The 115,343-nt window shown below is 45.2% G+C and carries 85 protein-coding genes and 1 other RNA gene (1 of these 86 running past the window's edge); 47 read left to right on the top strand and 39 right to left on the bottom strand.

All coding sequences use genetic code 11. The annotated features are described in order from the left end of the window. The first annotated feature begins 58 nt into the window (after window positions 1–58). From SAPGRDRAFT_RS20890 to SAPGRDRAFT_RS23125, 3 genes are all read left to right on the top strand, one after another. A complete protein-coding gene (locus tag SAPGRDRAFT_RS20890) occupies window positions 59–286 on the top strand; it encodes a hypothetical protein (protein ID WP_253271330.1) in 228 nt (75 codons plus the stop codon). A gap of 11 nt (window positions 287–297) precedes the next feature. After that, window positions 298–921, top strand: a complete 624-nt coding sequence (locus SAPGRDRAFT_RS13440) for an IS3 family transposase (protein WP_051018633.1) — start codon at window positions 298–300, stop codon at window positions 919–921. Between the two features lie 93 nt (window positions 922–1,014). Then, window positions 1,015–1,152 (top strand): hypothetical protein, encoded by a 138-nt coding sequence (locus tag SAPGRDRAFT_RS23125; protein WP_002659779.1) that lies wholly within the window; start codon window positions 1,015–1,017, stop codon window positions 1,150–1,152. 71 nt (window positions 1,153–1,223) lie between these two features. On the opposite strand, the gene SAPGRDRAFT_RS19905 is transcribed toward SAPGRDRAFT_RS23125, so the two are convergent. From SAPGRDRAFT_RS19905 to SAPGRDRAFT_RS13465, 5 genes are read right to left on the bottom strand one after another with little or no spacing between them, the layout of a single operon-like run. Beyond that, the gene (locus SAPGRDRAFT_RS19905; RefSeq protein WP_002659781.1) at window positions 1,224–2,630 is read right to left on the bottom strand and encodes a DUF4407 domain-containing protein; all 1,407 of its coding nucleotides are present in this window, start codon (window positions 2,628–2,630) and stop codon (window positions 1,224–1,226) included. 12 nt (window positions 2,631–2,642) lie between these two features. Continuing rightward, window positions 2,643–4,724, bottom strand: a complete 2,082-nt coding sequence (locus SAPGRDRAFT_RS13450; protein WP_002659782.1) for a serine/threonine-protein kinase — start codon at window positions 4,722–4,724, stop codon at window positions 2,643–2,645. Beyond that, window positions 4,717–5,520: a hypothetical protein gene (locus SAPGRDRAFT_RS13455; protein WP_002659784.1), complete on the bottom strand. Its 804-nt coding sequence runs from the start codon at window positions 5,518–5,520 to the stop codon at window positions 4,717–4,719. The genes SAPGRDRAFT_RS13450 and SAPGRDRAFT_RS13455 overlap by 8 nt, the downstream gene beginning before the upstream one ends. Beyond that, the gene (locus tag SAPGRDRAFT_RS13460) at window positions 5,517–6,341 is read right to left on the bottom strand and encodes a vWA domain-containing protein (protein ID WP_002659786.1); all 825 of its coding nucleotides are present in this window, start codon (window positions 6,339–6,341) and stop codon (window positions 5,517–5,519) included. The genes SAPGRDRAFT_RS13455 and SAPGRDRAFT_RS13460 overlap by 4 nt, the downstream gene beginning before the upstream one ends. Next, window positions 6,338–7,729, bottom strand: coding sequence for a phospholipase D-like domain-containing protein (locus SAPGRDRAFT_RS13465; protein WP_002659787.1), 1,392 nt, complete (start codon window positions 7,727–7,729; stop codon window positions 6,338–6,340). The genes SAPGRDRAFT_RS13460 and SAPGRDRAFT_RS13465 overlap by 4 nt, the downstream gene beginning before the upstream one ends. A gap of 136 nt (window positions 7,730–7,865) precedes the next feature. Between SAPGRDRAFT_RS13465 and SAPGRDRAFT_RS22965 the strand changes: the two genes are divergently transcribed. The 5 genes from SAPGRDRAFT_RS22965 (at window position 7,866) to SAPGRDRAFT_RS13480 (ending at window position 10,260) form a co-directional block, all read left to right on the top strand. Further along, window positions 7,866–8,030 carry a hypothetical protein gene (locus tag SAPGRDRAFT_RS22965; RefSeq protein ID WP_002659789.1) on the top strand — a complete coding sequence of 55 codons (165 nt, stop codon included), beginning with the start codon at window positions 7,866–7,868 and terminating at the stop codon, window positions 8,028–8,030. A 59-nt stretch (window positions 8,031–8,089) separates the two neighbouring features. Continuing rightward, complete coding sequence (locus SAPGRDRAFT_RS13470) at window positions 8,090–8,377, top strand: transposase (protein WP_037349662.1); 288 nt, start codon at window positions 8,090–8,092, stop codon at window positions 8,375–8,377. Between the two features lie 47 nt (window positions 8,378–8,424). Beyond that, window positions 8,425–8,724: an IS66 family insertion sequence element accessory protein TnpA gene (tnpA, locus tag SAPGRDRAFT_RS13475; protein ID WP_037350261.1), complete on the top strand. Its 300-nt coding sequence runs from the start codon at window positions 8,425–8,427 to the stop codon at window positions 8,722–8,724. 44 nt (window positions 8,725–8,768) lie between these two features. Continuing rightward, complete coding sequence (locus SAPGRDRAFT_RS23825; protein ID WP_071530163.1) at window positions 8,769–8,999, top strand: IS3 family transposase; 231 nt, start codon at window positions 8,769–8,771, stop codon at window positions 8,997–8,999. A gap of 88 nt (window positions 9,000–9,087) precedes the next feature. Then, a complete protein-coding gene (locus SAPGRDRAFT_RS13480; protein WP_002659790.1) occupies window positions 9,088–10,260 on the top strand; it encodes a PD-(D/E)XK nuclease family protein in 1,173 nt (390 codons plus the stop codon). 52 nt (window positions 10,261–10,312) lie between these two features. On the opposite strand, the gene ssrA is transcribed toward SAPGRDRAFT_RS13480, so the two are convergent. Next, window positions 10,313–10,700: a transfer-messenger RNA gene (ssrA, locus tag SAPGRDRAFT_RS20900) on the bottom strand. Window positions 10,701–10,914: 214 nt separating this feature from the next. Between ssrA and SAPGRDRAFT_RS13485 the strand changes: the two genes are divergently transcribed. From SAPGRDRAFT_RS13485 to SAPGRDRAFT_RS13520, 6 genes are all read left to right on the top strand, one after another. Further along, window positions 10,915–12,126, top strand: a complete 1,212-nt coding sequence (locus tag SAPGRDRAFT_RS13485; RefSeq protein WP_002659793.1) for an NAD(P)-dependent oxidoreductase — start codon at window positions 10,915–10,917, stop codon at window positions 12,124–12,126. Next, on the top strand, window positions 12,126–12,809 hold the full coding sequence (locus tag SAPGRDRAFT_RS13490; RefSeq protein WP_002659795.1) for a methyltransferase domain-containing protein: 684 nt from the start codon (window positions 12,126–12,128) through the stop codon (window positions 12,807–12,809). The genes SAPGRDRAFT_RS13485 and SAPGRDRAFT_RS13490 overlap by 1 nt, the downstream gene beginning before the upstream one ends. Window positions 12,810–14,053: 1,244 nt before the next feature. Beyond that, a complete protein-coding gene (locus SAPGRDRAFT_RS20905) occupies window positions 14,054–24,433 on the top strand; it encodes a T9SS C-terminal target domain-containing protein (protein WP_037350265.1) in 10,380 nt (3,459 codons plus the stop codon). A gap of 483 nt (window positions 24,434–24,916) precedes the next feature. Beyond that, window positions 24,917–26,029: a glycosyltransferase gene (locus SAPGRDRAFT_RS13510; RefSeq protein ID WP_002659799.1), complete on the top strand. Its 1,113-nt coding sequence runs from the start codon at window positions 24,917–24,919 to the stop codon at window positions 26,027–26,029. A gap of 36 nt (window positions 26,030–26,065) precedes the next feature. Beyond that, the gene (locus SAPGRDRAFT_RS13515) at window positions 26,066–28,210 is read left to right on the top strand and encodes a CHAT domain-containing protein (protein WP_002659801.1); all 2,145 of its coding nucleotides are present in this window, start codon (window positions 26,066–26,068) and stop codon (window positions 28,208–28,210) included. 358 nt (window positions 28,211–28,568) lie between these two features. Continuing rightward, window positions 28,569–29,255 carry a hypothetical protein gene (locus SAPGRDRAFT_RS13520; protein WP_002659804.1) on the top strand — a complete coding sequence of 229 codons (687 nt, stop codon included), beginning with the start codon at window positions 28,569–28,571 and terminating at the stop codon, window positions 29,253–29,255. Between the two features lie 128 nt (window positions 29,256–29,383). Here the strand turns inward: SAPGRDRAFT_RS13520 and SAPGRDRAFT_RS13525 are convergent, their stop codons facing one another. Continuing rightward, the gene (locus SAPGRDRAFT_RS13525; RefSeq protein WP_014373321.1) at window positions 29,384–29,671 is read right to left on the bottom strand and encodes a transposase; all 288 of its coding nucleotides are present in this window, start codon (window positions 29,669–29,671) and stop codon (window positions 29,384–29,386) included. Window positions 29,672–29,856: 185 nt separating this feature from the next. Here SAPGRDRAFT_RS13525 and SAPGRDRAFT_RS13530 point away from each other — a divergent pair, with 185 nt between their 5' ends. Beyond that, window positions 29,857–30,522, top strand: coding sequence for a hypothetical protein (locus SAPGRDRAFT_RS13530; RefSeq protein ID WP_002659805.1), 666 nt, complete (start codon window positions 29,857–29,859; stop codon window positions 30,520–30,522). 1,261 nt (window positions 30,523–31,783) lie between these two features. Here SAPGRDRAFT_RS13530 and mdh read toward each other — a convergent pair. Then, window positions 31,784–32,737, bottom strand: a complete 954-nt coding sequence (gene mdh, locus SAPGRDRAFT_RS13540) for a malate dehydrogenase (protein ID WP_002659807.1) — start codon at window positions 32,735–32,737, stop codon at window positions 31,784–31,786. Window positions 32,738–33,139: 402 nt separating this feature from the next. On the opposite strand from mdh, the gene SAPGRDRAFT_RS13545 reads away from it, so the two are divergent. The 6 genes from SAPGRDRAFT_RS13545 (at window position 33,140) to SAPGRDRAFT_RS19920 (ending at window position 42,341) form a co-directional block, all read left to right on the top strand. Next, window positions 33,140–34,711: a zinc-dependent metalloprotease gene (locus SAPGRDRAFT_RS13545; RefSeq protein ID WP_002659808.1), complete on the top strand. Its 1,572-nt coding sequence runs from the start codon at window positions 33,140–33,142 to the stop codon at window positions 34,709–34,711. Window positions 34,712–35,252: 541 nt separating this feature from the next. After that, window positions 35,253–37,112, top strand: a complete 1,860-nt coding sequence (gene htpG, locus SAPGRDRAFT_RS13550) for a molecular chaperone HtpG (RefSeq protein ID WP_002659809.1) — start codon at window positions 35,253–35,255, stop codon at window positions 37,110–37,112. 521 nt (window positions 37,113–37,633) lie between these two features. Further along, the gene (locus tag SAPGRDRAFT_RS13560; protein WP_002659811.1) at window positions 37,634–38,191 is read left to right on the top strand and encodes a LytTR family transcriptional regulator DNA-binding domain-containing protein; all 558 of its coding nucleotides are present in this window, start codon (window positions 37,634–37,636) and stop codon (window positions 38,189–38,191) included. Between the two features lie 438 nt (window positions 38,192–38,629). Then, window positions 38,630–38,773 carry a hypothetical protein gene (locus SAPGRDRAFT_RS23130; RefSeq protein WP_002659813.1) on the top strand — a complete coding sequence of 48 codons (144 nt, stop codon included), beginning with the start codon at window positions 38,630–38,632 and terminating at the stop codon, window positions 38,771–38,773. 83 nt (window positions 38,774–38,856) lie between these two features. Beyond that, the gene (locus tag SAPGRDRAFT_RS19915; protein ID WP_002659815.1) at window positions 38,857–40,374 is read left to right on the top strand and encodes an AAA family ATPase; all 1,518 of its coding nucleotides are present in this window, start codon (window positions 38,857–38,859) and stop codon (window positions 40,372–40,374) included. A 68-nt stretch (window positions 40,375–40,442) separates the two neighbouring features. After that, window positions 40,443–42,341, top strand: a complete 1,899-nt coding sequence (locus SAPGRDRAFT_RS19920; RefSeq protein WP_002659816.1) for a VWA domain-containing protein — start codon at window positions 40,443–40,445, stop codon at window positions 42,339–42,341. 443 nt (window positions 42,342–42,784) lie between these two features. Here the strand turns inward: SAPGRDRAFT_RS19920 and SAPGRDRAFT_RS13580 are convergent, their stop codons facing one another. The 3 genes from SAPGRDRAFT_RS13580 to SAPGRDRAFT_RS13590 all read right to left on the bottom strand — a co-directional run bounded on the left by SAPGRDRAFT_RS13580 (window position 42,785) and on the right by SAPGRDRAFT_RS13590 (window position 45,402). Then, window positions 42,785–43,570: an SAM hydrolase/SAM-dependent halogenase family protein gene (locus SAPGRDRAFT_RS13580; protein WP_002659818.1), complete on the bottom strand. Its 786-nt coding sequence runs from the start codon at window positions 43,568–43,570 to the stop codon at window positions 42,785–42,787. Between the two features lie 81 nt (window positions 43,571–43,651). Further along, window positions 43,652–44,158 carry a hypothetical protein gene (locus SAPGRDRAFT_RS13585; RefSeq protein WP_002659819.1) on the bottom strand — a complete coding sequence of 169 codons (507 nt, stop codon included), beginning with the start codon at window positions 44,156–44,158 and terminating at the stop codon, window positions 43,652–43,654. Between the two features lie 110 nt (window positions 44,159–44,268). Continuing rightward, on the bottom strand, window positions 44,269–45,402 hold the full coding sequence (locus SAPGRDRAFT_RS13590) for a fatty acid desaturase family protein (protein ID WP_002659821.1): 1,134 nt from the start codon (window positions 45,400–45,402) through the stop codon (window positions 44,269–44,271). Between the two features lie 182 nt (window positions 45,403–45,584). On the opposite strand from SAPGRDRAFT_RS13590, the gene SAPGRDRAFT_RS13595 reads away from it, so the two are divergent. Next, window positions 45,585–46,001, top strand: a complete 417-nt coding sequence (locus tag SAPGRDRAFT_RS13595; protein ID WP_002659823.1) for a hypothetical protein — start codon at window positions 45,585–45,587, stop codon at window positions 45,999–46,001. A 69-nt stretch (window positions 46,002–46,070) separates the two neighbouring features. Here SAPGRDRAFT_RS13595 and SAPGRDRAFT_RS13600 read toward each other — a convergent pair whose 3' ends face one another. The 4 genes from SAPGRDRAFT_RS13600 to SAPGRDRAFT_RS13615 all read right to left on the bottom strand — a co-directional run bounded on the left by SAPGRDRAFT_RS13600 (window position 46,071) and on the right by SAPGRDRAFT_RS13615 (window position 52,229). Then, window positions 46,071–49,271, bottom strand: a complete 3,201-nt coding sequence (locus SAPGRDRAFT_RS13600) for a S41 family peptidase (protein ID WP_002659825.1) — start codon at window positions 49,269–49,271, stop codon at window positions 46,071–46,073. Window positions 49,272–49,414: 143 nt separating this feature from the next. Further along, entirely contained in the window at window positions 49,415–51,109 is a 1,695-nt protein-coding gene (locus SAPGRDRAFT_RS13605) for a MauE/DoxX family redox-associated membrane protein (RefSeq protein ID WP_002659826.1), read from the bottom strand. A 306-nt stretch (window positions 51,110–51,415) separates the two neighbouring features. Then, window positions 51,416–51,970: a DUF1599 domain-containing protein gene (locus tag SAPGRDRAFT_RS13610; protein WP_002659828.1), complete on the bottom strand. Its 555-nt coding sequence runs from the start codon at window positions 51,968–51,970 to the stop codon at window positions 51,416–51,418. A gap of 61 nt (window positions 51,971–52,031) precedes the next feature. Then, window positions 52,032–52,229 (bottom strand): exodeoxyribonuclease VII small subunit, encoded by a 198-nt coding sequence (locus SAPGRDRAFT_RS13615; RefSeq protein ID WP_002659829.1) that lies wholly within the window; start codon window positions 52,227–52,229, stop codon window positions 52,032–52,034. 320 nt (window positions 52,230–52,549) lie between these two features. Here SAPGRDRAFT_RS13615 and SAPGRDRAFT_RS13620 point away from each other — a divergent pair, with 320 nt between their 5' ends. Genes SAPGRDRAFT_RS13620 through SAPGRDRAFT_RS13630 form a run of 3 tightly spaced genes read left to right on the top strand, consistent with a single transcriptional unit; the run spans window position 52,550 to window position 54,726 of the window. Beyond that, on the top strand, window positions 52,550–53,041 hold the full coding sequence (locus SAPGRDRAFT_RS13620) for a hypothetical protein (RefSeq protein ID WP_002659831.1): 492 nt from the start codon (window positions 52,550–52,552) through the stop codon (window positions 53,039–53,041). Further along, the gene (locus SAPGRDRAFT_RS13625) at window positions 53,034–53,756 is read left to right on the top strand and encodes an ABC transporter ATP-binding protein (protein ID WP_002659832.1); all 723 of its coding nucleotides are present in this window, start codon (window positions 53,034–53,036) and stop codon (window positions 53,754–53,756) included. Before SAPGRDRAFT_RS13620 ends, SAPGRDRAFT_RS13625 begins: the two co-directional genes overlap by 8 nt. Beyond that, on the top strand, window positions 53,743–54,726 hold the full coding sequence (locus SAPGRDRAFT_RS13630) for a hypothetical protein (RefSeq protein ID WP_002659834.1): 984 nt from the start codon (window positions 53,743–53,745) through the stop codon (window positions 54,724–54,726). The genes SAPGRDRAFT_RS13625 and SAPGRDRAFT_RS13630 overlap by 14 nt, the downstream gene beginning before the upstream one ends. Before the next feature lie 43 nt (window positions 54,727–54,769). Here the strand turns inward: SAPGRDRAFT_RS13630 and SAPGRDRAFT_RS13635 are convergent, their stop codons facing one another. Together SAPGRDRAFT_RS13635 and SAPGRDRAFT_RS13640 are read right to left on the bottom strand one after the other, a co-directional pair. After that, window positions 54,770–55,960: a glycosyltransferase family 87 protein gene (locus SAPGRDRAFT_RS13635; RefSeq protein ID WP_002659836.1), complete on the bottom strand. Its 1,191-nt coding sequence runs from the start codon at window positions 55,958–55,960 to the stop codon at window positions 54,770–54,772. Window positions 55,961–55,963: 3 nt separating this feature from the next. Continuing rightward, on the bottom strand, window positions 55,964–57,628 hold the full coding sequence (locus SAPGRDRAFT_RS13640; RefSeq protein ID WP_002659838.1) for a S8 family peptidase: 1,665 nt from the start codon (window positions 57,626–57,628) through the stop codon (window positions 55,964–55,966). A 637-nt stretch (window positions 57,629–58,265) separates the two neighbouring features. Between SAPGRDRAFT_RS13640 and SAPGRDRAFT_RS13645 the strand changes: the two genes are divergently transcribed. From SAPGRDRAFT_RS13645 to SAPGRDRAFT_RS13670, 5 genes are all read left to right on the top strand, one after another. Then, entirely contained in the window at window positions 58,266–59,237 is a 972-nt protein-coding gene (locus SAPGRDRAFT_RS13645) for a ribonucleotide-diphosphate reductase subunit beta (protein WP_002659840.1), read from the top strand. Between the two features lie 241 nt (window positions 59,238–59,478). Beyond that, window positions 59,479–61,890 (top strand): ribonucleoside-diphosphate reductase subunit alpha, encoded by a 2,412-nt coding sequence (locus SAPGRDRAFT_RS13650; RefSeq protein ID WP_037350858.1) that lies wholly within the window; start codon window positions 59,479–59,481, stop codon window positions 61,888–61,890. Window positions 61,891–62,192: 302 nt separating this feature from the next. Beyond that, the gene (locus SAPGRDRAFT_RS13660; protein WP_002659842.1) at window positions 62,193–62,630 is read left to right on the top strand and encodes a PaaI family thioesterase; all 438 of its coding nucleotides are present in this window, start codon (window positions 62,193–62,195) and stop codon (window positions 62,628–62,630) included. Next, on the top strand, window positions 62,631–64,013 hold the full coding sequence (locus SAPGRDRAFT_RS13665) for a BamA/TamA family outer membrane protein (RefSeq protein WP_002659843.1): 1,383 nt from the start codon (window positions 62,631–62,633) through the stop codon (window positions 64,011–64,013). A gap of 4 nt (window positions 64,014–64,017) precedes the next feature. After that, complete coding sequence (locus tag SAPGRDRAFT_RS13670; RefSeq protein ID WP_002659844.1) at window positions 64,018–64,905, top strand: NAD kinase; 888 nt, start codon at window positions 64,018–64,020, stop codon at window positions 64,903–64,905. Window positions 64,906–64,915: 10 nt separating this feature from the next. Here SAPGRDRAFT_RS13670 and SAPGRDRAFT_RS13675 read toward each other — a convergent pair whose 3' ends face one another. The 7 genes from SAPGRDRAFT_RS13675 to SAPGRDRAFT_RS13715 form a co-directional block, all read right to left on the bottom strand. Further along, complete coding sequence (locus SAPGRDRAFT_RS13675; RefSeq protein ID WP_002659845.1) at window positions 64,916–65,545, bottom strand: flavin reductase family protein; 630 nt, start codon at window positions 65,543–65,545, stop codon at window positions 64,916–64,918. Window positions 65,546–65,922: 377 nt separating this feature from the next. After that, complete coding sequence (gene aspS / locus SAPGRDRAFT_RS13680) at window positions 65,923–67,713, bottom strand: aspartate--tRNA ligase (RefSeq protein WP_002659846.1); 1,791 nt, start codon at window positions 67,711–67,713, stop codon at window positions 65,923–65,925. Between the two features lie 264 nt (window positions 67,714–67,977). Next, window positions 67,978–68,610: a 4'-phosphopantetheinyl transferase family protein gene (locus SAPGRDRAFT_RS13690; protein ID WP_002659848.1), complete on the bottom strand. Its 633-nt coding sequence runs from the start codon at window positions 68,608–68,610 to the stop codon at window positions 67,978–67,980. After that, window positions 68,611–68,973, bottom strand: a complete 363-nt coding sequence (locus SAPGRDRAFT_RS13695; RefSeq protein WP_002659849.1) for a hypothetical protein — start codon at window positions 68,971–68,973, stop codon at window positions 68,611–68,613. It abuts the gene before it with no gap. Window positions 68,974–68,991: 18 nt separating this feature from the next. After that, window positions 68,992–70,044, bottom strand: a complete 1,053-nt coding sequence (locus tag SAPGRDRAFT_RS13700; RefSeq protein WP_002659850.1) for a Card1-like endonuclease domain-containing protein — start codon at window positions 70,042–70,044, stop codon at window positions 68,992–68,994. 329 nt (window positions 70,045–70,373) lie between these two features. Then, the gene (locus SAPGRDRAFT_RS13710) at window positions 70,374–71,339 is read right to left on the bottom strand and encodes a TPM domain-containing protein (protein ID WP_002659851.1); all 966 of its coding nucleotides are present in this window, start codon (window positions 71,337–71,339) and stop codon (window positions 70,374–70,376) included. Between the two features lie 21 nt (window positions 71,340–71,360). Further along, window positions 71,361–72,179, bottom strand: a complete 819-nt coding sequence (locus SAPGRDRAFT_RS13715) for a TPM domain-containing protein (RefSeq protein WP_002659852.1) — start codon at window positions 72,177–72,179, stop codon at window positions 71,361–71,363. A gap of 410 nt (window positions 72,180–72,589) precedes the next feature. Between SAPGRDRAFT_RS13715 and SAPGRDRAFT_RS13725 the strand changes: the two genes are divergently transcribed. Next, on the top strand, window positions 72,590–73,336 hold the full coding sequence (locus SAPGRDRAFT_RS13725; protein ID WP_002659854.1) for a 3'-5' exonuclease: 747 nt from the start codon (window positions 72,590–72,592) through the stop codon (window positions 73,334–73,336). On the opposite strand, the gene rsmI is transcribed toward SAPGRDRAFT_RS13725, so the two are convergent. Continuing rightward, window positions 73,333–74,070 (bottom strand): 16S rRNA (cytidine(1402)-2'-O)-methyltransferase, encoded by a 738-nt coding sequence (gene rsmI / locus SAPGRDRAFT_RS13730; protein ID WP_002659855.1) that lies wholly within the window; start codon window positions 74,068–74,070, stop codon window positions 73,333–73,335. The genes SAPGRDRAFT_RS13725 and rsmI overlap by 4 nt on opposite strands. A 140-nt stretch (window positions 74,071–74,210) precedes the next feature. On the opposite strand from rsmI, the gene SAPGRDRAFT_RS22970 reads away from it, so the two are divergent. Further along, window positions 74,211–74,360: a hypothetical protein gene (locus SAPGRDRAFT_RS22970; protein WP_156001928.1), complete on the top strand. Its 150-nt coding sequence runs from the start codon at window positions 74,211–74,213 to the stop codon at window positions 74,358–74,360. A 201-nt stretch (window positions 74,361–74,561) separates the two neighbouring features. On the opposite strand, the gene SAPGRDRAFT_RS13735 is transcribed toward SAPGRDRAFT_RS22970, so the two are convergent. The 3 genes from SAPGRDRAFT_RS13735 to yihA all read right to left on the bottom strand — a co-directional run bounded on the left by SAPGRDRAFT_RS13735 (window position 74,562) and on the right by yihA (window position 77,270). Next, window positions 74,562–75,035, bottom strand: a complete 474-nt coding sequence (locus SAPGRDRAFT_RS13735) for a hypothetical protein (protein ID WP_037350281.1) — start codon at window positions 75,033–75,035, stop codon at window positions 74,562–74,564. 272 nt (window positions 75,036–75,307) lie between these two features. Further along, window positions 75,308–76,630 carry an MATE family efflux transporter gene (locus SAPGRDRAFT_RS13740; RefSeq protein ID WP_002659857.1) on the bottom strand — a complete coding sequence of 441 codons (1,323 nt, stop codon included), beginning with the start codon at window positions 76,628–76,630 and terminating at the stop codon, window positions 75,308–75,310. 31 nt (window positions 76,631–76,661) lie between these two features. After that, window positions 76,662–77,270, bottom strand: coding sequence for a ribosome biogenesis GTP-binding protein YihA/YsxC (yihA, locus tag SAPGRDRAFT_RS13745; protein WP_002659858.1), 609 nt, complete (start codon window positions 77,268–77,270; stop codon window positions 76,662–76,664). Window positions 77,271–77,370: 100 nt separating this feature from the next. On the opposite strand from yihA, the gene ubiE reads away from it, so the two are divergent. Together ubiE and SAPGRDRAFT_RS13755 are read left to right on the top strand one after the other, a co-directional pair. Continuing rightward, window positions 77,371–78,123 (top strand): bifunctional demethylmenaquinone methyltransferase/2-methoxy-6-polyprenyl-1,4-benzoquinol methylase UbiE, encoded by a 753-nt coding sequence (ubiE, locus tag SAPGRDRAFT_RS13750; protein ID WP_002659859.1) that lies wholly within the window; start codon window positions 77,371–77,373, stop codon window positions 78,121–78,123. Further along, a complete protein-coding gene (locus SAPGRDRAFT_RS13755) occupies window positions 78,123–78,794 on the top strand; it encodes a porin family protein (RefSeq protein WP_002659860.1) in 672 nt (223 codons plus the stop codon). Before ubiE ends, SAPGRDRAFT_RS13755 begins: the two co-directional genes overlap by 1 nt. Window positions 78,795–79,167: 373 nt before the next feature. Here the strand turns inward: SAPGRDRAFT_RS13755 and SAPGRDRAFT_RS13760 are convergent, their stop codons facing one another. Both SAPGRDRAFT_RS13760 and SAPGRDRAFT_RS13765 read right to left on the bottom strand, forming a co-directional pair. Further along, window positions 79,168–81,267, bottom strand: a complete 2,100-nt coding sequence (locus SAPGRDRAFT_RS13760) for a hypothetical protein (protein WP_002659861.1) — start codon at window positions 81,265–81,267, stop codon at window positions 79,168–79,170. A 363-nt stretch (window positions 81,268–81,630) separates the two neighbouring features. Continuing rightward, window positions 81,631–83,925: a hypothetical protein gene (locus tag SAPGRDRAFT_RS13765; protein ID WP_002659862.1), complete on the bottom strand. Its 2,295-nt coding sequence runs from the start codon at window positions 83,923–83,925 to the stop codon at window positions 81,631–81,633. Window positions 83,926–84,242: 317 nt separating this feature from the next. Here SAPGRDRAFT_RS13765 and SAPGRDRAFT_RS13770 point away from each other — a divergent pair, with 317 nt between their 5' ends. Then, the gene (locus SAPGRDRAFT_RS13770; RefSeq protein WP_002659863.1) at window positions 84,243–84,947 is read left to right on the top strand and encodes a pseudouridine synthase; all 705 of its coding nucleotides are present in this window, start codon (window positions 84,243–84,245) and stop codon (window positions 84,945–84,947) included. Window positions 84,948–84,978: 31 nt separating this feature from the next. Here SAPGRDRAFT_RS13770 and SAPGRDRAFT_RS13775 read toward each other — a convergent pair whose 3' ends face one another. Beyond that, complete coding sequence (locus SAPGRDRAFT_RS13775; RefSeq protein ID WP_002659864.1) at window positions 84,979–85,575, bottom strand: TetR/AcrR family transcriptional regulator; 597 nt, start codon at window positions 85,573–85,575, stop codon at window positions 84,979–84,981. A 187-nt stretch (window positions 85,576–85,762) separates the two neighbouring features. Between SAPGRDRAFT_RS13775 and SAPGRDRAFT_RS13780 the strand changes: the two genes are divergently transcribed. Then, window positions 85,763–87,817, top strand: a complete 2,055-nt coding sequence (locus SAPGRDRAFT_RS13780; RefSeq protein ID WP_002659865.1) for a penicillin acylase family protein — start codon at window positions 85,763–85,765, stop codon at window positions 87,815–87,817. Here the strand turns inward: SAPGRDRAFT_RS13780 and SAPGRDRAFT_RS13785 are convergent. Then, window positions 87,795–88,889, bottom strand: a complete 1,095-nt coding sequence (locus SAPGRDRAFT_RS13785; protein ID WP_002659866.1) for a hypothetical protein — start codon at window positions 88,887–88,889, stop codon at window positions 87,795–87,797. The genes SAPGRDRAFT_RS13780 and SAPGRDRAFT_RS13785 overlap by 23 nt on opposite strands. A 701-nt stretch (window positions 88,890–89,590) precedes the next feature. On the opposite strand from SAPGRDRAFT_RS13785, the gene SAPGRDRAFT_RS22975 reads away from it, so the two are divergent. From SAPGRDRAFT_RS22975 to SAPGRDRAFT_RS13830, 8 genes are all read left to right on the top strand, one after another. Beyond that, complete coding sequence (locus SAPGRDRAFT_RS22975) at window positions 89,591–89,758, top strand: hypothetical protein (protein ID WP_156001932.1); 168 nt, start codon at window positions 89,591–89,593, stop codon at window positions 89,756–89,758. A gap of 788 nt (window positions 89,759–90,546) precedes the next feature. Then, complete coding sequence (gene cysS, locus SAPGRDRAFT_RS13800) at window positions 90,547–92,070, top strand: cysteine--tRNA ligase (protein WP_002659868.1); 1,524 nt, start codon at window positions 90,547–90,549, stop codon at window positions 92,068–92,070. Window positions 92,071–92,279: 209 nt separating this feature from the next. Beyond that, window positions 92,280–92,849: a hypothetical protein gene (locus SAPGRDRAFT_RS13805; protein ID WP_002659869.1), complete on the top strand. Its 570-nt coding sequence runs from the start codon at window positions 92,280–92,282 to the stop codon at window positions 92,847–92,849. A 4-nt stretch (window positions 92,850–92,853) separates the two neighbouring features. Next, window positions 92,854–93,399, top strand: coding sequence for a dTDP-4-dehydrorhamnose 3,5-epimerase (gene rfbC / locus SAPGRDRAFT_RS13810; protein ID WP_002659870.1), 546 nt, complete (start codon window positions 92,854–92,856; stop codon window positions 93,397–93,399). A 6-nt stretch (window positions 93,400–93,405) separates the two neighbouring features. Beyond that, window positions 93,406–94,284: a dTDP-4-dehydrorhamnose reductase gene (rfbD, locus tag SAPGRDRAFT_RS13815; protein ID WP_002659871.1), complete on the top strand. Its 879-nt coding sequence runs from the start codon at window positions 93,406–93,408 to the stop codon at window positions 94,282–94,284. 65 nt (window positions 94,285–94,349) lie between these two features. Further along, window positions 94,350–96,239 carry a Fe-S protein assembly chaperone HscA gene (gene hscA, locus SAPGRDRAFT_RS13820; protein WP_002659872.1) on the top strand — a complete coding sequence of 630 codons (1,890 nt, stop codon included), beginning with the start codon at window positions 94,350–94,352 and terminating at the stop codon, window positions 96,237–96,239. A gap of 214 nt (window positions 96,240–96,453) precedes the next feature. Beyond that, window positions 96,454–97,815: an aldehyde dehydrogenase family protein gene (locus tag SAPGRDRAFT_RS13825; RefSeq protein WP_002659873.1), complete on the top strand. Its 1,362-nt coding sequence runs from the start codon at window positions 96,454–96,456 to the stop codon at window positions 97,813–97,815. Between the two features lie 213 nt (window positions 97,816–98,028). After that, complete coding sequence (locus tag SAPGRDRAFT_RS13830; protein ID WP_002659874.1) at window positions 98,029–99,588, top strand: hypothetical protein; 1,560 nt, start codon at window positions 98,029–98,031, stop codon at window positions 99,586–99,588. Window positions 99,589–99,806: 218 nt separating this feature from the next. On the opposite strand, the gene SAPGRDRAFT_RS13835 is transcribed toward SAPGRDRAFT_RS13830, so the two are convergent. Continuing rightward, the gene (locus tag SAPGRDRAFT_RS13835; protein WP_002659875.1) at window positions 99,807–102,326 is read right to left on the bottom strand and encodes a DNA gyrase/topoisomerase IV subunit A; all 2,520 of its coding nucleotides are present in this window, start codon (window positions 102,324–102,326) and stop codon (window positions 99,807–99,809) included. Window positions 102,327–102,602: 276 nt separating this feature from the next. Between SAPGRDRAFT_RS13835 and SAPGRDRAFT_RS13845 the strand changes: the two genes are divergently transcribed. Both SAPGRDRAFT_RS13845 and SAPGRDRAFT_RS13850 read left to right on the top strand, forming a co-directional pair. Beyond that, window positions 102,603–103,307 (top strand): peptidoglycan DD-metalloendopeptidase family protein, encoded by a 705-nt coding sequence (locus tag SAPGRDRAFT_RS13845; RefSeq protein WP_002659876.1) that lies wholly within the window; start codon window positions 102,603–102,605, stop codon window positions 103,305–103,307. A 29-nt stretch (window positions 103,308–103,336) separates the two neighbouring features. Next, window positions 103,337–104,218, top strand: a complete 882-nt coding sequence (locus SAPGRDRAFT_RS13850) for a hypothetical protein (protein WP_002659877.1) — start codon at window positions 103,337–103,339, stop codon at window positions 104,216–104,218. Between the two features lie 232 nt (window positions 104,219–104,450). Here SAPGRDRAFT_RS13850 and SAPGRDRAFT_RS13855 read toward each other — a convergent pair whose 3' ends face one another. After that, entirely contained in the window at window positions 104,451–105,719 is a 1,269-nt protein-coding gene (locus SAPGRDRAFT_RS13855) for an alkaline phosphatase D family protein (RefSeq protein ID WP_002659878.1), read from the bottom strand. 115 nt (window positions 105,720–105,834) lie between these two features. Between SAPGRDRAFT_RS13855 and SAPGRDRAFT_RS13860 the strand changes: the two genes are divergently transcribed. Further along, complete coding sequence (locus SAPGRDRAFT_RS13860) at window positions 105,835–106,254, top strand: hypothetical protein (RefSeq protein WP_002659879.1); 420 nt, start codon at window positions 105,835–105,837, stop codon at window positions 106,252–106,254. A gap of 451 nt (window positions 106,255–106,705) precedes the next feature. Here the strand turns inward: SAPGRDRAFT_RS13860 and SAPGRDRAFT_RS13870 are convergent, their stop codons facing one another. The 5 genes from SAPGRDRAFT_RS13870 to murC all read right to left on the bottom strand — a co-directional run. Further along, window positions 106,706–110,236: a beta strand repeat-containing protein gene (locus tag SAPGRDRAFT_RS13870; protein WP_002659881.1), complete on the bottom strand. Its 3,531-nt coding sequence runs from the start codon at window positions 110,234–110,236 to the stop codon at window positions 106,706–106,708. Between the two features lie 399 nt (window positions 110,237–110,635). Beyond that, window positions 110,636–112,027: a cell division protein FtsZ gene (gene ftsZ, locus SAPGRDRAFT_RS13880; protein ID WP_002659883.1), complete on the bottom strand. Its 1,392-nt coding sequence runs from the start codon at window positions 112,025–112,027 to the stop codon at window positions 110,636–110,638. A 50-nt stretch (window positions 112,028–112,077) separates the two neighbouring features. Next, window positions 112,078–113,421 carry a cell division protein FtsA gene (ftsA, locus tag SAPGRDRAFT_RS13885; RefSeq protein WP_002659884.1) on the bottom strand — a complete coding sequence of 448 codons (1,344 nt, stop codon included), beginning with the start codon at window positions 113,419–113,421 and terminating at the stop codon, window positions 112,078–112,080. 56 nt (window positions 113,422–113,477) lie between these two features. Next, window positions 113,478–114,266 (bottom strand): cell division protein FtsQ/DivIB, encoded by a 789-nt coding sequence (locus SAPGRDRAFT_RS13890; protein ID WP_002659885.1) that lies wholly within the window; start codon window positions 114,264–114,266, stop codon window positions 113,478–113,480. Window positions 114,267–114,699: 433 nt separating this feature from the next. Further along, window positions 114,700–115,343, bottom strand: the 3' end of a protein-coding gene (gene murC, locus SAPGRDRAFT_RS13895) for a UDP-N-acetylmuramate--L-alanine ligase (RefSeq protein WP_002659886.1). The gene runs 712 nt beyond the window's last position; only the last 644 of its 1,356 coding nucleotides appear in the window; the start codon falls outside the window, past its right edge; the stop codon is at window positions 114,700–114,702.

A 115,343-nucleotide genomic window follows, 5' to 3' on the forward strand; every position in this document is an offset into this window, starting at 1 on the left:
TTTATGAATGCTGATGCAGGATTTGATAGCAAAAAAGCTTAGAGAAAACTGCCAAAAAATGGGCATTATCCCTAATATTGACCACAACAAAAGAAATAGAAAAAAAGCTTATTATCAAGACATTATAGATGAGAAACTTTACAAAGAACGCTTTTCTGTTGAGCGAACTAATGCATGGATTGACGCATTCAAAATTTTACTCATTCGTTTTGAAAGAAAAGCCAATAACTGGGCGAGTCTACATTATTTAGCCTTTATGCTTATTTTCCTAAAACGAAATTTTTAAACAACCTCTACATTAGAAATCAAGGTGTTACCTTCAACCACAAGAAGGTGTATAGAATCTGGAAGAGAGAAAAATTAAACTTGAGACAGCGGCCAAAGCGTCAGCGTATTCGTAGAAAATTTGAACCTATCTCTTTGCCCAAGGAGGTAAATAAGGGTTGGTCTATGGATTTTTTAAGCGATTGGGTCATGAGCTCAGATAAGAAATCGGTCCGAATTATCAACATTATGGATGAGACCTCAAGGCGAGCTTTGTGGACAGAGGCCCATCAAAGTATCTCTGCAAAAAAGCTTACTGATGTACTTGATAAAGTACTGGATTACAGAGGTAAACCTGACTATATTCGTTGCGATAATGGGCCAGAATTCATCTCTAAAAAGCTAGCTGCCTGGGCCCAAAAACATGATATTGAATTGAAGTTCATCCAGCCAGGAAAACCTACTCAAAATGCATTTATTGAGCGATTAAATAAAACTTTGAGAACAGAGTGTTTAAACTTATCTTGGTTCCACTCTTTAGAAGAACTAAATGAGGAAATTCAAAACTGGTTTCAGCACTACAATTTTAATCGTCCCCACCAAAGTCTGGGAAATATTAGCCCATATGACTTTGAACGGAAGCAGTTAAATTTATAGTATTATCTGGTTGCACCTTAGGGTTAGGCTACAGGAGCGGCTGCTTGGAAACAAGATTTAGGCTATCACCGTCGAAATTTAAGCGAAACGGCAATGATGCGACTCAAGCACGTTTTCTCTGAACGACTCTCTTCGCTTAGCTTTAAAATGCAGAAACAAGAAGTGCTGATGCGTATTCAAATTTTAAATGAGCTTAATGCTGTTAAGTTGGAAGTTGCTGCTAATCAGTAAATTACGATTTATGCAACAAGGCCGCTGCTGACTAAGAAATTTAAACAAGCTCGTTTGTATTTTAATTAGGTTTAGAATGATTTTATAACTTTTGAAGGGTCTTTTTTAATTTCTTCAAGTTTTTTCTTTTTCCATTCTTGAATAGCTAATTCAGTTATTTCAGCTTGAGCATCAGCAATTTTTCTCAATAGTTCTTCATTTGCGGCGATTTCTGCATTTAGCTGCTGCTCCATTTTTTCTGAATGAGCTTTAACTTGCATATTGACCTCATCATTTAAATCTGATTGTTTCTGTCGCTGACGCACAAGTATATCATATTTTACACGATCTAGATAGTCGTCATAGGATCCTCTTTCAGTCATCATTTTAAAGAGGATTGGAGCAATTTCTATAAAAATAAATAAGAGTGTAATTAACCAACTAGCTGCATTGAGTTTAGCATTGTTCTTTGTAAGTCTATCCATAGCCTCTAAATGTGCAGCAAAGCCATCATACCTTTTAGCTACATCACTTTTTTGACGTTTTTTAGTCTTTTCTTCTATACGTAGTAGGTCTAATGTTTTTTCTTCTTTCTCTAATTCGGCCTCCTTTTTTATAATATCTTCCTTAGTTTTTTTAATGCCTTCTTCAATAAATTTATTTCCTTTAGATTTTAGGTTATTTAACCTGCTATTAGCCTCTTTATATGTATTATCTGAATTGTTGAAATTTGTAGTAGCTATACTGAACAGCATTAGATATCTTTTTAGCTCTTTTTTACTATAGTTATCCTCATTTTGTCTAGCATAGTAGAGATTTCTTTGAGCTTTGTTTTTACTTATCTGTTTTTCTTTGTAGTCTGTATATAATCGTTTACATTCTTCTTCAAGTTCGTTAATCTGAATTGTAATATAATCAGGTGGAGCTTTTTGAGCTTTTTCAAGATGCCTTTTTAATTGTTCTAGTTCATTTTTATTTGTGGTAACTAGCTTTTCTTGATCAGCTTTATCTTGGAAGAATATAGTATCGGCCTGTACTAATTTCTGATAATTCTCATCTTTCATTTTTTCAATTTCTACCTCAATTTCTTTTTCAAATATTTTTAGCTCTAAAGGAGTAGCTATTACAATTCCTAGAATTACTGCCATTACAATTCGTGGAAGAGCCTCTTTGATTTCTTGAAGAGAAATTGTTTTTTTCCCATCTCCGACTCCAAAAGTAGAAACAATATATCTATCCAAATTAAAAATTAAGGCTCCCCAAAAGATCCCAAAGAAAATAGACAAGTTAATACTTTTGAATGCAGTGAAAAAAGCATATCCTCCAGCCAAAGATGCCATGAGTGCTGTGAAAATAATAGTACCTCCAATACCAAAATATTTACTTTTCTCATGTGGTGTTTTTTCAATAATCTCAAGGTGTATTCCAGAGGACCATAAGAAAAGAAGGTCTATTTTTTTTAAAATAGTCTTAGGGATATTAAGTATTCGTGATATCATAGAGCAATAAGTTTAGGGTTTTGACTTTGGTTTCAGCTTTTTCATAAGTTTTTTAATAGTTCCAACAGTTCGTTTCATAATATTAGATGTTGTATTAAAGGAACTGATGTCTATTTCATCAGAAGTAGTAAAGTCAATTTGTTTTAGTTCTTCTAGCATCTTATCATTACTTAGTTCAGATTTATTTATGAGTAACTGATTTGAGAATCTAATTTCGGATAGTGTTGTTAGTGATGGAGGGAGTTTTAAGTGATCCGTGTTAACAAGATTTGTAATTTGGAAATTGGGCATGGGGGCGTTAATTTGTCGAATTTTGGGCAAGCCCATTGGTTCTGCTAAGAGGTCTTTAGTAACCGATTTATATAATCCTATAGCTGTTAAGGTAAACTTCAACTCACCACTAATAGAGATGTGCTCTAATCCATTTGCCTCTCTTTCTCCTGCTAATGGCTCTAGGAGTACTTTTTCAGCGTGTTCAGTTTCCCACTTGATGTCAACATTATTCAATCCTTTGTGTAGATTGATTTCCCAAGAGAACTCTAAAATCTCAGGATAAATAACATCTAGGCTAAGTTCTTTATAGACTTTTTGACCAAAATGCCCAACTGCAGTTAAAGTGTAGATAGTGTGATCTATAGGCTTAACTTCTGTAGTACCTATAGAGAGGTGTTGTGAATCAATGCCCGATATGACAACGTAGTCTGTTTCATTAGTCTCCCAACTAAGTATTATTGGAGCGACATCGTTTCGAACATATTTATCCGCATCAAAAGTGAGAATTTTGGGAGCTACTTTTACTGCAATGATTTCTAATACTTGAGTGTCTTCACCAAAATCATTTACCAACCTAAGAGTGACCTCTTTAGAATCTAGGAAATTCATGGAGATCTGCTGTGTTTTGTATGCAACTAGCTTATTGTTTAAGTATGCCTTGTTATATTTACTTCCATCCCACTCAAACACGACTTCTTCTTTATTACTATATATATGAGTTTTGTTTGATGTATAATGAGAGATGGAAGGGGTTTTGTCTTTTAGTTGAATGCATACTGTGTATAAAATATTTTTCCAATCTTTGCTAGTTAGTCTAGCCTTTGGATTGTCATAGCCTTTCCCAAAAACTTTTTTGAAACTATTTATTAAGGTATTTAGGCCAATCTTACTAAATAATTGAAGATTTATTTTTATCTTGTTGTAAAATACTTCATTATGCTTTTGGAATAAACTTGAAGACTTTTCTATTTCTGGCCAATCATAAGAATTTGAGTAGTTAATTTTCGTTTGATCATCAGCATCTATAAGAAAGAAATAGGGGCTGACATTAAAAATAATTTCGAAAATAGCATTGGCTAATATCCAATTCTCTGAATTTAGACGATCTGACGTAGTAAGGTTTTTACGCTTATTTGCAGTGTTTTTCGTTGGATTGGAGTTGAATAACTTTTTTAAGTTAGAATCGACCCAGTGAGTTATTTTTCCAATAGTAGTTGGAGCTTTTTGTTTATCATAATGATATCCACTGTCGTAATCAATTAAAGCAATTTGAGTATTAGCAGGATCTATCCATATAGAATTATCACTTAGATCTGAATGAATGAATTTAATGTCATGTAGAAATGCTATTATTTTTGATAATTGGTAACAAAGGATTAGCTTACTTTCTAGATCAAGTTGTTTTAATCTAACTGTTTCTCTTTCATCACCACCAAAATCAATAAAGCCTTCCTCTGCTAGATTATGCATGAGTAAGACTGTTGCAATTTCTTGTTTTTCAGAATTAAAAGCTTCAAAAGCTGCAAACGGTAAGCCCAAAAGCTCAGGAAAATCTTGTAGTATGTAGGCGCCTGTTTCTTTTGGGTATATTTTTATTTTGTGATGTAGTAAACTAATAGTTTCATAGGCATGCTTTTGAGCAGTTTTATCATGGAAAATCTTTATAACATATTTAGGATTGAATGTTCTATATATAGTACCAAATCCGCCAGAACCAATTGGAGTATCTTCATATTCTAAATATTCTATATTGGCAAAGTTAGAGTATATGTGTTTGTTTATTATTGATATTTTTGATATTTTTGAAAGTTTATTAGGCATTTAATATGGATTGATAATATTTAAAAACAGCATCCGTAATAATAATTCCTAATGAGGCGTCATCTTCTAGATATCCATCAGTATTTAAATCTTCGAGTACTTTTGTATTGAAATTAGATAATTTATCTTGAATAGTATCAAGTTGAGGTTCCTCCTTGCATAGCTCTATCAAGAATGTATCAAGTAAATTCAATATATACTGAACAGAGGGAGACTCATTTCGCCAGTATCTATTTTCTTTATCTCTAAGTATAAGATTATTCTCTAGAGAGTTAATACCATCAGAATATATTAGTATAATATTCCCATTGGGGTGGTTCGGGTATAATGTCAATTTTGATGGGATCAATTGATCAGGTCCACTATTATGAGATAAATGTTTGGATAGAGCACCTTTGGCATCAACGTGAGGTAAAAGGAGCTCCGAATATCTGTAAGGATAGTTTGAATATGGTGTATTAGCAAAGTCCCCAGCTATATTGATGACTCCTCCATTTCCGATATATTCAATGTCAATGCTTTTATTATTACTTGTTTGGGCTAAAAGAATGGTAGTTCCTCCTACTTTAATTTCATCGTGGGAGATTAAAGATGTGGAATCTTTAGGAATGTCCTCTATTGAGGGAAAAATATCTTGAAGAAGATAATTTCCAATTTTATTTGCAACTATACCTGAATCTTTGAAACTACCAATACCATCACAAATAATTATTTTTTTTAGCTTATCTATAGTTTTGTAGTTGGCATAGTCTTGATTTAATTTTACATTTTTGTATGAGGCGGAAAAATACATCATAGATTTGTTTTGGAAATTAGGGTAATACTTTTTATCATATGATCTCTAACAAGTGCTGGGTCCATTGTAGTTATAAAAAGCTCATCAGAGGATGCAAACCTTTTAAATTTATTAGATCTTCTTTCTTCCGAAGCTCTAACCTCTTCAATTGTCCAAGGACTGTCATAATCAAGCTCTCCTGTTGCTTCGTCACAAGAATACCATTTACTATCTTCGTCAATATATTTTTCTAAATATTGGCATGCTACAGTGATTTGGGGGTTCATTTTGAGTTCATTGACTTCTTTTAATGAATCGCTATAATCATCAAGTGCTCCATCTGAAAGTATTAACAACAAAACCTGAGTTGTTCTATCAGAGTTTTCTTTTATATATTGATTACTTCTATCTTTAGCATATTTTAGAGCATTTGCTAATCTAGTATCTTTTGGTTCCTGAATTAGTTTAATAGGGTTGAAACACTGTTGAGTATCAATATCTACTAGCCTCTTTATCCCGTCATCAAATACATCAGTATAGTCATCTGAAAAAATGATAAATGATAAGTCAAAACTTTCTTTATTCTTACTTTTTTTTAATCGAGATAGGATTGATTTTATTGAATCTTCAATTCTAACTGCTTTTGATCTTCCATCATCAGTTCTTCCATTCATCGAATTAGATCCATCTAGCATAAAGATTACTAATTGATAAAACGTTCGAGGTAAGACCAGCTCAGATGTAAGATCTTCAAGGGTGATTAAGTTTAAATTTGACAAATTTAATTTTTTGCCAAAAGATCTTTTTAATTCCCCTTTAGATTTTTGTATTTCCTTTTTCATAGTTTTATGTATTTTTGCATCTCCTTTTCGTAGTTGTATTTTAGATTCTTTTTCTGGTTAGTGAAGTAAACGTCCCAATTATCAATTTCTAAAATTAAAAGATATATTTTAGTATTTTGGATTTGCTTTATGCTGTCTATAATTCTTAGGTGAGTTCTTTTTAAGGCTTCTAATTTAGCTTGAAGAAATGTTAGCTTACTATATTCTTGACTAGTGTCAATTTTTTGTTTAGTTAAAAGTTTATCCCTTATTTCTAGAACTTTATCAATATCACTATGTTTGTAGGCGTCAGTTAAGAGACTGAAAACTTTTGAAGACTCCTCTTTATCTTCAAATAGACAATCTGAAGAGTCTGGATGGCAATATTTGACTAAATCTCTAAAAAGACTACTAAGCTTTAAAGTGTCATCCTCACTAAGTTCAAAAACTGGATCTTCTAGGGCTTTCATATAATTTAACTCATTTTCTTCAAGCTTTTCTTCTAAGTCTTTATATTTATTATCACGTATATCATATTTTTTTAGTTTAGCGTAAATTTTTTTACGAATTTTTAGGATTTTTGAGATTAAAGGTGCGAGCTCTTTTGTACATCTAAAGTTGAATTTTTCTATCTTTGCCTCTAAGTCAACCTTTTCAAATTCTAAGATTTCAATCTGATTGTTGAAAATTTTAATTTGTGTTTGTAATTGAAAAATCTTTATACCTGTTACATCTAAAACTTGAGTATGAATCTTCTTGAAATCTTTAATATTGATTAAAGCTTGATCATATTTACCTTGAAGTATTTTATCAATTATATGTTCTAGTTCGTTAATATGCCGGAGTTTGTGTGCCAATGTGTTGATTATATTGGGTTGATTGAGGGGAATAAGTCCCTCTATTGCAGTTAGAGTTTGAATGGCATCAGCAATATTGAGTTCTTTTTCTAGAGATTTTACTTTTCCTGAGATAAGTTTGAGTCGCTCAAATTCATTCATGAAATCATTTGCTCTGTCAGGATTGTTAGTTACTACAGTAACTTCTTCTTCATTGTCACAAAAAGCTCTTTTTGTCCAGTTTGCAGAACCACTTATAACAGTACTATGGTCAATGATACAAAATTTCATATGCATCAGTTGATGATCACCACCTAATTCAGTAAAAAAACCTCCATGCACTTCTAGCAAGGAGTACTGATTATAAGAATTTGTATTGAATTCGTGGTTAGTAATTATTAGTTCAACTTGGACCCCAGATTGTTGTAAAAAGACTAATTTATTAAAAAGAGATCTTTCTGTAAACCAAGCAACTGCAACTGCAACATGGGTCTGAGCATTGGATAAGTATTCATGGATAATAGGAAGTACATCATCTCGTTGAGTAAAATATGTTTTGATTAAAGGGGCCATCTTATAGTGTTTTAGTGATAGGAGCTCTTGTTGTTTTAATGAAGCTGTTTTAAGTACAGAATAAAAAAAGAAGCAATAAAAAAGTTGTAAATTGTAGGTATCAAATCAATAATTTCCAATTCATAAATTGCTCGGTATGAAATATACAGAAAAAGAATTAAAGAGAAAACTAAGTGCTCATTTTTCAGGGTATGGCCAGCGGATGAATATGCTGGTGATGCTAATTCTAGGCTTGCTTAAACTAGGCACAATTAGCTACCCTAAATTTGTACTGCCCTTACCCCCAAAATTAGGACAGTAGTTTAAGGTGGAAAAACAGAAGAAAAAAGTTGTATAATGAAGCACTAAATTACAAAAGAGATGAGAAAGAAACGTCGTAATTTCAGTTCTAAATTTAAGGCAAAAGTGGCCTTAGAAGCGCTAAAAGATCAATTGACCTTGGCAGAATTAGCGACAAAATATGAGCTACATGCGAATCAAATATCGGCCTGGAAGAAAGAGCTTTTGGCCAATAGTTTTTTGCTTTATGAAAAAAAGCGAGGGCCCAAAGTGGATGCTGATGAAGAAAAAGAAGCCCGTTTATATGAGCAAATAGGCAAGTTGCAGTTTGAGCTGGACTGGCTTAAAAAAAAATATAGAGGAATGTGATTGTAGCCTAACCAAAAACCAACCATTAGTTCCAAAAAACCACCAACATGCCAAAAAACAATTTCACCAAAAAGCAAAAGCTAGCCATCCTCGCTGAGCAGGACAGCGGCCTGAGCATAGCCGATTTATGCAAAAAGTACCAAATAAGCTCATCCACTTTTTATAAATGGAAAAGAGCCAAAGAAGAAGAGACCGATGATAAAGAGCGCCTAATTAAGGAGCTAGAAGCCCAAAATGCTCGCCTGAAAAAGATGTATGCAGACCTAAGCAGCAATTATGAAATCTTAGAAGAGGGCTACGCCATGGCAAAAAAGTACTCCACCCAAAACGACAAGAAGAAGTCATAGACGAGCTGTCCAAAAAGTATAGCATACGTCAGATTTGTGCCGTTTTGGGGTTTCGCCGTCAAACATACTATAAACGAAGGTTAGGTCATCGACCAGAAGTAGTCGATGACGAAATTGCTAACCTATTACATGAGGTTGTAGCCGAATACCCAACTTGGGGCTTCTGGAAAGTTTTTCATTACCTCAGAAGTCAAGGTCTTCCCTTCAACCATAAAAAGGTCTACCGCATTTGGCGAAGAGAGGAGTTGAATCTAAGACTGCGACCGAAGTCTTAAAGGCAGCAGAATTTATCTCTTTTGCTAACTGGCCTGCACTCCCCACCCACCTAAAAAACAATTATAAACACTTAGAAGTACCTACTCTATGGAAAAACAAAAAATAGAAAGCTTTTTAGAAACAGCTGAAAATATCGCTAAAGCCTACCTAGAGCAAAAAGCTCGACATGGACAAGTAGGATTTAATATTTTTCAGCTCATATCGAAGAATTACCATCAGGAGAATTTTCACTCAGATGTTATGGCGGCTTTGCTAGATCCTGCAAATTGGCAAGAATCAAGGCCTATTGCCTTATTAGAGTTTATACACTGCCTAAATCAGTTTGAGGATATTCAGATCGATCCAGAAAATTATCAAAAAGTAGAGGTCTTTCGAGAAAGTGGTCGAATTGATATCCTTATTAAGGATAGCCACTCTAAACACGCAATTATTGTAGAAAATAAGATCAATGGGGCAGAGGATATGTATCAACAAATTCCTCGTTATCTGAAAACTGTAGAAAATTCTGATGGTACAGTAGATGCCGTGGTATACATTCCCCTGGCCGATACTAAACAACCTTCTTTTCATGGCTGGACAGAAGAGGAGAAACAAAGGATCCAATCTCTATTAGTTGTGCTGCCGGCTACGCATTATGAAGTACATAGTCTCATCCGTGATTGGCTAAACCCTGCAATTTTAGCGAGCACAGATTCAGACCTGCAGTTTACACTCAGACATTATAAAAAATTGATTCAAACCTTAAGTCAGGACAGTATGAATACCGTAGCTATGGAAGATTTTTATGATTTGTTGAAGAAGGGGGAGAACTGGAACACAGCCAACACGATAAAGGGCTTGTTGGAGCAGTTGGAGGAACATAGAGCCACCAGAATACGTGATTACATAGAGAGTATTGGAGGGAAAAAGTGTTTTGACAAGATTCATTTTTTTTATTGCAAAAGAGATAAAGTATGGTTCTCTAAACTGCAACATAGTAATTTTGATGGTAAAGAATACTGGATGGAGATTCTGTCGCGTAAAGATAGTACTACAATACGTTTTTCTCTTTGTGATCCTGAGTTTAAAGGAGAAGCTAACCCCATTGAGTTAATTTTTGAAAAAATTGGACTTCCTTCAGAAGATTTAAATATCACGGAGAAAACGGAGACAGGCTATAACTTAAGATATGACTTCCCTAATGAAGAAGAAAAGCTATATAAAGATTTAGATACGATCTTGTCTAAAATGAATGCAACCTTTAAACCTGATACAAAATAATCCCACCACAAAAAAAAGCCAAACCCCTAAAGGTTTGGCTTTCTCTTTTCATCTGTGGAGCTGGAGGGATTCGAACCCTCGTCCAGTCAATGCGCTAATAAGCTTTCTACATGCTTAGCAATAAATCTAAATCTTAAAGTGCGAGAAGTTTTATCGCAGACGAACGCACTTCCAGTTCTCAAAAGTTTAACCACGCCGGTGAAAACAAGCCTTTGCAGCGATCCTAAGGGGTTTTGTTAATGCGACTAGCTGTGTATTAGGCCTCAAGCTAGTGGCGAATTGACTGTTATTAGTTCCTTAAAAAGGGCTAATTAGGCAGCCAAAGCATAGTTAGTGTTGCCACTTAAAATTGTTATGCACCAGTTTTAACGAGTGTGAGTACACCTGACTCGGCATGCTTACTTACCAACCGTCCAATGCTGTCGATTCCAGTCAGCCCCAGTGGTAATTGTTTCCCCCTCCTTTAGAGCGGGCGACAAATATAGAACTTTTACAAGAAAGAAAAAGTTTCCTAGCCCCTCATTTTTATTTTCTTCGGCTTTCTCTACCAAACTATCCATAAGAAGATGGACCGTCTTTTCCTTTTATGCATCCACTTAATTATCTTAAGGACCGAAAAGTTCTCTAAACCACCAAAAAATTTAAAATATAGCTATGAAAATAGGAATTATACGTGAAGGTAAGGTCCCCGCAGATTCTAGAGTGCCCCTCAGCCCCCAACAATGTAAGGAGCTGCTCGCCAAGTTTCCCCAACTCGATATCTTGGTCCAACCTTCTCCCAACCGCTGCTTTAAGGATGAAGAATATGAAGCCGCCGGCCTCCAACTCCAAGAAGATCTCAGCGATAGAGAGTTGCTCCTCGGCGTGAAGGAAGTGCCCATCAGTCAATTGATTCCCAATAAAAAGTATTGCTTTTTCTCGCATACCATCAAGGAGCAATCCTATAACCGCAAACTCCTGCAAGCAATTATTGAAAAAAATATTCAATTGCTTGATTATGAGGTCCTAACTGACGAAAATGGCAAGCGCGTGATCGCTTTTGGCCGCTTCGCCGGAATCGCCGGCGCTCATAATGGCCTGATGACTTATGGCAATCGGACCAAAGCTTATGATTTGCCCCAAATGATCAAGTTTAAGGATATGGCCGAGGCTACCGCCTATTATAAAACAGTAAATTGGCCCAGCATGAAGGTTGTCCTTACTGGTGCTGGCCGTGTGGCTAATGGCGCCGCTGAGGTGCTCGAAAATGCTGGTTTCCAACGCCTAAGCCCCCAAGATTTTCTGAATAATGCAAGTGAAGGCCCCGTTTTTACTCAGCTCTGCTGTAAGGATTATGTGGCCCCCAAAGCCGAAGGCGCAAACTACGACCAAAACGAGTTTTTTGCCCATCCCGAACGCTATACCTCCATTTTTGAACCCTATACAAAGGTCGCCGACCTGATGATTAACGGCATTTATTGGGATAATCGCGCCCCCCAGTTTTTTACCGCCGAGCAGATGAAATCCAAGGACTTTAAGATCCAAGTGATCGCCGATGTGACCTGCGATATCGCCCCCGCTGCCTCGATTCCCTCTACGCTTTTTGCAAGCACGATCGCCGAACCCGTTTTTGGCTACGATCCCCAACAGGCCAAGGCGGTGGCACCCTATGCCCCCCAAACCATCGATATGATGACCATCGATAATCTGCCCAATGAACTGCCCCGAGACGCCTCTTTGTCTTTTGGCGAGCAGTTTATCGCCTCGGTTTTGCCCGAGCTCCTCGGCCTAAAGGATAGCAAAATGATCGAGCGGGCTAGCGTGACCCTAAATGGCGAATTAGGCCCTCATTTCCAGTATTTAACTAACTACCTAAACGCTGAATAATGGTTGCTGAAGTATTAAAAATTGAAACGCCCAAGGAGGACTCACACATCAGTAGCCTGCTGCTCAAAACCTATATGGTGCACCCCCTTTGCGAACGCCTAAAACGAGCCGAAGCAAAGTCGGCCCTAGAGCTGGGCTGCCGATTCCCACTGAGTTTCTTCCCCCTTTTTCATCGCTTTGACTTTACAGAGTTTCATGGGGTAGACCAAGACACAAAAGAGCAGGCAATGAGCAAATTCTTGGCCCAAAATAAACGCCTGCAAGCCGCTGATCCCCAAAATTTCTACGAAATTTATCGCTCGGTTTTCAAAAAGTTTGGCGCAGATAGCCAACCCCTTTTGCAAGACCAACAAGCCTTTGAAGCGCTTTTTGAACCCAACCTAAATTGGGAAACCGATGTCTTCGATTATATGAAGGCCCTACCCGCCGATAAAAAGTTCGACTTTATCTCGATGATTAACCTCCTCCACCTCTTGCCCAATGTGGACAAAATGTGGGAGCTGATCAACCTTGCCTTAGACCATCTCGCCCCCGATGGCGTTCTCTATTTTCGGGTCTTTAAGAGCAAAAATTATAACATCCGAGAGTTTTTGGACCAGGTCCAAGAGCGCCTCGATAAGGGCAGCCTGCTCTTTTATCAACCCAAAGAAGGCCTGCAATATTTTAAATTACTCTATTATTAGCGCCATATTTTAAGCCCCATTTAGCCAGTAGAATGACGTTCTGCTGGCTTTTTTTATGTCCTGAAGGGTTGTTTTTGGGGCCTCCTGCAGCAAAGCTGCAGGCGCTACGTTTCGGGGCTCGCAGGTCTGCTCGGCCCTGCGGCGCTTGCAGCGCCTTGGTCTGCCGCTTCGCGGCCCCCCTGCACATCGCTAGGCCAAGGACGAAAACTGCCCTGCGGGCAGCCAAAAAGGGCCTTCGGCCCTCCTCTTATTATATCAATTAGTTTTAGTTAAGAGCTCGCTACAATAGGGGAGGAGTTCTATACTCCTGTTTTGGGGGCCTTTAGCCCAAAATAGGGTTATCTGTACCCATCAGGATAGCTCTTTGTACCCCTCGAGACGGGTCTCTGCACCCCTCGAGACGGGTCTCTGCACCCCTCGAGATGGGTCTCTGTACCCCTTGAGATGGGTCTCTGTACCCCTCGAGACGGGTCTCTGTACCCCTCGAGACGGGTCTCTGTACCCCTCGAGATGGGTCTCTGCACCCCTCGAGATGGGTCTCTGTACCCCTCGAGATGGGTCTCTGTACCCCTCGAGATGGGTCTCTGTACCCCTCGAGATGGGTCTTTGCACCCCTCGAGACGGGTCTCTGTACCCCTCGAGGGGACTGTTCAGTATTTTATGTATCAGAATAAAACTTGGGCCTTTAGCTTGTTGGGATTTGGCCAATAGTCGCCTAGGGGCTTGTCCCTAGGCAGCAAAATGGGAAACACAAAATATTAAATAGTCTCTACAGATAAAAGGCCCAAGGATTACGTTCTATATAAAACCTTAAGCGGCCAAGGACAGCGGTTTGGCTTTAGTAGAGCAGATGAGCGGCCCAGCGCTGCGCAGCCGTGGCCGCAGGCCAGACCCAGGAGCAAAGCGACGCAGGGCCGAGCAGACCTGCGAGCGGCGAAGCATAGCGGCGGCCAGCTAGGCTTTGCCTAGCTGGCCGCGGGCCCCAAAAAAAATAAATAAAAAGAGAAAAGCCCTTGGGGCAAGGGGAAAACAAGGAGAAAATGAAAAAACCGCAAAAAATTGGGCAAAAAATGCGGAGAGCTTAACAATATATTTTAAGTTTTTGCCTTAAAATAATTAACAATTGCTAAAAAAAGCTAAACAAGCCTTCGCTTAGGGAGTAGAAGTCCCTAACTTGGAAGGCCTTTTCCTGTTTAGTGGAATTTGACCAAAGGCAAGCATTACACACTGTAAATGATCGCAAAATGAAGCAGTTTTTTACTAGAATTGGGGGGCTGCTGCTCCTCTTATTTCTGATAAGCTTTAGCGGCTTATCGCCATTAAAAGCCACGCACTTTATGGGCTTTGACCTCACTTATAGTTGTGTGGGGCCCAATCAGTACCAGGTGACCTTAAAAGCCTATCGGGATTGCGATGGGGCCTCTTTGGGGTCTAGTTTTAACATCAACTACCAATCGGCTAGTTGTGGAATTAGTGGGAGCTTGAGTCTGAATCGTTTATCGGTGACGGACATTACGCCCCTTTGTCCCTCTGCAACTAGTGTTTGTAGTGGAGGGTCTACCTTGGGGGTAGAGGCCCATGTTTATCAAGGGACCTTGAACCTGCCCACGGCCTGTAATGATTGGGTGTTGTCTAGCTCTTCTTGTTGTCGTAACAATGCGATTACGAACTTGAGTGGGCCGGGCAGCAACTCGATTTATGTAGAAACGAGCTTGGACAATACGATTAGTCCTTGCAATAGCTCGCCGGTATTTGCTAGTGATCCTACGCCCTTTAGTTGTACGGGGCAGCAGGTCACTTTTCAGCAATTGGCCAATGATGTAGACAACGATTCTTTGGTCTACTCTTTAACAGAATGCCAAACGGCAGCTGGAGTAAATGTAACCTATGCTGGGGGCTTTAGTGGGCCCTCTCCATTGGATGTGCCCATTAGCTTAGACCCTACAACGGGAGAAATTAGCTTTACGGCCAATAATCCTCAGATTGCGGTAATTTGTGTTTTGGTAGAAGAATACCGAAATGGCGTAAAAGTGGGCGAGATTGTTCGGGATATGCAGTTTGTTATTCAGAACTGTAGCAACCAATTGCCTACTGTATCGGGCCTGAATGGAAGCACCACAGTTTTTGATACATTACTTTGTGCCAATAGCCCCCTTTGTTTTGACATTTTGGGCGATGATGCCAACCTAGGCGATAATATTACGATGACTGTGACCAATGCCATTCCGGGTGCTAGCTTCACGCAGCAGATGGTTAATGGCGAACTGGTTGGGACCTTTTGTTGGACCCCTACAGATGCCGATGTAGGTAGTCATACTTTTGCGCTCTTGATTGAGGACGATGCTTGTCCGTTACCTGGTCAAAATAGTAAGGCTTATACTATTAACATTTTGCCCAACCCCAACGACCCCGTCAATGCTGGGCCAGATGTACAGCTTTGTTTAGGTGATACGGCCACCTTAAATGCCAGCACAACAGCTAGCAATGTCGATTACTTTGAGTGGACGCCCAACTTTAGCTTGGGCACGCCCAATCAGGCCAGTACAACGGCCTTTCCAACAACGAATACTAATTATACGGTCACCTTGCACTACACCGATGGTTGTAGCTCTTCGGACCAATTGCAGCTAGATGTTTTGGAAGCGCCACAGGCGGCCATCACGCCGGCTTATGCTTCGGTTTGTTCGGGAGCTAGTTTCTTGCTCACGGGCGTATCGGATGTTGCGGGTTCTACCTTTGAGTGGTTCGATCCTAGCATGGCCTCTTTAGGACAGGGCAATGTTTCGGGTACTGCCTCTACAATTTCGGTGAGTGTACCTACTGCTGCGGGTATTTATGAATATACATTAGCGGTAACCAACTCTGCAACGGGTTGTGTGCGAATGGCAACGGCAGAGCTAGAAGTGGGAACTCCACCAGCCATTGCCAACTGTGTCAATATATATGTATCGCCTACCGGTACGGCAGCTGCTGCGGGAACGCAGGCCGATCCTACCTCTTTAGAAGAAGCTTTGAGTCGGGCCGCTTGTAATAATAGTGTTCTTAAACTAGCTATTGGTACCTATAATATGGATGATCCTCTTTTCTTGAGCAGTTTTATGACTGTAGAGGGTGGATTTGATCCGGCCAATGCTTGGGAGAAAACATCTTTGGCAGGAGCTACTACTATTAACAGAACTACCGCTAACCCAGAAGGGCCAGCGGGATCTCAGCGTTTGGTGACCTTTTATGCAAATAGCAATACGGGCTTCCGTCTGCAAGACTTGACCATCACCACAGATGATGCGAACCAGTCAGGGATGTCTACTTATGGCGTTCACCTTACCTCTTGTTCTGATTATGACATTGTTCGGACACAGATTCGGGCAGGTAATGCTGGTGATGGCGCTGATGGAGCCGATGGAGCCGATGGAGTCAATGGCGGCAATGGTGGCAATGGAGTCACTGGAGATGATGATGGTTGCGTGCAGCACAATGGTGGAGCGGCTGGTTCTTCTGCTTGTTGTCTGGGTGGACAAGGTGGAGGAAACGGTCAGGCTGACTGTGGAAGCCGCGATGGCCAAAACGGTGCTCCTGGTGGTTGCGGAGCAGCTGCTGGTGGAGCTGGAAAAAACAACCAATGTGATTTTTCTGGTTGTAGTAATGATAGTGATGGCAGCTGTTCTGGAAAAGAAATGGATGGCTGTGATGGCGCCAATGGGGTAAATGGTGTAGCGGGAACCAATGGTGTAAATGGTAGTTTGGGAAGTCACGCAGCTGGTTTCTTTGCTACTGGCGCATCTGGGACTAGCGGTACTGCGGGTACAAATGGTACTGGCGGTGGCGGTGGTGGCGGTGGCGCTGCCGAAGAAGGTTCTTTTTGTAATAATGGATCGGGTTCGTCTGGTGCTGGTGGCGGCGGCGGTGGCTGCGGCGGAGAAGCTGGTGTCGGTGGAACCTCTGGAGGGGCCTCTTTTGGTCTTTACCTCTATTTGAATGGAGCCAATGGTCGCTTGAATCAAAGTAATGTTTTGGCTGGCTCTGCTGGTGCTGCTGGTTTGGGCGGTGATGGTGGTGCAGCTGGAACAGGAGGAACTGGCGGTACAGGTGGTGCAACTGCTTGTAGCATTGGTGGTGGCGGAGACGGCGGAGACGGCGGAAGCGGTGGTCTTGGTGGTGATGGTGGTGATGGCTTCCCTGGAGAAGCTGCAGCTATTCATCTTGCTGGCGGTACGGCTTTGTCGACCAATGTCTCTAGCTTTGATTTGGCTGCCCAGCCAGTCATTTTGGCTCAAAACGTAAACTGTATCAATACCCCTATGAGCTTTGAAGCTCCTGCTACGGCAACTGGGGCAGGAGTTACTAGCTGGAACTTTGATCCTGTTACAGGAGCAGCCACACCAGTAACAAGTACAGACAACCCCGCCAACTTGGTATATACCAACTTGGACCGTTATACTGTAGAGCATGCTGGAGATAGTTATGAAGGCTTTCATAATGTATCCTTCTCGGTTACTCGTCCAGAAATTCTAGTGGCTGGAGCAACGGCCTTAGGCGCCGACACTTTCCAGCTTTGCCAAGGAGACTTCGCGAGCTTTGAAAGCTTGCAAAATGCAGATACCTATAACTGGGGCTTTAATGGGGCAATCCCCAACCCTGGTAGTGTCATGTCTACCTCTTATACTCAATTTAATGTAGCTGGCTTTTATACCATTACGCTTTCTATTTTTACAGATTGTTGCGGACTCTCTACAGAAGACACCGTCTATCTATATGTAGATCCTGTACCTCAGGCTACGGGTTCTGGAGATGTAACAATTTGTAGTGGAGAAAATACAACTCTTAGCCTTACTGGCTTGACTGCTACAGACAGTGTAGTTTGGAGCCCCAGTACAGGGATTTTGAGCAGTACTGCCAATAGTATTACGGTAGCTCCAAGCAGCACACAGAGCTATACGGCTACCATTCTATCGGTAGTGGACCATAGTGGTGTTCAAGTCTTGAGCTGTCCTCAATCCGTAGATTTTGAAGTAACAATTGATGCTAATCCCATCATCAACTTTACGAATACCGACCCTCTCTGTAATAACAATGGACAAATTGATGCTACAGCCACTGGGGGAACCGCCTATGACTTTAGCTGGTCTACTGGACAAGTAGACAATGCAGTGGGTAGTTCAAGTCTTTTGACTATTCCGACAGGCGTTTACTATTTGACCGTTACCGAGAGTACTACAGGCTGTACTAGCATAGATAGCAGTTATTTATATCCTGCGCCTACTGCGCCAGTAGTCTTTTTACAATCAAGTACACAAGCGGGTTGTTCTGCCAATGATGGTAGCGCAGCGGTTGCTGGAACAGGGGGATCTGCGCCCTATAGTTTCCTTTGGTCTAATGGAGGAACAACAGCTAGCCAGAGTAACCTTGCTCCTGGCAATTACTGTGTAACCATGACTGATAATAATGGATGTACATCTTCTATTTGTTTGGACATTGTTCGTCCAGACCAACTACAAATGGCTGTTGTTTCGCAAGCAGGCCCAGCCTGTGGCACCTTAGGTGCCATAGAGGTAGAAGCATTAGGTGGAACAGCTGCTTATACCTATGATTGGTCCAATGGAGAAACTACAGCGGCTATTACTGGCCTTAACTCAGGGACCTATGGCGTGACGATTACAGATGCCAATGGTTGTACTGCGGATACTAGCTTGGCCATCACGGCAAGCAGTAACCCTCCGGTTTTAGCACTCAATGAAGTAACTCCTATTGCTTGCCATAGTGATAGCGCTACTTTGGCTACAGGAACCACACAGGGAACAGCTCCTTATACTTATACTTGGACAGGTGGCTCTTCTTTCTTGTTTAGCAGCTCTGCCGATACGGCATATAATGCCGCAGCAGGAACATACAACTTGATTGTAGAAGATGCTGCAGGCTGTAGAGATACGGCTAATATTGTAGTGACAGAACCTGCTGCCTTGACGGTAACTACCGCAGCGACAGATGTAAGTTGCCATGCAGGAAATGATGGTAGCTTGGCCACAACCGTAGCCGGTGGAACAGGAACCTATACTTACATATGGGATGATGCTTCCGCTCAAACTACCGCCACGGCTAGCAACTTGATAGCTGGTACATACTGTGTAACTATTACCGATGCCAATGGCTGTAGTATCACGGACTGTGGGACTGTAACAGAGCCTGCACAACCCTTAAGCGCTACTTTAGCGACTACAAACGCTAGTTGTAATGGCTTTGCTGATGCTTCGGTAGCGGCTACAGCAACTGGTGGAACTGGAGTCTATACTTATATATGGGATGATGCTTCTGCTCAAACTACAGCAACAGCTAGCAACTTAACAGCTGGTACATACTGTGTAACGATTACTGATGCCAACGGCTGTACATTTACAGATTGTGAAACAGTAACAGAGCCTACGGCTATTCAAACGGTCATGTCAGGGACTAACTTGAGCTGTGCGGGAGACAATAGTGGAACAGCTACTGTTACAGTAAGTAATGGTACCCTTCCTTACACTTATGTATGGGATGATGCTTCCGCTCAAACTACGGCAACGGCTACTGGCCTAGCTGCGGGCACTTATACAGTGACTGTAACAGATGCAAATGCTTGTTCTATAACAGATCAGCAAGTAGTGGCAGAACCCGCTGCGCTTACAGCTACAACTTCAGCTACTGATGTGAATTGTAATGCTGGAACAGGTGGTACAGCAACGGTAGTCGCTGCAGGTGGAACCACTCCTTATACCTATGTATGGGATGATGCTTCTAGCCAAACAACAACAACAGCAACTGCGCTTAGCGCAGCTACTTATACCGTAACTATTACAGATGCTAATAACTGTAGCATCACGGCAACGGCAACAGTCAATGAGCCTACTGCTCTAGCAGCGACTAGCTCTACTGTGGCCGTAAATTGCTTTGGTGGAAATGATGGTGCTGCCACGGTAACAGCAACAGGCGGAATCACTCCTTATACTTACGTATGGAATGATGCTTCTGCTCAAACTACCGCCACAGCTAGCAACCTTATTGCAGGGACATATACAGTAACGATTACAGATGGAAATAGCTGTAACCTAGTAACTACAGCTACGGTGGCAGAACCTGCTGCAGCTTTAAATGCTACATTGTCGGGAACAGACCCTGCTTGTGCAGCAACTGCTACAGGCCAAGCCTCTGCAGTGGCTACTGGTGGAACACCGCCTTATAGCTACCTTTGGTCTGATGGACAGACTACTCCTACGACTAGCAACCTTTTGGCCGCTGGAAATTATTGTGTGACAGTTACTGATGCCAATGGTTGTACATTTACAGATTGTATCACACTTACTGATCCTTTGGCTATTCAGTTGGCGGCAACAGTGAGTGCCGTAAGTTGTAATGCTGGAAATGATGGTGAAATTGCTTTGACGGCATCTGCAGGTACTGCACCCTTTAGCTATAACTGGAGCAATGGAGCAACTACAGCCACTAATAGCAACTTAGTAGCAGGCACTTACTGTGTAACTGTAACTGATAATAATGGCTGTGCGATTGATAGCTGCTTTATTATTACTGAACCTACTGTTTTGGCCACTGCAGCTATGTTAGCCGCTAATCCTAGCTGTTTTGCTGGTTCTGACGGAACCCTAGAGGCCACTGTAACCGGGGGAACTCAACCCTATAGCTACCTTTGGTCAGATAACCAAACAAGCAACCCCGCTACGAACCTTGCAGCGGCTGCTTATAGCGTGACGATTACAGATGCCAATGGCTGTGTAGTTGTAGATAATGGTACGCTGGTAGATCCTGCTCCCATTCAGATTAACTTTAGTGCTGTAGATGTCATTTGTTTTGGTGGTACAGACGGAAGTGCTAGCGCTTCGGCTGTTGGTGGTGTTACCCCTTATAACTACAACTGGTCGAATGGGGCCACAACAAGCCAAATTTCTAACTTGGCTGCCGGTAGTTATGATTTAACTTTGACTGATGCTACAGGTTGTACGAATACTGCTTCTGTAGCGGTAGGCCAACCCGCTACTGCAGTACAAGCCAACATTCTATCTATTACACAGCCTGGTTGTGCTGGAGATAGTACTGGAATGATCGACGCCGATGCTCAGGGCGGTACGCCTAACTATACCTTCTCTTGGTCTACAGGAGAAACAACAGAGGACCTCTTCAATTTGGGGGCAGGTACTTACACCCTTTTGGCTACAGATAGCCGAGGTTGTTCAGATACTGCAGTTGCTGTTTTGTTGCAGCCAGCTCCTATCGTGATGACTGTTCAACAATACTCGAACTTTAATGGAGCTGCCATCAGCTGCCCCGGGGCTGCAGATGGAGCGGCTCAGGTTACGGCTAGTGGTGGCATTGCGCCTTATACTTATGCCTGGTCTGGCGCCCAAGCCCAAAATGGCACAATTGCTAGCAACTTGGCAGCAGGGACTTATGCCGTAACGGTAACGGATGCTTCTGGCTGTACAGCTATTGATAGCATCAGCTTGGCGGATCCAGTACCTTTGGATGCGACGATCCAACAAGTGAATGTATTCTGTGCTAATGATTGCGATGGCCAAATTATCGCTACAGCGGTATCGGGAACCGGTACCTTGGGCGTAAATGGCTATGAATACCGCATTTTAGGTCCTGGTCAAACAGGCAATGTATTTAGCAGCAATAATAACTTTACGGGGCTTTGTGTAGGGACCTACACGGTAGAGGTCCGAGATGGAAACAACTGTGTATTGCCCATTTCAGTAACGATTACGGAGCCTACAGCCATTCAGTTTAGCCTAAGCGCTACGGATGTATCTTGTGCAGGCGGAAGCGATGGAACGGCTAGCGTAAGCGCTAGCGGTGGAACGCCTCCTTATAGCTACAACTGGGATAACGGCATGACAGGAACCACAATTACAGGCCTAATGGCGGGTACTTATGAGCTGACCGTCACCGATGCGAATGGTTGCGATATGGTATCTACTACAGAAGTAGAAGAGCCCGCAGTCCTAACGGCTAGTATGAGCGCCAATGCGCCTAGCTGTAATGGAAGTACAGATGGTAATGCTACCGTAAGCGTACAAGGTGGAACAATGCCTTATACTTACTTCTGGTCAGATGGCCAAGGAACAGCAACAGCAGTAGGGCTATCGGCAGGAACGCATAGCGTGACGATCACCGATGCCAATGCCTGTGAGCTAGTAGAAAGTATTGTGATTGGCGAGCCAAGCTTGTTGAGCACAACAATTACCACCAATACAGCAGCCTGTGCTGGAGCGAATAGCGGTAGCGCTACCGCTATTCCCACAGGAGGAACGGCCCCTTATACTTACCTTTGGTCGGATGGACAAACTACGGCCACGGCAATGAACCTAGCGCCAGGCGCTTACTCTGTGGTGGTAGTGGATAGCCAAGGTTGTTCTGTAACAGAACAAGTCTTGCTACAAAACCCTGACCCAGTAGTATTGAGCTTTGTGTCGAGCAGCAACCCTAGCTGTAATGGCGATCAAAATGGAACGGCTACGGTAGTAGCTAGTGGAGGGAATGCCCCTTACAGCTATCTCTGGCCCAATGGCGAGACTACAGCGACGGCAACTAGCCTAGGCGCTGGAGTAAATACAGTAACGGCAACAGATGCCAATGGCTGTAGTACAACATTGGATGTCAATATGGTAGAACCTGCGGCCCTAGTGGTCGATACGATTCGGATGACGGCGGTGAACTGTAAGGGTGGAGCCGATGGAACGGCCACGGTCTTCTTGAGTGGCGGAACCTTACCATACAGCTTTGCTTGGTCCAACGGAATGACTGGCCAAAGTATTAGCGGTTTGGCCGCAGGGACTTATGTGGTCAGCGTAACGGATGCGAATGGTTGTGTGACCAACAGTCAGATTATAGTGAGTGAACCCGCTAGTGAGCTAGTGGCGACCCTAAATACTGCAGATGCGCTTTGCTTTGGTGGAGCCTCTGGTCAAATTACCGCTATTGTGAGCGGTGGAACGCCAAATAGCAATGGCGATTACACTTATGCTTGGTCGAATGGAGCGAGCAGTGATGTGAACTCGAACTTGAGTGTTGGTAGCTATAGCGTGACGATTACAGATGCCAACGGCTGTTTTTTGGTCCGTACGGCAACAGTAAATGAAAGTTCAGGAATCAGCAGCCAAATCGTGAATGTAACAGATGCAAGCTGTACAGGCAGCGCAGATGGAAGCGCTCAGGTGACGGCTTCTGGTGGAACAGGAACCTTGAGTTATCAGTGGTCAGATCCTTTGGGTCAGACGACGAATGTAGCGACTGGCCTTTCTGCGGGCACTTATTATGTGAGTGTAACAGACCTGAATGGTTGTACGCAGGTAGATACGGCAGTAGTAGAAGAGGCTTTGGCCTTGAGTGTTACGGTAGCGATTGATGATGTAGATTGTTATGGAGCTTCTACGGGTGCGATTAGCATTACGAACTCGAATGAGCCTTTGCAGGCGAGTTACTGGAGCAATGGTGTTGTGGGCACAAGCATTACGGCCCTAGCTGCTGGCCAATATGGCGTGGTGGTCCAATCGATTAGTGGTTGTGTGGATAGCTTTAGCTATCTAGTGGGTCAGCCTGCGGAACTAGAGTTGAGTTTGAACCAAGTTCGAGCGGTAGATTGCTACAACAATAGTACAGGAGCTTTGGGCGCTACGGTAGCTGGTGGAACTTCGCCTTACAATTATCTATGGTCCAATGGTGCGCTAACGCCTAGTTTGGATAGCATAGCAGCAGGCAACTATACCCTTAATGTAGAAGATGCCAATGGATGTAAGGTAGATACGAGCATTAGCTTGGCGAATCCGACGGAAGTAGGTATTGGCAACCTCAGTATTACAGGCGCGGCCTGTGTGGGCGATGCGAACGGAAGCATTCAGTTGGATGGAACGGGCGGATCGACGCTATTGGGTAGCTATACTTATAGTCTAGATAGCTTGACGTTTCAGGGCGGTAACCTTTTTGTGGGCTTGGAAGCGGGGATTTATCCTTTGTATGTCCAAGATAACAATGGTTGTCTCTTTGATACTTTGGTGACGGTAGAAGCGGCAGATCCCTTCTTTATGACGAGCTTTGGTCCGGCCTTAGATTCGGGCGAAGTGGAGTATGTGCTAGAGTATGGCGATACTTTGACGCTTTTTGCGGATTTGAATGATACGACTGCGGCAAGCTGGTGGTGGACCGAGATTAACGCTGGGGCATTGGTGGATAGCAGTTTGGAGACTTCATTGACGCCTTATGAGTCGGGGATTTATCAGTTTACGGCCATGAATGCTTCTGGCTGTATGCAGGATAGCACGATTGTGGTGAAGATGGAGAAGCCTAGAAATGCAGCTGCACCTACGGCCTTTACGCCGAATAGTGATGGGAATAATGACCGTTTCTTTGTTCAGGGCGATGAGAAGGTGGAGCAGGTGTTGGTGTTTAGAGTGTATGACCGCTGGGGCGAGTTGGTGTATGAAGGTTTGGACCTTGATCCTAATGATCCTCAACAGGGTTGGGATGGTAGCTTTAAGGGCAAGCCAATGAATTCTGGGGTCTATGCTTGGTATGCTGAGGTACTCTATATTGATGGAGAGACGGAGGTTATTCACGGTGCGGTGAATTTGCTTCGTTAATCTAATGGAGTTATAGATTTTAGGGCTGTCGGGTTTTCCCGACAGCCCTTTTTTTATGGGGATGCGCCCCGGAGGGGGGCATCGTAATGCTGGGCGCTTTGGCCTCCAAGGCCAAAGGAGCCCAGCCCCCAGGCGGGGGCGGCGCAGGGGAGGGCTAGGCCTGAAATGAAATATATTGAGGGTTAGATTAGCTCAAGTGCAGAGCATGTTGTGGCCGCCGCCAGCCGCCGGCCGGGCGCGCTTGGCGCGAGCCTGCGAAGCTTGAAGGCGCGAAGCGGCTTGTAGCTGAGCAGTAGGGGAGGATGGCCTAGGGGCCTGAAGGGGTGGCCGCAGGCCAGACCGAGCCGCTGAAAGCGGTGAAGGGCCGAGCAGGCTTGCGAGCCCCGAAAGGGCCCGGCCGCCTAAGGCGGCAGGCCCCAAAAAAATAGCGTCTAGAGGATAAAAGCTATAGGTTCTTGCCATCTCTTCTCTATCTTTGGGCTTATGGTGAAGAAAAAAATATATTGTAGTGTCACGAATGACCTCTTGCAAGATCAGCGAATGCACCGTATTTGTTTAAGCTTGCAGACTGCAGGCTATCAACTTACTTTGGTGGGACGAAAGCAAAAAGACTCCCTGCCTTTGCCCGATAGGCCTTATGCGCAAAAGCGCCTAAACTGTTTTTTTCAGGCTGGAAAATTCTTTTATATCGAGTACCAATTGCGGCTATTCTTCTTTCTGATTTTTCAGCAATTTGATATTCTTTGCGCTGTAGATTTAGATAGTTTGCCCGCAGGGCATGCTGCGGCTCGCCTAAAGGGGAAACGCTTAGTTTTTGATGCCCATGAGTACTTTGAAGAAATGCCAGAGGTGGTCCGTCGCCCTAAAATACGAGCCATCTGGGCTTGGATTGCCCGCTCCTATATTCCCAAGGTAGATCTGGCCTATACGGTCTGTCAGAGTTTGGCCGATTTATTTGAGGAACAGCACGGCCAGCCCTTTGGCGTGATTCGCAACCTGCCCCTTGCACAGCCCAAAGCTCAGCAAGCCGTTCGTTATCCCGAAAATGGCCCCCTGATTCTTATTTATCAAGGGATGTTGAACGAGGGAAGGGGGCTAGAGGAACTCCTTGCCGCTTTAGCCGATTTTTCGCCTCAAGAAGTTCAGCTCTGGCTTTTGGGCAAGGGCGACAAAATGGCGAGTTTGCAAGAACAAGCGCAAAGTCTTAACTTGGGAGAACAGCTTAAGTTTTGGGGCTTCCTGCCGCCTGAAGAGCTCCAAAAAATAACCCCTCAGGCGCATCTGGGCCTCAATCTGCTCAAGCATCAGGGACAGAGTTACTACTTTTCTTTGGCCAATAAGTTCTTTGATTACGTTCAAGCAGAAAAACCCAGCCTGAATATGGCTTTTCCAGAATATCAACGGCATCTGGCCGAATATGAAGTGGCCCTTTTGCTAGAAGAACTGAGTCCCAAGGCAATTTCAAGGGCTATTCGCCGACTACTAGATGAGCCCCAGCTTTATCAACAACTACAAGCAAATTGCCGTTTGGCTAAGCAAGATTGGCTCTGGGAAAAGGAAGCCCAAAAGCTATTAACTTATTATGAAGCGCTTTGATGCGCAGCATCTACCAACACCTTTAGTGCTACTCCTATGGCTCGAATACAGCCCCTTTTTACCGTCTTATTTCTTGGCTTGACTGCTTTTAGCAGCTTTGGCCAATCGCTTTCTAGCATTCAAAATCGCCAAGCCACCCTAGATTGGGAAGGCGCCCAAGCAGCCGCCCAAACGGCCTTAGCCAGTTTGGAGGGCGCAGACCGCTTAGCTTATCTCCAATTATTGGGCGAGCTGCCGCTGCCTAATCGTGCGCCTTTTTGGCAAGAGGGCCTCAACCTGCTAGATAGCCTCGAGCAGGGAGATAGCCTGCGCCTGTTTTGGCGCTGGAAAACAGGCCAAGCCCTGATTCAAGAAGATACAGAAAAGGCCCTCTCTTATTGGGAGGGCTTGGAAGGAACGGCCTATTGGGGCAAAATCCTGCTGCATTTGGCCGAAAAACGCCCCAGCTCTTCTATTTATTTGGAGCAGGCGATTCAGTTCCTGAGCCGAGAAGAACAGCTGTTTCTCTTGGCTAAAGCTTATTTTTTAGAGCTGCAGCGAAGCCAAAACCGCTTTCGCAAAAAGTATTTGGCCGAAAAGTCTCTAGAGCTCTTGGCTAGTTTGGGCCAACAGGCCGAGAGCCTATTATTAGAAGCCGAAATTTTGAGCCGACAAGCCAGCTGGGAACCCGCAAAATCAGCTTTGTTGTCCTTGCAGGTGAGTCGCCAAAAACTAGAACAAGCCTGGACCCAATTGCGGCCTTACAGCCCCTTGAGAAAACGCTTGCTAAACCTCAGCGCAGCAGTTTGGGAGCAGTCGGTGGCCCTTTACCAACAGCAGTTTAGCCAAGAGGCCCAAGGGCAGTATTTTGAGCAGGCGCTGCAGCTGGCCCTAGAAGCTAGAGTTTGGCAAAAAAGAGCATTGCTCTGGCCTCAACGAAAGGATGTTCGCAGCGATAGTCTGCTTTTGGCTGGACAAACCACCCCCAATTTGGCCCTTTGGCAGGCTCGCCTAGCAGAAGAATCGCCTAGCCGCTATGCGCTTACTTATGCGCCCTTGCCCCAATTTAGTCTGGCCCAATTGCGGCAGCAACTGAAGGAAAACGAAGAGTTTTTGCTTTACTATACCGCCCAAGAAGAAAGCTACCTTTTGGCCGCCGACGCAGAACAACTACTGGGCTTCTGGAAACTGGGCCGCAGCGAGGATCTCCAACAGGCAACGGCGCAACTAGCCAGCCTATTGGCCCAAAAAAATACGCAACCCTCTAAGGTCTATTTGCAGCAGGCGCATAGCTTTTATAAGCGCTTTTTGGCCCTCGGACTGGCCGAAAACAAAGAAGGAATACAGCTTTATCTGGATGGTCCCCTCTGGCAGCTGCCTTTTGAGGCCCTTTTGCGCCAAGCGGTTACGGAAGAAAAAAGCTATGCCGAATTGCCCTATTTGATGAAGGAGCTGGAGCTGAGTTATCGCTTTTTGCCCACAGATAGCAGCAGCCAAAAGGCCAATTTGGGCAAAAATGTCTTGGCCATAGATCAGCGGGCACCAGCTATGGGCTTGCTGCCCACTTCGGGCTTCGATTTGCTTTTTCAGCGCTTTAGAGGCTCTTTTTATCGGGCCAAGGAGGCCAGTTTGGCCGATTTTAAGCCCCTGGCGGCTTCTGGCGATTATAGCCTGCTGCATTTGGCTTTGGCCCAAAAAGGTCCCCAGGCTTCCTATCTATTTGCTGCCGATAGTCTGTCGGCTTGGCAGCTCCAACAGTTGCCCATACAAACGGCCCTGCTTTATTTTGTGCCTTTGCCCGAGCGACAGGCCGAGGCCGAGGAGCTGTTGCGCTGGCGACATCTTTTTGCTCATGATGGCTGCTCTTCGCTTTTGCTGAGCCGCTGGTCCAAATCTGCCGAAGCCGAAGCCGCTTTTTTGTCCATTTTCTACGATTTACTGGCCAAGGGCTACCAAAAAGAGGAGGCTTTTCGAGAGGCCCAACTGAGCCTTTTACTGAGCTCAGAATGGGCGGCCCCTCAGTTTTGGAGCGGCTACCTCTATCTGGGCGACCGCCAAACGATGGCCCTGGCCAAAAGAAGTTTTTTTGAACAATATTGGCTCTATTCTATTTTGGCCAGCTTCAGCCTTTTGGCCCTGCTCATTTTTTTCTGGCGCATCAATCGCTTAGATTTGGGCCGCAATACAGCAGTGAACGATTAGGAAATGCTTCTTTTTTTTTGGGCCTCCGCAGCAAAGCTGCGGCGGTTACTCCCGTTGGTCGTCGAACTGCGGACTAAAGTCCTTGTTGTCGTTTCGGGGCTCGCTGTTACTTGCTTCGCTGCGTCGGCTCCCGTTGGTCGGGTCGCTCGGCCCTGCGCGGGCTGCGCCCGCTTGGTCTGGCCTTTGGCCACCCCTGCACATCGGTTACTCCCTTCGGTCGTCGAAGACGCCCTAAAGGGCTTGTTGTGGCCGTTTGGCCTTCGGCCATGGTCCTTGCTATTGCCTACATTATATAGTAGACTAGGCCGCAAAAAGAATAAATAGAAAACTTTAAATACGCTCTAAAAGTAGTTAATCTATGCGCCTATTTTTTTTCTTAAAGATGCTGCTACTTGCAGCAGTACTTATAGGGGGCTGCCTAGCTAAACCGTTAGATAGAGAAGATGAAAGCCAAAAAGGACTAGATGATTCTTTAGCGGTTTTAGCAAGAAAACAAAGAAAGATTGAGGAGGCCAAGGCGTTCTATTTAAAAGACCTGCTTCTAGGAGATGATCTTAATGAAAAAGATATAGCTTCTTTATTTAAAAAAGTTCGTTCAGGTCCTATTAGTGATTCATTGAAAAATAAAATACTTCCAGGGAGAAAGGGGAATTTATCTTTGAAAGGAATGTGGCCTCTAGAGACAGGAAAGCCTGAACCCATACTAGCTTCTTTTGAATATTGGGAAGAAGAGCCCTATACTGAAATGTATTGTCTCCTTACTTACAAAAAAAATGGGCGTCTAATAGATTGCTTAGCGGCTAAACACTTTAAGGAAGTGGGGGTTTTAGATACCTATTATTCATATATAAATTATGGGAGTACGGAGATTTATGTGCACATTATGGACAGCACAAAGGAATCAGAGCGTCCGACTCCAGATGATGCTATAAAAAAAGATATTTGGGTAGTTAGCGATGAAGGGAAATTTGAGTTGAAGGAGGTACACTACATTTATAGCAAGTTAAGTAAACAATATTATGGCTTGATAAGGCGCCTATGGTAAGCATATTTTTAATATCCTGCTAGATTTTAACTTCATGAGGGGTTCAAGCTGCAGCCACAGCAGAAGGCCCGCAGGCCTAGGGGCCGCGCAGCGGCAGAGCTGCTATTTGGCTCAGTCTTAACGCTTCATCACATTCCCCTATATTTTTTTTTAAGCCAGTCCAGCTCAAACTGCAACTTGCCTATTTGCTCATATAAACGGGCTTCTTTTTCTTCATCAGCATCCACTTTGGGGCCTCGCTTTTTTTCATAAAGCAAAAAACTATTGGCCAAAAGCTCTTTCTTCCAGGCCGATATTTGATTTGCATGTAGCTCGTATTTTGTCGCTAATTCTGCCAAGGTTAATTGCTCTTTTAGCGCTTCTAAGGCCACTTTTGCCTTAAATTTAGAACTGAAATTACGACGTTTCTTTCTCATCTCTTTTGTAATTTAGTGCTTCATTATACGACTTTTTTCTTTCATTTTTCCACCTTAAACTACTGTCCTAATTTTGGGGCTAAGGGCAAAACAATGTTTTTGGGGCCCAATATAGATCCTATTTTTAATATAGAAATTTCTATGGAGGGGGGAATAAAATTTAGTAATCCAAATAAAGGCTTTCAATGGAAATATTTTTAAACCCAAGGTGGATCTATATAGGATTTATCATTATTTATGTAACTGCTAATTACTCCTGCACTTCTAGCAGAGAAGAGAACCTTAAAAATGAAATAGAGGATGTATTAAAAACCTGTGTTATTGAATTGCCAGAAGGAGTAGAAACAGACTTTTTTTCAATGAATTATGTTTTAGTTGATAGTGCGTTTTTTGATATCTCAATATGTCATAAAATTATAGAGCCTTGTCAAAAGCAACTTTTGGGATGTAAATATCAATGTGAAACCAAGGGGAAATTTATACTACAATATGATTGGTCAAATGAAAAAGTGATCTCATTGACTAAAAGTTGTGGAAATTTTTGCGTAGACAACTACTACTATTCAGTTGATGAAAATGGGCAACTCCGTATGCCATACATAGCCCAAAATATTTTAGCTCAAGATACTGTTGAGAATATCATCTTAGAGCTCACTGTATCACAGGATACGATTGTGGTTGTAGATGTAGTAGATAAAGTTATTCTAGCTGAAACTGACTTGAAAGATTTAATAGAAGTAATAGATATATCAGAAAGTTTTAATTTGATAGAGCTCAAGAAAGGTACTGCGGTATTAAACTATGAGTCAAAAGAAGGGGGAATTAAACAAGTAAAACTTAACTGGAAATAAGCCAGTATCTATACTAATTAACGTTCACAGGCGGCTTTTGTGTGATATGAAAACATAGAGCTAGCTGCTTTTGTAATGACTTTACATTCAATGTTTTTATCAGTGTGATTTTAGGGGCCTCCCGCCTTGGGCGGGCGCTACGTTTCGGGGCTCGCTGCTCGCTCGGCCCTGCGCGGGCTTTGCCCGCTGGGTCTGGCCTTCGGCCACCCCTGCACATCGCTAGGCCAGTCGCTTCGCTCCTTTGCGGCGGCAAAGCCGCCTGTAATTCATCGCCTAGGGACAAGCCCCTAGGCTAATCCAATGGAGTCAGCCCTAAAGGGCCTCAAATTATGATTTACGGCCTTGCTCATCTGTTTTTGCAGAGAAGGGCCATATCCAAAGGCCCTCGCAGAGGGCTATCTGAAAAAGCTAGCCTAGGGGCTTGTCCCTAGGCAGCAAAAAGGGGCACACATAAAATTTCAATATTAGTCCCTCAACTTTTTCTTGGGTTCTATGGGGGAGAGATAGAGGAGAAGTTCTTTATATGAAAAGGAGCTATTAGGTTTTTCGGTCCTGTGGCTTTTCGTTAGTCCCTCAACTTTTTCTTAGTATTTTGAAGAAAGAGAGATAAAGAAAGCGTCTTTTAGTGGCTGGGTAGCTTTGGGTTGAAGCTTAATGGAAAGCTACAAGTAGAAAAAGCGAACAAGGACTTTCTCCGTCAGTTCGCTCAGTTACGGTAAGCATAGCAATTGTTTTACCCCTGATTTTTTGTGTGGAGTTGTTCTGCGGCCATGGGCTAAAGCCCATGGTTGTGGGGCTATGCAAAGAGCGGGCTAAAGCCCTTCTTTGCTGATGGAGCCTAGTGGAACAGCAAATCCCCTCGAATGAGGGGATGACAATTTTTTCGATAGCCTAGGGCCTTGGCCCTAGGGGTATTATGAAATTTATGGGGGATAAAAAACAAACTATCGAAGAAAAAAATAACCCTTGTTCAAAGCGGTAGAGGATTTTAATCCTCTCTGCACTATAGGTATAGAATGGGGTTGTTGCATGGCTGCTGGTTTTAACCTGCAGCCACGGCTAGCAGGCGGCGAAGCCGCCGCAGGCCTAGCGATGCGGCGGGGTGGCCGAAGGCCAGACCAAGGCGCTGAAAGCGCCGAAGGGCCGAGCGAACAGCGAGCCCCAAAGCGTAGCGCCTGCCGCAGGCAGGAGGCCCCCAAAAAAAAGGCTTAAAAGCAGTAAACACCACTTTTAAGCCTTTTGGACGGAGATAAAGAAAGGACTAAGCCTCTTCTTTTTCTTCTAGCAAGCCCATACCTTCAAAGGTTTCTACGACAGAGCGTACCGCCTTTTCAGAAGTATCGAGCAACTGCTTTTCTTCCTCATTGAGTTTCAATTCGATAATTTGTTCGATACCGTTGCTACCCAATTTCACGGGAACGCCGAGGTAAAGATCTTCTACGCCATATTGGCCTTTAAGCCAAGCGCAGCAAGGGAAAATGCGTTGTTCGTTGCGCACGATAGCGCCCACCATTTGGGCAGCGGCAGCACCGGGAGCATACCAAGCAGAAGTGCCCATTAGTTTAACGAGCTCTCCACCTCCTTTTTTAGTGCGCTCAATGATAGCATTGAGTTTATCATCCTCGATAAGTTCAGTAACGGGGATACCGGCTACGGTAGTGTAGCGGGGCAAAGGCACCATCGTGTCGCCATGTCCACCCATAAGCACCGCTTGGATATCGCGGGGAGAAACATTGAGTTCCATAGACAAGAAAGCGCGGTAGCGGGCAGTATCGAGGATACCGGCCATACCCATCACGCGGTTTGAGGGCAAACCAGAAGCTTTGAAAGCAGCGTAAGTCATTACATCAAGGGGGTTAGAGACCACAATGATGATAGGGTTTTCGCTATACTCAAGGATAGATTTAGTTACGGCAGTAACGATTTTGGCATTAGTAGCGATCAAGTCGTCGCGGCTCATGCCGGGGCGGCGAGGGATACCCGCAGTAATGACTACGATATCAGAGTTCTCGGTATATTTATAGTCAGAAGTACCGATGATGCGAGTGCTATAGCCATCGATGGGGGCTTGTTGGAAGCTATCGAGGGCTTTACCTGCGGCCATATCGCCTTTAAGGTCTAGCAATACTACTTCGTTCACGATGTTTTCGTGAGCCAAAACATTAGCGCAAGTAGCACCTACATTTCCGGCTCCAACTACAGTTACTTTTTTCATACTGTATTGAATATAAGTTTTATAGGATATTTTGAATAGGCAAAGAGCGCTTGTCGTTCTTTGCTGCGGATGAAATTCTTTGGCATTTGCCAGGCCTAACTCTAGGCTAAATGCGCCAAGGCATTTTGTCAATACATCTATATAATGTAATTTTGCTAGGCTTTTGCTCAAGGGATAATTAAGAATTCCTTAATTTAGGCCCAAGAACAGCAGCTAATATACAGTTTTTTCGATGATTCTAAAGCTCGCCCTTACTTTTTTACAAAAGCTTAGCAGTGGGCCCAAAAAAATCGAAAAACCTCTCTAGGCTTTGCTACGTTATTATTATAGACGCTACCAAAGCGAACTAACTTTTGGGCTTTTGCAGGCCTGCTTTAATAAAATCCTAAAGTGCTTATATTTATGCAAACATCTTTATTCCGCCTACTTTTCCTCTTCTGCCTGTTGGGAGGTAGCGCATTTTCGGGCCTACAGGCTCAGCAAACAGGCCACAACCATATTGGTTGCGGAACTACAGTAGAAACACAGCTAGAACGTAAAAATAGCTTGATGGAACACCGCCGCAATCGGGCCGAGCTCATGCAAGAGTTTACGGCCTTCAAAGCGAGCCGCGCAGCCAATGATAGCATTTCTTATGTGCCTTTGCAGTTTCATGTCTGTGGAGAAAATGATGGTTCTGGTTATGTAGATGTAGAGCGTGTTTTGGGCTCAGTTTGTCGCTTAAATGATGACTACCGTGGCCAAAACATCCAGTTCTATATCTATAATATCAATTACATTCCCAATAGCCTACTCTATAACCACGGCAATGGTTCTGGAAATCCTACGGCCATCTACTTCATGTCCCTTTATAAGGTGCCCGGAGTGCTCAACATCTTTGTGGGCCGAAATGTAACAGCCAATGATGAGTTTTTGGCTTATTATACGAGCTTTTTGGATGTAGTTTTCTCTTTCAAAACAGGGGTAGGCCCCGGCGACCCCACGCTTACGCATGAGTTGGGCCACTTCTTTACTCTCGCTCACACCTTCTTCGGTTGGGAAGGAACTAGCTACGCCAATGAGGAACTAAACGGTAAAGCACCCGGCCAAGTGGGCGGTATGCAAGTAGAAAAAGTAGTCCGCGGCGCCGCTGGCGAAAATTGCCAAATCGCTGCCGATGGCTTCTGCGATACCCGCCCCGATTACTCTTCTGATCGCGCAAACTGTCCCCAAACAGCCATTTTCTACGATCCCGATAGCGTAATGATTGATCCCGATGAAACAAACTTCATGAGCTATTTCAATGATAACTGCCTCTCGCAGTTCTCTGATGAGCAAAAAGATGCCATCCTCCTGGATTTTGTGTCTAGAGGATACCACCTCTTCGATACCCCTAGCCCACTCTATAGCTCGGCAGCTCCTTCTATTGACTGGCCCAACACTGGCGCCCTAGTCGGTAGCCCCAATCAAGTAGAGTTGCGCTGGACCGGCGACGCTTCTAATAGCTATTATCTCGTTAAACTGGAGCGCATCGTAGGAGGCGCAGCCGTACCCGTAGCTAGCTATATCACTACCGATGAGTTCTACTGGCTGAGCCTACAACCTAACGCGCAGTACCGCTGGTCTGTTCAAGGAATGACCGCCTACGATGTTTGTAGCAACTTCGTTTCTGCCCCCGCCGATTTCACAACAGCAGACTGGGCCACTGGCATCGAAACAACCGCTCTTCCTTTGCAGTCTTCTCGCGTTTTCCCCAATCCTATCGGGAATAACGATGAACTCAATATCGAAATCGAAGTGAGCCAATTGACTGAGGTGAACATTAAGTTGACTAACCAACTTGGCCAGCAAATGTTGCCTAGCCAAAGTATCCAAATCGCCCCCGGCAAACAAGTAGAAACCCTCTACACCAACAACCTTGCCCCCGGCGTTTATTTCGTGCAAATCGAAACGGCTCAAGAACGCATTAGCCACAAAGTGGTGGTGCAACCCTAAGCCCTAATTGATACAGAAATCATTTAAAGTGATTTCCTCTTCCTAACTCCTCTCAATGCTAATTGAGGGGAGTTTTTTTGGGGGCTGCCCACTCGCTTCGCTCGGGTCGGGCTGTGTCAGGGCTCGCAGGTCTGCTCGGCCCTTCGCTTTTTTCGCTTTGCTCAAAAAGCTCGGTCTGGCCTTCGGCCACCCTTATCCATCCCTCAGCCAGATGTAATCGCGCTGCTTTGGCTATGGTTTGCTGTGAATTTTTGACTAGGCCAGCTATTTTTTAAGGGCATAGCCTTCGCTATGGCCAAGGAAAATAGGGCCGACTAGCGGGAAATTGCTGCAAACTATAAAAGTGAGTGCGTTTAAATTTGGCTATTACCAGAGGCAAAACGCAAATACTACCTTTGCTATTTTAATTTTCCTGACAGAAAAAGACGAAAACTGACAAACTGTCAGCAAATGCAGCCTTGGAACAAGCTTTGAAAAAAGAGTTGCCGAGATCCATAATGGATCAATAAACTTGTTTAGATCGACTAAAAAATAACACAACATGCAGAAAGGTAACATTTCGGTACAAACCGAGAATATCTTCCCGATTATTAAGAAATTTCTCTACTCTGATCATGAAATCTTTTTGCGCGAGCTTGTCGCCAATGCTGTAGATGCCAGCTCTAAGTTACTTACCCTAGCCAACCGTGGCGAAGTAGCCGGCAAGGTAGATAACCCCCGCATCCAAATTATCGCCAACCCAGAAGCCAAAACCCTAACCATTAAGGACCAAGGAATCGGTATGACGGAAGAAGAAGTGATGAAGTACCTCAATCAGGTCGCCTTCTCTTCGGCCAAAGAGTTTTTGGAGCAATACCAAGACGAAGCCAGCATTATTGGCCATTTTGGCCTTGGCTTTTACTCGGCCTTTATGGTGGCCAAAAAGGTAGAAGTGCGCACCCTCTCTTATAAAGAAGGAGCCAAAGCCGTTCAATGGAGCTGTGAAGGCGATCCCGAATATACCCTAGAGGATATCGAAAAAACAGATCGCGGTACCGAAGTGATCCTTTACCTCAATGATGAGGATGATGAGTTTGCCCAAGATGCCCGCATCCAAGGCCTACTCGATAAATATTGTAAGTTCTTGCCCATCGAAATCCAATTCGGAAGCCGTGAAGAGCAAATCGAACTGCCCAAGGAAAATGAAGAGGACGAACCTACTTATGAAACGAAGACGGTTCCCAATATCATCAATAATCCTCGCCCAGCCTGGAAAAAACAACCCAACGAACTGAGCGAAGAGGAATATAAGGCTTTCTACAACGAGCTTTACCCCACTAGCGAACCGCCTTTGTTCTGGGTCCACCTCAATATCGATTATCCCTTTGATCTAACTGGTATTTTGTACTTCCCCAAATTGGGCAACCAAATGGAGGTGCAGCGCAATAAAATTCAACTCTATTCCAATCAGGTCTATGTGACCGATGAGGTCAAAGAGATTGTTCCCGAGTTTCTTACCCTTTTGCATGGCGTGATCGACTCCCCCGATATTCCTCTAAACGTTTCTCGCTCTTACCTACAAAGTGATCGTAACGTAAAGAAAATTACGGACTATATCACGAAGAAGGTGGCCGATAAACTCCAGGAGATTTTCCGCAAAGAACGCCAAACCTTTGAGGAAAAATGGGAGAATATGAACATCTTCATCAAGTATGGCTACATCTCTGAAGATAAGTTTGCCAAAAAAGCCAGCAAGTTTATGCTCTTGCAAAATACCGAAGGCAAGTTGGCCACTCTAGAGGAGTATAAGGAGCAAATCAAGGAGCAACAAACCGACAAAAACGGCCAGCTCATTTACCTTTATGCCAACCAAGTAGAAGCCCAAGATGCTTACATCCAAACCGCCAAACAAGCCGGCTATGATGTCCTCCAATTTGATAGCGTTATCGATACGCATTTTATCCAAAAGTTGGAGCAAGAGCTAGAAAATACCCGCTTTGTGCGTGTAGATAGCGATAGCGTCGATAAATTGATCCAAAAAGACGAAGAGCAGGAGTCTATCCTCAATGAGGAGCAAAGCAAGGAGGTCGAAGAGATTTTCCGCACGGCTGTCAGCAATAGCCAAGTGAATATCCAACTCGAGGCCCTTGCTCCCGATAGCTTCCCGCTCATGATTACTCGTCCAGAGTTTATGCGCCGCATGCAAGAAATGTCTATGCTCCAAGGCGGAAACAACAATATGCCCGAGTTTTTCAATCTTGTGGTCAATAGCAACCACCCGCTAATCAGCAGCATTTTGGAAAGCAAAGATGCCGATAAGGCCAAGCAATTGTATCAATTGGCCCAATTGCAACAAGGTATGCTCAAGGGGGCAGACTTAACCCAGTTTGTGCAACAAGCCCTCAGCTGGATGAATAAGTAGTGTTTTAGTAAGTAGTGAATACAGTGCAGTCCTGTCTAACTTCGGTTGGACAGGACTTTTTTTATCTTTTTTTGGGGCTGCCCACTCGCTTCGCTCGGGTCGGGCTGTGTCAGGGCTCGCAGGTCTGCTCGGCCCTTCGCAAAAAATGCTGCGCATTTTTGCTCGGTCTGGCCTTCGGCCACCCTTATCCATCCCTCAGCCTGCGGGCCTTCGGCCCTGTAGGACGGATAGCTGGACCATAAAGAAAGGCGAAAGCCCTCATAAAATTAAGGGCCAGAGAAGGTGGCCAAAAGTGAAAAAGAGAGAGGAGCGGCCCAGCGCTGCGCAGCGGTGGCCGTAGGCCAGACCCAGCGGGCGCAGCCCGCGCAGGGCCGAGCAGACCTGCGAGCCGCAGAGCATAGCGGCGGCCAGCGAAGCTGGCCGCGGGCCCCAAAAAAAGAGAAGAGCACAAAATTGGAAGCGCTGTTATTTTATCTTAAATTGTTGTTCATAATCAACCTTCATCCTAAAACAAAGCTTTTATGTACACAATTATTAAAGGTATTTTCATGTTGGCGGGCATCATTAGTCTTTCTTTGCTCAGTATTTTGGGTATTTTTTATCTGCAAGAAAACCCGAATCTGCTCAAGGAGGGGAACATGCAGCTGCCCAATACAGCGGCCCTAAAACAGGCGATGTTGAACATGGGAAATGCTTCGGAAGTAGACAATCATTATTTTTTTCTGAAAATGAATCAGGAAGAAGAGGACAGCAAAGATTTTTATTGCATTAACCATCGGCAGATTTTATATGCGGAGTCGGATCGTTTGGTGCTTCTTTTTGAGGGGAAGGAGCGAAAAATTCCGATTGAAAACATGTTGAATAAATTAAAAAGTGAATTGGGGGCTGACTTTCTCTCTGGCAAATCGATTATTGTGAATAAGCGGGCCATTGTATCTATTCATGAGTTTAATAATCCTTATAACGATAGTAAAACCTATCATGCTCGTTTAGTGAATGGAGAGCAGGTGGACATCAGTCGCTCTATTTTTAGGCAGATAAAAGATGCTCAGACGATCAAAAGGGCAGAAATCAACTAATATTAAGGGTTTTGAATAAGCTAAAAGCGCTATTTCCGGATTGGAGATAGCGCTTTTTTCATGCAGCCTTGGCGGATTAGCCCCAAGTTGCATTTTTTTTCAAAATGGCTGAAAGTCCGATAAACAAAGGCTTTGCAGTTTTTTTTCGCAAAACTGAGCTTAAAAAAGGGCCAATTTGGACCGATTACCCCCGCTTTTGGACCGATTGCAAAATGGCCATTTTTTTTCTCTTTCTGCTTGCCCTATCTTTGTCTTAGACAAAAAAGCAAGGCTAAGCAAAATAACGAAAGCCAATAGCTTATAACTTTAAAAAGCCGCCATAAAAGGCAGCTAGTCAGTTAATTATCCCATTAAAATTTAATCAAAATTAAAAAACTGCATTAAGCGGTCAGGGCATCCTATGTCCATATTTAATCATTTATCATTTAAAACTTTTTTATGTCTAAACAGAAGAAATCAAATCATCAGGCCGACATCAAGAATGCCAATAAGGGGACAAGCGGCAGCAACAAAACCTATTCAAAAAACCAGGGAAACCGTGGGAAGCAGCTCAATCCGAACCAAAAAAAGAAGAGCAGCTAAGCGAATTCTAAGCTAAGATCCGCAGGCGGTTTTGCTATACCGCCTGCTTTTTAAAACAGTAATTAACCATAAAACTTGATTCAATGAAACAGAAGATTAACAAGATTTGCAAGGCATTAAGCCAAAGCCTTTATGAAAGAGAAGAGCTCATTAAATTGGCTATTTTGGCCATTTTGGCCGAAGAAAACATTTTTTTATTGGGCCCTCCGGGTGTAGCAAAAAGCCTAATTGCAAGACGCTTGGCTCAAATTTTTAAAGGGGGGAAATCCTTTGAGTACCTCATGTCTAAATTTAGCACGCCGGAAGAAATTTTTGGTCCAGTTTCTATCAGCAAACTGAAGAATGAAGACAAATACGAGCGCAAAACAGCCAACTACTTGCCTGGGGCCGAAATTGTTTTCTTGGATGAAATCTGGAAATCTGGTCCAGCCATTCAGAACGCCCTACTTACCGTAATGAATGAAAAACTGTATCGAAATGGAGAGCAGGAAGAAAAAATTAAGCTCAAAGGCTTGATTGCCGCCTCAAATGAATTGCCTCGTCAAGGCTTGGGTTTAGAAGCGCTTTGGGATCGCTTTATTGTGCGCTTTCATGTCAATAATATTGAGTCGGAAGATGACTTTATGCAATTTTTGAAAGGAGAAGGTGCATCTAATGGCTTGAAATTGAAAGAAGAAGAGAAAATTGACCTAGATGAATTTGAAGATTGGCAAAAAAAGATCAAAGCGGTCGAGCTATCTGCAGAGTCTGTAGAAATTATCTGCCGATTAAAAAAGAGCCTAGCTCAGAGTAATAAAAAGGAGGCGCCTATTTATGTCTCTGACCGTAAATGGAAAAAAATTACGGGCCTACTTAAAGCTTCTGCCTTTATGCATGGCCGCAGCAAAACAAACAGCCTAGATTGCTTTTTGATCAAGCATTGTCTCTGGGACCAAGTTGAGCAAATTGATGATTTGGCCAAGCAGCTGCAAGTCGTGATTAAAAAATATGGAGAGCTGCAAACTGCTGACTTTAAAAAGCTTAATGCCGAACATACTCGCTTGCATAAAAAGCTTGATAAGCTGTTTGGGACAAAAAACTATGCGCCAAAAGTGTATAAGATAAAAGGAAGAGAATATTATAAGCTTCTTGGCTTAAGCCATTCAGATTTCGGTATTGAAAAGCAGTATAACCTTATTGCCAAAAGCGATTTTGACAAACTTTATGCTCAGCATTTTAAAGAGGTCTCTTTGGTTAATATTCATGCTTCAAAATCGCAATATCCTGTTTTGGTCTATAAAAAAATAACTGGAGAACTAAGAGTTAAATCTACTTCTGTTGATCACTGGGGAAATTCATCTTCACAAGATATCGCCCTAGAAGAGGTTCTTATTTTGCCCAACAAAGCTCCCTTGCTCAAAGAGTATAAGGCCCTTGAAAAAAAGATCAAAAAAGAGGTAGAAGCCAAACAGCAAGTTTGTGATGCCAAGCAGTGGGAAAGCCATCTTTTCACTAATGCAGAAAATATTCGGCTGGCCGAAAATGGCGCTAAGCAGCAACATCAAAAATACTATGAACTAGAATTGAGCTGCCGAGAGGATATTCAAAAACTAAGCAACTAAACTATTCCCTTCATCTCTAAGGCAGTAAAGCCCCAAAAAACTTTGCTGCCTTAGCCAACACAAATAAAATGGACCAATTAAATGCCGCCAGAGAGGCGATTCAGGATTTTACCGCCAACAATGAGTCTTTTGAGCCTCTAATCAAAGAAGAAATACTAGCCGCAGTAGCGCAATGGAAATATATAGATCCTCAGTATTCTATTATTGATACTTGCTATTTGACGCTGATGAATAGCCTTTTTCTGGACAAGGAAATACAAAAACTGATTGAAAAAGAGCCCGAAATGAAGCTCTTGCTAACCATCAGACTCCTAAAGCACCTCCTAGCGCTTCATCAACGGATTAGCCAGCTCGGTTTTACTGCTGAAACGGCCTTTATTAAGCAACTAAGACTGATGGCAGATCAGGATTTCTACCTTTTTTTATCCGAAAAACATCATCGACTTAGAGCAAAATTGCGCTCATTATTTGGCGATCAAGAATATCTTTGCAGCAGCTACAAACAAAAAATCAAGCAGCAAAAAAGAAAAATTACAAGCAGCCATAAAAAAATGAAGCAAGCAGAAATTGCTCAACAAGAAGAAATTAAGGACCTCCAAAAGCGGATAGCTAGAGCCAATTCTGCACTACAGGACTTAGAAAAACCTAAAACAGGCCTTAAAATACTGGGCAAATTGGACCTGAAAACAGGCAAATGGATTCAGGATAATCGCCCAAAAGAACAAGAGGAAAAAGCACAGCTTCAATCGCTTTTAACAGACTTAAAAGAAAAACTAAAGGATAAGAACGCCCCCCTCAAGCATCAGCAGATTCAAGACGATATCCAAATTGCCAAACATAAAATTGCCCAACTAAAACAGCGCTTCTGTGATCTGCTCGAAAGCTTTTTGATGAAGAAAAAAAGAGCCGAAGAAAACAGATTGGCCCAAGAGGAAGTCAATCGCTGCAATAGGGAGCTGAAGCAAATGCTTTTGAGCTTAAAGGAAACCCAAGAACAACTTAATGCTATTGGCTTAGAGCTGCCTTTGCACCAACTTTGGGGCTATGGAAAAGGCTTTTTTCTAGACCGAGGATTTCATTTATTGGAACGCTATAACCAACTGATTGAGCAAAATAAACAACTCCAAGAAGTGGTCAATTTATTGGGCCGACACCGAGAACAAAAAAAGGAATTTGAGGAGGTGACTATCCAAAAAGAAGAACAAAGAGGAACCCTCGTTCTTCAAGATGGTCGAACGGAAGTGGTTGGTATTCAGCGAAGTAATGATCTGCATAGTCTGCTTTCTTCTGAGTTGGCCCTTTTAAGCACCACCGAAACCGAGAACCTTTTTTACCAAAAGTTTGCAGAAAAACAATTGACTAGTTTTCAGTATCAAGCTGAAGGCTATTGTACCGAAACTCATTTCTACGAAGAGCGTTTGCTGCTTCCCAAAGAAAGCCCCAAAGGCCCTTTTATTTTAGCCGTAGATACTAGCGGATCTATGCGGGGCGCCCCAGAGGAAATTGCCAAATTACTTGCTTTTGCCATGAGCAAAATTGGTCTGCAAGACCAACGACCTGTTTATCTAATTTCTTTTTCTGTCCAAATTGAATGCTTGGAAATTAGCCAGTTTGCTCGAGATTTACCAAGGCTAGTTTCTTTTCTACAGAAGAGTTTTCATGGAGGAACAGATGTGGCCCCAGCGCTCAAAGCGGCTATCAAACAGCTAGAAAAAGACAATTTTCAAAAAGCCGATGTTCTCCTCATTAGCGATGGCGATTTTGCAGGATTAAATGCCCGCGATTTGGCTGAGGTTAAGGCCATGCAGGCCCAAGGTACCCAATTTAATAGCCTGATTGTTACTAGAGGTTACCATACTCATGGCTCTTCTTACCCACAGCTAGATTTTTGCGATCATATTTGGTCTTGCCGAAATGATTTGAGTGAAATTCTTCCGCTGCTTCAAGAAAATTTAGGCAAAAAATAGATTTTCTCCTGTCTAACTTCGGTTGGACAGGACTTTTTTTCTTTTTTTGGGGCTGCCCACTCGCTTCGCTCGGGTCGGGCTGTGTCAGGGCTCGCAGGTCTGCTCGGCCCTTCGCAAAAAATGCTGCGCATTTTTGCTCGGTCTGGCCTTCGGCCACCCTTATCCATCCCTCAGCCTGCGGGCCTTCGGCCCTGTAGGGTGGGTATCTGGACCATAAATAAAGGCGAAAGTCCTCATAAAATTAAGGGCCGAAGAAGATGGCCAAAAGCAAAAAAGAGAGAGGAGCGGCCCAGCGCTGCGCAGGGGTGGCCGCAGGCCAGACCAAGGCGGCAAAGCCGCCGCAGGGCCGAGCAGACTTGCGAGCCGCAGAGCATAGCGGCGGCCAGCTTCGCTGGCCGCGGGCCCCAAAAAAAGAGAAGAGCACAAAAAAATGCACTCTTCTACTAATCATTTAAAAACTCGAGCTGGACGCTATCGTCTACTTTTAGGCCAAAGAGAGAGGCGGCCTTGCCTGCATTGATGGCAATTTCTAGTAAGCCGGAAGAGTTGAACAGACAAAGGACCTCGCCCACGGCCTGTTCGGCATAATGCAAACTGAGGTCGCTAATGGGGTCGAAGCGTTTGAAATAAAGCTCGAAAGAGCGGCCCTGGGCAATTTCCTCAAAGAGTTTTCGGTCTACATTGAGGACCACATTTTCATAGACATCGATGTAGAGGACCGCGGCGCGGATATAATCCTTGCTCACCACGGCATTGAGGCTAATGCGCTCGAGTAGTTCATTGCTTTTTCGGCCAATTTCCTCTATTGGTTGTTGGGCCAACAAATGGGCAGAGGCCTTGGCAAATAGGCGCTGCATGCTAAGCAAAGAAGGGGGCTCCTCACTAATGAGCTGATAAATTTCTTGGGGTTTTTCTTTAAACAAAAGAGAGAAAACGCCATTATCGGGCCCAATAAAATAGTGGCCTTTGTGGGCAATGACCAAAAAGCGGGGATGTTCTTGATAGAAATTGTGCACACTCACAATATGAATGCTCCCTTTGGGAAAGGCCCAAAAGCTAGCGCCCAACAAATAGGCCGCTTGGCCAATATTGTAGGCCTGCACCTGATGAGAGATATCGATAAATTGGACAGCCTGCCCCTCCGACAAAATATGTCCTTTGAGTAGGGCCGCATAATGATCGCGGACACCAAAGTCGGTTGTTAGGGTAATGATTCCAGAGGCTTGCATAAAAAAGATGGGTTAAGCGAGCACAAAATTAAAAGAAGTTTGTGAAAGCAGCTTTTAATTTATAAACAATTGAATAGGCGCTTAAAGTTTTTCTCTAGTTTGATGTTGTTGTTGGATTTCTTGCCGCATATCTTGGCCAAATTGATTGACAATTTTTTGCATTTGGGTCTCATAGGCGGCTTGTTCTTCTTGGCTGTAGTTTTTCCAGTTGGCTTTTTCATAGAAAAGGGCCGCTTGGGCAGGCAATAAACCAACGATTTTCAAATAGTCATTTGTGCAAGAGAGTTCAATTTCTCTAGCTTTTTGTTTTTCGTCTAGGGGTTGGATTTTCAATCGGAGGAGTTCATCTTGTTCTTCTAGGCAGTGGTAGCTAGCAGAGGGTCCTTCTTTTTCGGCGGCAAAGAAATAGACAGCTGCCCGATCAATTTTGAGTAGGAGGGCCGAAAATGCGCCTAGCATCATCCGTTGTAGGGGAGGGGCTAGGGCTTGAAACTCTGGAGTGGTTTCGGTTTTGTTTTGGGCGAGTTGCCAGTATTGTCCTTCTAGTTTTAAAATCAATTTGGGCGTATGCCCCATTTTCTTTTGCATAAATTGTATTATTTTTTGAGTTCAGAATATAGCTAAAAGCTTTTAGAGGACCAAAAAAGGCCTTCTCTGCTTAGCGAGAAGGCCTTTTGTATTGTTGTAGGTGATAGATTTTACTTGATGACAGCGGCTTCAGATTTTTTGGGGAGTTCTATGGCCTGCAGCTCATTGTTGCCCAAGGCTTTTAGGCTTTTAAAATGAGAGCTGATTGCGCCGCCAAAGGTTTTAAACTCATAATAGGGCACGCCAAACTCCTCGGCGGTTGCTTTTACAATTTTGGCTACCTCGGGGTAGTGCACATGGCAGATATTGGGAAAAAGGTGGTGTTCTACCTGAAAGTTTAGTCCGCCCAAAAACCAAGAGAGGGCTTTATTTTGGCGGGCAAAATTAGAGGTGGTAGCCAGCTGGTGCATGGCCCAAACGTTTTCCACTTCATTTTGCTCATCGGGTTGAAAATGGTCGGTGAGTTCTACGACATGAGCCACCTGAAAGACCAAAGTCATGATTAGGCTAGCGGTCATGTGCATCATAAAAAAGCCGAGTAGCAAATAGCCCCAAGCATAGCTAGTGAGGACAATAGGAAGGGCAAAAAAGATGGCCCAATAACCAATTTTAGTACTGAGCAGGATCCAGAACTCTTTGCTGTGGGTACTTCCCATGGCGGCAGTTTTACCGTCTTGGCTATAGCCCTTTAGGGCTACAAAATCCTTCCATAAAATCCAAGAAACAGTAGCTAGACCATAGAGAATAGGTGCATAAAGGTGCTGAAAACGCTGATAGCTCTTGAGCTTTCCGTTGGGAGAGAGGCGTAAAAAGGGTTTATCTTCAATATCTTCATCGAAGCCGTAGATATTGGTATAGGTGTGGTGCATCATATTGTGCTGCACCTTCCAGGTAAAGGCATTTCCACCAACTAAGTTGACGGTATAGCCAAAAATAGCATTGACTGTAGGGTTTTTGGAGTAAGCGCCATGGTTGGCATCATGCATGATATTCATCCCAATGCCAACAAGGCCAATGCCCATAACAATATAGGCGATCATGACCGCCCAAAGGGGCAGGATGTTGAGGAGAATAACGGCAAAGGGAATAAAGTATAGCCCTAGCATAACCGCTGACTTGAGGTACATGCGGCTATCTGCATTACGGTCAATGTTTTGGCTACGGAAGTGCTGATTGACCCTTTTGCGTAGGGTAGGAAAAAACTTAGCCTGATCAGCTAGGCTAAAACGAATGGTTTTTGGCATAAATATGTTTCTTTTGGCCCTTTTCGGTGCCAGTTCAAAAGGATAAAGGGCGCAAGCTTGCGCCTTTGTTTATGGATGTATAAAAAAGGGACAACCCCCAAAGAAGTAGTGAAAACTTTTAAGAAATAAAGTGCTTTTTCTATATTTAAGCCGATTATGTGATTTGAATTAAGACTGAATATATGCCAAATGCTTTAATTTATATCCTGCTGTTCACTGTCTTTAGTTGTACCTCTTGCCAGCAAGATACAGAAAAAACAGCCTTAATTAGCCCCTTAGAAGAAAATGCTTCTTTATCTGTTGTAGAGAATAAGCAAAAGATAAACAATGGGTTGAAGCGAGGTGACTTGCTTCGTGTAGAGGTGCAAAATCTCCGACTCCGAGAACATCAGCAGCTAGAGGCCAAGGTTTTGCGCCATTTGCCAGAAGGTAGCGAGCTCTATTTTATGGGAGAGGTTTCTGCTGATAGTGTGACAGTTAAATTAAGAGGAAAAAAATATTATGCTCCTTTTTATCGAGTGAAAACAGCACTAGGGTATCTGGGCTGGGTGCATGCGGCCGCAGTTAAAAAGCAAGACCCAGATCTAAAAGGTAGTTAAGCCCTGGGGCCAAAAACAACAAAGCCATCTCTAAAAGAGATGGCTTTGTTGTTGAATAGACTAAAGTCCTTATTTTTTATCTGCATTAAGCTCTTTTAAGAGTACTTCTACAGCTTTTTGTAGTTGTTGGTCTTCTTGTTTAGCTTGATAATCTGGGGCCAGTCGAACTAAAATATCTGGCATAGCAGGAATGCGTTCCATATTTTCATCTTTAGCTTTGCTGTACCAAGCCCTAAAAGGCATACGGACATAAGACCCATCTTGCAGGCCATAGCCTCCGGTAGAAATAACAGCGCCAAAAGTGGGTTGGCCAACTAGGGTCCCCAAACCTAGGTTTTTGTAGGCATGAGAAAAAATTTCGGCATTAGAGTAGCTGCTTTCATTGCAAAGGGCAATACTCCCTTTGGTCCAAGCCGCTAGGGGCAAGCGCTCACTATAGGGATAGTAGTTACTAAAGGCTTTGTGTTCCTTTTTGAGGTTTTTGGCTGCTCCTCTTGGGACGGTGTAGGCATGTTGGCGAACAGAGAGTACGGCCATAAGGTAGTCGGTTGTCCAACCGCCACCATTATAGCGAACATCAATGACAATTCCCTTTTTCCCATCTCCGGCAGCCATTAGTTCTTGTTCAAAGCGTTCAAAGCTACTCCAACCCATTGCTTTAATGTGAATATAGCCCAATTCTCCTTTGGAGTATTTATCGGTGAGTATTTTACGCTCTTTTACCCAAGCTTCATAGCGCTGCTTATTAAGTGAGGGGCTTGGCCAAATAACAAGTTCGCGAATGTCTCCAGCCTCACTTTTTACGGCTAATAAGGTTGGTTTACTGGCCGTTCCTTCCAAAAAAGCATAGAGGTTGTCTTGGGGTTTAATTTTTTCTCCATTAACGGCAATAATACGCTCATTGGCTAAGATTTGACTTTCTGCCCGGCTAGCTGGACTTCCTTCAAGCACCGAACGAATTTTAGCTCCTGCTTTTCCATCTTGCCAAAGCTCTACCCCCAATAAACCACTCTTTTTTCGAGCTAGTTTTTTGGGGTTATCGCCACCATATAGTCCCATATGACTAGCATCCAATTGTCCTAGCATCAAGTTATACATCCATTGAAAGTCTTCTTTGGTAGAGGCCTTTAAGCAAAGTGGACGATAGGTTTTTTTTAGCTGCTTCCAGTTGTACCCATGAAACTGAGGATCATAAAAGCCAGCCTCTAAGGCCCGCCAACCCTCTTCAAATATTTGAGCTAACTCCCCAGCATAATCAATTTTTAGGTTAGAGCGAAAGCTTAAGTTATTGAGCTTTTTGTTGGAGAGCTGAATATAGGCCAGCTGCCCCCTGTTGAGTTGGCTAAACAGTAGTTTCCCATCTTCAGAAAGCTGTAAATTATAGGGGGTTTGACTAGCCGAAATAAGGGCTTTGTTCTCTTTCCCATCCCAACGTACTGAATAAAGCGCACGGTCTTTCTCAAAGTTTCTGCTGCTGTTCGAACTGCTCAGATAAAAAATAGTTTTGCTGTCAGGGCTCCAGCAAATACCCGACTCTCGGCCAGGCATCGCCGTTACTTGCTGGCTACGAGCATAGAGCTGATCAAAGTCAATCTTTACCTTAATCGCTTCTTTTTTATCCTTTTTACTAGGCTTTTTTTCTTCGGCCCAGATTTCAAGTGCTTTCCATTCGGTGGTCTGGCGCAGATAGTCCTCTTTTTTTAACCAAATAAACCAAATATCACTATCCCCATTGTTGCGGTCCGAGCTAAAGGCTAATTTGCTGCCGTCTGGGCTCCATACTGGATTGCGGTCGTTGCGGGGGTGCATGCTCACATTAACCGGCGGAATAGAATCATTGGCCGCATGAATAAAGATTTCCTCATTAAAGTTGAGATCCTCTAAAGAATAGGCTAGCCAGTAACTGTCCGGAGACCAACTTAGACCAGTAGGACTGGCCCAACCATCTAGTAGCTTTTTATTATTCGATAACTGACCCAGACTGTCTATTTGAGCCACCCATAGCTGTCCCCGCCCAAGTAAATAGGCTAGCTGTTTCCGATCTGGAGAAAGCCAGTACTGACTGAGGTCTAAGGGAAATTCTTGAATGAGACTGTTCTTGAGCTTAAGACTGCGGTAGAGGTCGGTTGCTGTACTGTCTTTAGAAGATACCTTATAAAGGGCATATTTCCCAGCCTCATCACTACGGTAAAGTAGGGTTTGTTCATTGAGAAATAAGGGGGCTCTCTGTCGACTAGGTCCCTGCGCTAGAGTACGCCCCTCTTTTAGTTGCTTATGCTGTGCGCCAATAAATATATCGCCATGTACTTCGTAGGCAATACGCTTGGCCGTAGGAGAAAGACTGTAGTTGTCTAAATGACTATAGCTTTTCTCTATAAAGGGGTCAAAACGATAATCACTGGCAATGTCTACCTTGATTTCTTGCTTTTTACCTTCTGTCTTGCCCCAAAAGATACGGTCAGCTTGCTGATAGACGATATATTGCCCGTCCTGACTAAGCGCAAAGTTTAATATGCCCATTTTCTTTTCTTGGGTTAGGGCTTTTTCTTCTCCCTTGATCAAGTCCTTGAGGTAAATGTTATAACGACCAGATTGAGCTGATAGGTAACAGATTCGCTGCCTATCTACCCATTGCCCATTAAAATCATTGCCTTTAAAGTCCGTAATTTGCTCAAATTTATCAGCTTTGATATTGTAGGTCCAAAGGTCTCTGTTCGCTGGCCCACGATAGTCCTCCCTAGCCGTTCTACAGCTTCCCCGAACTAATAATAACTGCTCTTTATTAGGCGACATTTGTGCGTCTACCGCATCACTATTTAAAATGCGCTGAGGCTGCCCCCCACTAACCGGAATTTCATAAATTCCATAGCTGCGCTCTATCTTGATGTAGGCCCGACGACTAGCAAATAAAAGTGTTTGCTCGTCTTTCCATCCCAGTAGTTGGTCGTTGCCTGAGTAATAGCTGAGCTGCTTGGGACGACCTCCCTGAGCTGGCATGACGTAAATGTTGCTGTTGCCATCTCTGTCTGATTGAAAGGCGATTTGCTGCCCGTCTGCCGACCAAATCGCCTTGCTGTCATAGGCTTGATGAACGGTCAATCGCCTAGGCTGCCCCTCTGGCAGTTTCATCCGCCAAATGTCTCCCTGATAAGAGAAAAGTAATTCTTGCCCATCTGGACTAAGACTGGGCTGACGCAGTAAAATGCGGTCCTGGGCCCAACTTAGCTGGACCAATAGCAGGAGTACTGCCGAAAGTAATAGCTGTTTCACAGTTTGTTTTTTGTTAGTGACGAATTTCTTCCATAAAGAATAAACTAAATGGCTAGCGCTTTGCTTCCTTTTTTCGACCAAGAAGCAAAAAAAATCCCCCTAAGCCTAAGGCCTAGAGGGATGCATCTTATAAATAAAAAGTTCTACTTCAATTCAATACTAACAATTTCCCAAGCTTGCCCCTTTTGGTCCAAAATGCCATTGGGAACCCATTTTAAGTTGGGGTTGCTGGGCACCAATTGCGGTTTTTTACTCAACTTCACTTTCAGTTTACGCTCCGTAACCCCCAAATCCGTATTCTCATCAATTAAGGGCCGCAATAAGGCATCATTGCCATCCAAAATAACGAGATCAAGCTCTTTTTGCCCAAAATCACCCTTGCTTAGCTTGGCCACAGAACAAAAGAAAGCATGATGAGTACTTTCTGGCATATAATCCTGGATGTCTAATTCTAACTCTAAATCTACTGTAGACTCCTCAATATAAGCCTCGGCCAATTCCTCAAAGCTGCCAGGCAACTGACGATGATGCCATTTCTTAACTATCGTCCCATTATGCAAAAGCAAAAGCCCCGGACTAGAACGAATAATAGTCTTAACCAACTTTTCATCGCCCTGCGTAAAATCAAAGGCAGTGCCTAACTCCTGCCGAAAAGCCTCCAAATCATCACTGTAATCGCCATCGGCATCCGCATCCTCAATGTAGTAATAAAGCGCATGCGTGGGGATGCCCTGCTGCTTTTCTGCCGCCAAACTCAAGGCCGCAATTTTTCTAAATCCTTCCTTTGAAGATTTGCTCAAATCATCGGCAACAACCAAAAAACTATAGCCCTGACTAGCAAAACTATGCTGCTTAGAAGCATCCATTTCAGCCACTTTAGAGTCGCAGCCCTTTTTCAATACTTCTTCCTCCGTTTTGTCATTTTGGGTCGCCCAAATCTTCTTGCCATCGGCATCTTTGGTCTTCCAAAGGTAGCTGTATTTTTCGGTCTCTTCAGACATCTGCTTGTTATTAACCTTGACCTCTTCTCCCGTATTTTTGTTCTTATAGGTATAAGTAAGCAATATTTCGGGCTGGTCCAAAGCACAAACTTCTCGCTCAATCACTATGTTGCGCCCTTCTGCAAAAGGTCGAAAATCTATCCAAGGCAAGCCAAAGTAAAAGTTGAATAAACTAGCCACCGTTATCGCTACCGTCCAAAAAGAAGTGCTAATCAAACGCCCTTTGCCCCGCTCCGGAATCACATATTGCAAGTTCTCGGTCTTGATATAAAGAAAAATCGTCATGAAGGTCAAAATGATGTCCTTCCCAAAGGTCTCAATTGGCAAAAGCTTCATAAAGTCGCCAAAACAACCACAATCACTCACCCGAATGTTATTCGCATTAAAGGCCACCCACTGCTCCGTCGCAAATGGCGAAACATCCTGCGGAATGTAGCTCGTTAGGTAGTTGTAGCCCGTTAGAAAGGTGAAAAAGAGCATCATCAAAAAACTTAAACTCGTGGTTATTTTTTTTCCATGGCCCAAAATTAAGTTGATGCCAAGTACTACCTCCAAGACAATCATCAGTAGACCAAAAGGTACCACAAATGGCTTCATAAAGGACAATACAGGCAGCAAAAGCGTAAAGTAATCGGCCATTTTATAAGCGGTCCCCAATGGATCTACCACTTTTACAGCCCCCGAAAAAACAAGCAGGGCGCCCACAAAATATTGTACAAACCAAAGCGGCAGATGCGTCCGCACAAATTCCCGCTTTTTTGATAGCCCCAAGCCCAAACTAAAGGTCAGTACTAAGGCCACAATGCCAATGTAAAGAAAAAGTGTATATACGGTCATAATGATAAACAGATTGATATAAAATGATTGTTCTTCTGCTGTTTTGGGGCCTCCGCTAGTGGTTAAAATGCGGCGGTTACTCCCTTCGGTCGTCGAACTGCGGACTAAAGTCCTTGTTGTCGTTTCGGCAGCTCGCTGCTGTTTTGGGGCCTCCGCTGCGGCCTGCGGCCTTGCGGCGCTACGTTCGGCAGCTCGCTATTCGCTCGGCCCTTCGGCCTAACGGCCTTGGTCTGCGGCTTTCGCCGCACTGCCTACCATCGCTAGGCCGTAAAGCGGCGGCCTAAAGGCCTTGCTTTTTGGGCCAAACTACTTGGCCTCTTTTTCGCGCAACCGAATCAAAGCAAAGAGCGCATAATTGGCAATATCCTGATAGTTGGCGGCCAAACCCTCCGAAACCAAAAGCTGCTCTTTGTGGTCCTCAATTTCTTTGGTCCGCAAAAGCTTCATCAAAATGAGGTCCGTCAAAGAACTAAGGCGCATATCTCGCCAAGCTTCGCCATAATCATGGTTTTTGCGCAACATTAGCTCCTGGCAAATTTCGGCCTGCTTCTGATAAAGGGCCTCCACTTGCTCGCTAGGCAGATAAAGCCCAGCAGCCAAAGGCAACTCCAACTGAATAAGGGCCATCAAGCTATAATTGACTAGGGCCAAATACTCATCCGCAATAGATTCATCTACCTTTTGGCTTTGCTTTTCCTCTATAGAGCGAATCCGCTTGGCCTTAATATATAATTGGTCGGTTAAAGAACTGGGCCGCAAAATCCGCCAGGCCGAGCCATAATCTCGCTGCTTCTTAATAAATAAGGCCTTAGATTGGGCCAATTCATGGGCGTATTGTTGGAGGGTGCTTGGCTTTTCCAAAGTTACAACTATAAGTTTAGTTAATTAAATAAAGAACGAAGAGAAGAGCAAAAAGCTGCTTTTAGTCCTCTTCATAAATATTATTTTGCTCTTCTTCAATATGGCGGAGTCGTTGCTGGCAATATTGGAGTAAGAATTGCGCACGTCGGCTTTTGGCATTGAGTTCTTCTAGAGGGAGTTGGCCCTCAATGGCTTCTAAGATTTGCTGAAGCTCTAGTAGGGCGGCTTCATAGGAGGGGGGAGTGGCTTGTTGGTCCATATTCTATTGATATTTAGTAGATGAGGCGGCTGTTTTGGGCCGGATGGCCCTGGGGCCTTGGCCCCAAACGGCTTAGGGATGGATAGCAGTGGCCGTCAGGCCAGACCGAGCCGCTGAAAGCGGCGAAGGGCCGAGCAGACTTGCGAGCTGCGACACAGCCCGACCCGCCCGCAGGCGGGGAAGCCCCAAAATAAGAGGAAAAAAATAGAGCTCGCAGTTTTTTGAGGAAAAAGGAATCGCTCTTTAGCTTCCCTTGTTGTGATCGCCTCAAATATATTTTAAAAATGCTTAATTTGTTTGCGCATAAAATTATAAAGAGGATGCAAAAAACTATACTTGTTGGGTTACTTTTTTTTTGGGCTTGGGCCCTTTATGGGCAATCTTGGATGCAATTGCGGCAGGAGCCCATTCAGATAGCCTACAAAATTCCGTACAATTGGTTTGTGGGTGGTTTGGAAAAACAGGCGGATTATTGGCGGAGTTTGAACACGGCGCCTGGGGGGCATATAAATATGTTACTGCTGTATAGCGAGGAGCTCAGGGCTGAGGAATTGGCTCAAAAAGCGGTTTGGAATTATCATTTTGTGGGGCTAGACAGCTTGGCTGCGGATAGTTTGCAGGGAGATTTTGGCCTTTGGGAAAAAAGAGGACATTGGCGAGAGGACCGCCTAGAGTTGGTTCGTTCTTGGGCTTGGAAAAAAGGGGAGCAGCATTATTTGTTGTACCTTTGGGGCCGAGAAGAAAAGATGAATGCTTTTGCTCAAGAAAAGCTGTCTAAGGTATTAACATCAATTATATTTTTAGATGATTAGTTGTGAAAACCTGCTATTGAAGTATGGCGATAGAACGCTTTTAAAGCTTCCCGATTTTCAGTTTGAAGAGAAGGGCTTTTATGTCATTTTGGGCCGTAATGGTAGTGGAAAAAGTAGTTTTTTGCGCCTTTTGGCGGGATTGGAACAGCCCCAAGCGGGGCAACTTTTTTTGCAAAATAAGCCCTATTCGGCCTGGAAGCGCAGCGATTTTGCCCAAGAACTGGCCCTTTTGCAGACGAAGCAAACTACGACTGCTTTTATGCGGGGGGAGGAGTATGTGAGCCTTGGCCGACACCCTTATTTGGCTTGGCATGGCCTGTTGGGCCAAAAAGACCGGCAGCGAATTGAGGAGGTCATGCAAGCGCTCCAAATTGAAGAATTGGCCCAGGCAAAAGTAGGGCAGTGTAGCGATGGCGAAAAGCAATTGCTCGGCTTGGCCCGTGTTTTGGTCCAAGATACTCCCATCTTATTGTTAGATGAAATATCGGCACATCTTGATTTTATCAATAAAAAACAAAGCTTTCAACGATTGAAGACTTTGGCCCAAAAGAAATTGATTATCCTAGTGAGCCATGAGCTCGCTCTAGCCGAAGCCTTTGCGGACCATATCCTGCTTTTGGAAAATCGGGGTCTGCTGTCTCTAGCTCCTCAAGCTGCTAGCCAAAAAATAGAAGAAATTTTTGAACAAACCTCCCCATATCATGCAAAAACTTAGTCTACTGCTTATCCTTTGTCTTGCTTATGCTTGCCAAAGCGCTCCGCCCCAACCTCAGCTAGACCAAAAAATGGCCCATCATCTCCGAAGTATAGAAACGCCCAAAAGGCTATTAGAAATTGACCTCAATGGAGATGGCCAAAAAGAAAAGTTGGCTCTCTATGCCAATCAAGAGGGGCTGTATTGGGAAACCGTTAGTGGGCAACGTTTTGACTTGCCCCTAGAGGGCCCGGCCAAGGAGTTGTTGCTCTGGAAAAACCTAGGCGATTTGGATGGGGATGGGGGAGAAGAATTGGCCTATCTGCCCAATTATGAAGATAATTCCTCGATTAACCATTTTCAGATTGTCTCTTGGAAAAAAGGCTGGGAAACGCCTTTCCGCTTTGAAATTCGAGAGGATCAAATTAAGGAGGACCGTCCTTTTGTTTGGGCTAAAGGAAAAGACCGCTTCCTCTTTCGCTTTGTCAATGAACAAGGCCTAGAAGAATATCAAGAGGCCATTTTGGACCAAACTAATGGGCCCGATAAAAGTTTGCCCCTAGAAAAACGATTTGTCTGCAATGGCGATATGGTCCGCCTGCCCGCTTTTTCCTTTAAACTAAAATTGACCGCTAGCGCCCAAAAAATATTAGACGAAAGCCCAGAAGAATTGGTCCTTAGCATTTTGCTACATAATGAGCCTAGCCTTCCCCTAGCTGCCGAGATGCAAAAATATTGGGATGAGGATATGGAGTATTTACTCTTGCTCCAAAAAGAAATGCAGCAAAAAAGTACAGACTTTTTGGTGGATGATTTGGAGCTGCCTAGGGCGGCCCTAGAGGCTTGCAAAAGCCTCGATATGCAATTAGATCTAAATATGTATACGGCCCGAAAGACCTCAGAAAATAATCTCTTGTCTATTGATCCACTCTTTGATGGCCTGCTTAAATTAAGGACCAAAAAAATAATACTCAAAGGTAGAGTCATTTAGTACAAAAGGCCCAGAACAAGCGTTCTGGGCCTTTTACATTTTGTTAATTTTGCGAATTAGTTGCTTGGTTTTTGGGTAATAAAAAGAGCAGCTCATAGAGCAATACAACATAGAGGATTACAAACCCTAGGGCCTTGATGCAATAGGGAATAATAAACTGATTGCGAATAAAGGCCGGAAAAATATCGGTAGGCGAAAGCGAACTGAAAACAAAGCAAAAAAGCAGCAAACTCAACCGAAGTTTTTTAGGTAGAGCCGAGCGCAAATACCAAAGCGCTGCTGCCGAAATAGCAATGATAAAGGTAGCAGATTCTGCCCGATGATTGAAAATAATCACCCAAACCATAATGGCCGCTAAAAGAAGGGGCGCAAAACGAGGCTGATAAAAACTTTTCCAACGTAAAAGCGGCAGAAGCATCAATAAAACCCCAACCAAAAGTACAGGCTTTTTGATGTCATCGCCAAAGCCAAACCAACTGTGCAAAATGCCCATAAGAGAAAACCCATAGGAAATGCCGTGATCTTCCGCCAACATCCGCCCCCAGTTCTGATATTGCCACCAAAGCTCATCTAGGCCCATATAAAGCGCAGGAGAGAGGCTGTAAAACAACACCCAGAAAACCGAATAGATAATAAATTTTCCCTTCTTAGGTGTACTGAAAAAGAGCATTAGCGCCACAATGCCAAATAGTTTGATATAAACCGTAAGCCAAAGTGCTCCTAATGCCCAAAAAATCTGTTCTCGACGCAAAAGGGCCAAACCCGCCAGTAAAAGCCCCGCAATCAGGGCATTGGTCTGGCTATTCTGAGTACTGCTCACCAGCTCCATAAAAACAAAGGCCATAAAAAAATGAGCGCTGCCCTTGGGCAAGCGAATTTGCCGAATGCCCCAAAAGAAAATGCCAACATTGAGCATGTTCCAGAGCGCCAAACCAATGGGCGTGGGCAAAAAGGCCCAAGGTGCCATCAAAAGGGCAAAGAATGGACTGTATTTAAATAGGTCCGCCGTTTCTTTGGGATACCAATCGTAGAGATCTTTATGCTCCAATAAATGCCAAAAAGACTGCTTGAAAATAAGATAGTTGTTGTAAGGCGTCGATTCAATACCGTGCAAAACGCTATTTCCCCTCAAATAATAGAGTTGTAAACTCACCGCCAAGGCCATCAATAAATAAAAGAGAAGCCATAACTTGGGCGAAAAGGGTAAACGTTCCCAAAAATTTGCTTTGCTCATAACTTAGGGTTGTTGTGGCTGCAAGCAACCCAAGGTTTCATAAAAACGATAATCAGCTATATCTACCTCCAAATGATAAATTCCATCGCTTGGTAGTGCCGCCGGCAAATCGAAACGAATTAACTGCTCTTCTCCAATCTCTAGGCGTTGCTCGGCAAGCAGTTGGCCCAAACTATTGTAGTAGCGCAGCTCAAAAATACTTCCTGGCCGCCCAATAGCCAAACGCAAACTGTTGGAGGCCTGCAATGGCCGCTCCCGAAGCTGCAAAATCCCTTCCTCCGTCAGCAATAAAGCCGTTTCAGAAAGAGAAAGGTAGGCCGTGAAAAGGTTGGGAATCCCAAAACCTATTGCCGTGTCGGCCTCGGCTTGTTGCCCCGCCCACTCAATCGCATGCCGAATTTCCCAGTTGTTTTTTTCTGGAAAAGCAGACCAAAGACTAGCCGCCATTCCCGCCAAAACAGGAGAAGAAAAAGAGGTGCCATCAGTGGAACTCACCGAGTAGCCATTGAGCCCCGCCACTTTGGTGCTTCGACCTTGGGCCACTACATTGGGCTTGATGCGACCGTCAGCAGTAGGCCCAAATGAACTAAATCCCGCTTTTTTGCCATTGGGCCGAACCGCCCCAATAGAAAGCACATTTTGGGCATCGGCTGGGGCGCCAATGTATTTCCATGGACCATTGCCCTCATTCCCCGCACTATTCACAACCAAAATCCCCTTTTCTACAGCCACATCCGCCGCCTGAGAACATAGGGCCGTTTTGCCATCCATATCTTTGTACGCATAACTCATGCTTTTGTCATTAAAAGAGGTATAACCCAAAGAAGAATTGATGATCTCAATCCCCAAACTGTCGGCCCGCTCTGCCGCCGCCGCCCAGTTAAATTCCTCAACCCTAAATTCTCCCCCCACATCTTCGGTCTTAAAGAGATAGTAGTTGGCCTTGGGCCCCGTGCCCTGAATCAAATAGGGCAGATTGGCCGCCATACAAGAAAGTACATTGGTGCCATGCGTGCTCTGCTCATACACAAATTCATCGCCCTGAACAAAGTCATGGGTTCCCCAAATTTGGTTGTTGGCAAATAAACTATCAAAGGCAGGCATACGATAAACATTCAAAAAGCCCCCATCAAAAATAGCCACTTTACGCCCCTGCCCCTTTATGTTTAGCCCATGTAGCAAATGCCCACCCAACATGGCAATCTGATTGAGCGAATACCCCAAGGGATGATCCGTTTTATTATACTCTTCTGGCTTAAAATGCTTATGCCATTTTACTTCTTCTAAACGGCGCTTTTTACCCAAGGGGATAAGGTCCCGCACAAAGGTCAACTCTCTAATTGCGGCCAATTTACTCGTATCTTCTACATAAATAGCCAAGGAATTTAGCCATTTAGAGGCCAGCCAATACTCCACTCCTTCTGCGCATACCGCTTGCACATATTCCGGATTCAGCGGCAAATCTCGCTCGTCAATTTCTACTCCCCCAATCGCTCGCCGCTCCAATGCAGCAGGACTAAGATACTCCCAAGGCCGCAAAACACTATAGGGATTCTCTTCTTTGTCGGTAAAAAAAACCGCATAAAGGTTGTGGCTAAAATTCTGGGCTTTTGCTCCAGCCAGTAGGCAGATGAAGAACAAAAGGCTAAGACTGCTTTTTTGTATCATGGTTTTTCATTTTGCGCAAAGGTACAGGGAACTGTTTTAAAAACCTATTTTTTGGGGCTGCCCCGCCCTGCGGGCGGGTCGGGCTGTGTCAGGGCTCGCAGCTCTGCTCGGCCCTGCAGTTTTTTTCGCTTCGCTCCAAAAAACTTGGGTCTGGCCTGCGGCCACCCTTATCCATCCCTCAGCCAAATGCCCCCGCTCCGCTTAAAAACAACAGAGCAGAATTTTGGCCCATCGCCCTGCTTTTTCTCCCCTAAAGGCCCTCTTTCTTACTCTGATAGAAGCCCTTTTTTTATGCTTACTAATAGTTGCTAACGATTAAAACCAAATCAGTTTAACTAAATTTTTTTGTTTCCAACTGCGCTGTACAACCACAACTTTTAAGCCCGCTCAAAGCCGCCAGCTATCGAACTTAGAGCGACTTATGCACAAAGATATTCACATGCCGTTCCCAAAATGGGAATAACTTATTTTTATAAAATAACTCAATGTTTATCGGCCTTACAGCCCATCCACTAATTTGTTGGTTTGAAGATTAAAAGCTTTTTCCCGAACTTTGTAACTCCTTAAGAGGTTTGCCCAAACCTCTTAAGGAGTCTCCACTAATTTGTTTTAACGTTTTCAGTAAATTGCCCAATAAATGTCTGTAATAGAACCCATTCTCCAAGAAAATGACCAGCGTTTTGTCCTTTTTCCCATTCAACATGATGCCATTTGGGAAATGCGCAAACAGGCTCTTGCCTGTTTTTGGACCACCGACGAAATTGACCTAGCTGCCGACCTGCACGATTGGAAAAAGCTTTCGGCCAATGAACAACACTTTATCAAACAGGTTTTGGCCTTTTTTGCCGCCAGCGATGGCATCGTGAACGAAAATCTGGTCCTCAATTTCTACCGAGATGTCCAACTCGCCGAAGCCCGATCTTTTTATGCTACGCAAATTCAAATCGAAGACATCCACGCCGAAACCTACAGCCTCCTCATAGATACCTACATTCAAGATAGCGCCGAGAAAAATGAACTGTTTAATGCCATGCAAACCCTGCCTTGCGTCCAACGCAAAGCCAAATGGGCCATCAAATGGATTGAAGAAGCCCCCTCTTTTGCCCACCGCCTAATCGCTTTTGCCGCCGTAGAAGGCATTTTCTTTTCAGGTAGCTTCTGCTCGATTTACTGGCTGAAGAAAAGAGGCATTATGCCCGGCCTTACCTTTTCCAATGAGCTCATTAGCCGAGATGAAGGTATGCACTGCGATTTTGCCTGCCTGCTCTATTCTATGCTGGAAAATCCCCTTCCCTCCGAAGAACTTCGCAGCATTATTACCGAGGCCGTTAGCCTAGAACAAGAGTTTGTCACCGATGCCCTGCCCGTTTCCCTAATCGGGATGAACGCTAAGCTGATGTCGCAATATATTGAGTTTGTGGCCGACCGCCTACTCGTTTCTTTGGGCCAACCCAAGGTCTATGGCAGTAGCAACCCCTTCCCCTGGATGGAACTCATCTCGCTGCAAGGAAAAACCAACTTCTTTGAAAAAAGAGTGGGCGATTACCAAAAAGCTGGCGTAATGGCCGAAAGAGAAAAACAAACCTTCTCTTTAGATGAGGATTTTTAGCCAAGCGCTAAAACAAGCGGCGCAGCCGCTGGCCTAGCGATGTGCAGCAGTGGCCCGAAGGGCCAGACCCAGGCAGCTTTGCTGCCGCAGGGCCGAGCGAAGAGCGAGCTGCGAAACGTAGCGCCCGCCGAAGGCGGGAGGCCCCAAAACAACAAATATTAAAAAACAAACTAATCAGCGCTTAGGCAGAACCGACTAAGCGCTTTTTTAGCCAAAGCCAAGATATATTATGATGCAATTGATGCAAGTGACCAAGCGAAATGGCCGCAAAGAGGACGTTAGCTTTGATAAAATTATGCGGCGGATTTATTACCTCTGCGACGGATTGGACAACCGCTATATCGATGTGATTGAGATTTCTAAAAAGGTCATTTTGGGCCTCTACGATGGGGTCTCTACGGAGGTGCTGGACAAGCTAGCGGCAGAAACCGCCGCCTCTATGGCCACCGAACATCCCGATTATGCGATCTTGGCCGCTAGAATTTCGGTCTCGGACCTACACAAGGGAAGCTCCAATTCTTTTACCGAAACCATGCGCCGCCTCCACCAATATATTGACCCCAAAACTGGCGAAAATGCCCAAATGATCGCCGATGATTTTATGGCTTTGGTGGAAAAACACAGCGAACAACTGGATGCCGCTATCGTGCACGAACGCGATTATGACTATGATTTCTTTGGCTTTAAAACCCTAGAACGCTCTTACCTCATGAAGGTCAATGGCAAGATTATCGAACGGCCACAGTATATGATTATGCGCACAGCTCTGGGCATTCATGGCGAAAATATCGAGGCGGCTTTGCAAACCTATAAACTGATGTCTGAGCGCTGGTTTACCCATGCTACGCCCACCTTGTTCAACTCTGGAACGCCCCGCCCGCAACTCTCTTCTTGCTTTTTGCTCAGCATAACCGACGATTCTATTCCCGGCATTTTTGAAACCCTTAGCCGCTGCGCCAAAATCTCGCAATCGGCGGGGGGAATTGGCCTGAGTATCCATAATATCCGCGCCAAAGGTAGCTATATCAAAGGCACGGGCGGCAACTCGAACGGCATTGTGCCTATGCTCCGCGTCTATAATGATACGGCCCGTTATGTGGACCAAGGGGGCGGAAAACGCAAAGGCGCTTTTGCCATTTATTTAGAACCCTGGCATGCCGATGTTTTTGAGTTTTTGGACCTCAAAAAGAACCACGGTAAAGAAGAACAACGCGCCCGCGATCTCTTTTATGCCCTTTGGATTCCAGATCTCTTTATGCAAAGAGTAGAGCAGGATGCCGAATGGACCCTGATGTGCCCCAATGAATGCCCCGGCCTCTATGATAGCTATGGCGAAGAGTTTGAACAGCGCTACCTCGCCTTTGAAGCAGAGGGTAAGGGCCGCCAAACGATAAAAGCCCGTGAACTTTGGATGAAAATATTAGAATCTCAAATCGAAACGGGGACCCCTTATATGTTGTATAAGGACCATGCAAACCGTAAATCGAATCAAAAAAACTTGGGCGTGATTCGCTCCAGTAACCTCTGTACCGAAATTATGGAGTACAGTAGCCCCGATGAGGTGGCCGTCTGTAACCTAGCTTCTATCGCCCTTTCTAAGTTTGTAACCGAAGATGGCCAATATGATTTCCAACGCCTTTATGAGGTCACTCGAATTGTTACCCGCAACCTCAATAAGGTCATCGACATCAATTATTACCCCATCCAAGAGGCCAAAAATAGCAATATGCGCCACCGCCCCGTCGGCATTGGCGTGCAGGGCCTAGCCGATGCCTTCCTCCTGCTCCGCCTGCCTTTTGAAAGCGAAGAAGCCCGACAACTCAACCGCGATATTTTTGAGACGATTTATTTTGCAGCCATGAGCGAATCTTGCCAAATGGCCAAGGAAGAAGGCGCTTATTCTAGCTACGAAGGTTCGCCCATTAGCCAAGGGAAATTCCAATTTGACCTTTGGGATGTCACTCCCTCAGACCGCTGGGATTGGGAAGCCCTCCGCCAAGAAGTTTTGGCCCATGGGGTGCGCAATAGCCTGCTCGTAGCCCCTATGCCTACGGCTTCTACCTCTCAAATCCTCGGAAATAACGAGTGTTTCGAGCCCTACACCTCTAATATTTATAGCCGCCGCACCCTTTCTGGCGAGTATGTGGTGGTCAATAAACACCTACTCAAAGACCTGATTGAACGTGGATATTGGACCCAAGAACTCAAAGAGATGTTGATCGCCGCCAATGGCTCGGTCCAAAATATCGAGGGACTCCCCCAAGAAATTAAGGAGCTCTACAAAACGGCCTACGAAATTAAACAACGGGCCATTATCGATATGTCCGCCGATCGTGGCGCCTTTATCTGCCAGTCGCAAAGCCTCAACCTCTTCGTCGAGAGCCCCAACTTTGCCAAACTGACCTCTATGCACTTCCACGCCTGGAAACGTGGGCTGAAAACGGGCATGTATTACCTCCGTTCCAAAGCTGCGGTAGATCCCATCAAGTTTACCCTCAGCGCCAAGTACCAACAAAAATTTGTGGGCCAAAATGGTGGCAGCAATCAAGCTTTGGCTGGCCGTACCGCCGCCCAAATCGAGGAGGCCAACAGCCAAGAAGGCCTAGCCTGTAGCATCGACAATCCCGACGATTGCCTGATGTGCGGCTCTTAAAATGTAAAGTTAAGTAGTTTGTTTGTAGCAGTTGCTCTTTCGAGAGGAACTGCTTTTTTTTTGGGGCTGCCCCGCCCTTTGGGCGGGTCGGGCTGTATCGCAGCTCGCTGTTCGCTCGGCCCTGCGGCAGCAAAGCTGCCTGGGTCTGGCGCTTCGCGCCCCTGCTGCCCATCCCTCAGCCGCTTCGCTTCGCTCGCCTGCGGCGGCTTTGCCGCCTGTAGGACGCAAGGGAGCAAAAACATTCCCTTGGCCAGCAAAAAAAAACTACTTTTGCAGATCCTATAATGCAAAATCAAAAACAAATGTCAAAAGAAAAGATCGCCTTTGTCAAGGCTCATGAAGGCCAACATATAGAAGGGAATATTAGTGGTTTGGGGGCTTGGCTCAATGCCAAAATTCTGTCTGTGAATGAAAAAACGGGCATGCTCCAACTAGAGTTTGAGGTCCGCCCCGATATGCTCAATCCTATGAGTAGCCTACATGGCGGGGCCATCTCGGCCATTTTGGATGAAAGCATGGGTATGCAGCTCTTTGTGCTTTCAGAAGATCGGGCCTATTATGCCACTAGTCTACAACTAGATTTTGTGCGGGCCGCTTTTGAGGGGCAGAAAGTCATTGCACAGCCCGAGCTCATCCGCATTGGTAAGCGCTCGGCCAATATGCGCTGCCTACTCCTAGATCAAGAGGGCAAAGTCTTGGCCCATGGCAGTTCTAATTATCTTCAAATTCCCAGCAGCTAAATGCGTTTTCTTCTTTTTATTATCCTCTTGCTGAGCTTAGGCCATCAGGCCCAAGCTCAGCTTCCTTATGTCCGTATAGATAGCCTTATCCTCTCTGATCTGCAGGGGGGGAAGTTGCGGACCAAAGCCAAAACGGTGGCCGCCTATCTGCCTTTTAGTGTAGGCGATAGCGTTCGACTCAATAATTTGCAAGAGCAGCTAGATTTGGCCCAACAAAGTCTACTCAATAGCCGCCTATTCAAAAGGGTGCTGCTCCGAGTAAAAGAATGGGAGGGCAAAAGCATCATTCTAGGCATCGAACTAGATGAAAACCTAGGTATCTACCCTATCCCTATGCTCGAACTTGCCGACCGCAACTTTAATGTTTGGTGGAAAAGCTTCAACTTTGATCTCCGAAGGGTGAATTTGGGCCTTTGGGGCCTTTGGCGCAACCCCAGAGGCTATAACGATATGTTCAAACTGATTGGGCAAGTTGGCTATAGCCCTAAGGTCGAGTTGGTCTATCTCATGCCCCCGCTAGGCAACAAAAACGCTTGGGGCTATAGCATAGAGGGCCTTTGGTCCAATAATAAAGAGCTAGCCTATGGAATAGCAGATAACAAACGCCTTTTTTATAGAGACCTCAACAGCAAAAGCGCTCAGTTTGACCGCCTCCGCTTTCGGGCAGGCCTCTATTTTCGCCAAGATGTCTGGAGCCAACAGCAACTGACCCTAGGCTTTCATAATTATGGGGTGAGCGATTCTATTTTTGCCCAAAATGCCGATTTCCTTTTGGGCAAAGCTCGCCAAAGAGATTTTCGCCTGCGCTATAGCTGGTCCAAGGACCGCAGAGATTTCCGAAACTACCCCTTTAAGGGCTATTACCTACAAGCCGAAACCGAGAAAAAAGGCCTGGGCATCTTCAATGAGCTCAATCAATGGACCTTGGGCGGACATCTGGGCTATTACCATAAGTTTGGCGGTGGCTACTGGAGTGTAGGCGGCCAATTGAGTGGTAAACTGAGCTTGCTCCGACAAAAGCAAGCCTTTTTTGAACAAGAGGCCCTAGGTTTTGAAGAGGAATTGGTGCGGGGTAACCAATATTATGTAATTTATGGACAAGATTATTTGCTCTGGCGCAGCGATATCAATGTCAAATTGATGGAATGGGGCGAGGCGAAAACGCCTTTTATGGCCCTGCATCTGCGTTATCATCTAGATTATGGCTATGTTTGGGATCGTTTTTATCAGCAGCAGGGCAGTTTGGTCAATCGCTCGCTTTGGGGGACTGGCCCCGCCATTGACCTCGGCCTGATGCAGTACCGCTTTGTGCTCCAATTTGAATATAGCCTCAACCAATCCAAAGAAACAGCCTTCTTTTTTCGCCTCAAAATGAATCTCTAGCCCTATGCGTATCGCTCTGTTTAGCCGCTTTCTAAAAAAGGAACAACAGCAGTTGGTCCAAGAGGTCTTTGATGCCCTCGCCCGCCGCCCCGAATGGGAACTCTATATTTATCAAGAGTACTATGATTCTTTTATGGGCCGTATTAAAATCAATAATTCTTTCCATTGTTTCCAAACGCATGAGGATTTCCGTGAGGCCGAACTCGATTGCTGTATTACTTTGGGCGGAGATGGGACGATTCTAGAAGCCGTGACTTATGTCCGCGATACAGGCGTGCCCATTTTGGGCCTCAATATGGGCCGCCTAGGCTTTTTGGCCATGATCGAAAAGCACCGAATAGAAGAGAGTTTACAAGCTTTTGAGCAAGGCGCTTTGGTAGAAGATAAACGGGTGCTTTTGCAGCTAGAGTCTTCTAGCCCCCTCTTTGGTAGCGCCAATTTTGCCCTCAATGATTTCGCTATCCTCAAGCGAGATACCTCTTCTATGGTTATTATTCACACTTACGTAAATGGCGAGTTTCTCAATTCTTATTGGGCCGATGGGATTATTGTGGCCAGCCCCACGGGCTCTACGGGCTACTCTCTGAGCTGTGGGGGACCCATCATTTTTCCCCGCTCTGGCAATTTTATCATCACGCCCGTTGCCCCGCATAACCTAAATGTCCGCCCCATCGTCCTTTCCGATGATGTGGTCATCTCTTTTGAGGTGGAGGGCCGAGCCGAGCATTTTCTCTGCACCCTAGATTCTCGCTATCGGGCCATTCAGGCCAGCTGTCAGCTGGCGATCCGCAAATGCGATTTCCAAACGACTTTGCTCCGCCCCGATGATCGCAACTTTTTGTACATGATCCGCAAAAAGCTACATTGGGGGACCGATTCTCGGAATGGTTAGGGGCCTCCGCCTATTGCTTAGGCTTAGCATAAGGCAGGCGCTGCAACTGCTCCGTTTTATGGTAGCTATCTAAACCCGAAATACAAACGGCCTGCATTTTCTCCAAATCAATTTGTCCAGTTGCTTCATCAAAGGCGGCTTGGGGCAGCTCTACGTATTCTATGGCGGCAACAATGAGGTAGGTCCCATTTTTTATGATGGGGATTTCCTCTTCTAGCCGCAAGCCTATTTTTAACTGGGCCTCTTGGACAAAAGGAGCTGGAAAATCACCAATGTATTGAGGGTGTAAGCCCGTGGCCTCAAATTCTGATACCCCATCGGGATAACGGGCCGAGCTATGATGGGCCTGCTCATAAATGCCCTGATGCACCTGATTGAGACTAAAGTATTTTTGCTGCCGAATATTGCGCAGACTATGGCGAACCACATCCGCCGTAAAGGGCCGAGAAATAAGGCCAATGAGGGCCGGATTGGCCCCCAAATGGACCGCAGAACTAAAAATGGCCAGGTTCTCTTGGCCCTCAGCCGAAATACTGCCCACCAAATTGCCCGACTTAAACCCCGATAGATGGTTGACAAAGGTGGTGCGCTGCCGCTTGGGTAAGTTGGCAATCTCTTGAGCCTGAAACGTTTTGATCATAAGCTGTGTCTATTAAATAATTTTTTGGTGGTGTAGGGCTTCTACAGGCCCGATAGGGCCGCAGGCTGAGGGGCTGTAGCAGGGCCGCCGCAGGCGGCAGACCGAGGTGCTGAAAGCGCCGAAGGGCCGAGCGAACAGCGAGCTGCGACAACCAGCCCCTATAGGGGCGCCAGTTCGATGACCAACGGGAATAAATGGCCCGACCCGACCGAAGGGAGGGGCAGCCCCAAAACATCCTACTAATAAGCAGAGAACAGCTAAAGGCAAAAAATGTTAGGCAAAATGAAGCTAAGCGCTAAAAACTGCAGTAGGGGAGGGCAAAGAAAAACGCCCACTACTATAGGGTAGCGGGCGTTCATTTTTATGCTTGAATTAGCTTATTTGGCCTCTTCTTTTTTGGGAACCACTTGAAGTTGTAGCTCTTCCCATTGTTCGGGCATGATAGGCGCGGGAGAACCCATCATGGGGTCTTTGGCCTGTTGGTTGAGCGGGAAAGCAATCACCTCGCGGATATTCTCCTTATCGGCAAAAATCATCACCATACGATCGAGGCCAGGAGCGATACCACCATGAGGGGGTGCGCCATATTTGAAGGCCGAGATCATATGGCCAAAGCGTTCATTGACCACCTCGCGGCTATAGCCAACGATATCAAAAGCCTTGTACATAATGTCGGGGCGGTGGTTACGGATAGCGCCAGAAGAGAGCTCGATACCATTACAAACAATATCGTATTGGTAGGCGAGGACATCGCCATAATTGCCAGAAGCGGCGGCTTGATCTAGGGCCTCCATTTCGCCCTGAGGCATAGAGAAGGGGTTGTGTGAGAAGTCCCATTTTTCGGCTTCCTCATCATACTCGTACATGGGGAAATCCACGATCCAGCAGAAGGCCAGGGTATCCTCATCGGCCAAGCCCATTTGTTGGGCCACCCAAACGCGGATGTGTCCAAGGGCTTTATTGACCAAATTGCGACCGCCTGCCATTAAAATGACGGCATCGCCAGTTTTGGCGCCCATCTGCTCGGCAATAGCGGCAATTTCTTCTTCGCTGAGAGGTTTGGCCACAGAGCCTTTTACTTCCCCATCCTTATATTGTAGGTAACCGATACCAAAAGCGCCTTTGGCTTTGGCCTCTTTTTGGGCCTTGTCAAAGAACTTGCGAGATTGGCTGGCACCGCCTTCTACCAAAATAGCCTTGACCACTTGGCCGGTCTTAAACATCTCTTGATAGACCTTAAAACCAGAATGCTCAAACAAGGGCGTGAGCTCCTTCATCTTCATCTCGAAGCGGATATCGGGCTTATCAGAGCCGTACCATTCCATCGAGTCATTAAACTTGATCCGAGGGAAGGGAAACTGCTGCATTTTCTTTTTGGTCACCTTGGGCAAGAGGTATTCATACATCTCTTCCAAAAGGGCAAACAGCTCATCTTGCTCAACAAAGGCCATTTCCATATCTAGCTGATAGAACTCTCCGGGAGAGCGGTCTGCACGGGCGTTTTCGTCACGGAAGCAGGGCGCAATCTGGAAATATTTATCAATACCAGAGCACATCAATAGCTGCTTATACTGCTGAGGAGCTTGAGGGAGGGCATAAAATTGGCCGGGATAAAGGCGAGAGGGCACCACATAATCGCGGGCACCTTCGGGCGAAGAAGCGGTAAGAATAGGCGTTTGGATTTCCAAAAAGCCTTTTTGGGCCAAAAAAGTACGGATCTCCATCATCAACTTAAAGCGCAACTTGAGGGCTTCTTGCAGCTCGCTGCGGCGCAGGTCGATAAAGCGATACTTCAGGCGAAGGTCTTCATTGGGTTGCTCATGCAACTGAAAAGGGAGTTGTTCCACCAAAGAATCGATGGTCAATTCTTGCACTTCCACCTCAATTTCTCCGGTGGCCATATCGGGGTTCACATCTTTTCCACGAGAGCGCACAATTCCTTTTACAAGGATAACGCTTTCGGGTTTGAGGCTGCGGGCGAGCTCAAACGCCTGGCCTTGTTCCTCCGAAAAAACCAATTGGGTCTTGCCGTAATGGTCGCGAATCGTAATAAAAGACAGCGATTTACTGAGGTGGCGGATATCGGCCACCCAACCCGCTAGGCGCACCTCTTGTTCTAGCTGGCTAGCATTCAATTCATTACAATGATGTGATCTATATTTTGACATCTCTTGACATTCTTTTCAAAGTGTAGAAAAACGGCCCAAAAATGCGTTTTTTTTGGGCTTTTTTCAAATCTGTCTGCCCTTAATGCGCAACAAAAATAAAATTCTGCTGTTTTCGAGGGATTTTTTGGGGCCTCCGCCTCGCTTTGCTCGTCGGCGCTACGTTTTGCAGCTCGCTGTTCGCTCGGCCCTGCAGCCGCCTCTGGCGGCTTTGGTCTGCGGCTTTGCCGCACTGCTTCACATCGCTAGGCCAGTCGCTTCGCTCCTCTAGATGCACCAAATCAGGCGATGTTGTTGGGGGAGGGGCAGGGCTTCTAGGGCAAATTCTACTTGGCCTTTTGGGCCATGATAGCGGGCGCTAAAGCGGCCGGGCAGTTGGAGCATTTCTGGGGGGTAATCAATAGAGAGATGTTCTCTAAAATCAATACCGCCTCCGCCCATAGCTTTAAACAAAGCCTCTTTGGCCGACCAGATATTGGCTAGGGCTTCTAGGTATTCTTCTTTGGGCCGTTCTTGCAGGGCCTGTAATTTATCGGGCAGAATAAATTTATGGGCAATTCGGGCCAGTTGGGCCCCTCTTGGTCCTTCTACATCTAGGCCGGGCCTTGGGCCCGCCATCGTCAGGGCCGAAAAGCCCTTACAATGACTCATTGAAATAGCTTTATTATGTATAAAAGGGCGGCCTTGGGCATCTTTTGTCAATGACAAAAGCGCAGGCCGTCCAAAAACCTCCTGTAACAGCAATCGGCTGCTACAGTAGGCTAGGGCGGCTTGCGCTTGTTGGGGAATTTGGGCCAATAGGCTTTGGGGCAAAGCCGCTTTTAGTTGGTCCAAAGGCTCAGTTTGCTCCCAAACCCAAAGTTGGGAAACCCCTAGTTTTCGCTCTAAGATAATAGGCATTTACTCTAGTAGATTCGGATAGGTTCTAAATTGAACAAAGTTGAATTTTACGGTCTTGCTGCCGTCTTCTTCCTCTAGCACAATGCGTTCTGTTGTGCTGGCCACACACTGCAAGCCTTCAGCTTGCAGCTTGCGGGCCAGGCAGGCCGTGAAGGTCATCTCGCCCATGAGGTGGACGATTTTTGGGGCTAGTTGGACCACTTTGTTCTTGTAGGTTTCGGCCATTTCTTCTACTTCTGCTGTCGTTGCCGCAGGAGGGATGTTTGGAAAGGGGAGATCTTGTAGTTGGCCGTATTGCTGGGCCGTTGTCAGTTGTTTGCCGCTCCAGCGGCTGCTTGGGTGGTTAGATAAATTGAGGAACATAATAAAGGTTTTTTTGTTTTATTTAATTTTTAGAATACTATCTATATCTATAGCTTCGGCTAGTTCTTGCGCAAAGAAGGTCTGTACATTTTGTTCCTTGTCTAGGACGTTAATGCGTTTTTTAGAACTAGCGGCGGGGTGAATAGGACAGGCTACGGCAAGAAAATTATTGGCATTGAGTCCAAGGTTTTGGCTAAGGGCTGCGGCCTTATAAATAGCGGGGTAGATCATTGTTTTGCCGGGGAATTTTTTTTGTTCATTTCCTTCGCCATGGAGTGCTTTACACTCAATAATATAGAGCTGATCATTTTTAAGAAAGACAATATCGAGTTCGTTGCCATCTTCATTGCCTCTTTTTTTCCCATCGAGAGGTTTAAACTCAAGTCCGCAGGCAATTTGCTGATCTTCGAGTTGGTACTTTTGTTTGACAAAATTATAGATAATCTCTTCCCAAAAGTCGCCTGATTTTGGCAGCTTCGCCATTTTTATTGCTTGGTTTTTATTAAAGTTATCGGCTTGTAGTTGGGTCCAGATTTCTTCTACTTGAGTGGGGCTAAGTTTTGGGGCCTGAGGTTTAATTTTGTAGCCATAAGCGCCAAAATACTCTTTAAGTGTAAAATCGAGCTGAGCAATTTTTTTACTTTTTGCGCTGGGGTAGATTTTGTGTAACAGCTTTCCGCCAAAAGGCATATAATAGCTTCCTAATTGTACAGCTTTAGTTGTTTTGCTATGTTTCTTAAAGCTGTCTTGGGCGGCCATGGCCATCATTTTGGTGCCGCCGGTAAGGTGGAGCCAAAACTTTTGTGCATTTTGATTTTGTTTTTGGGCCAGCTGCTGAGCCAGATCTTTTTTGGCTTGTACATAAGACTCTGCGTCTATTTTCCAAAGTTCGTATTCTCCTTCCTTTAGGCCGAGGGCCTCTATGAGGTGGAGATGAAACTTGTTTTTTTCTGTAAAATCGCTCCCAATTAAGATATAGCGTTGGATGGGGCTATTTTGGGCCTTGAGCAATTTGACAAAAGAAAGATTGGGCAAAGCCTGTTTAGATAAAAGTAAGACGACAGTATTCATAATTAAATTTTTCTAAAAGCTACGCAAAAAAACTAAATCTTTCAAAAGCTGGCAAGAGCAAAGAAAACGCAAGTTTGTCCAGCCTATATGGAAACTTATATTTTTTGATAAAAAAAGGGGCAAAACCTAAGTTTTGCCCCTTTCTTGGGTCTAGCAGGCGCGAAGCGCCGCAGGCTGAGGGGCTGTAGCAGGGCCGCCGAAGGCGGCAGACCAAAGGCTTTTGAAGCAAAGCGAAAAAGCCTGCAGGGCCGAGCAGACCTGCGAGCTGCGAAATGGCCCGACCCAAGGCCGAAGGCCGCAGGGGCAGCCCCAAAAAAAGAATAAAAAACTTACCAATCGCCATCGGCACCACCGCCGCCAAAGTCGCCGCTGTCAAAGCTACTATCGGAGTAGTCAGAGTAGTCGCTATAATCAGAATAATCGGAGTAGTCAGAATAATCGGAATAGTTGCTAACGATTGTGCTATTATTGCTACTGTCGGAGTAATCGGAACTGTCTTTATAGTTACTACTTTTGTTGCGGTATTGGTTTCGGCCTTTTCGGCTATAATCTCGGCTGCTATAGGCTGTAGTGAATCCGTGTCTGATGATCAAAATAATGAAAAAGATAAAAATGGCGGAAATCATTAAAGCAGAGATAATTCTCTCTTTGGAAGCGCTTTTTTTCTCTCTGGAGGGCGTACTGGGCGTATAGTCATAGGTTTTTGGGCCAGGATTATCCTCCTCATACATATCTTCGATCTTTCTTTGGAGGTTTTCTTGGGCCTTAATAAAGTCTTCGGCTGATTGGATGGCCTGCATACTAGGCTTTTTATAGAGGCCTTTTTCGAGTAGGGCATCGGTAGCGGAGGCAAAGCCATCGAAGAACTTTCTTTGTTTGAAATTGGCCACTAGTTGTTCATCGACCACCTTTTGGCAGAAGATATCTGGAAAGCTGCCCTCTAGGCCATAGCCTACTTCTATGCGGGTTTTTCTTTCGGATTTAGTGGCTAAAATAAGCAGGCCATTGTCTTTACCTTTTTTGCCAATGCCCCAGCTTCGGGCTAGGCCGTTGGCATATTCCTTAATACTTTGGCCTTGGAGGTTGGGGACCGTAACAACAATAATTTGGAGTTGCTCTTCATTTTGTTTGTAGACCTCTAGGAGGTAGCGTTCGAGCAGCAGCTCTTCCTCCTCATTTAAAAAACTGCCCAGATCCGTTACATATCGAACAGGATCGGGGGCTGTGGGATATTGGGCCAAGGCTGGCGAGATGGCCAGCAGCAAAAAGAGAAAGAGAAGAGAAAAGTTTTTCATGGGAATAGAATTAAGAGAGTTTTACCAGCTACCAGAGGCGCCGCCACCAGAAAAGGAGCTATCAGAAGAGGAACTACTATCCGAATAATCGGAATAATCAAAACTGTCGCTATCCGAATAGTCCGAGTAATCACTATGGTCTCTATACCATCTTCTTCGCCGTCTAAACCGATAGTCGTCTTGCTTGCCTTTGCGGCTATAATCATGATGATTAACCGGAGAGGCTTTGCCCGCTCCCCAGCCGTATAAGGTGAAAAAGGCAAAGAGGGCCGCAACAATGAGCAAAAGATAAAAAAGTATTCGCCAAATCAGATTCGCCTCTCTCGATTTTCTGGTCGATAAGCCCATTTTTTCTGGATCTGCAGCCTGAAAACCGCCTTTTTTTAGCAGTTCTTGCATACTTTCTAGCAAGCCAAAGTAGTATTCTTCCTTTTTAAAGGCGGGACTCAATTTGTCGGCAATCACTTTTTTGCAAACTTCATAAGACAAGGGCTCGGCTAAATTTGCCCCCACCTCAATCCGCAATTGATGCTCGGCTCGACTCACCAAAATAAGTAGGGCATTGGCCTTTTCTTGGCCCAAACCCCAATTTGTCGCCAAAGTATAAGCATAGGCTTCTACAGTAGAACTACCCAAATGCTTAACCACCACAATCAAAGGATCTACTTCCTGAGCGGCCGCAACTAGCTCCAAATAACGCTGCAGGGCATTGCGCTCTTTTTGGGCCAATAAATCGGCATAATCATAAACGTATTGCTGCGCATCGGGCCGCTGATTTGGAACTTGCGCCCCTAGATTTACTACAAAAAAGAGCACAGAAAAAAGGAGAAAATATTTCATAAGGGGATGGTAGATCTAAATAACTTAGGGGCCAAAATAAAGAAAAATAGCCTTTGTAACATAAAAGTAAACAAAATGGTAGGGGGAGCAGAATTTTTTTGTAATTTTATAAAACTAAAGCAAATACAAAAAAATAGACTTATGTTATTTTGGGGCCTCCGCTGCGGCTGCGCCTTGCGGCGGTTACTCCCTTTGGTCGTCGAACTGCGAACTAAAGTTCTTGTTGTCGTTGCGCAGCTCGCAGGTCTGCTCGGCCCTGGTCTGCGGCTTTGCCGCACTGCTGCACATCGCTAGGCCATTTGGCCTTCGGCCATTGCGCCCTAAAGGGCTTGTTGTGGCCAAATCTCCCCGTCTTTTTTCTGGCCCAATCCCTAGCCCTTTGGGCAATTTATTCCTAAAATAAAAAATATATGTTACCTAAAAGTATATTAGAGCATACCTTAGTGCTTGATATTGAAACCGTTTCTGCTGCGGCTAGCTATGCCGAGCTTTCGCCAACTATGCAAAAGCTCTGGGCGCTCAAGGCAGAGGCTTTACAGCGTCGCTTGGCTGAAGAAGAAAAAATGACTGCGGCCGATTATTATCCCGAAAAAGCAGGTATTTATGCTGAGTTTGGCAAAATTGTCTGCATTACGGTGGGGGTATTTACTAAAAATGAGGAGGGACAGTATAAGCTCCGCCTCAAATCCTTTTATGGAGATGATGAAAAGGTCCTACTACAAGATTTCTCGGCTATGCTGAGCAAGTATTTTCAGCGCAGAGGGCAGCAATATGTTTGTGGCCATAATATTAAGGAATTTGATATGCCTTATATCTGCCGCCGCATGATTGTGCAGGGCTTGCCCTTGCCTGCGCCTCTTCAAATTTATGGCAAAAAGCCTTGGGAGCTGCATCACTTTTTGGATAGCATGACGCTCTGGAAATTTGGCGATTATAAGGCCTATACTTCCCTCAAGTTGCTCTGTGGCCTTTTTGGCATTCCTACTCCCAAAGATGATATTGATGGCAGCCAAGTGGGCCGAAGTTATTGGGAGGATGGCGATTTGGACCGTATTGAGGTCTATTGCAAAAAGGATGTTTTTGCCACCGCTCAGGTCTTATTGCGTTTTATGTTAGAAGATCCCTTGGCCCTCATTTTTGAGAGTGCAGATGGCTAGTCGAGTTCTGGCCGCCTGGGGGCTTTCTTGAACTTGGCGTATTTGTCTTTTTTCTTTTTCTTTTCGCTTTGTCCTTCTACCACAATGACAATTTCGCCTCGGACCTTATCGGGATGGGCCTTAAAAAAGGCTTGTAGCTCGCTTAAATTTCCTCGATGAAAGCTTTCAAACTTTTTAGAGAGTTCTCGGCAAACTACGGCTTGCCGCTCTTGGCCACAAACTTGGGCCAATTGCTGCAAGCATTTTTCTAGGCGGTGGGGAGATTCATAAAGGGCAAAGGTATTGGGCAAATCGGCCAAATAATTTAAACGAGTTTGCCGCCCTTTTTTGTGGGGCAAAAAGCCCTCAAAATGAAAGCGGTCGCAGGCGAGGCCAGCGCCAACCAAGGCCGGAATAACCGCCGAGGCGCCGGGCAAGCAACTAACGGCTAAGCCCTCGGCCACACAGGCCCGCAACAAATAAAAGCCAGGGTCTGAAATACCGGGAGTGCCTGCATCAGAAATAAGGGCTACGCTTTTGCCCGCCTTGAGGTCCGTGACTACCTGCAAGCTACTTTCTTGCTCATTGTGCGCATGATGCGCATAAAGGGGTTGGTCTATAGCATAATGCTGTAAAAGTGGCCGAGAACTGCGGGTATCTTCGGCCAAAATATAATCGACTTCTTTTAAGATGCGGACCGAGCGGTAGGTCATATCTTCTAAATTGCCAATAGGCGTAGGGACCAAATAGAGCATATTTTCTTGATTTTGGCCCAAAATACGGCTATTTGGCCCAAAAAAAACCCTAAAAAAGCGTTTTTATCTGTACTAAATCTAAATAAAGATTTATATTTGCTCTTGATAGTTGATTCTATTCGCATACTGACTACTAAGACATGCAAAAACTACAGATTCCTCAACCGATTGAATTGCCCCGGCAGGGCTTTTTTGAACTTCCTATTATTGAGTATCAGCTCAAGAAGAAGTGTTGTAAAAAATACAAGAAGAAGAAGGGCAAGCGTTGTAAGAAGTGCCCAGAGAACTAAACAGCTCGTTAGATTAAGGTTTATATTCTAGTCCTAGCCAAATAGCATTGCTATTTGGCATTTTTTATTCTCCATATTGGAAGTGGTTCATGGCTTGGCCAAATTTATTAAAGGAATGGAAGAGGGTTTGTTGTTCTGGGCAACATTGGTTTATTTGTTCTTGAAAGAGGGAGAGTTATTATTATTTTTGGGGCTTAAAATTTACTGTTTTTCCTTTTGGTCTAAAAGCGCATTTAATTTTTTGGCCAGGGCTTGTTTTTCGGGGCAATGCAGGCGGAGCAGAGCGGTAGAGAGGGCCTGCATTTTTTGGTCGCTACTACCTCCGGGAGCCGAAGCGCCAGAAAACTTTTGGAGGTCTTCTGAAATTTTGGCGAAGACTTCGGCAGAGGGGGGTGGGCTATCGGCATTACAGTTTTGGTATTGCTCAATAATCTGTTGTTGGCTGCTATCTATTGGGCCGTTAGCGGGCAGTTTGGAGAGGGGGTCTTCTTGCTCGAGCAGGCAGGCGCATTGTAATTTGGCGGCCCCATCAAAAAACTGTTGGCTTTCTAGATTGAAATTTTGGAAGCTGCGGAGCAGTTCGGCTTCTGCCTTGGGGATTTCATTTTTTGATGTTGTATTTTGGCAGCCCCAAAGGCTGAAGGCCAAAAGAAGAAAGAGTATTATTTTGCTCATAAGAAACAATTCTATTTAGGAGGTGAGGGGCGGCGAAGCCGCCCTGGCCGAAGGCCAAATGGCCACAACAAGCCCTTTAGGGTGCAGTTCGATGACCAAAGGGAGTAACCGATGTGGAGCAGTGGCCGAAGGCCAAATGGCCTAGCGATGCGGCGGGGTGGCCGAAGGCCAGACCAAGCAAAAAACTTGTTTTTTTGTGCAGGGCCGAGCAGACCTGCGAGCCCCAAAGCGTAGCGCCGCAAGGCGAAGCCGCAGCGGAGGCCCCAAAACCACTAGATCTTAATTTTTACCCATTTTTGGCTACGGAGATACCAGGCGGAGGCGGCCAAACAGGCAATCCAGTAGACGGTTTCGGTCATCCAGGCCCATTCTAGGCTAGCGCGGAAAACGCCCACCACGATATAGGCATAGAGCATATAGAGGAGGACCGAAGAAACTTGGATGAGCAGTGATTGTTTGGTGGCGCCGGTGCCTACCAGGCCGTTAAAATAGATCGTGCTGAAGCTATAAAGTGTGATTAGGGTGACCAACACCCAGACTAATTTGCTGGCTTCTCGGATGAGGACGGGGTCGTCGGTGCCGATGCGCAGAATATAGTCGGGGGCGATGACCACCGAGCTCGTGACCAGCATGGTCACGACAAAACAGAGAATAGCTGTTTTGTAGATGGCCGTCATGACGGAGCTGCTTTGTTCTTGGCCGATGAGCTGGCTAACGATGGTATTGATGCCGGAGGAGAAGCCCCAGGCGGGAATCATATAGATCATGTAGGCGGCTCGGATGATATTGGAAACGGCTAGTTCTTTTTGACCGAGTTGTTCGATCAGGGCAAAAAAGACGAACCAACTGCCCACGCTAGCGATAGATTGCAGGACGATGGGGCCAGAAAGGCGGAGTTGGGCCTTGATGAGTTCAATATCTAATTCGGGCCATTTGAAGAGTTGGTAATCATGGCATTTTTTGTCGAGCAGGACATAAATAATAAAGACGCCAAAGGCCAAAACCTCGGCTAGGGTAGAGGCTAGGGCGGCCCCAGAGATCCCCATTTCGGGTAGGCCAAAATGGCCAAAAATGAGCCCATAATTGAGGATTGTGTTGGCGACCCCCATCACAACGGCATTATAAATAATGACGGTGGTTCGGGCTAGGCCGGTATACATGGCCACAAAAGCGACCCCTAGGTAGGAGAAAAAGACTCCATAACATCGATAATCGAGATAGGCAATACAGGCCTCATAGATATCGGGGTCGGTAACAAACCAGCCAAAGAAGGTTCGGCTGCCGAAAGCTAGGAGAAAAAACATAAGCAAGGCCAGCAAGAAGGCAAAAATGCCCATAGCGTGTACTTGTGGACCAATTTCTTTTTCCTGATCGGCCCCGATTCTTCGGGCGATCATGATCTGGCCTGCCTTGGTAAAACTATAGCCAATAGAAGTAATGAGCAAATAGAAGACGCCCACTAGGCCAATGGCGCCCAGCTCTACCTTGCCCACCCGGCCCAAAAAAATGGTATCGGTGAGGGTAATTAGGTTTTGTACGGCGGAGCCCACCATAATGGGCATAGAAATTTGAAAAATTCTCTTGTAAGTGATCATAAAAAAAGGCTAGCTGAGAGAAAGAGATGGCTTAATGCAGGGGTTCAAAATTGGCATTGACCGATTCGATAAGCTCTAGCAATTCCTCTCTGCCTCTTTTGGTCTCGGCAGAACTGAGGTAGCAGGGAGGCAGTTGCTCCCAGTATTCGCCTAATTTTTGCTTAAAGGCTCGAATATAATTATCGCCTTGTCGGGCTTTTTTCTTATCGGTTTTGGTAAAGACGACAACAAAAGGGATTTGGTTTTCCCCCAACCAATTGGCAAACTCAATATCAATATCTTGGGGCGGCACCCCACTATCAATCAGTAAAAAAGCGCATTGCATAGAAATCCGGAGCAAGAAATACTCCTCAATCATTTTGCGCCAAGTTTGCCGCCTTTGCTTGCCTGTTTGGGCATAGCCATAGCCGGGTAAATCGACCAGATACCACTCCTTATTGATATCAAAGTAGTTGATCATTCGGGTTTTTCCGGGCCGGCCAGAGGTCAGGGCCAACTTACTATGGCCAGTGAGCATATTGATGAGCGAAGATTTCCCCACATTAGAACGGCCAATAAAGGCGTATTCGGGGCGATCGGAATTGGGTGCCATCTCTACTTTGGGCACACTAATGAGGTATTCTGCAGTTTTTATAATCATATCAACCTTTATTGGGCTATTCCTGTTACCTTTGTAGCACATTTGCCAGGGCAAATGAGGCAACTCAATTGTTTTCCGTTCACAAAATAGTAAAATTGATATGAGTGTTCAAAAGATAAAATCGGAAGAGGTTAAGCCCTATGAAGTAGAAGCCGAAAAAAAGGCCCAGGTTTCCAAAATGTTTAACAACATTTCTAAGACCTACGACTTCCTCAATCACTTCCTTTCACTCAACATAGACAAGAGCTGGCGCCGCAAAGCCATTGCCGAACTCCAAGATATTCAGCCTAAACGCATCCTCGATGTGGCTACAGGAACCGCCGACCTTGCCCTAGAGGCCTACAAGCAACTTTCTCCAGAAGAAATTATTGGCGTGGATATCTCTGTTGGTATGCTAGATGTAGGCCGCAAAAAAATTATTAAAAAAGGCCTAAATAAAATTATTATCCTAGAAGAAGGTGATTCTGAACATCTGCCCTTTGAAGACAATAGTTTTGATGCCGTCATCGTTGCTTTTGGAGTACGCAACTTCGCCAATGTAGAAGCCGGCCTCAAAGAAATGGTACGAGTATTGCGCCCCGGCGGAAAATGCGTGGTCCTCGAATTCTCCAAACCTAAAGTCTTTCCTATTAAGCAAGTTTACAACTTTTACTTCAGTAGCATTCTGCCCGGTATTGGCCGCCTGACCTCCAAGGATCAGAAAGCCTATGCCTACCTCTATGAGTCAGTGCAGGCTTTTCCCGAAGGAAAAGACTTTGAAAACTTATTGCTTAAACTTGGACTAACTGATACGAAATGCCAGCCACTCACCACCGGAATTTGTTCGCTCTACTCGGCTTGCAAACCTGCATAATGGCCCTCCTCCTTTTGGGGCCTAGCTTGTCTGCCCAAAGAGGAACTTTCAACTATTACGCTTTTTCCAAAAAGACCTACTACTTCGGAATTACCCTGGGCTACAATAGCTCGCGCTACCAAATTCAACGCTCCGAAACGCTGATCCAAAACGATAGCATTCGCCTGATCCAATCTTCTAATGGCCCCGGTTTCAACCTCGGAATCGTGACCAATATTAAGTTTGGCGAAAATATGGACCTGCGCTTCAACTTGCCTACCCTCTCTTTTGCCGAGCGCCGCCTAGAGTATACTCTGCCCACTCAAGAAATCGTTAGCCGAAATATCGAATCGGTTTTCCTCGATTTCCCCATTCAGTTTCGCTACAAATCGAAACCCTACCAAGATGTCCGCGCTTTCTTTATTGTGGGGGCCAAGTATAGCCTCGACCTCGCCTCCAATTCTAGAGCCCGCAAAGCCGAGGATTTGGTCCGCATCCAAAGTAGCGACATCCTCGTCGAGTATGGCGTAGGCCTGCAGTTTTTCTTTCCCTACTTCATCCTCTCGCCCGAAATCAAGTTTTCGCATGGCATCAATAATATCCATAGCCGAAACGATCAGTTGATTTACTCTCGAACTATCGATAAGCTGTTTGCCCAAGGAATTACTTTCTCGGTCCATTTTGAAGGCTAAATAAAGCCAATAAAAGCTAACTGGCCCTTCACTTTTTTGTGGAGGGTCTTTTTTTGGGGCTGCCCCGCCCTTTGGGCGGGTCGGGCTGTGTCGCAGCTCGCTGTTCGCTCGGCCCTTCAGCGCTGTGCGCTTCGGTCTGGCCCTTCGGGCCACTGCTGTCCATCCCTCAGCCTGCGGCGGCTTCGCCGCCTGCAAAACCGTTTAGAAGCGGTATTGCTTTGCCATGATATATGAATGAGGGTGGAAACCTTCATGAATTGAACGGCATCTAAAATTAAACAAAAGCTGCAGGGATTGGCCCAAAAAGACCAAAGCCCCAAACGGGAAGTTTGGGGCTTTGGTCTAAGCGAAAAGGGCCAAAAAAATAGGCCATTTAGGATTGTTTTTCTCTCCAAGAACTATCCCCTTTTAGGCTAACCGTCCAAGGACCAGATTGATTTTGTTTAAAATCTAAAGCTACTTGTTGAACTTTATCTGCAATGAGCTCAGAAGACAGTTTTAGGTCGAAGCGAATGCGCACAGAAGGATACTCTTTTATGCCCGACCAACTGCTGGGGTCGGCACTAATATAATTGCCAATATTAAAACTTAAGGCTTTTGCTAATTGACTAAGATCAGTACTATTGGTGGGGTCTTCTCCCTTCGCTATCCATTTATCTTTGGTGACCCCTAGAAATGTCTCTACATGATAGTTTACTACTAGTTGAACGGCTATTATTGTAGTAGCTATACATTTTTCAAACTTGGGGGCTAAGCACTTTTGCTCAATGACCGAGGCGGTTAATGATACTCCTTCATTATTATAGCCTTTTATCCATTTTTCTCCTTCATCATTGAGCGCAACAACAAAGGCTGCAGGCCTTGACTTGCCTTGAAATAAGACATTTTTCAGCGCATAATCTACTTTCAGGCGCATTTCTCCATCAAAGTTGATAAAGGGAAAATCAGCATGTTTAAATGCTAGTTGGACAAAGTAACTAGAGTCTTTAAATTCTGGTTTTTGAATGGTCTTATAAGCGCATCGACTCGCTTGCAAAACTATATATTCTAAACCAGCAGGAGCAGGAAGTAAGCTGATTTTAAATTTAAGCAAGTAATCTTTTTGTACTTGAATTTCAGGATTTGCTTTTAGCCGACTAATCACTGTGTTTAGTCTATCCTCTTCTCCAAGCCCTAAAATGCTATCTTGAAAGACGCAGTCTAAAAGTTGCTGCTGTGAAAACTTTGTTTTTTCCCCATTCAAAAACTTCATTTTAGATGATAAGACTACCTCTTTAATTCGGTCATAAACAAAAAAGGCATCTTCCCCCTTTATTCCCTCCATAAATTCATGTTCTAAACTAGCGAGAAACTGATCTTTATTGATGCAGCGCTGAGGGTTTTGACGAAGAAGCGTTTTAAATTCACTGATCCAAGCTGAGCAGGCTGATCGAATCCATTTTTTTGCTTCTTCGTCCTTAATTTCAAGGAGGAGCTGCTCTTTTACAAAACATCCTGTAGACCAATTATTGGCCAATAACTCTTGTTCATTGATTTTGGCAATAGCCATATCTTCCTTAAACCAATTTTCTGCAAAGTCTTTTGGAAGTTTAGTATTGTCCAAGAGTATTTTCTTCAATAATTGAGGATCATACTCTTGCTCTGCTTGAATCGCAGCGGCCCAATTTTGAAATAAATAGGCATGCAATTTAGGGTGTATCCCTTGCCTCGCAGCCGTCAAATTAGAAATACAGGAGGTAGATTTAATTTTATACTTGAAGTATTCCTCTGCAGCTGGGAGCAAGTCGTATTCATTATTGATTTTCATTTTAATATAGCTGATTACCCCAGCTAGTTTTTCTTCTAACAGGAGAAGATCCTTTTTTTGCTGCTCTATTAGTTCCTCCTCCGTCAAAAAGTCATCTTTGGCCAGGGCTTGGTCCAAAATGCTTTCTAGTTGCTGATAGCTAATTTTCTTTAGTAAATTCTCTTCTTTGATACTAAAGGTATTGAACCAGTTCGCCTTGATTTGATCTTCTTGGCTGTATTTTTCTAAAATGGCCAAAAAGGCCGCTAGAAAGTCTTCAACATTGGTATCAATAGGAATTACTTTAATCTCCTTATGGAGTTGTTTACTGAGCGGACCAGGAACTTGATTGAAAAATAATACTAAATCTGAACGTAACTTAATAAGGCCAACCCCCGTTTTTAAAGCTGGCTTTTTTCCAAGTCTAGATGATACTCCTTGCTGAAGATCTGCAAAAAATAGCGCTAGTTGTTGTCTGTACCGCTCCTTCGGAATATCCTCTTCCTTAAGGGCCAAAAATAGCTGCTCCAAATTGGCCTTTTCCATTTTGAGCTGTGGCTTAAAGGCCTTTAGGCCCGCTTTGGTCTTGAGCAAAGCCGCTTTTAGGCTTGGGCGATCGGGGTCCTCTGCAGGAAGCTCCTGATAAAGTGAATGTAGCTCTAGATATTGGGCCAAGGTTTTCTTCATAAAGGGCTGTATCTTCTTGATACTGCTGCTGCTTTGCCAAAAAAAGTTCTCGCTGCTTCATCTGTAATAAATTTAGATGGCCAAAAAATAAACTCGATAACAGAAAAATGGCTAATGCTTTCATCATTTTGCTTTTGTGTTTACGTAAAGGTAGTAACTTTTACTTATAAACGCAAAGTAAGTTTGAATTTTTTGGAGGCCTAGTCACCCATACAACAATGGTATTGCTTCGCAATGATATATGGATGAGGGTTTCAACCCTCATGAATTGAACGGCATCTAAAATTAAACAAAAGCTGCAGGGATTGGCCCAAAAAGAGCAAAGCCCCAAACGGGAAGTTTGGGGCTCTGAATAGCTGATTTTTATTTTTTTACTTTTGGGGTTTGCTCCCAAAAAAGGCTTGCTTTATGTTCATCATCTACTTTTAACCCATAGTTAGGTATGGGATTAAATTTAACGGGACCTCTTAAGTGGTTTTGGAGGAGCAGGCTTTCGATTCCTTTGGGATAAGAACTTAACTGGACCTCCATTTTTGCCAGGTAATCTATTTTTATTTCTGGATTGTTAATGTCAAAGGATATTGGCCCTATACTTACTGAAGAGCCAAAGTACTTGCGTATTTCTTCTAGTAGATAAAAAGGAATCTCATCCTCATCAAGCGTCGATAAAGCAGTGGTATCTATCCCCAATATAGAGAATAGATCAATCTCGGCACGAACACTAAATACCCAATAGCTATCCATGCTATTTCTATTCCTTTGGCGTCGAATACCATCTGATGTTAGGCTAGAAATTTCCATATTGGCTATCTTGGCCCCTCTAGCAATGACGGGGCTTTTGCTCTCATCAAAAGAGAGAAACGCAACTTGCCGGAGGCTGTTACCTACTCCAGGGGCTATACCGTAGACATATTTTAGAGGGAAACCAATAGTCACTTTATCAAAGTGAGCAAGTCTTTCTTCTCCTTGAAGTGAAAATGTTATGGGCATTTGGGCCAAGTTGTAAACAGCATCTATAGGCTCTAAAAGCAGTGGTTTGGGCCCCTGACAACGACTTGCTCGAATTGCTTTTTCCCATTCTTTGGCTGGGGATAAGAGCACTACTGCACTATCTGCCAATTGCTTAATCTCCTCGGCTAATAAGTTATTAAAAGGATCTACTCGTTGAAACTCTTTATCGCCCAGAAAATCATCCCAAGCTTCTGTGGCAAAATCTTTCATGTAAAGATGATCTTCCTTGGGGTCGATTTGATCCATTTTAGCTAAAAAATAATCTTCTAAAAGCGGTATTTTTAGCCCAGTTGCTGTCGATGCTGAAAAAAGATAGCTTAGACTAGCCTTCCATCGCTTTTTGTTTAGGCAGTAATTGCTAATATTAGGATCTTTTATACTGGGCTGTAGTTTTTTAAACCAAGCTTCGATTTTTTCTTTTAGCTGTACAATAGCGACTTCTCGGCCTACTTGGGTCCGTAGTAATCCTTTATCAAAACAACTACGGACCCAATTATCGGGGTAGAGTTCTGAGCTAACAGGATCTTTTTTAATTAACTGATGTTTTTTTACGTCATAAAATTCTTGACAAAATAGATTTTCACTAAAAATTGGAGAAAGTGTCAGGCTACTAAGAATTTTAGTGCTTAACTCCTCTATCGAGTAGTGCTTACTACTATCTAGTTGAGCAGCCAATTGTTTAATGAGTTCTGCTCGAACAAGAGGATGTCCTGTATTTAACTTTCCTAAATGTTCTACCAACTCTTTGGCAGAAATACAATATTCTAATCCACTTTCCTTTTCTAAAGGCTTTACCCCCAGATTAAAGAGTTCAAATACAAGCTCAGATTTACCCTCCTTTAAGGTTTTACGGAACTTAGCCAGCTCTTCTCGGTAAGTGGAATCTGCTTCTTTTTTTTCCTCTATTTCTCTCTTTTTCTTCTCTTCCAACTCCTCCTCCGTCAAAAAGTCATCCTTGGCCAGGGCCTGGTCCAAAATGCTTTCTAGTTGCTGATAGCTAATTTTCTTTAGTAAATTCTCTTCTTTGATACTAAAGGTATTGAACCAGTTCGCCTTGATTTGATCTTCTTGGCTGTATTTCTCTAAAATGGCCAAAAAGGCCGCTAGAAAGTCTTCAACATTGGTATCAATAGGAATCGCTTTAACCTCCTTATTGAGTTGTTTACTGAGTGGACCTGGAATCTGTTTGAAGAATTGAGCTAATTGCGATTGAAAAATACTCAGAGGCGTACTCTCCTTTAGTTTAGGCGATTTACCAATTCTTGATTTAAGTACTTTAGATGTCCCCTTAAAGAAGTCTGCTAATAATTTTCTGTACTGCTCCTTCGGAATATCCTCTTCCTTAAGGGCCAAAAATAGCTGCTCCAAATTGGCCTTATCCATTTTGAGCTGTGGCTTAAAGGCCTTTAGGCCCGCTTTGGTCTTGAGCAAAGCCGCCTTTAGGCTTGGGCGATCGGGATCCTCTGCAGGAAGCTCCTGATAAAGTGAATGTAGCTCTTGATATTGGGCCAAGGTTTCTTCATAAAGGGCTGTATCTTCTTGATACTGCTGTTGTTTTGCCAAAAAAAGTTCTCGCTGCTTCATCTGTAATAGGTTTAGATGACCAAAAAATAAACTGGATAAGAGAAAAATGGCTAATGCTTTCATCGCTTTGTTTTTGTGTTTACATGAAAGTAGTAACTTTTACATATAAACGCAAAATAACTTTGAAATTTTTATCAAAAAATGGCCGAAGGCCATTTGGCCTAGCGATGCGGCGGGGTGGCCGTTAGGCCAGACCGAAGGCGAAACGAAGTGTAGCCTGAAGGGCCGAGCAGACCTGCGAGCCCCAAAGCGTAGCGCCGCAAGGCCGCAGGCCGCAGCGGAGGCCCCAAAAAGAAAAAAACTTCAAAACGGAAGTTGGCGGCTTTTCCTCCTCCTTTTCATTTTCTGCCGTATCTTAGGGCCGAAAATTAGCAACAGATATGAGTCAAGATAATAGCATTAGCCTCAATAAATATATTAGTAGCAAAGGGATTTGCTCTAGACGAGAGGCCGATCGTTGGATCGAAGAGGGCCGCTTGAAAATTAACGGGCAATTGGCCAAAAAAGGAAACCGAGTGTCGCCTGGAGATGAGGTGCTGCTAGATGGCAAAGCCCTGCCCAAAGCGCCCAAAAAACTATATATCGCCTTTCATAAGCCCGCAGGCGTAACTTGTACCACCGATCGTAGAGATCGCAGTAATATTGTCGATTTTATTGGGCATAAGGAGCGGATCTTTCCCATTGGCCGCCTAGACAAGCCCTCTACGGGCCTCATTTTACTCACGAATGATGGCGATATGGTCAATCCTATTTTGCGGGTAGAAAATGGGCATGAAAAAGAATATATCGTTACCGTAGATCAGCCCATCAATAGTCGATTTCTGCAGCGCATGGCTGGGGGGCTGCCTATCTTGGGTAAAATCACAAAAAAGGCCCAAGTAGAACAACTTGGGCCAAAACGCTTTCGGATTATCTTGAAGCAAGGACTCAACCGACAGATTCGGCGGATGTGCGAGTACCTTGGCTATGAGGTGCGTACCCTCAAAAGAGTACGGATTATGAATATTGAATTGGAGCAATTGCCCAAAGGCCAATGGAGAGAACTAAGCGCCCAGGAGCTTAAAAATCTAGAAAAACAACTTTAGGGTTCTTCTAGCTCTGGGAGGGTGCAGCTCATTAAGCAGTTAGTGTTTTGCGCACCATCTTTTGCAAGTACTCGCAACGGTGCACAAAGGCTTCGGGATCGCGATAAACTCCCTCATAATAAGTGAGGCCTTCATTGAGCATAATGAGGTATTCGGCTACCTGAGAAGGCGCAAACCCCCGAACAATTTTGGCCTCTATCCAGCGATCGGCTAAATCCTCTATGACCTCTCTAAAGCGGTTGTACATCTGCTGAAAACGCTCCCGAATTAGGTCGTGCCGAGAGCTAAGATAATAGCAGGCATAAAAGACCGAATGCTGGTCGGACATCTGCATCCATGCATGGCCAAACAAAATATCAATGACCGTATCAAATTGTTCTTGAGGATTTTCTTTAGAAATGACCATATTGAGAAAAGCATCCTCATAGCGTTCTAGCAGAAAATCAACCAAGCCCACCACCATATCTTCCTTTGTTTTGAAGTAGTGAATGAGCAAACTAGGGTTTACATCCATGCTTTTGGCAATCTTAGCAATCGAACTGTTTTCAAAACCCTCTGTTAACATGACCTTATAGAAATGCTCTAGAATTTCTTGCTTTCTTTCTTCTGCCTTACTTTTTCTTCCCATATTTTGTACTACGCTATATTTGGCCAAAACCAAAACTATGAACTTGCCTAGGCGAAATAGTTCGCTAAAAGAGCAAGATTTGTTATTTAATGAGTTTTTAGATAAGGGGCGGGGCGCAAAATAGCATAATAAGATTGTATTATAAAATCTATATACCAGTTATTCGCCTATGTTGTTTAAAAAAACGATGTTATATTTTTTGTCAGTCTTGTTGATTTGTCCATTGTTTGCTCAGCAAAAAATAGAACCAAAATCAATAGATATTGTTCGGGATAGTTTTGGGATGCCGCATATTTTTGCCCCAACCAACCCAGCGGTGGTCTATGGTTTGGCTTGGGCCAATGCCGAAGATAATTTTGAGGCCATGCAAGAGACCGTCCTTATCTCTAAAGGTTTAATGGGGCGCTATAAGGGCAAGGAAGGGGCTGCCTTTGACTATTTTGTGAAGGCTATTGACCTAGATCGGCACTATGAAGCCCAAAAGGACCAACTGAGCGATGAGTTTATGCAGCTGCTTTCCGCTTATGTCACTGCGCTGAATGATTTTGCCAAAAAACAGCCCGAAAGAGTACTCTTTAAGCGAGCCTTTCCTGTCACAGAAAAAGATATACTCAAGGTCTACCTTTTGTCTTTTGCCGCCCTATCGGGCCTGCCCGATGCCCTAGGCGATATTGTGGAGGGCCGAGAACCTGGCGCTTTTAGCCAAGAAGCTCCCCTGGGCTCTAATGCTTATGCCATGAGCAAAAGCCGAACCGCTAGCGGCCAGACCTACCTGGCCATCAATCCCCATTTTATGTTGGAAGGTCCGCTCTCTTTTTATGAGGCCCATCTTTGCTCTGAAGAGGGCTGGAATATTACGGGGGCACTCTTCCAAGGCGGAACTAGCGTCTTTATGGGCAATAATGAGCATCTGGGCTGGGGACATACCTTTAATTATCTAGATCTACTCGATATCTTTGAGCTAGATATGCACCCCAAAAAGAAAAAGCAGTATCGCTGGGGAGAAGGTTATAAGAAACTGCAAACGCGCCGCTTTTGGCTCAAGGTGAAGGTCGGTGCATTTGTCCTTCCGGTTAGAAGAAAAACCTATTGGTCGGAGTTTGGCCCTACCTTTAAAGCCGCCAACGGAAAGTATTATGCCCTGCGCAGCCCCGCTCTAGACGCCCTAGCCGCTGGCCAACAGTTTTATGAAATGGGTAAGGCCAAAAATCTCCAAGAGTTTAAAACCGCCCTAGACCAAAATGCCTTGCCGCTCTTTAATATCGTCTATGCCGATAAGGAAGATAATCTGCTTTATCTCTGTAATGGCATGATTCCCCAACGACCCGATAGCTTCGATTATAGCGGGATCCTTTTGGGCAAAAAAGAAAATTGCTGGAACAATTACCTGCCCCTAGAAGAAAAACCCTTACTCCAAAATCCAGATTGTGGCTATCTGTTTAATACCAATAATACGCCCACAATCGCTAGCTGCGATTCGGTCCAAGAAGAAATGAAGGTCCCTTATACCGATCTTCGCCCCGGCCTGAATAATCGAGCACATCGCTTTCTCGAACTGATCGAAGCCGAAATAGGCCTACTCAATTGGGCCGATTTTAAGGCCATTAAGTTCGATCAACAACTCTCTAAGGCTTCTCCTTTCTATCAGTCTATTCAGTTTATCTATGACTTAAAGCCCGAAGATTATCCCCATCTGCGCAAACCCCTCAAAGAATTGCAAAACTGGTCCCTCTCTGCCGATGCAAAGGACCCCCGAGCAGGCTTGTTCCTCCTCACTTTCCAATATATCTTTAAGGAAAAAGGCTATGGCGATGAGGTCTTTATCTCTGGCCCAAAAATTAATACCGCCGAACTACTAGCTGGCCTAGAAAAAGCCAGCCGATACCTCTATAAACACCATAATAAACTCTTGGTCCCTATCTCCGAGCTGGCTCGCTACCAAAGAGGCGAGCAATGGCAGCCCACCTCTGGCTTTCCCGATATGCTTAGCCCCACTTATTACGATATGCCCAATGAAGACGGACAGTTGGTCCCCTCTTTTGGCGATACCTATATCCATTTTGTCCGCTTCAATGAGAATGGCCCCGCCCAAATCCAAACGCTTTTGCCCTATTTCAAAAGCCCCCAGATTCAAGCGTATAAGGATCAGGTAGAGGCCCTAGAAAAACGAAGCCTCAAAACAGTAGAAATGGATAAAATTAAGGTGATGAAGTCGGCCCTTAAAATTTATCATCCCGAATAGGCCGAAGGCTGTACTCGATCTCCCCCCTCCGCAAAATAATCTGGCTACCTTCAATAAAAACCTGAAAGTCACCCTCAAATTGCTCGCTAATACTGCCTGCCGTTTGGGGGCAACAACTATCTGCACAGCTTTTAAGACGGAGGGTCTGCCCCTTAAAATTACAGTCTCTCTGACAACGCTCGTTTTCCCAGCTAATAGCCCCCTTGCCTTCTTCAAAAGAGAAAATATGCCGCATGGCATGAACGCTCGTCATCATGCCATTACTATAACTCGCTAGCTCCCAACGTAAGCCCCTGAGCTTTTCGGCAGACAAGGGCTTGGCCTCTGCTTGCAAACCTCTCAATGGCTGGGCAATGAGTTCATAATTGGCCGAACTCAACACTAATTGGTTGTTTTCTAAACGGTAAGTCAAGCTATCCAAACGCATGGCTTTTAACCACTCTGTCCTAGGCGCATCACAACAAGCCTCGGTACAACTGCCTGTTTCTTTAGGGAAAATACGGCCCTCTGCATACTCACAAGCCTGCCAACAACTATTGGCCTCCAAAAAGAAACGATAGCCCTCGGCCTGAAAGTCCAAACGATAGGGTAGGGGCGGCTGCCAACTGTCACCGCTGGCCTTTTCCCGGACCTCCTCAATCAACCAACTGCTCTCACTGAGCTCTAAAGGCAAACGATTGCGGCTAAAATGCCATTCGCTCTCTCCCGTTTGCACAATCAAACTGTCTTTTTTCTGCCGAAGGATCTCAAAATCGTTGCCCAACAGTTCCTGCAACTGATTATCCAACTCCGAATCACAACAAATCATCGTGGTTACCCAACCAAGATCTTTAGGCTCGGCCCTATTGCCCGACCAACTTACTTCCGTATGGCTACTGTTCCGAGACCAAGAAAGACTCATGCCTTCTTCACGAATACCTAGGCTGCTGGCCCGATTTACCACTATTTTTTGGCCGTCTTTCAGAACATGTTCCAAATACCAAACACCCTGAATATCAGTAGGAGTCTGCTCGCTACAAGCCGAAAATAAAGTTAGCAGCAGGGCCAGCATAAAAAAGAAGGGGGATTTCATAGACTATAGTTTTTTATGGTTCTTATGATTTTCTTTTGAATAGATGCCAATTCTTTCTTTTTGGCTACTCAAGATAAGGTTTTTTTTGGGGCCCGCGGCCAGCAAAGCTGGCCGCCGCTATGCTGCGGGGCTCACAGGTCTGTTCGGCCCTTCGCTGGCTGCGCCAGCTTGGTCTGGCCTACGGCCACCCCTCCGCAGCGCTGGGCCGCTCATCTTTTGTTTTTTCTTTTGGCGGTCTTCTTCGGCGGCTTTGGGCCCATGGGCTGCAGCCCATGGCCGATGATTGGCAAAACTCCTTCTTAGTCGTCCTAAAATCTACGATATAGCTTGTCAAAGTCATTGAATAGAGTCACTAAACTGTTTGGTATAGGTCCCTCTACTGCATAAGAGTCGTCCTGAACTCCATGGTATAGGTTGCAGAAGTGTATAATATACGTTAGGGAACTGTACGGCATAGGTTGTGGAACTACATAATATAGGTTGTAGGACCCCAAAATAGACGTCCTAGGACGTCTATTTTGGGGTCCTAGGACGTACCTACTGGGGTATAGAAAGCTACCCAATGGGGTTTATGGACGTATCTCATGGAGTTCAGGACGTACCCAATGGAGTTTGTGGACGTACCCAATGGGGTTTGTGGACGTATCTCATGGAGTTTGTGGACGTATCTCATGGAGTTCAGGACGTACCCAATGGGGTTTGTGGACGTATCTCATGGAGTTCGGGACGTACCCAATGGGGTTTGTGGACCTATCTCATGGGGTTTGTGGACGTACCTCATGGGGTTTGTGGACGTATCTCATGGAGTTCAGGACGTACCCAATGGGGTTTGTGGACCTATCTCATGGAGTTCAGGACGTACCCAATGAGGTTTGTGGACCTATCTCATGGAGTTCGGGACGTACCTTATGGGGGTCTTGGACCTAATCCATACCTTAAAGGACCCCTATTTTGGGCTTGTGCAACCCCATCGCCCTAGTTTATTAGTCCCTCAACTTTTTCTTGGTTTTTGAAAGATGGAGAAAAAGAAAGTGTCTTTTAGCAGCTGGGCAGTTTTGGGCTGAAGCTTAACGGGAAGCTATAAGTAGAAAAAGCGAACAAGGACTTTAGTCCGTCAGTTGGCTCAGTTAACAACCTTGGGCTTCAGCCCAGAGGCGCTTAAACAAGCTTAAAGATTATATTGGCTCGCCTTTTCAGCCATGGGCTAAAGCCCTTGGTTGCTGATGGAGTCTAGTAGAACAGAAAATCCCCTCGAAGGAGGGGATGACGATTTTTTCGATAGCCTAGGGCCTTGGCCCTAGGGTGCCTATGAAATTTATGGGGGAGAAAAATCAAACTACCGAAGAAAAAATAACCCTTGTTCAAAGCGGTAGAGGATTTTAATCCTCTCCGTACTATAGATGTAGAATGGGGTTGTTGTATGGCTGTAGGTTTCAACCTACAGTAAAAAGGGCCGAAGGCCCGCAGGCCTAGGGGCCTGAAAGGGGGCCGCGCAGCGGCAGACCCAGGGCGAAGCCCGCAGGGCCGAGCAGACCTGCGAGCCCTGCAAGGGCCCGGCCGCCGAAGGCGGCAGGCCCCAAAAAATCAAAAACAGAAGGTTTGTAAAAGCAAGTTGAAGTCTGTATCTTGCCGCCTTAACATTCGAATCAAAGCTAGTATGAACGCATTAAAAATTTACAATTCGCTAAGTCGGACCCTAGAGGAATTTACACCCATAGACCCCAACGGAAAGAAAGTTGGCCTATATGTCTGTGGACCAACTGTTTATAATGAGGTGCACTTGGGGAATTGTCGGACCTTTTTTAGCTTTGATTTGCTCTACCGCTATTTGTTGCAAAAGGGCTATAAGGTCCGTTATGTCCGCAATATTACGGATGTGGGCCACCTAGAAGGGGATGTAGATACCGCCGCCGATAGCAAGATTGAGCAAAGGGCTCGCCTAGAGGAGCTAGAGCCTATGGAGATTGTGCAAAAGTATACCTACCTCTTTCATGAGGTGATGGACCAACTCAATATTTTGCCGCCAAGCATTGAGCCTACGGCTACGGGCCATATTGTGGAGCAAATCCAGATGGTCCAAGATATTATTGAGAATGGCTATGGCTATGAGGTCAATGGCTCGGTTTATTTTGATACCCAAAAGCTCATTGCCGAGAATAAAGACTATGGCAAACTATCGGGCAAATTGGTGGAGGACCTGATGTCGGAAAGCCGCGATGACCTTAAAAAGCAAGAGGAAAAACGCTCGCCTTCTGATTTTGCCATCTGGGTAAAGGCCTCGCCTACGCATATTATGCGCTGGCCCTCGCCTTGGGGAGATGGTTTTCCGGGTTGGCACCTAGAATGCTCGGCCATGAGTACCAAGTACTTGGGCAAAACCTTTGACATTCATGGGGGCGGCATGGACCTACAATTTCCGCATCACGAAAATGAAATTGCCCAGAATTTGGGGGCCTGCAATTGCCAGCCCGTCAATTACTGGATGCACGCCAATATGCTACTGCTCAATGGCAAGAAAATGAGTAAGAGCAAGGGCAATTCTATTCTGCCCAAGGAGCTTTTTGCAGGCAGCAATCCGCTAATGACTAAGCCCTATAGCCCCATGGTCATCCGCTTTTTTATGTTGCAGGCGCACTATCGCTCTACCCTCAACATTACAGAGGATGCCCTTTTGGCCGCCGAAAAAGGCTATCAGCGCCTAATGCAAGCCCATGAGGCCCTGATGGCTTTGGAGCAAACTGAGCTTTCAGACTTGGCCAAAGGCCTAGATATCAAAATCAATAAGCTGTTGGATGGCGCCTTTGCGGAGCTAGATGAGGACCTCAACACCCCCAAGGCCCTCGCTAAAATCTTTGGCTTGGTCAGTGATATTCAGAAGTTTACGAATGGCCAACAAGACTTGGGCAGCATTGCGCCCGAAACCCTGGCCCGCCTCAAAAAGGACTTTAGCGCCATCGTTTTTGATGTATTCGGTCTGCAAAAAGAAGCCCTCATCGGCCAATCAGATGAAGATAAGACCTTGCTAGATGGCCTGATGCAGATGATTATCGAACAGCGCCAAGAGGCCAGAGCCAATAAAGACTGGACCAAAAGCGATCAGATTCGGGATGCCCTTCAAGCGCTTGGATTACAAATTAAGGACGGCAAAGAAGGCAGCAGCTGGAGCAAAATTAAGTCCTAGCAGAATTTGGGGCTGCCCACTCGCTTCGCTCGGGTCGGGCTGTGTCAGGGCTCGCAGGGCTGCTCGGCCCTGCGCAAAATTTCGCTACGCTCATTTTGCTAGGTCTGCGGCTTCGCCGCCCCCTTATCCATCCCTCAGCCTGCGGCGGCTGCGCCGCCTGTCCGCCGCAAAGGCCATACAAGATCTATTGGACCAAATATATATCGTCTATGCCGCTTAAGTACTTCTTATTTTCTTTGGCCCTATTGGGCAGTAGTTGGCTTTCTGCTCAGCCCTTATTGGGCAGTTGTGAGTGGGAAGTCTTGGCCCAAGATGATTTTACAGGCCGAGCAGAAAAGCGCTTGCCTAGTCGCTGGTTCTTTAGCTATACGCCCAAAGCGTATCGTCGATTTTATCCCAATGAAGATTACCTTTCGGCCTCGGGCTTTCTGCGAGAAAGCGAGGGCCAACTACTGCTAGAGCTAGAGATCCGCTTATTGGACCAAGAGGCCGATAAAAGTTTTGGTTTCTTGCCGCCCAAGGCAAAACTAGAACTTACCGCCCTGGATGGCCGCAAACATAAATTGTATTCGCCTTTGGGGGCCAAACGACAAGCGCAGGGGAGAGAAAGTGTTTATATCTGCCGTTTTCCGCTCAAGAAGAAAGACCAAAAATGGTTGCGCAAGCATGAAATTGAGTCCTTGAGTTTGCAGTGGTCGGCGGGCACACAAAATTACCCCATTTATTATCTCGATTTTTTTAAGGACCAATTAGATTGCCTCGAGCAACATAAAAAATAAGCCTATGCCTTTTGTTAAAACTCCTATTGCCGACCTCCTCCTTTTTGAACCTCGGGTTTTTGAGGATGATCGCGGCTACTTCTTTGAGGCCTTTAATGCCCAAACCTTTGCCGAGGCGGGAATAGAACGTCCCTTTGTACAAGATAATCAGGCCCGTTCAGCCTATGGGGTGCTTCGGGGCTTGCACTATCAAGTAGGGGAGCAGGCGCAAGCCAAATTGGTCCGAGTACTAGAAGGTAAGGTCCTAGATGTAGTGGTAGACCTTCGTCCCGATTCTCCTACTTATGGAGAGCATTATGGGGTAGAGCTTTCGGCGGAGAACAAACGGCAGTTGTATGTGCCTCGTGGTTTTGCGCATGGCTATGTGGTTTTGAGCAAAACGGCAGAGTTCTTCTATAAATGCGACAACTTTTATCATAAGGCCAGTGAGGGCGGTATCCGCTACGATGACCCTCAATTGAATATTGATTGGCAGATTGATTTGGCGCAGGCCATCCTTTCTGAAAAGGACCTAGAATTACCTCATTTTGGCCAACAGCGAAAAGCCTAAACGACTATGATTAAGAATATACTGATTACTGGGGCCGAGGGCCAATTGGGCAGCGAAATACAGGCCTTGGTCATGAACCAAAAGGCCTTGCGTCTTTTGGCGGGAGGCCAATACCATTTTACCGATCAATCTACCCTCGATATTACTGATGTCGAGGCGGTTTATGCCTATATGCAGCAATATAAAATAGATTATTGCATCAACTGTGCAGCTTATACTGCCGTAGATAAGGCCGAGGAGCAGGAAGAATTGGCCCAGTTGGTCAATGTAGAAGGGCCCCGCAATTTGGCCAAGGCGGCCGCAGCCCTTGGGGCAAAATTGGTGCATATTTCTACAGACTATGTTTATGCGGGTACAGCTTCTGGCCCTATTCGAGAAACTGCGGTTACAGATCCCCAGGGCGTGTATGGGTGCACAAAACTAGCGGGAGAACAGGCCGTTTTGGCCGAGCTGCCCGATGCACTGATTATTCGCACCGCATGGGTTTACTCCTCTTTTGGGCAGAACTTCGTAAAAACTATGTTGCGATTGGGCCAAGAGCGCCCAAGTCTATCTGTAGTGGCCGATCAAATAGGTAGCCCTACCTTTGCAGGAGATCTGGCCGAGGCTATTCTGCGGATTTTGGGCCAAGAGGAGGCGCCTTCTGGGCTCTACCATTATAGTAATGAGGGCGTAGCCAGTTGGTATGACTTTGCGCAGGCCATTTTTGAGTTGGCCCAAATAGATTGTGCGCTGCAGCCCATAGATACTAAAGATTACCCTACTCCTGCAAAACGCCCTGCCTTTTCGCTTTTGCATAAGGGCAAAATAAAGGGCAACTTTGGTTTGCAAATTCCCCATTGGCGAGAGAGCTTGGCCCGCATGCTAAAAACGCTGCGGTATTAAACAAAAGGAGGGCAGTTCTATTATAGAGGGAGAAAGCACCCTTTAAAAAAGGAAGAAATACAGCTATGGCAAAAATAGGAATCAACCTGCAATCTGGGCAGGTAGAAAAAGATAAAACCAAGAAAGGCGAGCTCATTATTGGGATTGATTTGGGGACCACCAACAGCTTGTTGGCCTACATCAATGCCGAGGGCAAAGCCGAATGTTTAAAAGAGGAATCGGCCAAGCATAGTTTGGTCCCTTCTGTTATTCATTGGCAGGAAGGGCAGCCTCTGGTGGGCCAATCGGCCAAAGAGATGTTAATCAAAGACCCAGAGAATACCATTTTCTCGGTCAAGCGGCTTTTGGGCAAATCTTATGGAGAGCTCAAAGATTATCAGGGCTTTTTTAGCTATGAGATTATTCCCAATGAGCAAGAAGACGGCTTATTGAAGGTTCGTTTGGGCAATAAGTTTTATAATCCCATCGAATTGTCTGCTGTTATTCTCAAAAGCTTGAAAGAGCGGGCCGAAAAGCTATTGAAGCAACCCGTACAGAAGGCCGTCATTACCGTTCCCGCTTATTTTAATGATTCGCAGCGGCAGGCCACTCGCGATGCGGGGAAACTGGCGGGCTTAGATGTTTTGCGAATTGTCAATGAGCCCACGGCGGCCAGTTTGGCCTATGGGATAGGTTTGGACCCCGATGAGCAAAAGACCATTGCCGTTTATGATTTGGGTGGAGGAACCTTTGACGTTTCTATCCTCAGCATTGATAATGGGATCTTTGAGGTATTGGCTACACATGGCGACACCTTTTTGGGGGGCGATGATATAGACCGAGCCATCTTGAAGCATTGGGCCAAGGGCGCCAACTGGAGCGAGCAGCGCTTGCAGGAGGAGCGGGCGTTTGCGCAGGAACTGCGCCTTTTGGCTGAAGAGGCCAAGAAAAGCCTTTCTCTGGCCGATGAATTTGAGGGAGAATTGGCGGGCCAAGTATTGCGCTTAAACAAAGCGGAATTGGTCCAACTGACAGAAGAATTGATTCAGCGGAGCCTCAAGGCTTGTGAGCAGGCCCTAAAAGATGCGGAATTAAGTCTGACTGATATTGATGAGGTGGTCTTAGTGGGTGGTTCTACCCGCATGCCAATTGTAAAAGAGGCCGTGGCTAAATTCTTTGGCCAAGCGCCCAAAGACGAGCTACATCCCGATGAGGTAGTGGCCCTAGGGGCGGCCATACAAGCCGATGTATTGGCGGGCAATCAAAAAGACATTTTATTATTAGATGTAACGCCATTATCATTAGGGATAGAAACCGTAGGGGGGCTGATGGACGTCATTATTCCTAGAAACTCTAAAGTACCGATGAAAGCGGGCCGTCAGTATACTACTTCAGTAGATGGGCAGGTTAAGCTAAAAGTAGCGGTATATCAGGGAGAGCGGGAGTTGGTGGCCAACAACCGCAAGCTAGGAGAATTTGTATTGAAGGGGATACCGCCTATGGCGGCGGGTATGCCCAAGATAGAAATCCACTTCTTATTGAATGCGGATGGCATCTTGAAGGTTCGGGCCAAGGAATTGCGTTCGGGGGTCGAGCAACTGGTTGAAATGCGTTCGCCTTATGGTATATCTGAGGAAGAAATGGGAAGAATGCTCTTAGATTCGATCAAGAATGCCAAGGAAGACATGGCCATCAAGGCTTTGATAGAGGCCAGAACCGAGGCCGAATCGGTTTTATTGGCGACGGATAAATTCATTGGGCAGAACGGGGCCATTTTATTGGAGGAAGAGATTGTGGGGATGCAAAACCGGGCGGCTAGTTTGGCCCAAGCCTGTGGGGGAGAGGATAAAGACCTCATTCAGCAGCGGATGGAAGAGCTCAACCAATATGCTCGGCCAATGGCCGAGCGGGCTATGGACCAAAGTATAGCCAAGGCCGTAGCAGGGAAAAAAATAGAAGAACAAAAATTTGATTAAATAGCGCAAAGGCCTTCCAATTTGGAAGGCCTTTGTTTTGGGAGGGGACAGGCGGCTTGGCCGCCGCAGGGGAGCGCAGCGACCGGCCTAGCGATGTGCAGGGGTGGCCGAAGGCCAGACCGAGCCGCTGAAAGCGGTGAAGGGCCGAGCGAATAGCGAGCCCCGAAACGTAGCGCCGCAGCTTTGCTGCGGAGGCCCCAAAAAAACAGAAAAGATGAATCAGTTTAGATCTAAGAACCCATATACAGGAGAGTTGTATGGGGAGTATGACTTTGTGACAGCCTTGGAGCTAGAGCGGCAATTGAAGAAAGCGGAACTTGCTTTTCGGCATTGGCGGCGGGTACCAATGGCAGAGCGGCAGGCCTTATTTTTGGCTTTAGAGCAGCAACTATTGGCACAAAAAGAGGAATTGGCCTTAGTGGTCAGTCAGGAGATGGGCAAGCCATTGCGTCAGGCTTTGGCGGAGATCGAAAAATGTGCATATTTGATTCGGTATTATGTAGAATTTGGGCCGAGGATGTTGGCGCCGCATGCGGTAGATTATGCGCCAGAGAGCCGCAATATGGTCTATTATGAGCCATTGGGGGTGATTTTGCAGATCATGCCTTGGAATTTTCCGTTTTGGCAGGTTTTGCGTTTTTCGGTACCAACCTTATTGGCGGGGAATGTTAGTTTGCTCAAGCATGCGCCCAATGTGCCCCGTTCGGCCATGGCCATAGCTCGATTATTTGAGCAGGCGGGTTTTCCGGAGGGGGTATTTCAGAACAGTTTTGCCAATTTGGAGCAAACGGCGGCCTTAATCAAGGGGTCGGAGGTAGCTGGGGTATCCTTAACGGGCAGTCGGAGAGCGGGCTTAGCGGTAGGCGCTTTGGCTGGGGGCAGCATGAAGAAAATGGTATTAGAATTGGGCGGATCGGATCCTTTTATTGTTTTGGAAGGGGCTGATTTGGAGGCTGCGGCCAAGGCGGGCGTACAGTCTAGGTTTGGCAACAATGGGCAGACCTGCATAGCGGCCAAGCGTTTTATTGTGGAGCGTTCCTTGGCGGCAGACTTCCTAGATGCGTTGAAGGCGGAGATCGCCCAATTGCGTCAGGGGGATCCCATTGCGGATAATTTGGACCTCAGTTGTATGGCTCGAGAGGACTTGGCTTTGGAGTTGGCGCAGCAGAAAGCGGATAGTTTGGCGGCTGGAGCTCAGTTGTTATTGGATGGAGGAAAAGGAGCGGGGAGTTTGTTTTCTCCGGTCATTTTGGGGCAGGCGCCCAAGGGCTCGCCGGCCTATTCTGAAGAGTTATTTGGGCCAGTGCTCAGCTTTTTTGAGGTGGCCGATGCAGCAGCAGCCATTTATTTGGCCAACGATAGCATTTATGGTTTGGGCGGGGCTATTTGGACCGATGAAGAGCGGGCACTGCAACTTGCTTCCTCACTAGAAGTAGGGACTTTGGCCATAAATCAACTCATGAGATCGGCCCCGCATACCCCTTTTGGGGGAGTTAAACAGTCGGGTTTGGGACGTGAGTTAGCTGCAAATGGCATAAAAGAATTTGTTAATGTCAAGTCAATTCTACGCTCATAAATGATTTGACTAAATAATTAGTTAAATTGCAAAATTATGAATATCAGTTGTTTATATAAAATTTAATATAGATTTTATCTAAATAAATAAAAAATTAAGGATTGGTTAAAGAAAAAGGGGGTTGGTAAACCCTCCTTTTTTTGTTATTTTGTAATTGCAAAATGTGACATCAAAATAAGCAATTACACTAGCCAATAACCAATTCCTTAAGAAATGAAACATATATTAGAGATAGCAAAAATTGTTACGAAGAAGAAGGTCAAGAAGATAGAGATATTTGACGACTATTCCTTGAGCCAGAAAAGTAGTAAATTTAATGACTTTTATGAGGCGGTAGTCAATGATAAATTTGATACAGATGAGCAGGCTGCAGAATATTTGTATGGCAGTCCTTCAACGGATGATAAGTACCGGCAGTTAAAGTCTAGATTCAAGAAGCGTTTGCTCAATACGCTCTTCTTTTTGGATGTCAATGTACCCTCTGCATCTGATTATAATCGGGCCTATTTTTCTTCTAATAAAGACTGGACCCTCATCAAGATTTTATTATCGAATAAGGCCTATGATACGGCGGCTTATTTGGCTCGTCAGTTGATGACGACGGCCCAAAAGTTTCAGTTTGCCGATGTGATGGTAAATTGTGCGCGCATTTTGCGAGAGCATTATGCTTTGCGCAATGAAAACGAGCGTTTGTATGAGGAGTACGATCAGTTGTGCAAACAGTATCAGAATGTATTGGATGCGGAGATTCGCTCGGAGGAGTTGTATCAACGAGTGGTAATTAACTACTACAAGCCGCATTCTAAGAATCAGGATTTGGCGGGCAGAATCAATGTGTATTGTCAGGCGCTAGAGGGCTTGGCAGATTTTTACCAATCGCCAATTGTGCATTATCATCGTTATATGGTTTGGGCCTATCGTTATGAAATGTTGCAAGATTATGAGCAGATGATGGCCGTTTGCCAAGATAGCGAGCAGTACATTGCAAAGCATCCAGAGTTTTATCGAGACGATAAATTTGCCGAGATCATGATCAAAAAATTGTCGGCTATTTTGCATATGGGGCAGTATACGCCCAGCATTGCGCCGGCCCTGTATAAGCAGGCCATGGCTTTGCAAGAGACCGATAGTTGGTTTCAGCTGATGGAGTTTTTCTTTTTGTTGGCCCTACATGGCGAGCATTATGAACAGGCCCAGCAGCTATTTTATGAGGTAGTTGGCGATACTCGTTTTGAGCGTTTGGGCCGAGAGGATCAGGAGAAATGGAATGCCTTTGAGATTTACCTCAGTTATTTGCATCAGTTTTACCCCGTACTAAAAAATATTGAGCCCAAGAGCAGCCGAGCCAAGCGCCGCAAGCGCTTCCGCTTGCACAAGTTTTTGAGCGACCCGCTAGAGTTTAGCAAATCGGAGCGCATGCTCAAGGTGAGCCACCTCATTGCCCAAATGCTTTTCCATCTGGAAATGTTGGATATGGAGGCGGCTCAGGCCAAGGTCGAGTATCTGAAAGAGATTGCCAATCGCCGTTTGCGCAGAGAAGAGCACTATCGGACGATCCAGTTTATTCGCTTGCTTTATCAGCTATCTAAGGCCAATTTTGATTTTGCCCAGATTGGTATTTATCAGAAATATCTGGACCGTTTGGAGGAGGAGCCCTTCCGTTATCGCGGCATGATTGATGAGTTTGAGGTGATTAATTATAGCCATCTTTGGACCCTTTTGCTGGAGCGTTTGAGAGATCTCGAAATTAGCCAGGCTAGTCCCTTAAATTAGGACTATTTTTTTGGGGCTGCCCCGCCCTGCGGGCGGGTCGGGCTGGGCCAGGGCTCGCAGGTCTGCTCGGCCCTTCACAAAAATGCTGCGCATTTTTGCTCGGTCTGGCGCTTTGCGCCACCCTTATCCATCCCTCAGCCTGCGGCGGCTTTGCCGCCTGCAAAACGCAGAAAAAGCCCCAAGGCATTGCCTTGGGGCTTTTTCTTTAGGGGCCAAAATTAAAAGAGGGCCTTTTGGTTTTCTTCATTTTCCTTAGGACCAATCTCTTTTATATTTCTAATTTTATCATCATGCAGTTTGCTCCCAAGGGCTTTCCAGCCAGTCACATCTGCAATTTTGGCTAGTTGGGCCTCATTGGCGGTATAGCTGCGGCCTTCTCTTTGCTCAAAAGTAATTTTTGGCGCTGCTTGTGTACCCGCCCAAAGCAATTTGGTCGAGCGGTGGTTATTGGGCAAATACTCAAAGCGGCTATTGAGGGTAGTCGTTTCAATCAGAAAGCGTTTTACATAGGTCGTTTTGCGTTCGCCATCAAAGTAAACGGCCGTAATGGGCTGCTCGGCATTCCATTTTTGGACCAAAAGGAGCTCTTCGGCTTCAAAGCGATTACTCAGCTCATAGTTGGTCATTTCATAGCTACCATCTTGGTAGAGGGCCAAAATGCGGTCCTCCTCTTCAAAGTCGCCCAACAATTGGCCATAACCAGAGCTATTGAGGCGGCCCGTTTCTGGCTCAAACCAAATTTGTAGGGCCCCTAGGGTAGATTCTCCCTGCCGTTTTAGCTGAATCTTTCGAATCGGGTATTTGCTCAAGAGATTTCCTCTGGCCGAGCGGCCCTTAACGGCTAGTTCGGCAAAATCATACTCAAAGTCTTTCTTTTTGGCCTTGCAAGCTTGGCTAAGCTGAATGTGCAACAGCTCGGCCTCTCCGTTGGGATTGGCTGAAAAATGCAAGATTTTGGCTTTCTCTACCTTATTGGCAATAGGGTATTTTCTATCTCGAGTAATGGCCGTTACGGCAAAGCGCTTCACATAATTGGCCCCTTTGTCCAAGTCGGCATAAACCACATTATAAATCATGCGCTCATCGCCTTTGCGCCAAATAGCCAAATGCAAGGGGTTTTTCCCAATAAAGACCTTTTCGGCAATCTTAACTACGCTATAGGTCCCATCCTTATGAAAGACAATCACATCATCTAAGTCAGAGCATTCCTCAATAAACTCATCTTTCTTGAGGCCATAGCCCATAAACCCTTCCTTGCGATTGATATATAATTTGGCATTATTAACCACTACCTCAACAGCATCAATCGTATCAAAGGTCATGATTTTGGTCTTGCGCTCTTTCTCTTTACCAAAGTCTTTTAGCAAGCGCTTAAAGTAGGCAATGGCATAATCTACCAAATTGGCCAAATTATCTCGAACATCGGCCAGTTCGTCCTCCAGTTTTTTTAGAAACTCATCCGCCTGAAACTTATTGTACTTAGAAATTCGCTTGATCTTAATTTCGGTCAGACGGATAATATCTTCTTGAGTAATTGGGCGCCAGAGCTCTTTGGCAAAAGGCTGCATAGCCCGATCAATGGTCTCGAGCACTTCTTCCCAACTCTCGCAATCCTCAATCAATTGATAGATGCGATTCTCAATAAAGATCTTCTCCAAAGAGGCCAGATGCCATTTATCAAGTAGTTCTTGCTCCCGAATTTTTAACTCCCACTCCAACAAATCCTTGGTTTGGCCAGTGGCAATCTCTAAGAGCTCATCTACAGTAATAAAAATGGGCTTATCGCCTTGAATTACACAGGCATTTGGCGAAATAGAGAGCTCGCAATCCGTAAAGGCATAGAGGGCATCTAAGGTGATTTCTGGAGAGCTATTGCTAGGCAATTCGACCAAAATTTCTACATCTTTGGCCGTATTATCCACCACCTTTTTAATCTTAATTTTTTGCTTGCTATTAGCCTTAATAATACTATCAATCAAGCTAGAAGTAGTACAACCATAAGGAACTTGGCGAATCGCCAAGGTCTTGCGGTCCACAATTTCTATTTCAGCACGCAGACGAATTTTCCCCCCTCTCTTTCCGCCATTATAATTAGAGGCATCCATCATGCCTCCAGTAGGGAAATCAGGTAGGATTTTAGTCTTTTTTCCACGCAAAATAGCAATAGAGCCCTTAATCAATTCTACAAAGTTATGCGGCAAAATCTTAGTCGATAAGCCCACCGCAATTCCCTCTACACCTTGGGCCAACAAAAGCGGAAACTTAACAGGCAAATGAATAGGCTCTTTTTTCCGCCCATCATAAGCCAATTGATAATTGGTGGTCTTGGGGTTGAAAACCACTGTTTTGGCAAATTTAGACAAACGGGCCTCAATATAACGAGGGGCCGCAGCCCGGTCTCCAGTACGAACATCTCCCCAGTTTCCCTGGCAGTCAATCAAAAGGTCCTTTTGGCCCAAATTAACCAAGGCATCGCCAATGGCAGCATCTCCATGAGGATGGTACTGCATCGTTTGCCCAATAATATTAGCCACCTTGTGAAAGCGACCATCATCCATGCTGTGCATAGCATGCAAAATTCGTCTTTGTACAGGCTTAAAACCATCTTCTACGGCAGGCACCGCCCGCTCTAAAATGACATAAGAGGCGTAGTCCAAAAAATAATCTTTGTACATCTCGCCCAATTGATTGCGCTGAGGCTTTTGCTCCTGTACCTCCTGTTCTATTTCTTCTGACATATTGTTTTATTTTCCAATAGGGGCCAAATATACGCTTAATGTTTGGTTTTTGCGAAGCTTTAGCCCATCCTTAGGCCTATTTTACAACTTTTTGTTTTTAGTTGCAAACTTTTGTTGCCTTTCTTTTAGATTCTCTACCCCCCAAGGGCCAAAGACCAGAATAAGCTCCTTGCAAGAGAAAGCCCAAAATAAAAATAAAATTTGTTTGTTTATCTAAAAGTAGTAACTTTGACTTAAACGCAAATATGTATCTAATAACCAACTAAATAAAAGAAGATGGCAAGAAAAATAGATGATTTTTTGGCTTGGGTAGGGCCCAAGAAAGGCACCTTTGGCAATGTGATGAATTTTGTGGGGGGCAGAGAATATGTGGTGGCCCTAGACCTATCAGAGACCAACCCTAGATCCAATGAGTTCAAGACCCCCAAGGGACTATATTATTATATTCAGGAGTGTATGGATCTTAGCTCCACATTTGTCGGAATTGGAGGCTATCTGGAACGCCGCAATTTGTACCAAGATAAACCCCTGTTTAACCCACAAAAAGACCCCCTAGATGAACGCTGTATCCATTTGGGTATAGATATTTGGACCAGAGAAGGCCGCAGCGTTCGCACACCCCTCAGAGCCAAGGTGCACAGCTTAGGTTATCATCAGGAGGAAGGAAATTATGGGGGAGTCATTATTTTGGAGCACCGACCCTTTAATTGCCCTAAATTTTATACTTTGTATGGCCATTTGTCTAAGGCCTCTATAGAAGCCCTAGAGCTGGGCCAAATGATCGACCGTTCGACTATTATTGGAACCCTGGGTAGCAAGGAGGAAAATGGCGGCTGGCGACCTCATCTGCATTTTCAAATTATTATGGACCTGCAAGGACATCATGGCGATTATCCTGGCGTTTGCTCGCCCCGAGAATTAACAGAAATGAAGGCCAATTGCCCCAACCCCAATTTGATCCTGAATAGCCCCCTGCTTTAGCTTTGTCATTATCTAACTCACCTATACCTATGAAAAATCTACTCTTTGCTTTAAGCCTGCTGCTTTCGGGCCAATTGTTTGCCCAACATCCTACGCCCGTAGATATGTTGTTTAATCCCACCGAAAATATTTTCCAGTTCTCCGGCGCTGGCGGAGGAAACCTCTATGGCCTTTTTAAGGCCTCTGGTGCCGCCTCTGGCGTCTTGGCCCTAGATGCCAATTATAACCTAAAGGAAAAAGTGGCCAATGGCCGCAAAAAAATCAATACTTTGGCCCTCAATTTTAAGGTGCACCCCTTTATCAATACCCTTTTAGAAGGCCGAGACTCTCTTGATTTTAGACAGTTGGCCTTTCAGGATAATGATTTTCGCCTGCAGTTTGGCGCCCGCTATACTATGCTCAGCGAAAAGGAAAAAAAGGGCCTTTTAGAGGGCAACTCTAAGCGCTTTGCCCAAGCTTTTATTGATGTGATTGTGGTCCCTTACCAAATTGAAGAATCGGTCAGTAATCAAACGGGCTTTACCAGCCTAAGCCTAAATATGGGCGGTAAGTTTGGTATCCTGCGCAAAATTATGGGCGGTACTTTTGGCATTACGGCCAACCCTCAACTAGATTTACTCTTTATTTTGGACCAAGATATGGCTTTTGAGGAGGCTTTTCTCAAAGATCCTACGGCCATCCAACTTGCCAATATGCAGGCCAGCGCTAGAGCTTTTGCCGCTGCAGGCCTCAAAATTGAAGTGCCCCTCAATGATTTTATGCTCACTTTTGATATCCGCCGCTATTATAAGCTAGGCGAGGGAGCCGAGCTAGAAGGCCTGACCGACCGCACCCTATTCTCTGTAGGCGGTGTGGCTATGGGCAGCATCTTTAGCAAAAAGAAGAAGTCAAAATCAAATAAACGGAAGTAGAAGGTTTTTTTGGGGCCTCCGCAGCAAAGCTGCGGCGCTACGCTTTGGGGCTCGCAGGTCTGCTCGGCCCTTCACAAAACTTCGCTAACGCTCGTTTTGTTCGGTCTGGCCTTCGGCCACCCCGCCGCATCGCTAGGCCTGCGGGCTGCTGCGCAGCCCTGCAAAACCGCTTAAGTATTGGACCAAAATGAACGGCCAGCGCAACTCATTGCACTGGCCGCTTTTTTATGCCTTATTGCAAGTCTTTAAGGGCAATTTCCCTTTGCCAGAGCAGCTTGCCTTTCCGGTTAAAAGTTTGGATGCGGCAAATGCGCCGTAGGCCTTGGCCCACAATAGTCAATAGACCATAGTTTTGTTTACGAACAAAAGTGCCCTCTTCTCGGCAATCATTTACCTTAGCATAATAGGGGTCAAGAAAACTAGTAAGAGGCGAGCAAGTATACTCATAAAGCGGATAGTCACCTTCTCTTCTTAGGCAGTTGAGCTCGCTATAGTGTCGATCTCCACTAATGACCACGACTCCCTTAATGTTCTCTTTTTGGAGAAAGTCCAGAAAATCTTCTCGTTCTGCTGGAAACTGGTCCCAATGATCCCCTTTGTCTAGCTTGGGTAAGAGTTGCGTTCCGGAAAACACAAATTTAAAATCGCCCTTGGCTTTTTTGAGCTGTCTTTTGAGCCAATCCATTTGCTTCTTGCCAAAAAGCCTTCGTTTTTCTTTGGGGCCATCGCCAATGCAGTAGTAGCGAGAATCGAGCAAGAAAAAGTCGCAGTTTTCTTGGCTAAAGTGGCTATAAACGCCTGGGTTGTCTTCTTCTCCATAATAGGGGTTGGCCCACATCTTTTTAAAGACATTTAGGGCGGTATCTTTTAGGGGAAAATTAGCATCGCTATTATTTGGCCCATAATCATGGTCGTCCCAACTGGCATATTGGGGACAAGATTGCAAAAACTTATTGATGGGCTTGCGTTCTCTAGAGCGCAGATTTTTTTTGACCATCCCCTTATAAGAGTTCCATTGGCCAAGGACATAATAGACATTATCGCCGGTCCAGACCATAAACTCGGCATCTGTTTGGGCCATTTTATTAAATATCTTGTTATATCTTCGGCGCTTGCCAAACATATTGAGGAGTAAGGGATATTGGAAGGCACAAGAGCCCGTTAGAAAGCTAAAGCTATCTTTTGGGGGAGTCATTGCTGGTTTTTTCTGGGCCAAAACCCGCACTACCCGCTTATTTTTCCAAAGGGGCTCATCCTGATAACTAATACTACTAAATTCTTGTTCTAATTTTTTGAGGACATGAGCTAGGCGGTTTTTCTTTTGCAAAACGGGTTTTTTCTGGACCAATATCCAGAAGCTAGCGGTAGAATCGGTATAGTGTCCGGGCATAGGCCCACTAATCACCTTATAATCTAGGAGTTGTTCTTGGCCAAAGAGAGAGAGAGTAAAAAAAAGGAGGGAGAAAAGGCAGAAAAAGGCAGGAGAAAAAGAGGTACGCATGTTAATTTAATGTTAGCTATTGTTTAAGTCTGCAAATATAATTAAGTAGTTGAGATCACCTTCAAAAAATAGAAAAATCCCTACCTTAGCAGGCCCAATAAATCAAATTTGTGCTATGATTTTCGATATTGACTTTAGTAAAGAAGAGCTGGCGCGTTTGTACTTGACCTACAAGCGTCGTCCGGAGAATTACGACAAGATAAAGAAGCGTTTGATGGGCTCTAGGGCTCGTAAGGAGTACCAGAAAGGGCAGAGAGGGCGTTATTTCTTTATGGGGGCGGTGATTGCCATTAGTATGGTGGGTTCTGCCTATGCGTTTTTCTTGGGCCATTGGGGGAGTTTTGGGGCCATTTGGCTCATTTGTGCTGCATTCATGATTGCTTTAGGGACCTTTTCCTTTGTGGCCTATCGCAATTTTGAGCTTGTTTTTAAGCGAAATGTGGTCTTTTTTGAGGCGTTTGAGGCTTTGGCTGAGAAGAGCAAGAATGTAGAAGATTTTCAGATTGACTGGAACCTGAAAGAAAAGGCAAATTAGCTGCTATTGATGTTTAGCGAGAAGGCCCCAAAAGCGATTGCTTTTGGGGCCTTTTTTTTGGACCAATTGGATGGGACAGGCGGCGAAGCCGCCGCAGGCAATAGCCAGATTTAAACGCACTCACTTTTATAGTTTGCAGCAATTTCCCGCTAGTCGGCCCTGTTTTTCTCGGCCATAGCGAAGGCTATGCCCTTAAAAAATAGCTGGCCTAGCAGAAAATTCATAGCAAACTATGGCCAAAGCAGCGCGATTAAATCTGGCTGAGGGATGGATAAGGGTGGCGCAAAGCGCCAGACCGAGCAAAAATGCGTAGCATTTTTTGCGCAGGGCCGAGCAGACCTGCGAGCCCTGACACAGCCCGACCCGCCCGCAGGGCGGGGCAGCCCCAAAAAAAGACGCCCCTCCAAAAAGGAGAGGCGTCAGCGGTTAAGCACCTAAGAAAGGGGCTAAATTACTTTTTGCTGATGCGGTAGCTATTGCTAGCTTCTTGATCGGCAACACGTAGGAAGTAAAGGCCGGCGGGCAATTCACTCATATCGATATCAAACTGTTGGTTAAGTACTTGGCTAGCTTGGAAGCTGCGGATGACTTGACCGGCGGCATTGCTCAATTCGATTTTCACATCGCTCGCTTTGTTCAGTTCGATAGTCAATTTAGCTACAGATTCCACAGGGTTGGGGAATACGCTAATATTGATATTGGCATTAGTGGCTAGAACTGTAAGGGGGCCATCGGGAACATTAACCGTGAGGCTAGTATTACAGCCATTAGCGTCAGTTACGGTAACCGTATAAAGGCCGGCAGTCAAGTTGCTAACATTGGCTGTAGTGGCAGCATTAGACCAAGCGTAGGTATAAGGAGCGGCACCACCAGTAACAGTAACATCAATGCTACCATCGTTGGCACCAACAACAGAAGTTCCGTTTACGGTAGTATCAAGAACGATAGCAACAGTTGCATTTACTGTAGCGTTAGCGACCAATTCGCAGCCGTTAAGGTCCGTAATGCTTAGGGTATAAGTACCAGCGGCAAGGCCAGTGAGGTTAGCGGTAGTACCGCCATTACTCCAGTTATAGCTATAAGGAGCAGAACCACCAGAAGTTGTTGCGCTGATTGCGCCATCTGCGCTACCGCTACAGCTTAGGTCCGTAACAGTCATGTTATTGACGATAGCAGTAGGTTGAGCGATTGTTACAGTAGCATCTTTAGTACAGCCGTTAGCATCGGTTACGGTAACGCTATAAGTACCTGCGCCGATATTATTGATAGCGGCAGTATTGGCATTATTAGACCACATATAAGTATAGCCAGGAGTTCCGCCAGAGGCAGTGATAGTCGCCATACCGTCATTGCTAGAGAAGCAAGAAGCGTCCATAGTTCCAGTCATGTCAATATTGGCATCAACGGGAGTGGGAGCAGTAAGGCTAACCACTGTGCTTACAGCACAACCATTGTCATCAGTAACCGTTACGGTTGGGTTACCAGCAGAAAGTCCGCTAGCAGCCGCTGTAGTTTGGCCATTAGACCAGATGTAAGTGTAGGGGGCTGTTCCACCTGTGGCTGTTACCGTAGCTTCTCCATCGCTAGCCGTGTTACAGCTAAGCTCAGAACCGTTGTAATTAGAAGTTACGGTAGCGGTAGCAGTAGGTGCGTTGGGGTTGCTTACGGTAGCCGTAGCTGTAGTTTGGCAACCGTTGGCATCAGTAATAGTTGCGGTATAGGTACCAGCAGAAAGGTTAGAAGCTGTAGCGGTAGTTTCGCCATTGCTCCAGTTGAAGCTATAAGGCGTAGTTCCACCAGCAGGCGTTACTGTAGCCGAGCCGTTGGCGGCGCCACAGCTAGAGTTTACGCTAGAAGTAGTTCCGCTTACTGTACCTGCGGTGCTACCTACTGTAGCGTTGCTAGTTACGGCACAGCCGTTATTGTCAGTTACTGTTACATTATAAGTACCGGCCATAAGAGCGGTAGCGGTAGCTGTAGTTTGGCCATTAGACCAAAGGTAAGTATAAGGAGCAGCACCAGCAGAAGCAGTTACTGTAGCCGAGCCGTTGGCAGCGGTACAAGTGGCATCTGTAGCTGTAGCACTTGCTGTGGGACCAGCGGGGCTACTTACGGTAGCGCTAGCCGTACCTTCACAACCATTAGCATCGGTGAAGGTTACGGTATAAGTACCAGCCATAAGGTTATTGATGCTAGCCGTAGTGGCAGCATTAGACCAAACATAAGTATAGGGAGTTGTACCGTTGCTTACGCTTACTGTAGCAGAACCGTTGGCATTGCCACAACTAGCGTTGGTCGCCGTAGCTGTACCGTTTAGCGCAATAGTTGTAGCGTTAACAGTGGCAGAAGCTGTAGCAACACAGCCAGTAGCATCCGTAATTGTTACATCATAAGTACCTGCAGCCAAACCGTTGATTGTTTGTGTAGTAGCGGCAGTAGACCAAAGGTAAGTATAAGGAGCAGATCCGTTGGCAGGGTTAGCCGTTACCGAACCGTTGCTAGCCGTACAAGTTGCGTCTGTAGCGGTAGCTGCAGCCGTAATGTTACAGCTCACATTGAGGTAAGGACGGATAACAGGAGTATAAGGAAAACCACCAGTAACCAAACCATCTAGTGTTTGATAAGCACCACCGTTAATATTGGCATATACCGTATTGGGCGTATAGATATCAGGATCACAAAGGATGTTGAGTCCATCCATACTAATTGACTCTTCTACGGCAACTAGATATTGGCCAGGTGTAAGGTTAAGAGCACCGTTCGTAGTGTTCGTAATAGGCAAGGTAAGGATAGTACCATTCGAGGTAGTATCTGCAGGCGTAAGGATGTAATTAGCCGATTGTCCGATGATTGTACCATTGGGTACACCAGCCGTTGTTTGAACAACAACAAGACGTACAGTGTCACCTAGATTGCTGGCATCGCAGCTCAAGAAGAACAAAGCAGAGTCTAGTTGAGTATTCGCCGTAATATCGAAAAGATTACCAATAATAGCTAGAGCACCAGCACCAGCACCAACGAGATTAGTGGGGCTACCTGCGTCACGAGCATATTCATTGCCTGTAATTGTAAGGCCATAGCGGGCCGTATCATTAGCAGTGCTACCTGTAGGACCAGTAATGATGTGCTCAAAAATGTAACCCGATTGTGCAGGAGGGGCAAAAGTACCCATGCTTACCGTTGTGCTCGCCCCAGCAGCCAAGTTAGTGGCCGTGTTGTTATAGGTCTGGATGGGCGTAGCTGGAGCTGCAAAATCATAGATATTGGTAGTAATGCTCACAGAAGCGGCTGTTCCGGTACCCGCATTCGAGATCGTCGTGCTAACCGGAATTGTTCCTGCTTGAGACTGAGGCACCAAGGTATACTCTGAAGGCGAAATAGCCGAAATCAAGAGTTCATTAGAAGAAGCCGTTTGGTTCAAACGAACGTTATCTACGCCCAAACCTGTAGCCCAACCAGCATTGTCGTTATACAAGAAGGAAATCAATACGTTGGCATCATTTGCATAAGCATTTAGCGAAATGGTCGTATTATCCTGCCAGCTTCCATCAACGGCAGGCATTACATAAATGGGGGTCCAAGTAGTACCACCATCTGTACTCACCTCAATCTGTCCAGCACTTCCATACAGTCCATCCATATAGAGGTCAACAATCAATTCTACTCCACCCGAGCGAGATGCAAAGTTCTGTGCAGGTAGAATAAGACGGTCTGCAGACTTATCACAGTCACAAACATCATCATTGGTCTGTGCAAAGAAGGTGTGAGCAGGAGCAGGCCAAGCACCTGCTGCATTGGCGTCTGTATTGGTACCGATATAGTAGATCCCATCTGTAGACAGCCCTGTTTCGGTCCAGCTCGTAGGCAGGCCGTTGGCGCCCGTAAGGCCCTCAAAGTCTTCCGTAAAGAAGATTTGTGCATTAGATTGCTGCCAGAAAAAAAGGCTAAACAGCAAGAATGCAAAAGTCTGAATTCTAGTCATTTAATTTTGTTTTTGTTAGTTAAAATTGAAAACAATCCAAATCTATGGATTTTATAAGACAATTGGAGGACAACTTTCAAAGATAGGGCATTACTTATCATTTTTAACAAAAACGGATAAGTAATGCCCTGCCTTAACAATTCTAGCCGCCACTTTGGCTATGTTATAAATTCTCAGAGGTATTATGTCAATGATTTGGGGCCCGCGGCCAGCAAAGCTGGCCGCCGCTATGCTGCGCCGCTCGCAGGTCTGCTCGGCCCTGCAGCCCTGCGGGCTTTGGTCTGGCCCTATAGGCCACGGCTGCGCAGCGCTGGGCCAAAAAAAGGGCCTTCGGCCCCCAAAAAAAGCAGAAACTTCTAAACTAGAAGTTTCTGCTTTTGCAAAAAAAAAAGGTTGTCGCTAATCTACATTATCATGCAAATAAGAATTTCGCTCGTTAATTTCTGGGCGGCCATGTTCATCTACCGACCAATTAGAAGACTCTTTATTCTCTTTTTTTTCTTTTCCCTCCAAACGAACCCCCTTGCGCATATAGGCAGGCTGGTTCTCCAAACGGCGAATCTCTTCGCTATCTCCAAGCTGATAAGGCGGCTCCATATTGCGGGGCTGCTGTTTTTGCTCGTTTTTTACAAAGGGTTCTTGCTTTTTATGTTCAGAATAAGGCCTTTTTTCAGAACCTAGTTCTTGAATCCCTTTTTTTTTACTCAAAAAGCTGTACCCGTCATCTTCTGCATCATCCAAAGAAATGCGCTCAATCGTTTTGCGAGGCTGCTTGACCGGCTCTTCCTGCTTACGCACTTGCTCCGCCTTAAAACGAAGCTCATTCTCCTTCAAAGAAGACTGAAAACCAGTAGCAATCACCGTAACGGCTAAGCTATCACCCAAACTCTCGTCATGGCAGTTTCCCCAAATCAAATCGGTGCCTTCTCCAGCTTCATTCTGTACGTATTCCGTAATCTCAAATACCTCATCCATCGTCACCTGACGGGCACCAGAAGTGATATTCAACAAAATGTGCTTGGCCCCCTTAATGTCACTATCTTCCAATAGGGGAGACTCTAATGCACTTTCTACGGCTTCCAAAGCACGGTTTTCTCCATCCTTAACTGCTGTACCCATTACGGCTACACCAGAATCGCGCATAACAGTATTTACATCTTCAAAATCTACGTTTACATAACCCGGAACAGTAATGATTTCTGCAATACCCTTGGCGGCTGTCGTCAAAATGTTATCTGCCTGAGCAAAGGCTTCAGACAAGGAAAGGTTACCATAGATCTTACGCAACTTATCATTAGAAATAACAATAAGCGTATCTACATTCTTTTTCAATTCTTCCAAACCTTCCTGAGCTTGCTTGGCCCGACGACGTCCCTCAAATCCAAAAGGCATAGTCACAATTGCTACGGTCAAAATATCTAGCTCACGAGCAGCTTTGGCAATAACCGGAGCCGCACCAGTACCAGTGCCCCCGCCCATTCCAGCAGTGACAAATAGCATTTTTGTATTGTTCTGGAAAAAATACTTAACTTCCTCCAATGACTCAATACAAGATTCACGGCCTACAGCAGGCTTAGAGCCCGCTCCACGTCCCTCCGTAAGGGCTGGACCTAATTGAATTTTTACAGGAATCTTGCTTTGGTTCATAGCTTGATTATCGGTGTTGGAAATCGCAAAGTCCACCCCGATAATGCCTTGCTCAAACATGTAGGCAACGGCATTACTACCGCCACCCCCTACGCCTATTACCTTGATAATAGACTCGTTGTCTTCAGGTATATTGAATTGCATAGCAATCTTATTTCACTTTTAAAATAATGGCCTAAATTAGGCATTTTTTACTACAAATCAGCATCTGGATCAGCTTCTAGCCAATTTTTTGCCTTTTTGACCAAACCAGAAAAACTCCAACCTCTGCTTTTTTTCTCCCGAGGCTGTTCCACCTCCTTATGAGATAAGGGGGCCGCAGCTTCTTCTATGATTGTATTTTCATAGCTGCTCTCAAGCTCTCGGCTACTGTCTAGCTTTCTATTATCAATGCCATTGATGATCAAACCAATAGCCGTCGCATAAATAGGGTTCATCATTTGCTCTTCATAGCCATGGGCCAAATGCTCAGAAGGATCGCCCAAACGAACAGTATAACCCGTATGGTACTCCACCAATTCCTTCAAATGCTTGAGCAAAGACCCCCCGCCAGTCAAAACAATACCCGCTGTAGCCACCTTCCTAGCCAAACCCGAACGGTCAATCTCCCAAACAATAGTATCTAGGATCTCTTCCATTCTAGCCTGAATAATATGGGCCAAATTGCGCTCCATAATCTCCTTTTCAGGACGGCCCTTTAGACCCGGAATCGTAATCACCCGACTATCCGTGATCTTCTCTGCCATAGCACAACCAAAACGACGCTTGAGCTTCTCCGCCTGCTCGGCCATCACGCCACAACCTTCCTTGATGTCCTGAGTCACAATATTGCCCCCAAAAGGAATAACCGCAGTATGACGGATAATCCCCTCATGGAAAATAGCCAAATCAGTAGTTCCCCCCCCAATATCAATCAATACCACCCCAGCTTCCATCTCCTCTTCAGTCAATACCGAAGCCGCAGAAGCAATAGGCTCCAAAGTCAAGTTCTCCATCTCTAAAGCCGATTTCTCCACACACTTTTTCAAGTTCTTAATGGCAGAAACCTGTCCCGTAATAATATGAAAATTAGCCTCCAAACGAACACCCGCCATCCCAATAGGATCAGCAATGCCCCGCTCATTATCTACCGTGTATTCTTGCGGAATCACATGGATGATCTTGTCGCCAGGAGGCAAGGCCAATTTGTGCATATCCGCAATTAGATCATCTATATCTCCCTGAGAAATTTCATCCTGTAGGCTATTTCTAGTCAACATTCCCCGATGCTGCAAACTCTTAATGTGCTGGCCAGCAATTCCTACCTGCACAACATCAACCTCAACGCCAGAGCTGCGCTCCGCCTCCTCAATCGCTTCGCAAATGGCCTTTACCGTCTTCTCAATATTCGATACGACACCTCTAGAAACACCCAGTGATTCTACTCGCCCCGTACCCAATACCTCCAACTGACCATGCTCGTTCTTCCGACCCGCCATAGCCACAATCTTAGTGGTCCCAATATCTAGCGCTACTACAATTTCGTTCGTCTGTTTCATTTTATATTAGTGATCTAATTTTAGGTGAAGGCTAGCCAGCTAGCCCTAGGGAATTGCTATCTCTTTTTGGCCACTATCTGCCCCTCAAACGCTAGGTTTAGCAACTTGTACTTCTCCCAACCCTCATAAGGCATGGCCTCTCTGTAAAATATCTTCAACTCATCCAACTTCTCAACCGTACGCTCCAAAGGCGCCCCAAAATATATTTTGTGGTTGCCCACTTTCGGAACCAATAAAGCATCGCCCAAGCGATTGATGTGTATTTGCTCGATCTGCTTAGACAATAAAGGATCTTCCAAAATTGCCTCTGCCAAAATAAAACTGTGCCGCAAACGATGATCCTCCAATTCCATAAAACTAGAATTGTACAAACCAATGTCACCCGTTACCACCAATACCCGAGCCGTGTATTTAGTCGAAAACGGAATCTGCCGACCCTGCGCATCCAAATAATAAGTCTCATCCTCTACATCCATTACCCGCAAAATAGGCAAGCGCTGCCGAATGCTAATATTGACATTCGCCATCGCATCCACATAAACATCAGCCTCCTCAACAAAAAGATCTTGCTCCAAAGCCGACTCTATCGCCCCCACATCAATCTTCTCCAAAGTCTGCCCCTCTACAAAATGTCCAAAGGTCTTGACCAATATATCCCGCACATCATTACTGTCCACAAAGGCATTGCCCTGAGCATCTTCTTCTATCTGAATATATACCCTAGATACCCGACTCTGCTGCCGATAACGTACACCGCCCCATATCAAGAGAACCAATACTAAGGCCCCAATGATCCAGCCCATCCGAGCCGCTATCCACTTCAATCTTCCAGGATGTACTTTCATACCTTTTTAATCTGTTGCTAAATAGACGTTTTTCTTTTAAGGCCTCCGCTGAATATAATGTTGCAACGGTTACTCCCTCCAATCTAAAGACCTTCTTGTCGTTGCAGGACTCACTGCTGTTTTGGGGCCTCCGCTGCGGCTTCGCCTTGCGGCGCTACGTTTCGGGGCTCGCTATTCGCTCGGCCCTTCAGCGCTGCGCGCTTCGGTCTGGCCTTCGGCCACCCCTCCACATCGCTAGGCCAGTCGCTTCGCTCCTTTGCGGGCGCTGCGCGCCCTGCTACATCTTTCGGACCAATTTTAGCCAGTTTAGCATTAACCTTGGCCCAAAAGCAAAAAAACTTTTCGCCTATTTAAACGCTAAAAGATAGCGTAAAACTTTGGCCTAAACAACGGCTTTCGACAAAAAATTCCGTTTTCTTTGATACAGAAAATTTTATTCGGTTTTATGGTAAATTTCTTCTGCTATTTTTGGCACTAAGGCGCCTATATCACCTGCGCCCAAACTCAATAAAAGGGCAGGGGGATCTTGGGCCAATTTGTCAAGCAGTTCGGCCTGACCCACTAATTCTTTTTCGCCTAATTGCATAAGGGCCAAAATAGCCGCAGAATCAATACCCTCAATGGGCTCCTCTCTGGCCGGATAAATATCTAATAGGTAGAGCTGGTCCAAACCATCCAAAGCCGCCGCAAAGCCCTCTAGGAAGTCACGAGTGCGGCTAAATAAATGTGGCTGGAATATCCCTAGCAATTTCCGCTTCGGAAAAAGACTGCGGGCGGTCCGTATAGCCGCTTTTAATTCGGTGGGATGATGCGCATAATCATCTATAAATACTTTATTGGGCTGCTTGACCACCCACTCAAAACGCCGCCAAATGCCTCTAAAACTGCGCAAACCCTGGCGAATTTGCTCTTCACTAAGGCCCAATTCTAAAGCTACGGCTATAGCCGCCAAAGCATTTTCTACATTATGACGACCAGGCAAAGAGAAATTGAGGTCCTCCCAAAAATGCTCCGCCAATTGTGCATCAAAAACAAAGTTGGGAGCCTGCGCCCGAATCCTACTCGCCTGATAATCGG

It is taken from the genome of Saprospira grandis DSM 2844, assembly GCF_000275825.1.
Lineage (GTDB): Bacteria > Bacteroidota > Bacteroidia > Chitinophagales > Saprospiraceae > Saprospira > Saprospira grandis_A.

Bases quoted from the DNA above. Each gene is read 5' to 3' on its own strand.
- SAPGRDRAFT_RS13805 (WP_002659869.1), top strand. From the start codon at position 92,280: ATGCCGCTTAAGTACTTCTTATTTTCTTTGGCCCTATTGGGCAGTAGT.
- SAPGRDRAFT_RS23130 (WP_002659813.1), top strand. From the start codon at position 38,630: ATGTCTAAACAGAAGAAATCAAATCATCAGGCCGACATCAAGAATGCC.
- yihA (WP_002659858.1), bottom strand. From the start codon at position 77,270: ATGATTATAAAAACTGCAGAATACCTCATTAGTGTGCCCAAAGTAGAG.
- SAPGRDRAFT_RS13480 (WP_002659790.1), top strand. From the start codon at position 9,088: ATGGAAAAACAAAAAATAGAAAGCTTTTTAGAAACAGCTGAAAATATC.
- ftsA (WP_002659884.1), bottom strand. From the start codon at position 113,421: ATGAAACAGACGAACGAAATTGTAGTAGCGCTAGATATTGGGACCACT.
- SAPGRDRAFT_RS13785 (WP_002659866.1), bottom strand. From the start codon at position 88,889: ATGAAATCCCCCTTCTTTTTTATGCTGGCCCTGCTGCTAACTTTATTT.
- SAPGRDRAFT_RS13850 (WP_002659877.1), top strand. From the start codon at position 103,337: ATGAAAAATCTACTCTTTGCTTTAAGCCTGCTGCTTTCGGGCCAATTG.
- ubiE (WP_002659859.1), top strand. From the start codon at position 77,371: ATGAGTGTTCAAAAGATAAAATCGGAAGAGGTTAAGCCCTATGAAGTA.
- rfbC (WP_002659870.1), top strand. From the start codon at position 92,854: ATGCCTTTTGTTAAAACTCCTATTGCCGACCTCCTCCTTTTTGAACCT.
- SAPGRDRAFT_RS13525 (WP_014373321.1), bottom strand. From the start codon at position 29,671: ATGAGAAAGAAACGTCGTAATTTCAGTTCTAAATTTAAGGCAAAAGTG.
- SAPGRDRAFT_RS13740 (WP_002659857.1), bottom strand. From the start codon at position 76,630: ATGATCACTTACAAGAGAATTTTTCAAATTTCTATGCCCATTATGGTG.
- SAPGRDRAFT_RS13520 (WP_002659804.1), top strand. From the start codon at position 28,569: ATGCGCCTATTTTTTTTCTTAAAGATGCTGCTACTTGCAGCAGTACTT.
- SAPGRDRAFT_RS13650 (WP_037350858.1), top strand. From the start codon at position 59,479: ATGCAAGTGACCAAGCGAAATGGCCGCAAAGAGGACGTTAGCTTTGAT.
- SAPGRDRAFT_RS13510 (WP_002659799.1), top strand. From the start codon at position 24,917: ATGGTGAAGAAAAAAATATATTGTAGTGTCACGAATGACCTCTTGCAA.
- SAPGRDRAFT_RS13620 (WP_002659831.1), top strand. From the start codon at position 52,550: ATGCAAAAAACTATACTTGTTGGGTTACTTTTTTTTTGGGCTTGGGCC.
- SAPGRDRAFT_RS13450 (WP_002659782.1), bottom strand. From the start codon at position 4,724: ATGCCTAATAAACTTTCAAAAATATCAAAAATATCAATAATAAACAAA.
- SAPGRDRAFT_RS13825 (WP_002659873.1), top strand. From the start codon at position 96,454: ATGAATCAGTTTAGATCTAAGAACCCATATACAGGAGAGTTGTATGGG.
- SAPGRDRAFT_RS13590 (WP_002659821.1), bottom strand. From the start codon at position 45,402: ATGCCAAAAACCATTCGTTTTAGCCTAGCTGATCAGGCTAAGTTTTTT.
- SAPGRDRAFT_RS13890 (WP_002659885.1), bottom strand. From the start codon at position 114,266: ATGAAAGTACATCCTGGAAGATTGAAGTGGATAGCGGCTCGGATGGGC.
- SAPGRDRAFT_RS13645 (WP_002659840.1), top strand. From the start codon at position 58,266: ATGTCTGTAATAGAACCCATTCTCCAAGAAAATGACCAGCGTTTTGTC.
- SAPGRDRAFT_RS13710 (WP_002659851.1), bottom strand. From the start codon at position 71,339: ATGAAAAACTTTTCTCTTCTCTTTCTCTTTTTGCTGCTGGCCATCTCG.
- SAPGRDRAFT_RS13465 (WP_002659787.1), bottom strand. From the start codon at position 7,729: ATGGCCCCTTTAATCAAAACATATTTTACTCAACGAGATGATGTACTT.
- SAPGRDRAFT_RS19915 (WP_002659815.1), top strand. From the start codon at position 38,857: ATGAAACAGAAGATTAACAAGATTTGCAAGGCATTAAGCCAAAGCCTT.
- SAPGRDRAFT_RS13490 (WP_002659795.1), top strand. From the start codon at position 12,126: ATGGTTGCTGAAGTATTAAAAATTGAAACGCCCAAGGAGGACTCACAC.
- hscA (WP_002659872.1), top strand. From the start codon at position 94,350: ATGGCAAAAATAGGAATCAACCTGCAATCTGGGCAGGTAGAAAAAGAT.
- SAPGRDRAFT_RS20890 (WP_253271330.1), top strand. From the start codon at position 59: ATGGGCATTATCCCTAATATTGACCACAACAAAAGAAATAGAAAAAAA.
- SAPGRDRAFT_RS13585 (WP_002659819.1), bottom strand. From the start codon at position 44,158: ATGCAAAAGAAAATGGGGCATACGCCCAAATTGATTTTAAAACTAGAA.
- SAPGRDRAFT_RS13595 (WP_002659823.1), top strand. From the start codon at position 45,585: ATGCCAAATGCTTTAATTTATATCCTGCTGTTCACTGTCTTTAGTTGT.
- SAPGRDRAFT_RS13640 (WP_002659838.1), bottom strand. From the start codon at position 57,628: ATGATACAAAAAAGCAGTCTTAGCCTTTTGTTCTTCATCTGCCTACTG.
- SAPGRDRAFT_RS13770 (WP_002659863.1), top strand. From the start codon at position 84,243: ATGAGTCAAGATAATAGCATTAGCCTCAATAAATATATTAGTAGCAAA.
- SAPGRDRAFT_RS13870 (WP_002659881.1), bottom strand. From the start codon at position 110,236: ATGACTAGAATTCAGACTTTTGCATTCTTGCTGTTTAGCCTTTTTTTC.
- mdh (WP_002659807.1), bottom strand. From the start codon at position 32,737: ATGAAAAAAGTAACTGTAGTTGGAGCCGGAAATGTAGGTGCTACTTGC.
- SAPGRDRAFT_RS13845 (WP_002659876.1), top strand. From the start codon at position 102,603: ATGGCAAGAAAAATAGATGATTTTTTGGCTTGGGTAGGGCCCAAGAAA.
- SAPGRDRAFT_RS19920 (WP_002659816.1), top strand. From the start codon at position 40,443: ATGGACCAATTAAATGCCGCCAGAGAGGCGATTCAGGATTTTACCGCC.
- SAPGRDRAFT_RS13670 (WP_002659844.1), top strand. From the start codon at position 64,018: ATGCGTATCGCTCTGTTTAGCCGCTTTCTAAAAAAGGAACAACAGCAG.
- cysS (WP_002659868.1), top strand. From the start codon at position 90,547: ATGAACGCATTAAAAATTTACAATTCGCTAAGTCGGACCCTAGAGGAA.
- SAPGRDRAFT_RS13625 (WP_002659832.1), top strand. From the start codon at position 53,034: ATGATTAGTTGTGAAAACCTGCTATTGAAGTATGGCGATAGAACGCTT.
- SAPGRDRAFT_RS13530 (WP_002659805.1), top strand. From the start codon at position 29,857: ATGGAAATATTTTTAAACCCAAGGTGGATCTATATAGGATTTATCATT.
- SAPGRDRAFT_RS13855 (WP_002659878.1), bottom strand. From the start codon at position 105,719: ATGCGTACCTCTTTTTCTCCTGCCTTTTTCTGCCTTTTCTCCCTCCTT.
- SAPGRDRAFT_RS20905 (WP_037350265.1), top strand. From the start codon at position 14,054: ATGAAGCAGTTTTTTACTAGAATTGGGGGGCTGCTGCTCCTCTTATTT.
- rsmI (WP_002659855.1), bottom strand. From the start codon at position 74,070: ATGCTCTATTTGGTCCCTACGCCTATTGGCAATTTAGAAGATATGACC.
- SAPGRDRAFT_RS13665 (WP_002659843.1), top strand. From the start codon at position 62,631: ATGCGTTTTCTTCTTTTTATTATCCTCTTGCTGAGCTTAGGCCATCAG.
- SAPGRDRAFT_RS13735 (WP_037350281.1), bottom strand. From the start codon at position 75,035: ATGAGCAAAATAATACTCTTTCTTCTTTTGGCCTTCAGCCTTTGGGGC.
- SAPGRDRAFT_RS13460 (WP_002659786.1), bottom strand. From the start codon at position 6,341: ATGAAAAAGGAAATACAAAAATCTAAAGGGGAATTAAAAAGATCTTTT.
- htpG (WP_002659809.1), top strand. From the start codon at position 35,253: ATGCAGAAAGGTAACATTTCGGTACAAACCGAGAATATCTTCCCGATT.
- SAPGRDRAFT_RS13690 (WP_002659848.1), bottom strand. From the start codon at position 68,610: ATGCCTATTATCTTAGAGCGAAAACTAGGGGTTTCCCAACTTTGGGTT.
- rfbD (WP_002659871.1), top strand. From the start codon at position 93,406: ATGATTAAGAATATACTGATTACTGGGGCCGAGGGCCAATTGGGCAGC.
- SAPGRDRAFT_RS13615 (WP_002659829.1), bottom strand. From the start codon at position 52,229: ATGGACCAACAAGCCACTCCCCCCTCCTATGAAGCCGCCCTACTAGAG.
- SAPGRDRAFT_RS13485 (WP_002659793.1), top strand. From the start codon at position 10,915: ATGAAAATAGGAATTATACGTGAAGGTAAGGTCCCCGCAGATTCTAGA.
- tnpA (WP_037350261.1), top strand. From the start codon at position 8,425: ATGCCAAAAAACAATTTCACCAAAAAGCAAAAGCTAGCCATCCTCGCT.
- SAPGRDRAFT_RS13560 (WP_002659811.1), top strand. From the start codon at position 37,634: ATGTACACAATTATTAAAGGTATTTTCATGTTGGCGGGCATCATTAGT.
- SAPGRDRAFT_RS13630 (WP_002659834.1), top strand. From the start codon at position 53,743: ATGCAAAAACTTAGTCTACTGCTTATCCTTTGTCTTGCTTATGCTTGC.
- SAPGRDRAFT_RS13700 (WP_002659850.1), bottom strand. From the start codon at position 70,044: ATGAATACTGTCGTCTTACTTTTATCTAAACAGGCTTTGCCCAATCTT.
- SAPGRDRAFT_RS13830 (WP_002659874.1), top strand. From the start codon at position 98,029: ATGAAACATATATTAGAGATAGCAAAAATTGTTACGAAGAAGAAGGTC.
- SAPGRDRAFT_RS13545 (WP_002659808.1), top strand. From the start codon at position 33,140: ATGCAAACATCTTTATTCCGCCTACTTTTCCTCTTCTGCCTGTTGGGA.
- SAPGRDRAFT_RS13455 (WP_002659784.1), bottom strand. From the start codon at position 5,520: ATGATGTATTTTTCCGCCTCATACAAAAATGTAAAATTAAATCAAGAC.
- SAPGRDRAFT_RS22965 (WP_002659789.1), top strand. From the start codon at position 7,866: ATGAAATATACAGAAAAAGAATTAAAGAGAAAACTAAGTGCTCATTTT.
- ftsZ (WP_002659883.1), bottom strand. From the start codon at position 112,027: ATGCAATTCAATATACCTGAAGACAACGAGTCTATTATCAAGGTAATA.
- SAPGRDRAFT_RS13755 (WP_002659860.1), top strand. From the start codon at position 78,123: ATGGCCCTCCTCCTTTTGGGGCCTAGCTTGTCTGCCCAAAGAGGAACT.
- SAPGRDRAFT_RS13515 (WP_002659801.1), top strand. From the start codon at position 26,066: ATGGCTCGAATACAGCCCCTTTTTACCGTCTTATTTCTTGGCTTGACT.
- SAPGRDRAFT_RS19905 (WP_002659781.1), bottom strand. From the start codon at position 2,630: ATGATATCACGAATACTTAATATCCCTAAGACTATTTTAAAAAAAATA.
- SAPGRDRAFT_RS13780 (WP_002659865.1), top strand. From the start codon at position 85,763: ATGTTATATTTTTTGTCAGTCTTGTTGATTTGTCCATTGTTTGCTCAG.
- SAPGRDRAFT_RS13580 (WP_002659818.1), bottom strand. From the start codon at position 43,570: ATGCAAGCCTCTGGAATCATTACCCTAACAACCGACTTTGGTGTCCGC.
- SAPGRDRAFT_RS23125 (WP_002659779.1), top strand. From the start codon at position 1,015: ATGATGCGACTCAAGCACGTTTTCTCTGAACGACTCTCTTCGCTTAGC.
- SAPGRDRAFT_RS13775 (WP_002659864.1), bottom strand. From the start codon at position 85,575: ATGGGAAGAAAAAGTAAGGCAGAAGAAAGAAAGCAAGAAATTCTAGAG.
- SAPGRDRAFT_RS13635 (WP_002659836.1), bottom strand. From the start codon at position 55,960: ATGAGCAAAGCAAATTTTTGGGAACGTTTACCCTTTTCGCCCAAGTTA.
- SAPGRDRAFT_RS13660 (WP_002659842.1), top strand. From the start codon at position 62,193: ATGTCAAAAGAAAAGATCGCCTTTGTCAAGGCTCATGAAGGCCAACAT.
- SAPGRDRAFT_RS13765 (WP_002659862.1), bottom strand. From the start codon at position 83,925: ATGAAAGCATTAGCCATTTTTCTCTTATCCAGTTTATTTTTTGGTCAT.
- SAPGRDRAFT_RS13835 (WP_002659875.1), bottom strand. From the start codon at position 102,326: ATGTCAGAAGAAATAGAACAGGAGGTACAGGAGCAAAAGCCTCAGCGC.
- SAPGRDRAFT_RS13760 (WP_002659861.1), bottom strand. From the start codon at position 81,267: ATGAAGAAAACCTTGGCCCAATATCTAGAGCTACATTCACTTTATCAG.
- SAPGRDRAFT_RS13715 (WP_002659852.1), bottom strand. From the start codon at position 72,179: ATGAAATATTTTCTCCTTTTTTCTGTGCTCTTTTTTGTAGTAAATCTA.
- SAPGRDRAFT_RS13695 (WP_002659849.1), bottom strand. From the start codon at position 68,973: ATGTTCCTCAATTTATCTAACCACCCAAGCAGCCGCTGGAGCGGCAAA.
- SAPGRDRAFT_RS13860 (WP_002659879.1), top strand. From the start codon at position 105,835: ATGATTTTCGATATTGACTTTAGTAAAGAAGAGCTGGCGCGTTTGTAC.
- SAPGRDRAFT_RS13470 (WP_037349662.1), top strand. From the start codon at position 8,090: ATGAGAAAGAAACGTCGTAATTTCAGTTCTAAATTTAAGGCAAAAGTG.
- SAPGRDRAFT_RS13725 (WP_002659854.1), top strand. From the start codon at position 72,590: ATGTTACCTAAAAGTATATTAGAGCATACCTTAGTGCTTGATATTGAA.
- aspS (WP_002659846.1), bottom strand. From the start codon at position 67,713: ATGTCAAAATATAGATCACATCATTGTAATGAATTGAATGCTAGCCAG.
- SAPGRDRAFT_RS13605 (WP_002659826.1), bottom strand. From the start codon at position 51,109: ATGACCGTATATACACTTTTTCTTTACATTGGCATTGTGGCCTTAGTA.
- SAPGRDRAFT_RS22970 (WP_156001928.1), top strand. From the start codon at position 74,211: ATGCAAAAACTACAGATTCCTCAACCGATTGAATTGCCCCGGCAGGGC.
- SAPGRDRAFT_RS13675 (WP_002659845.1), bottom strand. From the start codon at position 65,545: ATGATCAAAACGTTTCAGGCTCAAGAGATTGCCAACTTACCCAAGCGG.